100 protein-coding genes, 2 tRNA genes and 2 pseudogenes (2 of these 104 only partly in view) are annotated in these 115,343 nt (G+C 63.1%); 39 read left to right on the top strand and 65 right to left on the bottom strand.

What is annotated here, in order from left to right; translation table 11 throughout:
- The 3 genes and pseudogenes from PVA39_RS11040 to PVA39_RS23405 form a co-directional block, all read right to left on the bottom strand.
- On the bottom strand, positions 1-1,433 hold the 5' portion of the coding sequence (locus PVA39_RS11040; protein WP_443200963.1) for a catalase. The gene continues 67 nt to the left of window position 1, outside the view; the window shows 1,433 of its 1,500 coding nt (coding positions 1-1,433); its start codon is at positions 1,431-1,433; its stop codon lies beyond the left edge, outside the window.
- Positions 1,434-1,657: 224 nt separating this feature from the next.
- On the bottom strand, positions 1,658-2,362 hold the full coding sequence (locus tag PVA39_RS23410; RefSeq protein ID WP_443200962.1) for a methyl-accepting chemotaxis protein: 705 nt from the start codon (positions 2,360-2,362) through the stop codon (positions 1,658-1,660).
- Between the two features lie 198 nt (positions 2,363-2,560).
- A pseudogene (locus PVA39_RS23405) lies at positions 2,561-3,445 on the bottom strand (methyl-accepting chemotaxis protein); the annotation flags it as partial.
- 498 nt (positions 3,446-3,943) lie between these two features.
- Between PVA39_RS23405 and PVA39_RS11030 the strand changes: the two are divergent.
- The gene (locus PVA39_RS11030; RefSeq protein ID WP_274124096.1) at positions 3,944-4,636 is read left to right on the top strand and encodes a DUF421 domain-containing protein; all 693 of its coding nucleotides are present in this window, start codon (positions 3,944-3,946) and stop codon (positions 4,634-4,636) included.
- 264 nt (positions 4,637-4,900) lie between these two features.
- On the opposite strand, the gene PVA39_RS11025 is transcribed toward PVA39_RS11030, so the two are convergent.
- Complete coding sequence (locus PVA39_RS11025; protein WP_274124095.1) at positions 4,901-5,848, bottom strand: AraC family transcriptional regulator; 948 nt, start codon at positions 5,846-5,848, stop codon at positions 4,901-4,903.
- Between the two features lie 115 nt (positions 5,849-5,963).
- On the opposite strand from PVA39_RS11025, the gene PVA39_RS11020 reads away from it, so the two are divergent.
- Positions 5,964-6,875 (top strand): alpha/beta fold hydrolase, encoded by a 912-nt coding sequence (locus PVA39_RS11020; protein ID WP_274124094.1) that lies wholly within the window; start codon positions 5,964-5,966, stop codon positions 6,873-6,875.
- A 73-nt stretch (positions 6,876-6,948) separates the two neighbouring features.
- Here PVA39_RS11020 and PVA39_RS11015 read toward each other — a convergent pair whose 3' ends face one another.
- The 8 genes from PVA39_RS11015 to treP form a co-directional block, all read right to left on the bottom strand.
- Positions 6,949-7,278 (bottom strand): hypothetical protein, encoded by a 330-nt coding sequence (locus PVA39_RS11015; protein ID WP_274124093.1) that lies wholly within the window; start codon positions 7,276-7,278, stop codon positions 6,949-6,951.
- A gap of 198 nt (positions 7,279-7,476) precedes the next feature.
- Positions 7,477-8,820 carry an APC family permease gene (locus tag PVA39_RS11010; protein WP_274124092.1) on the bottom strand — a complete coding sequence of 448 codons (1,344 nt, stop codon included), beginning with the start codon at positions 8,818-8,820 and terminating at the stop codon, positions 7,477-7,479.
- 253 nt (positions 8,821-9,073) lie between these two features.
- Complete coding sequence (locus tag PVA39_RS11005) at positions 9,074-9,316, bottom strand: hypothetical protein (protein ID WP_274124091.1); 243 nt, start codon at positions 9,314-9,316, stop codon at positions 9,074-9,076.
- A 203-nt stretch (positions 9,317-9,519) separates the two neighbouring features.
- Positions 9,520-9,978, bottom strand: a complete 459-nt coding sequence (locus tag PVA39_RS11000) for a thiol-disulfide oxidoreductase DCC family protein (protein ID WP_274124090.1) — start codon at positions 9,976-9,978, stop codon at positions 9,520-9,522.
- Between the two features lie 232 nt (positions 9,979-10,210).
- The gene (locus PVA39_RS10995; protein ID WP_111464511.1) at positions 10,211-10,519 is read right to left on the bottom strand and encodes a PTS transporter subunit EIIB; all 309 of its coding nucleotides are present in this window, start codon (positions 10,517-10,519) and stop codon (positions 10,211-10,213) included.
- Between the two features lie 2 nt (positions 10,520-10,521).
- Positions 10,522-13,065 (bottom strand): phosphoenolpyruvate--protein phosphotransferase, encoded by a 2,544-nt coding sequence (gene ptsP / locus PVA39_RS10990; protein WP_274124089.1) that lies wholly within the window; start codon positions 13,063-13,065, stop codon positions 10,522-10,524.
- Between the two features lie 100 nt (positions 13,066-13,165).
- Positions 13,166-14,821, bottom strand: a complete 1,656-nt coding sequence (gene treC, locus PVA39_RS10985) for an alpha,alpha-phosphotrehalase (RefSeq protein ID WP_274124088.1) — start codon at positions 14,819-14,821, stop codon at positions 13,166-13,168.
- A 71-nt stretch (positions 14,822-14,892) separates the two neighbouring features.
- On the bottom strand, positions 14,893-16,335 hold the full coding sequence (treP, locus tag PVA39_RS10980) for a PTS system trehalose-specific EIIBC component (protein WP_274124087.1): 1,443 nt from the start codon (positions 16,333-16,335) through the stop codon (positions 14,893-14,895).
- Between the two features lie 238 nt (positions 16,336-16,573).
- Between treP and treR the strand changes: the two genes are divergently transcribed.
- The 3 genes from treR to PVA39_RS10965 all read left to right on the top strand — a co-directional run bounded on the left by treR (position 16,574) and on the right by PVA39_RS10965 (position 18,282).
- Positions 16,574-17,278, top strand: a complete 705-nt coding sequence (gene treR, locus PVA39_RS10975) for a trehalose operon repressor (RefSeq protein ID WP_274124086.1) — start codon at positions 16,574-16,576, stop codon at positions 17,276-17,278.
- Between the two features lie 466 nt (positions 17,279-17,744).
- Positions 17,745-18,020, top strand: a complete 276-nt coding sequence (locus tag PVA39_RS10970; protein ID WP_274124085.1) for a hypothetical protein — start codon at positions 17,745-17,747, stop codon at positions 18,018-18,020.
- Positions 18,013-18,282: a LasR-specific antiactivator QslA gene (locus PVA39_RS10965; RefSeq protein WP_274124084.1), complete on the top strand. Its 270-nt coding sequence runs from the start codon at positions 18,013-18,015 to the stop codon at positions 18,280-18,282. The genes PVA39_RS10970 and PVA39_RS10965 overlap by 8 nt, the downstream gene beginning before the upstream one ends.
- A gap of 411 nt (positions 18,283-18,693) precedes the next feature.
- Here the strand turns inward: PVA39_RS10965 and PVA39_RS10960 are convergent, their stop codons facing one another.
- From PVA39_RS10960 to PVA39_RS10945, 4 genes are read right to left on the bottom strand one after another with little or no spacing between them, the layout of a single operon-like run.
- Entirely contained in the window at positions 18,694-19,605 is a 912-nt protein-coding gene (locus PVA39_RS10960) for a restriction endonuclease (RefSeq protein WP_274124083.1), read from the bottom strand.
- A gap of 25 nt (positions 19,606-19,630) precedes the next feature.
- Complete coding sequence (locus PVA39_RS10955) at positions 19,631-22,828, bottom strand: type I restriction endonuclease subunit R (protein ID WP_274124082.1); 3,198 nt, start codon at positions 22,826-22,828, stop codon at positions 19,631-19,633.
- Complete coding sequence (locus PVA39_RS10950; protein WP_274124081.1) at positions 22,828-24,174, bottom strand: restriction endonuclease subunit S; 1,347 nt, start codon at positions 24,172-24,174, stop codon at positions 22,828-22,830. The genes PVA39_RS10955 and PVA39_RS10950 overlap by 1 nt, the downstream gene beginning before the upstream one ends.
- Complete coding sequence (locus PVA39_RS10945; protein ID WP_274124080.1) at positions 24,171-26,147, bottom strand: type I restriction-modification system subunit M; 1,977 nt, start codon at positions 26,145-26,147, stop codon at positions 24,171-24,173. Before PVA39_RS10945 ends, PVA39_RS10950 begins: the two co-directional genes overlap by 4 nt.
- A gap of 553 nt (positions 26,148-26,700) precedes the next feature.
- Between PVA39_RS10945 and PVA39_RS10940 the strand changes: the two genes are divergently transcribed.
- Positions 26,701-27,561 (top strand): RNA ligase family protein, encoded by an 861-nt coding sequence (locus PVA39_RS10940; protein WP_274124079.1) that lies wholly within the window; start codon positions 26,701-26,703, stop codon positions 27,559-27,561.
- Positions 27,562-27,575: 14 nt separating this feature from the next.
- Positions 27,576-28,727, top strand: coding sequence for an AAA family ATPase (locus PVA39_RS10935; protein ID WP_274124078.1), 1,152 nt, complete (start codon positions 27,576-27,578; stop codon positions 28,725-28,727).
- Positions 28,728-28,915: 188 nt separating this feature from the next.
- Here PVA39_RS10935 and PVA39_RS10930 read toward each other — a convergent pair.
- The 13 genes from PVA39_RS10930 to PVA39_RS10870 all read right to left on the bottom strand — a co-directional run bounded on the left by PVA39_RS10930 (position 28,916) and on the right by PVA39_RS10870 (position 39,572).
- Positions 28,916-28,992: transfer RNA gene (locus tag PVA39_RS10930), tRNA-Pro, on the bottom strand.
- 88 nt (positions 28,993-29,080) lie between these two features.
- Positions 29,081-29,437 carry a MerR family transcriptional regulator gene (locus PVA39_RS10925; protein WP_013791840.1) on the bottom strand — a complete coding sequence of 119 codons (357 nt, stop codon included), beginning with the start codon at positions 29,435-29,437 and terminating at the stop codon, positions 29,081-29,083.
- Complete coding sequence (gene ihfA, locus PVA39_RS10920; protein ID WP_013791841.1) at positions 29,418-29,720, bottom strand: integration host factor subunit alpha; 303 nt, start codon at positions 29,718-29,720, stop codon at positions 29,418-29,420. Before ihfA ends, PVA39_RS10925 begins: the two co-directional genes overlap by 20 nt.
- A gap of 3 nt (positions 29,721-29,723) precedes the next feature.
- The gene (gene pheT, locus PVA39_RS10915; protein ID WP_274124077.1) at positions 29,724-32,099 is read right to left on the bottom strand and encodes a phenylalanine--tRNA ligase subunit beta; all 2,376 of its coding nucleotides are present in this window, start codon (positions 32,097-32,099) and stop codon (positions 29,724-29,726) included.
- Positions 32,100-32,144: 45 nt separating this feature from the next.
- A complete protein-coding gene (gene pheS / locus PVA39_RS10910; protein WP_013791843.1) occupies positions 32,145-33,161 on the bottom strand; it encodes a phenylalanine--tRNA ligase subunit alpha in 1,017 nt (338 codons plus the stop codon).
- A gap of 129 nt (positions 33,162-33,290) precedes the next feature.
- On the bottom strand, positions 33,291-33,647 hold the full coding sequence (gene rplT / locus PVA39_RS10905) for a 50S ribosomal protein L20 (protein WP_013791844.1): 357 nt from the start codon (positions 33,645-33,647) through the stop codon (positions 33,291-33,293).
- A gap of 27 nt (positions 33,648-33,674) precedes the next feature.
- Entirely contained in the window at positions 33,675-33,869 is a 195-nt protein-coding gene (gene rpmI / locus PVA39_RS10900) for a 50S ribosomal protein L35 (RefSeq protein WP_013791845.1), read from the bottom strand.
- 59 nt (positions 33,870-33,928) lie between these two features.
- On the bottom strand, positions 33,929-34,480 hold the full coding sequence (gene infC, locus PVA39_RS10895; protein WP_170833973.1) for a translation initiation factor IF-3: 552 nt from the start codon (positions 34,478-34,480) through the stop codon (positions 33,929-33,931).
- A complete protein-coding gene (gene thrS, locus PVA39_RS10890; RefSeq protein ID WP_274124076.1) occupies positions 34,480-36,402 on the bottom strand; it encodes a threonine--tRNA ligase in 1,923 nt (640 codons plus the stop codon). Before thrS ends, infC begins: the two co-directional genes overlap by 1 nt.
- Positions 36,403-36,690: 288 nt before the next feature.
- Positions 36,691-36,767, bottom strand: a tRNA-Val gene (locus tag PVA39_RS10885).
- Positions 36,768-37,182: 415 nt separating this feature from the next.
- Positions 37,183-38,142: a PA2778 family cysteine peptidase gene (locus tag PVA39_RS10880; RefSeq protein ID WP_274124075.1), complete on the bottom strand. Its 960-nt coding sequence runs from the start codon at positions 38,140-38,142 to the stop codon at positions 37,183-37,185.
- Complete coding sequence (locus PVA39_RS10875) at positions 38,127-38,528, bottom strand: PA2779 family protein (RefSeq protein ID WP_274124074.1); 402 nt, start codon at positions 38,526-38,528, stop codon at positions 38,127-38,129. Before PVA39_RS10875 ends, PVA39_RS10880 begins: the two co-directional genes overlap by 16 nt.
- Positions 38,529-38,678: 150 nt before the next feature.
- The gene (locus PVA39_RS10870) at positions 38,679-39,572 is read right to left on the bottom strand and encodes a LysR family transcriptional regulator (RefSeq protein ID WP_274124073.1); all 894 of its coding nucleotides are present in this window, start codon (positions 39,570-39,572) and stop codon (positions 38,679-38,681) included.
- Between the two features lie 151 nt (positions 39,573-39,723).
- Between PVA39_RS10870 and dkgB the strand changes: the two genes are divergently transcribed.
- Complete coding sequence (gene dkgB, locus PVA39_RS10865; RefSeq protein ID WP_274124072.1) at positions 39,724-40,527, top strand: 2,5-didehydrogluconate reductase DkgB; 804 nt, start codon at positions 39,724-39,726, stop codon at positions 40,525-40,527.
- 347 nt (positions 40,528-40,874) lie between these two features.
- Here dkgB and arfB read toward each other — a convergent pair whose 3' ends face one another.
- Positions 40,875-41,288, bottom strand: coding sequence for an alternative ribosome rescue aminoacyl-tRNA hydrolase ArfB (gene arfB, locus PVA39_RS10860; RefSeq protein ID WP_274124071.1), 414 nt, complete (start codon positions 41,286-41,288; stop codon positions 40,875-40,877).
- A 146-nt stretch (positions 41,289-41,434) separates the two neighbouring features.
- On the opposite strand from arfB, the gene PVA39_RS10855 reads away from it, so the two are divergent.
- Entirely contained in the window at positions 41,435-42,562 is a 1,128-nt protein-coding gene (locus PVA39_RS10855; RefSeq protein ID WP_274124070.1) for a metal-dependent hydrolase, read from the top strand.
- A 143-nt stretch (positions 42,563-42,705) separates the two neighbouring features.
- Here the strand turns inward: PVA39_RS10855 and PVA39_RS10850 are convergent, their stop codons facing one another.
- The 6 genes from PVA39_RS10850 to hppD all read right to left on the bottom strand — a co-directional run bounded on the left by PVA39_RS10850 (position 42,706) and on the right by hppD (position 50,512).
- Positions 42,706-44,661: a methyl-accepting chemotaxis protein gene (locus PVA39_RS10850; RefSeq protein WP_274124069.1), complete on the bottom strand. Its 1,956-nt coding sequence runs from the start codon at positions 44,659-44,661 to the stop codon at positions 42,706-42,708.
- Positions 44,662-44,929: 268 nt separating this feature from the next.
- Positions 44,930-46,315, bottom strand: a complete 1,386-nt coding sequence (locus PVA39_RS10845; RefSeq protein WP_274124068.1) for an amino acid permease — start codon at positions 46,313-46,315, stop codon at positions 44,930-44,932.
- 83 nt (positions 46,316-46,398) lie between these two features.
- A complete protein-coding gene (maiA, locus tag PVA39_RS10840; protein ID WP_274124067.1) occupies positions 46,399-47,049 on the bottom strand; it encodes a maleylacetoacetate isomerase in 651 nt (216 codons plus the stop codon).
- Positions 47,050-47,299: 250 nt separating this feature from the next.
- Positions 47,300-48,286, bottom strand: a complete 987-nt coding sequence (locus tag PVA39_RS10835; protein WP_274124066.1) for a fumarylacetoacetate hydrolase family protein — start codon at positions 48,284-48,286, stop codon at positions 47,300-47,302.
- A complete protein-coding gene (locus PVA39_RS10830; protein ID WP_147176420.1) occupies positions 48,286-49,425 on the bottom strand; it encodes a homogentisate 1,2-dioxygenase in 1,140 nt (379 codons plus the stop codon). Before PVA39_RS10830 ends, PVA39_RS10835 begins: the two co-directional genes overlap by 1 nt.
- 4 nt (positions 49,426-49,429) lie before the next feature.
- On the bottom strand, positions 49,430-50,512 hold the full coding sequence (hppD, locus tag PVA39_RS10825) for a 4-hydroxyphenylpyruvate dioxygenase (RefSeq protein ID WP_274124065.1): 1,083 nt from the start codon (positions 50,510-50,512) through the stop codon (positions 49,430-49,432).
- A 295-nt stretch (positions 50,513-50,807) separates the two neighbouring features.
- Here hppD and PVA39_RS10820 point away from each other — a divergent pair, with 295 nt between their 5' ends.
- Positions 50,808-51,413 carry a hypothetical protein gene (locus tag PVA39_RS10820; RefSeq protein ID WP_274124064.1) on the top strand — a complete coding sequence of 202 codons (606 nt, stop codon included), beginning with the start codon at positions 50,808-50,810 and terminating at the stop codon, positions 51,411-51,413.
- A gap of 116 nt (positions 51,414-51,529) precedes the next feature.
- On the opposite strand, the gene PVA39_RS10815 is transcribed toward PVA39_RS10820, so the two are convergent.
- The 3 genes from PVA39_RS10815 to trhO are packed head-to-tail and all read right to left on the bottom strand — an operon-like array spanning position 51,530 to position 54,878.
- Complete coding sequence (locus PVA39_RS10815) at positions 51,530-53,308, bottom strand: ABC transporter ATP-binding protein (RefSeq protein WP_274124063.1); 1,779 nt, start codon at positions 53,306-53,308, stop codon at positions 51,530-51,532.
- On the bottom strand, positions 53,301-53,933 hold the full coding sequence (locus PVA39_RS10810) for a DsbA family protein (protein ID WP_274124062.1): 633 nt from the start codon (positions 53,931-53,933) through the stop codon (positions 53,301-53,303). Before PVA39_RS10810 ends, PVA39_RS10815 begins: the two co-directional genes overlap by 8 nt.
- A 3-nt stretch (positions 53,934-53,936) precedes the next feature.
- Positions 53,937-54,878, bottom strand: a complete 942-nt coding sequence (gene trhO, locus PVA39_RS10805; protein ID WP_274124061.1) for an oxygen-dependent tRNA uridine(34) hydroxylase TrhO — start codon at positions 54,876-54,878, stop codon at positions 53,937-53,939.
- A 244-nt stretch (positions 54,879-55,122) separates the two neighbouring features.
- Between trhO and PVA39_RS10800 the strand changes: the two genes are divergently transcribed.
- On the top strand, positions 55,123-56,136 hold the full coding sequence (locus PVA39_RS10800; protein ID WP_274124060.1) for a zinc-dependent alcohol dehydrogenase family protein: 1,014 nt from the start codon (positions 55,123-55,125) through the stop codon (positions 56,134-56,136).
- 100 nt (positions 56,137-56,236) lie between these two features.
- Here the strand turns inward: PVA39_RS10800 and PVA39_RS10795 are convergent, their stop codons facing one another.
- Together PVA39_RS10795 and PVA39_RS10790 are read right to left on the bottom strand one after the other, a co-directional pair.
- On the bottom strand, positions 56,237-56,542 hold the full coding sequence (locus tag PVA39_RS10795) for a BolA family protein (protein ID WP_093501533.1): 306 nt from the start codon (positions 56,540-56,542) through the stop codon (positions 56,237-56,239).
- 53 nt (positions 56,543-56,595) lie between these two features.
- A complete protein-coding gene (locus PVA39_RS10790) occupies positions 56,596-57,096 on the bottom strand; it encodes a DUF2059 domain-containing protein (RefSeq protein WP_093501535.1) in 501 nt (166 codons plus the stop codon).
- Positions 57,097-57,344: 248 nt separating this feature from the next.
- Here PVA39_RS10790 and PVA39_RS10785 point away from each other — a divergent pair, with 248 nt between their 5' ends.
- The 3 genes from PVA39_RS10785 to PVA39_RS10775 are packed head-to-tail and all read left to right on the top strand — an operon-like array spanning position 57,345 to position 60,423.
- The gene (locus PVA39_RS10785) at positions 57,345-58,355 is read left to right on the top strand and encodes a DUF2804 domain-containing protein (protein ID WP_274124059.1); all 1,011 of its coding nucleotides are present in this window, start codon (positions 57,345-57,347) and stop codon (positions 58,353-58,355) included.
- Between the two features lie 60 nt (positions 58,356-58,415).
- Positions 58,416-59,810 carry a class II fumarate hydratase gene (locus tag PVA39_RS10780; protein WP_274124058.1) on the top strand — a complete coding sequence of 465 codons (1,395 nt, stop codon included), beginning with the start codon at positions 58,416-58,418 and terminating at the stop codon, positions 59,808-59,810.
- On the top strand, positions 59,803-60,423 hold the full coding sequence (locus PVA39_RS10775; protein WP_274124057.1) for an NAD(P)H-dependent oxidoreductase: 621 nt from the start codon (positions 59,803-59,805) through the stop codon (positions 60,421-60,423). Before PVA39_RS10780 ends, PVA39_RS10775 begins: the two co-directional genes overlap by 8 nt.
- A gap of 285 nt (positions 60,424-60,708) precedes the next feature.
- On the opposite strand, the gene PVA39_RS10770 is transcribed toward PVA39_RS10775, so the two are convergent.
- The 4 genes from PVA39_RS10770 to pcaH are packed head-to-tail and all read right to left on the bottom strand — an operon-like array spanning position 60,709 to position 64,104.
- Positions 60,709-61,647, bottom strand: a complete 939-nt coding sequence (locus PVA39_RS10770) for an AEC family transporter (protein ID WP_274124056.1) — start codon at positions 61,645-61,647, stop codon at positions 60,709-60,711.
- Positions 61,648-61,651: 4 nt separating this feature from the next.
- The gene (gene zapE / locus PVA39_RS10765) at positions 61,652-62,782 is read right to left on the bottom strand and encodes a cell division protein ZapE (RefSeq protein WP_443200954.1); all 1,131 of its coding nucleotides are present in this window, start codon (positions 62,780-62,782) and stop codon (positions 61,652-61,654) included.
- A complete protein-coding gene (gene pcaG, locus PVA39_RS10760) occupies positions 62,772-63,380 on the bottom strand; it encodes a protocatechuate 3,4-dioxygenase subunit alpha (protein ID WP_274124055.1) in 609 nt (202 codons plus the stop codon). The genes zapE and pcaG overlap by 11 nt, the downstream gene beginning before the upstream one ends.
- 10 nt (positions 63,381-63,390) lie before the next feature.
- A complete protein-coding gene (gene pcaH, locus PVA39_RS10755) occupies positions 63,391-64,104 on the bottom strand; it encodes a protocatechuate 3,4-dioxygenase subunit beta (RefSeq protein WP_093501547.1) in 714 nt (237 codons plus the stop codon).
- A gap of 343 nt (positions 64,105-64,447) precedes the next feature.
- Here pcaH and PVA39_RS10750 point away from each other — a divergent pair, with 343 nt between their 5' ends.
- Positions 64,448-65,773, top strand: a complete 1,326-nt coding sequence (locus PVA39_RS10750; protein ID WP_274124054.1) for an alginate export family protein — start codon at positions 64,448-64,450, stop codon at positions 65,771-65,773.
- 99 nt (positions 65,774-65,872) lie between these two features.
- Here the strand turns inward: PVA39_RS10750 and PVA39_RS10745 are convergent, their stop codons facing one another.
- From PVA39_RS10745 to gstA, 3 genes and pseudogenes are all read right to left on the bottom strand, one after another.
- On the bottom strand, positions 65,873-66,883 hold the full coding sequence (locus PVA39_RS10745) for a hypothetical protein (RefSeq protein ID WP_274124053.1): 1,011 nt from the start codon (positions 66,881-66,883) through the stop codon (positions 65,873-65,875).
- Between the two features lie 58 nt (positions 66,884-66,941).
- Positions 66,942-67,583 (bottom strand): DUF2625 domain-containing protein, encoded by a 642-nt coding sequence (locus PVA39_RS10740; RefSeq protein WP_147176406.1) that lies wholly within the window; start codon positions 67,581-67,583, stop codon positions 66,942-66,944.
- 110 nt (positions 67,584-67,693) lie between these two features.
- Positions 67,694-68,290 (bottom strand): annotated as a pseudogene (gene gstA, locus PVA39_RS10735) (glutathione transferase GstA); the annotation flags it as partial.
- A gap of 147 nt (positions 68,291-68,437) precedes the next feature.
- Between gstA and PVA39_RS10730 the strand changes: the two are divergent.
- A complete protein-coding gene (locus PVA39_RS10730; RefSeq protein ID WP_274124052.1) occupies positions 68,438-68,746 on the top strand; it encodes a winged helix-turn-helix transcriptional regulator in 309 nt (102 codons plus the stop codon).
- A gap of 84 nt (positions 68,747-68,830) precedes the next feature.
- Here the strand turns inward: PVA39_RS10730 and PVA39_RS10725 are convergent, their stop codons facing one another.
- Both PVA39_RS10725 and PVA39_RS10720 read right to left on the bottom strand, forming a co-directional pair.
- The gene (locus PVA39_RS10725) at positions 68,831-69,628 is read right to left on the bottom strand and encodes an SDR family NAD(P)-dependent oxidoreductase (protein ID WP_274124051.1); all 798 of its coding nucleotides are present in this window, start codon (positions 69,626-69,628) and stop codon (positions 68,831-68,833) included.
- Positions 69,628-70,404 (bottom strand): alpha/beta fold hydrolase, encoded by a 777-nt coding sequence (locus tag PVA39_RS10720; RefSeq protein WP_274124050.1) that lies wholly within the window; start codon positions 70,402-70,404, stop codon positions 69,628-69,630. The genes PVA39_RS10725 and PVA39_RS10720 overlap by 1 nt, the downstream gene beginning before the upstream one ends.
- A gap of 240 nt (positions 70,405-70,644) precedes the next feature.
- Here PVA39_RS10720 and PVA39_RS10715 point away from each other — a divergent pair, with 240 nt between their 5' ends.
- The gene (locus PVA39_RS10715; RefSeq protein ID WP_274124049.1) at positions 70,645-71,661 is read left to right on the top strand and encodes a zinc-dependent alcohol dehydrogenase family protein; all 1,017 of its coding nucleotides are present in this window, start codon (positions 70,645-70,647) and stop codon (positions 71,659-71,661) included.
- Positions 71,662-71,681: 20 nt separating this feature from the next.
- Here PVA39_RS10715 and pcaQ read toward each other — a convergent pair whose 3' ends face one another.
- On the bottom strand, positions 71,682-72,626 hold the full coding sequence (gene pcaQ, locus PVA39_RS10710) for a pca operon transcription factor PcaQ (RefSeq protein ID WP_274124048.1): 945 nt from the start codon (positions 72,624-72,626) through the stop codon (positions 71,682-71,684).
- Between the two features lie 703 nt (positions 72,627-73,329).
- Here pcaQ and glgA point away from each other — a divergent pair.
- The 15 genes from glgA (at position 73,330) to PVA39_RS10635 (ending at position 91,408) form a co-directional block, all read left to right on the top strand.
- Positions 73,330-74,868 carry a glycogen synthase GlgA gene (gene glgA, locus PVA39_RS10705; protein ID WP_274124047.1) on the top strand — a complete coding sequence of 513 codons (1,539 nt, stop codon included), beginning with the start codon at positions 73,330-73,332 and terminating at the stop codon, positions 74,866-74,868.
- Entirely contained in the window at positions 74,868-76,604 is a 1,737-nt protein-coding gene (gene treZ, locus PVA39_RS10700; RefSeq protein WP_274124046.1) for a malto-oligosyltrehalose trehalohydrolase, read from the top strand. The genes glgA and treZ overlap by 1 nt, the downstream gene beginning before the upstream one ends.
- Positions 76,601-78,679 (top strand): 4-alpha-glucanotransferase, encoded by a 2,079-nt coding sequence (gene malQ / locus PVA39_RS10695; RefSeq protein WP_274124045.1) that lies wholly within the window; start codon positions 76,601-76,603, stop codon positions 78,677-78,679. Before treZ ends, malQ begins: the two co-directional genes overlap by 4 nt.
- A complete protein-coding gene (locus tag PVA39_RS10690) occupies positions 78,672-81,467 on the top strand; it encodes a malto-oligosyltrehalose synthase (RefSeq protein ID WP_274124044.1) in 2,796 nt (931 codons plus the stop codon). Before malQ ends, PVA39_RS10690 begins: the two co-directional genes overlap by 8 nt.
- Positions 81,468-81,472: 5 nt before the next feature.
- The gene (locus PVA39_RS10685) at positions 81,473-81,805 is read left to right on the top strand and encodes a DUF2934 domain-containing protein (protein ID WP_274124043.1); all 333 of its coding nucleotides are present in this window, start codon (positions 81,473-81,475) and stop codon (positions 81,803-81,805) included.
- 18 nt (positions 81,806-81,823) lie between these two features.
- Complete coding sequence (gene glgX, locus PVA39_RS10680) at positions 81,824-83,956, top strand: glycogen debranching protein GlgX (protein ID WP_274124042.1); 2,133 nt, start codon at positions 81,824-81,826, stop codon at positions 83,954-83,956.
- A 17-nt stretch (positions 83,957-83,973) separates the two neighbouring features.
- Positions 83,974-84,990: an acyl-CoA dehydrogenase gene (locus PVA39_RS10675; protein WP_443200961.1), complete on the top strand. Its 1,017-nt coding sequence runs from the start codon at positions 83,974-83,976 to the stop codon at positions 84,988-84,990.
- Complete coding sequence (locus tag PVA39_RS10670) at positions 84,987-85,745, top strand: PIG-L deacetylase family protein (RefSeq protein WP_274124040.1); 759 nt, start codon at positions 84,987-84,989, stop codon at positions 85,743-85,745. Before PVA39_RS10675 ends, PVA39_RS10670 begins: the two co-directional genes overlap by 4 nt.
- Positions 85,742-86,368 carry a class I SAM-dependent DNA methyltransferase gene (locus PVA39_RS10665; RefSeq protein ID WP_274124039.1) on the top strand — a complete coding sequence of 209 codons (627 nt, stop codon included), beginning with the start codon at positions 85,742-85,744 and terminating at the stop codon, positions 86,366-86,368. Before PVA39_RS10670 ends, PVA39_RS10665 begins: the two co-directional genes overlap by 4 nt.
- Positions 86,365-87,009, top strand: coding sequence for a glycosyltransferase (locus PVA39_RS10660; RefSeq protein WP_274124038.1), 645 nt, complete (start codon positions 86,365-86,367; stop codon positions 87,007-87,009). The genes PVA39_RS10665 and PVA39_RS10660 overlap by 4 nt, the downstream gene beginning before the upstream one ends.
- A 195-nt stretch (positions 87,010-87,204) precedes the next feature.
- A complete protein-coding gene (locus PVA39_RS10655; RefSeq protein ID WP_274124037.1) occupies positions 87,205-87,444 on the top strand; it encodes a hypothetical protein in 240 nt (79 codons plus the stop codon).
- A 61-nt stretch (positions 87,445-87,505) separates the two neighbouring features.
- Entirely contained in the window at positions 87,506-88,417 is a 912-nt protein-coding gene (locus PVA39_RS10650) for a DUF72 domain-containing protein (RefSeq protein WP_274124036.1), read from the top strand.
- Positions 88,414-89,193: an endonuclease/exonuclease/phosphatase family protein gene (locus tag PVA39_RS10645; protein ID WP_274124035.1), complete on the top strand. Its 780-nt coding sequence runs from the start codon at positions 88,414-88,416 to the stop codon at positions 89,191-89,193. Before PVA39_RS10650 ends, PVA39_RS10645 begins: the two co-directional genes overlap by 4 nt.
- Positions 89,190-90,422: a cardiolipin synthase ClsB gene (clsB, locus tag PVA39_RS10640; protein ID WP_274124034.1), complete on the top strand. Its 1,233-nt coding sequence runs from the start codon at positions 89,190-89,192 to the stop codon at positions 90,420-90,422. Before PVA39_RS10645 ends, clsB begins: the two co-directional genes overlap by 4 nt.
- Positions 90,419-91,408 carry a lysylphosphatidylglycerol synthase domain-containing protein gene (locus PVA39_RS10635; RefSeq protein WP_274124033.1) on the top strand — a complete coding sequence of 330 codons (990 nt, stop codon included), beginning with the start codon at positions 90,419-90,421 and terminating at the stop codon, positions 91,406-91,408. The genes clsB and PVA39_RS10635 overlap by 4 nt, the downstream gene beginning before the upstream one ends.
- 15 nt (positions 91,409-91,423) lie before the next feature.
- On the opposite strand, the gene pdxR is transcribed toward PVA39_RS10635, so the two are convergent.
- Positions 91,424-92,896 carry a MocR-like pyridoxine biosynthesis transcription factor PdxR gene (pdxR, locus tag PVA39_RS10630; RefSeq protein WP_274124032.1) on the bottom strand — a complete coding sequence of 491 codons (1,473 nt, stop codon included), beginning with the start codon at positions 92,894-92,896 and terminating at the stop codon, positions 91,424-91,426.
- A gap of 90 nt (positions 92,897-92,986) precedes the next feature.
- Between pdxR and PVA39_RS10625 the strand changes: the two genes are divergently transcribed.
- From PVA39_RS10625 to PVA39_RS10615, 3 genes are read left to right on the top strand one after another with little or no spacing between them, the layout of a single operon-like run.
- Positions 92,987-93,613, top strand: a complete 627-nt coding sequence (locus PVA39_RS10625; protein WP_274124031.1) for an FMN-binding negative transcriptional regulator — start codon at positions 92,987-92,989, stop codon at positions 93,611-93,613.
- A 29-nt stretch (positions 93,614-93,642) separates the two neighbouring features.
- On the top strand, positions 93,643-94,080 hold the full coding sequence (locus PVA39_RS10620; RefSeq protein WP_274124030.1) for a GNAT family N-acetyltransferase: 438 nt from the start codon (positions 93,643-93,645) through the stop codon (positions 94,078-94,080).
- 13 nt (positions 94,081-94,093) lie between these two features.
- Positions 94,094-94,777: a GNAT family N-acetyltransferase gene (locus PVA39_RS10615; RefSeq protein ID WP_274124029.1), complete on the top strand. Its 684-nt coding sequence runs from the start codon at positions 94,094-94,096 to the stop codon at positions 94,775-94,777.
- A 182-nt stretch (positions 94,778-94,959) separates the two neighbouring features.
- On the opposite strand, the gene PVA39_RS10610 is transcribed toward PVA39_RS10615, so the two are convergent.
- From PVA39_RS10610 to PVA39_RS10600, 3 genes are all read right to left on the bottom strand, one after another.
- Entirely contained in the window at positions 94,960-95,565 is a 606-nt protein-coding gene (locus PVA39_RS10610) for a LysE family translocator (RefSeq protein ID WP_147176384.1), read from the bottom strand.
- Positions 95,566-95,611: 46 nt separating this feature from the next.
- On the bottom strand, positions 95,612-96,451 hold the full coding sequence (locus tag PVA39_RS10605) for an AraC family transcriptional regulator (RefSeq protein WP_274124028.1): 840 nt from the start codon (positions 96,449-96,451) through the stop codon (positions 95,612-95,614).
- 80 nt (positions 96,452-96,531) lie between these two features.
- Complete coding sequence (locus tag PVA39_RS10600; protein ID WP_274124027.1) at positions 96,532-97,620, bottom strand: DUF1615 domain-containing protein; 1,089 nt, start codon at positions 97,618-97,620, stop codon at positions 96,532-96,534.
- A gap of 225 nt (positions 97,621-97,845) precedes the next feature.
- Here PVA39_RS10600 and PVA39_RS10595 point away from each other — a divergent pair, with 225 nt between their 5' ends.
- Entirely contained in the window at positions 97,846-98,130 is a 285-nt protein-coding gene (locus PVA39_RS10595; RefSeq protein ID WP_093502500.1) for a hypothetical protein, read from the top strand.
- A gap of 78 nt (positions 98,131-98,208) precedes the next feature.
- Here PVA39_RS10595 and glgB read toward each other — a convergent pair whose 3' ends face one another.
- The 7 genes from glgB to PVA39_RS10560 form a co-directional block, all read right to left on the bottom strand.
- A complete protein-coding gene (gene glgB, locus PVA39_RS10590; protein ID WP_274124026.1) occupies positions 98,209-100,413 on the bottom strand; it encodes a 1,4-alpha-glucan branching protein GlgB in 2,205 nt (734 codons plus the stop codon).
- A complete protein-coding gene (locus PVA39_RS10585) occupies positions 100,410-102,044 on the bottom strand; it encodes a putative maltokinase (protein ID WP_274124025.1) in 1,635 nt (544 codons plus the stop codon). Before PVA39_RS10585 ends, glgB begins: the two co-directional genes overlap by 4 nt.
- A gap of 133 nt (positions 102,045-102,177) precedes the next feature.
- Positions 102,178-104,202, bottom strand: a complete 2,025-nt coding sequence (locus PVA39_RS10580; RefSeq protein ID WP_274124024.1) for an alpha-1,4-glucan--maltose-1-phosphate maltosyltransferase — start codon at positions 104,200-104,202, stop codon at positions 102,178-102,180.
- Positions 104,203-104,592: 390 nt separating this feature from the next.
- Positions 104,593-107,151 carry a DNA ligase D gene (ligD, locus tag PVA39_RS10575; protein ID WP_274124023.1) on the bottom strand — a complete coding sequence of 853 codons (2,559 nt, stop codon included), beginning with the start codon at positions 107,149-107,151 and terminating at the stop codon, positions 104,593-104,595.
- Positions 107,152-107,162: 11 nt separating this feature from the next.
- Positions 107,163-107,987: a non-homologous end joining protein Ku gene (ku, locus tag PVA39_RS10570; RefSeq protein ID WP_274124022.1), complete on the bottom strand. Its 825-nt coding sequence runs from the start codon at positions 107,985-107,987 to the stop codon at positions 107,163-107,165.
- Positions 107,988-108,106: 119 nt separating this feature from the next.
- Positions 108,107-108,349 carry a hypothetical protein gene (locus tag PVA39_RS10565; protein WP_013791909.1) on the bottom strand — a complete coding sequence of 81 codons (243 nt, stop codon included), beginning with the start codon at positions 108,347-108,349 and terminating at the stop codon, positions 108,107-108,109.
- Positions 108,350-108,410: 61 nt separating this feature from the next.
- On the bottom strand, positions 108,411-108,902 hold the full coding sequence (locus PVA39_RS10560; protein WP_274124021.1) for an MgtC/SapB family protein: 492 nt from the start codon (positions 108,900-108,902) through the stop codon (positions 108,411-108,413).
- Between the two features lie 211 nt (positions 108,903-109,113).
- On the opposite strand from PVA39_RS10560, the gene PVA39_RS10555 reads away from it, so the two are divergent.
- Genes PVA39_RS10555 through PVA39_RS10545 form a run of 3 tightly spaced genes read left to right on the top strand, consistent with a single transcriptional unit; the run spans position 109,114 to position 110,164 of the window.
- On the top strand, positions 109,114-109,332 hold the full coding sequence (locus PVA39_RS10555) for a hypothetical protein (RefSeq protein ID WP_093501623.1): 219 nt from the start codon (positions 109,114-109,116) through the stop codon (positions 109,330-109,332).
- An 8-nt stretch (positions 109,333-109,340) separates the two neighbouring features.
- Complete coding sequence (locus PVA39_RS10550) at positions 109,341-109,919, top strand: NAD(P)H-binding protein (RefSeq protein WP_274124020.1); 579 nt, start codon at positions 109,341-109,343, stop codon at positions 109,917-109,919.
- Positions 109,916-110,164 (top strand): hypothetical protein, encoded by a 249-nt coding sequence (locus PVA39_RS10545; RefSeq protein ID WP_274124019.1) that lies wholly within the window; start codon positions 109,916-109,918, stop codon positions 110,162-110,164. Before PVA39_RS10550 ends, PVA39_RS10545 begins: the two co-directional genes overlap by 4 nt.
- A gap of 249 nt (positions 110,165-110,413) precedes the next feature.
- Here PVA39_RS10545 and katE read toward each other — a convergent pair whose 3' ends face one another.
- From katE to PVA39_RS10530, 3 genes are all read right to left on the bottom strand, one after another.
- The gene (gene katE / locus PVA39_RS10540) at positions 110,414-112,552 is read right to left on the bottom strand and encodes a catalase HPII (RefSeq protein WP_274124018.1); all 2,139 of its coding nucleotides are present in this window, start codon (positions 112,550-112,552) and stop codon (positions 110,414-110,416) included.
- Between the two features lie 248 nt (positions 112,553-112,800).
- On the bottom strand, positions 112,801-115,257 hold the full coding sequence (locus PVA39_RS10535) for a glycogen/starch/alpha-glucan phosphorylase (protein WP_093501631.1): 2,457 nt from the start codon (positions 115,255-115,257) through the stop codon (positions 112,801-112,803).
- Between the two features lie 18 nt (positions 115,258-115,275).
- Positions 115,276-115,343 carry the 3' end of a DUF2513 domain-containing protein gene (locus tag PVA39_RS10530; protein WP_167363100.1) on the bottom strand. Its footprint extends 331 nt past the window's final position, so 68 of the gene's 399 nt are visible here — the last part of the coding sequence; its start codon lies off the right edge, out of view; the stop codon is at positions 115,276-115,278.

Below are 115,343 nucleotides of genomic sequence, written 5' to 3'. Positions count from 1 at the left end.
CCTTCGCCATACTGCACATCGGCCTTGTAGAAGAACGACAACATGATGTGCTTGCTCTCGTCTTCGGCTTCGGCCAGGGCGCCGCCCAGGCTGGCGATCAGATCGCCCTGCATCTTCTTGTCATAGGAGCGGTACAGCTCACCGGCCTGCTTGAAGTTCTGCTCGCGCTGGATCTTCTTCTGCTGGGTAGTACCACTCAGCGGCAGGTTGCTGTAGCGCGCCTGCTCGCTGGCAGGCCGCGGGTTGATGCGGCTGGGCTCGTAGTTCACCTCGGTGGTGGTGTGGCCGATATTCGCTGCGCCATCCTGGTTGCCGTTGTTGACCGGCACTTTGGCCTGGTTGATCGGCAGGAAGGCATGGTTGGCGCCCAGGCGGTACATCTGTGTGTCGGCATAGGAGAACAGCCGGCCCTGCAGCAGACGATCCTCGGACGGCTCGATGCCCGGCACCAGGTTGGACGGCGCCATGGCCACCTGTTCGGTTTCCTGGAACACGTTGTCCGGGTTCTTGTTCAAGACCATCTGGCCGATCTTCTTGTAGGGCACGTCCGGCCAGATCTTGGTGGCATCCAGCGGATCGAAGTCGTACTTGGCCAGGTCAGCCGGTTCGAGCACCTGGATGTACAGGTCCCACTTGGGGTAGTCGCCAGCGTTGATCGTGGTGATCAGGTCGCGGCTCATGTGGTTGAAATCCTTTCCCTGGATCTGCTCGGTCTGCTGCGGATCGTTGTTCTTCACGCCCTGCAGGCTGCGCCACTGAAACTTGACGTAGCGGTACTCGTTTTTGGCGTTGACCAGCTTGTAGGCGTGCACGCTGTTGCCGTTCATTTGCCGGTAGTTGGCCGGCGTGCCCTCATTGGAATAAAGCAGGGTCAGGGTGCGGGTGGCTTCAGGCACGTGGCTGAAGAAGTCGAACTGGGTACGGTTACTGCCGTAATTGGTGTTCGGGTCGGGCTTGAAGGCATGCACCATGTCAGGGAACTTGATGGCATCGCGGATGAAGAAGGTCGGGAAGTTGTTGCCGACCAGGTCCCAGTTGCCTTCGCTGGTGTAGAACTTGGTGGCGAAACCGCGCGGGTCACGCAGGGTTTCCGGCGAATGGTTGCCGTGCACCACACTGGAAAAACGCACGAAAACCGGTGTGGTGGTGCCCTTGCTGAAGACCTTGGCGCGGGTCAGGTCGGAGATGTCCGCCGTGGCGGTGAACTCGCCATGGGCGCCGGTACCGCGGGCATGCACCACGCGCTCGGGGATGCGCTCGCGGTCGAAGCGCTGCAGCTTCTGGATCAGCTGCACGTCCTGCAGCAGGGTCGGGCCGGTGTCGCCTGCGGTCTGTGAATTCTGGTTATCGCCTACCGGTGCGCCATTGTCGCGAGTCAGCGGCGCAGCTTGGACAGACAGACCAAAGAGCGAAGCGGACAAGGCCGCGGTCATCAAACCAAGGGCGGGCGCCCATGAGGTGGTGGGTTTCATCGGTGAATCCTCGTCGTTTTTATGAGTACGCGCGTCATGCGCTCGCACCAAATTACGAGAGGCCCGCCGCCTGGCTAAATTGGAAAAAGCCAGCGCCTTGATAGGCAATGCTTATTACCTGATAGAGCGCAGGCGTGGTAAGCGAAGCGGCGATCAAGCCGCCGCTTCTGCTCTTTCACCAGCCCTCAGACCCGAAAGTGGCTGACCATCAGCTGCAGCTCATTGCCCAGGCGCGCGAGTTCGACGCTCGAAGCGGCCGTCTCTTCGCTGGCCTCGGCGGTCTGCTCGGAAATGTCGCGCACGTTGACCACACTGCGGCTGATCTCCTCGGCCACCGCGCCCTGCTGCTCGGCAGCGGCGGCGATCTGCTGGTTCATCGCCTGGATGCTCGATACCTTGCTGGTGATCGCGCCTAGCGCATCGCCGGCGCGGCGGGCCAGTGCCACGCTGCTGTCGGTCAGCTCGCGGCTACCCTGCATGATGGTCGCCACCTGCTGAGTACCCTGCTGCAGGCCAGCGATCAGCCCTTCGATTTCCTCGGTGGACTTCTGGGTGCGCTGCGCCAGGCCGCGTACCTCATCCGCCACCACGGCGAACCCCCGCCCGGCCTCCCCGGCCCGCGCCGCCTCGATGGCGGCGTTGAGGGCCAGCAGGTTGGTCTGCTCGGCCACGGCCTTGATCACGTCCATCACCCCGCCGATCTTCTTGCTCTCGCTCTGCAGCTCGCCCATGGCGTCGCTGGAGCGGCTGACCTCAGCCGCTAGCCTGTCGATCTGCGCGATGGCCTCGGCCACCACGCGATCGCCTTGGGCAGCCTCGATATCTGCATCGGACGCCGCTTGCGAGGCATCGGCCGCGCTGCGCGCCACTTCCTGCACGGTGGCGGACATTTCCTGCATGGCGGTAGCCACCTGATCGGTTTCCACCTTCTGGCTGTTCACGCCGGCGCTGGTCTGCTCGGTAACGGCCGACAACTGCTCGGCGGCGCTGGCGATCTGGGTGACACCATCACGAATGCCGCCGATCAGGTCGCGCAAGGTGCTGCCCATGCGGGCGATGCCCTGTTGCACTACGCCCAGCTCGTCGCGGCGGGTGACCTGCAGCGTCTGGGTCAGGTCGCCACTGGTGATGCGCTCGACCGCCTCCAGAGTCTCTTGCAACGGGCGGGTGATCTGCCGGGTGATCAGCCAGGCTGCGAGGATGCCGACCAGCAGCGCCAGCAGTGTGGCGGCGGTCATCATCCGGGTAGCGAAGGAGGTATCGCTGTCGCGCAGTTTGATCTGCATGGCCAGCAGCGCATCGCTGCCCTTGACGATTTCCAGCACCTGCTCGGTCATGGCATCGCGTAACCGCACGCGCTCGGCGATTGCCGTGCGATAGGTGTCCAGCAGGGCACGGTAACTGCCTACAGCGCTTTCCAGTTGCTGGATCAGGTCGCGGTAGTCACCGCTGAACGTCGAGGTCAAATTATCCAACCCCTGGTCGGTACCCTCGATTTGCTGGTTCAACGCCCGCTCGGTCTGCTCGTTGGTGTCGGCGGTGTAACTCAGCATGCGGTAACGCAGGGTCTGCAGGTCGTCCTTGGTGCGAGCGACGGCCTGGTAGCGCGTCAAACCCGCCGCATCGGCAGCGGCGCCGCGCAGTACCTCCTCCCGGACCTTGTCGACCAGCTCAAGTGCCCGATCGGCCAGTTGGACCATCTCGGCCCGGGACTTATTGGCGCTGGCGTAAGCCGCATTTATCTTGTCGTAGTCCTTCTGGTACTGCTCGATCAGCTCGATTTGCTCATTTATCAGCCGCACGTTTTCCGGGCTACGAAACTTCGGCTTTATGGCCTGCTGCTGCTGCGCAAGCATGCGGATATGCTGCTGTACCTTGTCGGCTTCCGTCGCACTACCGTTGGAGAGCAGGTATTGCAAGCGTGCCACCCGCAGATCGGTCAGGGTGTGGGTGAGCTGGTTGACATCGGTCATGCGCTCGCTACGTTCCACCACTTTGCCAAGGCTGGTCCAGCCGACGAAAGCCAAAGCGATGGTCAGGAGCAATACAAGACCGAAGCCGAGAGCCAATTTCAGGGTGACGCTGATGTTGCCAAACCACGTATTCATCGATTGCTCCACCTGCACATTCAAGTCATCAAAACTGGGCGCTTTTCTTTTTGGCCAGCCGCACTCCCAGCGCGGTTCGGGACGACCTCCCAGTCGTCATCCTGAAATTTTGCTTGGCTCGAGACACCGCGAAACACGCAGCCCGAAACAGCAATATCAAAGTGATATCGCATTGACGTACACCGCTTCGCTTGGTTCAGCGTTTTTTTGTATGAAGGTGGTTAAAGGCAGGCGTCAGGAGGTAGCGCAACTGGCCGAAGCCCCGGCAGAAGCTGGGTGGCCACGAATCGCCGCTGAACGTTTTTCGACCCAATCCCTCGCCCGGCGGTCTGAGCCAGAACAGGCCACCGTGTGGAGCGACCGATGAGCGCATTCGATTGGCAGCGCATGCTGCTGGGAGATTTCCCCTGGCTGTTTCTGGGCGAAGTGGCGTTTCGCGCGCTATTCGCTTTCGTGGTGGTGTTCGTGTTCCTCAAGGTCAGCGGCCGGCGCGGCATTCGCCAGCTGTCGCTGTTCGAGCTGGTGGTCATCCTGACCCTCGGCTCGGCCGCCGGGGACGTGTCGTTCTACGACGACGTGCCGCTGCTGCCGGTGGCAATGGTGTTCCTCACCCTGCTGGTGCTGTACCGCGCCACCGTGACGATGATGCGCCGCAGCGAGCGCTTTTCCGACTGGATGGAAGGCAAGCCCGTAACCATCATCAAGGACGGGCTCTATGAGCTGAACAGCCTGGATCACCTGAACATTTCGTCCGACGAATTCTTCATGGAGCTGCGCCAGCAAGGCGTCGAGCATCTGGGCCAGGTGCGCCTCGGCATCCTGGAAACCGATGGCGACATGAGCCTGTACTTCTTCGCCGCCGATGCGGTAAAGCCCGGCCTTAGCGTGTTGCCGGCCGAGCACCGCACGGAGTACCAAGAAGTACCGCAGAACGGCGTTTATGCCTGCATACGCTGCGGCCATATCCAGCCGATGGCCGCAGGGCACCAGGCCAGTTGCCCGCGCTGCACCCAGCGTACCTGGTCGCCGGCACTCAGCCACCAACGGCAGCGCTGATCAAGGCAGCAGCACCTCGGGAAAAATCACCTGAACGGATTCGCAGCGCAGCGCCTCTACCTTTTTATCGCGCCGGGAACGAGGCGCTCCAAGAAGAAAAGGTCCGCACCATGATTACATTCCTGATCGGCTCGGCAGTGGTACTCCTGACTCTGTTCGTGATTGGCCTGTACTCCGGCGTCACCATCCTGCATGAGCTCGAATGACCCGCAACAATGCCTTGGCAGCTTCGCCTGCCGGGGCTTTTGTCGGGGTGCGACATGCCTAAACCTGCCGCTCTTGCGCTGCCCGCGCAGGCAGCCCGGCACCGCGCTTCACCGCCCCCGGCGACACGCCAACCGACCGTTTGAACGCACGGCTGAACGCCGCCAGCGAGCCATAGCCAAGCGCCTCGGCTACCCGCTCGACCGATGCCGGCTCATCACTCAGGTGCTGCATGGCCAGGCGCATCCTCAAGTCGGTCAAGTAGCGCAACGGCGCCAAACCCAGGGCGCGTAGAAACCGCTGCGCGAACACGGAACGCGACTGCCCTGCCTCGCTCGCCAGCGACGCCACCGTCCATGGTCGCTCTGGGTGCCGGTGCATAGCCAGCAGCGCTTTGCTCAAGCGCGGATCATGCAGCGCACCGAGCCACCCGCCCGCCTCGCCGCCACTGCCGGTAACCCAGCCCCGCACGATCAGCGCCGCCACCACCTCGGCCAACCGCGCCAGGATGCCGCCATGGCCAACCAGCAACAGCAGGGATTCGCGCTCCATCGCCTCAAGCAGCGGGCGAATCTCCGGCGAGCAGTCGAGCAGCGTGTCAACGCGCATTACCGCCGGCATGGCCGACACCAGCGGCTGCATGCCGCCCAACTGCAGCTGCATGCAGCAACTGAAAAGGATCGCTGCCTGTGGGTCGGCGGGCTGGTCGTCAGCCGGCAGGTTCAGGTCGAATGCCTGGATGGCATCGCTGCCGACCTTCGGTGCCGCCAACATCGCATGCTGCCCGCCGCGCGGCAGCAGCACCGCATCACCGCTCTCCAGGCAATGCACGTCGCCGCCTGGGCCATGCAGCCAGAGTGGTCCGCTTGCCACGAAGTGAAACTGCCCGCGCCCCAGCTCGTTGGTAAACGCGATTCCCCCGCCAGCCCGCATCCTGAGGCGACGAAACTGCACACCACACAAGCGCATTCCGCTCAGCAGCTCGCTGATCAGGTCACTCGCAGCCATGCGTGCACCTCCAGAATTCAGGACGAATGATCAATAATCAAAAACGATACGTCATGGATCGTCCCAGATCAGCGCCCTAGACTCAACGCCCATTCGTTCAGACTCAGGAGCCCCCATGCATCCCTCAAGCTTTCTCAGAACCCTGCGCCATCTCTGGCTCGCGCTCTTGCTCGCCGGCCTCTCCAGCGCCGCCTTCGCCACTGAAAAACACTACCGCGTGACCACGCCCGATGGCCTGCAATTGGCCATGCAGGAAGCGGGCAACCCCGATGGCCCGGCCATCGTGTTCATCCATGGCCTGCTGGGCAGCCGGCTGAACTGGCAGCGGCAGGTGAACAGCCCGTTGCTGCAAGACTATCGGCTGATCACCTACGACATGCGCGGCCACGGCCTTTCCGACAAGCCGGCCGATAGCGATGCCTACAGCGATGGCCGCCGCTACGCCGACGACCTGGCAGCCGTGCTGGCCGCCACGGGTGCCAAGCGGCCCGTGCTGGTGGGCTGGTCCCTGGGCGGGCTGGTGATATCCGATTACCTGGCCGCCCATGGCGATGCTGCGATCGGCGGTGCGGTCTACGTCAATGCCGTCATCGAATTGACCCAAGCGCTGATCACACCACACCCCGAGGTCTACGCCGGCCTGGCCTCGGATGACCTGAAAACCCACCTCGACGCCCTACGCGCCTTTGTGCGCCTGTGCTTCCACACCCAGCCAGACACAGCCAGCATGGAGGTACTGCTGACCAGCGCAGCGATGGCCTCCTGGCCGATGACCCGTTCCATCCCAGGCATGCGCAGCGCGGCCGCTGAGGGATTGCCCAAAGCGCAGGTTCCGCTGCTGTTGCTCTACGGCGCCAGGGACCAGCTCGTGCAGGTGCAACCGAGCATCGCCCGCGCCCAGGCGCTCAACCCGCGTGCGCAGGCGAAACGTTATGCGCAGTCCGGGCACGCACCCTTTTTCGAAGAAGCCGAGCGCTTCAACGAGGACCTCGCGGCTTTCATGAAGACGGCCTCAGCCGGGCGATAGACGTGAAAAAGCCCGGCCATCCCTGGCCGGGCTTTCACACTGGGGCTCTGGATTCGGGCCAGTGGCCCAGGGCTTACTGGCCGAACGGCGCGGGTCGGCCACTGCCCTTGTTCTGGCAATAGGCGGAAGGCTGCATCAGGCCGAAGCTGGCGACGGCGAAGGAGGCACCGCTGGCGCCGCTGGGCACGGTGCAGTTGTAGTCACCCGAACTCGTGCGCGCGACGAAGTAGGTCTGCATGGAGTCGCTGCGCACGTTGCCAACGCTGCTTACCGGCTCGCCCAGGTTGGTCTCGGCCAGCGACTTGAGCTTGTCTTCGGAGGGTTTGATATTGCTGCAACCAGCTAGGCCGACGAACAGGGCGCCAAGCAGCGCAAAGGAGGTGACCGGGGAACGCAGTTTCATGGTGTGCTTCCTTGAAATTGTAGTGATGCTCCACAACGAACGGTTGCCTCGCCGCAAATGCGCAAGGGCTTGAAAACGTTGGAGATACCACCGAACCATAACCCCGCATCACAGCCCGGTCATTAGCACAGGCGTGCTAATGGCACAGTGAAACTGACCACCGCACCGCTGTGCTTCACCCCTTCCCTGTCACCACATTCAACTGTCCATCACCTTGTAGTCCTCGGCCTTCAGCGGCTTCACCCCGCCGGCCCGGCTGATGCCGTACAGCACCACGCCGACCAGCAATAGCGCGCCGGCCCGTAGCCAGGTTTGCGCATCCTGCTGCGTCATCAGCAGCAGGCACGAAGCGACGCCGAGCACCGGCACCCAGGTCGGCACGCGGAAGTGATCCGCCGCGACTTTGTCGCGACGCAGCACCAGCACCGCCAGGTTGGTGCTGATGAACACGAACAACAACAACAGCACCACGGTCTGCGCCAGGGTGGCCAGCGAGCCGGTCAGCGTCAGCACGATGGCCACCAACGTGGTCGCCACGATGGCCGCCGCCGGTGTGCGCCGCTCGGGCAGCACACCGCCCAGCAAACGCGGCAATAAGCCCTGATGGGCCATGCCATAAGCCAGGCGACTAGCCATGATCATCGTCAGCAAGGCGCCGTTGGCCACGGCGATCAATGCGATAAAGGCGAACAGCTGCGCCGGGATGCCCAGGCCCGAGGCCTTCACCACCTCCAGCAGCGGCGCCGTGGAATGGGTCAACTGTTCGACAGGCATCACCACCGCCGCACCGATGGCCACCGCCATATAGATCGCCCCGGCTATCAGCAGCGCACCGAACAGCGCCCGCGGGTAGGTCTTGCGCACGTCACGAATCTCCTCGGCGAGGTTGGCCGAGGTCTCGAAACCCACGAAGGAATAGAACGCCAGCAGCGCCGCACCGAGCACCGCATAGGCCGGGTTGACCCCCGCCTTGAATTCCACCACCCGGCTGAAATCCCCCTCGCCGCCGCGCAGGAACCACGCAGCAGCAACTATCACCAGCAGCAGGCCGGACAGCTCGATGGTGGTCATCACCAGGTTGGCCGACAGCGACTCCCTGATGCCCCGCGCATTGAGCAGGCCGATCACCACCAGAAAAACCAGCGCCGCCACATGGGCGGGAATGTCGACAAACGCCGCCAGGTAATCTCCGGCGAATGCCAGAGACAGCCCCGCTGCACTGGTTACCGCCGCCGCCAGCATGCAAAAACCCACCAGAAACGACACCAGCGGCGACTTGTACGCCCTAGCCGCAAACACGGCGGAAGCACCAGCATGGGGGTACTTGGTAACCAGCTCGGCGTACGAACCCGCTGTAAGCAACGCAAAGCCCAGCGCCACCAGCAAAGCCACCCAGACCGCCCCGCCCACCTCTCCGGCGATCACTCCCGCCAGCGCATACACCCCGGCGCCCAGCACATCGCCAAGAATGAACAGCGTCAGCATTGAGCCGGTGATGGCGCGCTTCAATGTTGGAGTGGGCGGGGTATCTGCGGCGGGCATTGTTCACGTCCTGTCTGTCTTTAAAGCTGCGGCCAAAGCCCCTTACAACCTGCCTTACCGGCCACAACCGGCAGCAAAGCAGAATCACGATTAGCGGGACTAACTGGACCTGTGGGAGCTGGCGGGGACGCCTAGTCCATGCCCGCGAAAAATGCCGACACAACACGCTCCTAAAAGGAAGGCACCACCCTCAGCCGCGCCAACTCACAGCAACGCAACCAACTTAGCGCCGAATAAAATGATGGACAGCCCGTTAGCGCTCATCCGTCCGCGCCGTACCATTCTCACGCTCTTTCAACGCATCCTGATCCGAACCCGGATTGCCCGCTGGCGGCGTCCAGTCCACACGATTCTTCTTGGCCTCGGCCTCGTTGCTGCCCTGCTTGGGTTCCGACTTGGCCTTCTCCAGCCCCGAGGCATGCCCTGCCCCAGTATCCACTTCCTTATCGCTGGAAGACTCGAAAGCGGATTCCGATTCGTTATATTCGACTGCCATGATCACACTCCGTAACGACGCAGGACATCTGCGCATACAGGTCTGAGAAGCCCTGTACGAAGGGAGTGCAATGGTTTCGACAGGCGGCAACGGCAGCGGCGAGCGTCGGATTCGTTATGGGCTGGAGCGCGCGTCCCAAAGGTCCTAAGACCGCCTCCCCGCAAGTGCCTCTGGCCCACCACACGGAGATTTTTGGTACAGCCCTAGCGCTTCTCAGACGCTGGCTGCTTACCCTTGCGATTGCCGACCTCGGGAGCAGCACAGCTCTGCCCTTTACAGCGGATGACGCCATCAGGGTGAGGAAGCCATGCCAGGTGCGGGCGCCAGCGGCAGAAAAGCCGGTAGGCGACGTTCAACATCGGCCTGGCCCAGCGCCATGACAAAGGGGCAGCCCAAACGCCGAGGCCAGCGGCGCGCCAGCTCCACAGCGTCGCGTCCAGGCCGGTGACCCAGGTTCCATCGGCAAACCTGGCATGCAGCAATGACTCCATCTCGGCGAAGGTGAAACCCATGGCCTCGGGCTCGAACCCTTCGTCACGGATATCGACGAAGCTCAGGCGATCAGGGGCCCCGCGCCCGCGCAGGGTGTTTATCTCCCGGGCGCAGAGTGGGCACTCGCCATCAAAGTAGAGGGTCAGCGGCCACGTTGGCTTTCTGTCCATCAACCGTTTACCTCGTCTCGATTCCGTAGGCATTTGTCACCAAGCCCAAGCCGCAAAATGGACTTTACAACCAAGTATGACAAGAACCAGCACTGGCTGACTGCAGCAATTACTCAGACAATAAACCATGAAAAAGCCCGCTCATGGCTGAGCGGGCTTCGATGGTGGAGAAGGCGAGTAATTGGGGGTCACTTGCCCTGCATCGGCGCACACCCGATCGGCACGCAGAGCTTCAGCCGGTTTCAGCCAACGGCACTTCCACCGGCGTCAGCACATGCACCACGCCCTTGCCCAGCACCATTACCGCGGGCATGCCAGGCGCTTGCAACGCCGGCTCGTCGAGGCGTTCAGCGTCACGCAGCTGCACACGGATGCGGGTAATCGCGACGCGCTCTTGCGAGGTCAGGTTTTTTTCGCCACCCAGGGCTTCGACGACCTTGGCCGGCAGCAGTGTTTCGGTCGCCGTGGTCACCTTGGGCTCGTCCGGCACCAGATCCGGCGTCAGGGCCTTCCAGAAGGCACTTTGCAATTTATTGAACATGCTCAGCTCTCCAGTACAGGTGACAGGGGTAACGACGATGGCCGCCATGACAGCAGGGCTTCACGAACCTGTGCGGCGCTTTCCAGCGTCAGCGCCTGGCGGGCGATGGCCTCGCAGTCGCGCAGTTCGACCTCGCGGATCGCCGCCTTGATGGCAGGAATCAGCGGCACGCTGGCCGACAGCTCATCCACCCCCAGGCCCAGTAACAGCGGCACGGCCAAAGGTTCCGAGGCCATGGCGCCGCAAACGCCGACCCACTTGCCATGGGCGTGGGCGGCTTTCACCGTGGTCGAGATCAGGCGCAGCACCGAGGGGTGAAAGCTGTCGGCCTGGCTGGCCAGGCGTGGGTGGTCGCGATCCATCGCCAGGGTGTACTGGGTCAGGTCGTTGGTGCCGATGGAGAAGAAGTCGACTTGCGGCGCGAACACATCGGCCATCAATGCCGCGGACGGCACCTCGATCATGATGCCGAGCTTGGGCAGCGTGGTGAGGCCGATGCTCGCCGCTTCCTCTTCGAGGATCTGCCGGGCCAGGCGCAATTCGGACATCTGGCTGACCATCGGCAACATGATGTGCAGGCGCGCCAGGGCGCAGCTCGCCAGGATGGCGCGGAACTGCTCGCGTAGCAATTGCGGGCGCTCCAGGCACAGACGAACCCCGCGCATGCCCAGGAACGGGTTGGCCTCGGCCTCCATCGGCACATACGCCAGCGGCTTGTCACCGCCAACGTCGAGGGTACGCACCACCAGGTTACGCTCCGGCCCTATGGCCCGCGCAATGGCGCTATAGGTGGCCGCCTGTTCGTGCTGGCTGGGCGCACTGCTGCGCTCCAGGTAAAGGAACTCCGAACGCAGCAGCCCTACCCCTTCACCGCCCAGCTCAATGGCCTGCTCGGCCTCCGCCAGCGAGGCGATATTGGCCGTGACCTCGAAGCGATGGCCATCGCGGGTGGTAGCGGCCAGCGAGGCCTGCTCGAGGTCACGCTGCTGGCGCAGGGTTCGTTGCTCGCGCTCGGCCTGCAATTGCTCGATGGAAACGGGATCGGGATCCAGGTGCAGCTCGCCCTTGTCGGCATCGAGCAGTACCCGGGTGCCGTCGGCCAGGGCAAGCACCTCGGCCGGCAGCCCGCAGACCGCCGGCAGCCCCAGCGCACGGGCCAGGATCGCGACGTGACTGGTGGCCCCGCCGCCAACCGTGGCAAAGCCCACCACCTTGCTGGTATCCAGTGCCGCGGTCTGCGACGGGGTCAGTTGCTCGGCCACCAGAATGGCCTGGTCCGGCAGCTCCCAGGCGCTTTCCTGCACATTCAGCATCAGCTTGAGCACCCGCTGCCCGACATCGGCGAGGTCCAGGGCACGTTCGGCCAGAAACCGGTTGCCACTGGCCTTGAACAGCTCGGCGGTCGCTTCGGTCACCGAGTTCCAGGCGAAGGCGGCGCTTTTGCCCTGGTTGATCAGCAGCCGGGCCTGCTCCAGCAGGCTCGGGTCTTCCAGCAGTTCCTGATGGGCCTTGAAGATCTCCTCCTGGGCCTCGCTTGCCGCCTCATCGCGCAGCTTCTGCAAGGCAGCCAACGCCCCGGCCAACGCACGATCCAGGGTTTGCAGCTCGGCCCGAGGGTCGCCGGCGGCCTCGGCAATCTCCAGCTTGCGCTCGACCACCTGAACCACCTGCCCGAGGGCAGAGCCTGCTGAAGCACAGACGCCCTGCAACGACATGGCCGAGCTCTTCGCTACCGGCGCCGCTTCAATGGCCGGTGCGCTGACCGCAACCGGTGCCACGGATTCCCCGCAGCCATCGGCCAGCAACTCGGCAAGCGTCTCGATGGCCGCAGCGGCATCCTCACCGGTGGCGCTGATGGTCAGAACGTCGCCAAGGGCCGGCTGCATGGCCATGATCGCCACCAGGGATTTGCCGTTCGCACTGTCCTGCTGCCGGTGCAGGCGGATATCGGCCTTGAAGCCCTTGGCGGCCTGGGCGAACACCGCCGCAGGCCGGGCGTGCAGCCCATTTGCATTGGGCAGGCTGATCGGCTGCGAGACCAGCGCCTCACCTTCATTCACCGGCGCATCGTCCGCCAACCCGGCGTGGCCAAGCTCCAGCAACGGCTGGCCACCGACTACCCTGGCGCTGTCGCCGGTAAGCATGTTGAACGGCTCGGCGCTGACCACCAGCATCAGCGTCAGCAGGCTGCGAGCATGCACGGCAATATGGTCGGCATCGAACTCGATCAACGCCTGGCCGGCCTCGACACGCTGGTCTTTTTCGACCAGCGCGGTGAATCCCTTGCCGGCCAGGTTCACGGTGTCCAGGCCGATATGCAGCAGGATCTGCGCGCCGCCCTCATGGGTAATGGTGATGGCGTGGCCACTGGCTTGCAGGTCGCTGACCACACCAGCCAGGGGCGCGCACAGGGTCTGCGAAGTGGGGTCGATGCACAGGCCATCACCGATCACCCGATTGGCGAACACCGGGTCAGGCACATGATCAAGGGGCACCAGCACCCCGGAGAGCGGTGCCAGCAATTGCAAGGGTTGAGGTACGGTCATGGCTTCACCTGCGGTTTTATTCTTGGAATGCATGGCGTAACTGGGTTGCTCGGGGTCGAGCGCCGCGCGGCGACTCGGGCATGCGCGGCACCGCCCTCGATCAGCTGTCTGCAAGGTGCAGAACGAAGGACTCATAAGGCCTGAGATACAGCTGACGCCCCCGTGGTTCGCAGTCCGGGTAATTGCTGATCACCACCCGCTGACGGCTGGCGGTATCGATCACCCGCTTAGGCAGCTCGACTTCGCACGAGGTGCCATAGAAGTTGTTCACCACCAACAGCCGTTCATGGGCGCCTTCACTTTCGCGCAGGTAGATCCACACCTGCTCATGCTCCGGCAGCAGCTGGCGATAGACGCCCTGCTGGATCAGCGGCTCCTGACGGCGCAAGCCAACCAGCTGGCGGTAGTAGTGCAGCACCGACGTGGGATCGTCGAACTGGTTGGCGACGTTTATCTGCTTGGCATTGCCAGGCACGCCGATCCAGGGTTCGGCGGTGCTGAACCCGGCGTTCGCCTCGCTATTCCACTGCATCGGCGTGCGCCCGTTGTCGCGGGACTTCTGCATGATGGTGGCCATGATCGACGCGGCGGGCTCGCCAGCGTTGCGTTTGAGGCGGTAGATATTCAGGCTCTCGACATCGCGGTATTGCTCGATGCTGTCGAAGCCTGGGTTGGTCATGCCCAGCTCCTCGCCCTGATAGATGAAGGGCGTGCCCTGCAGGAAATGCAGCGCGGTGGCGAGCATCTTGGCGGAAACCACGCGGTATTCGCCGTCATCGCCAAAGCGTGACACCACCCGCGGCTGGTCATGGTTACACCAGAACAGGGCGTTCCAGCCGCCGCCGGCCTGCATGCCGGTCTGCCAGTCGGAGAGGATGCGCTTGAGCGCCAGGAAGTCGAAATCGGCCTGCAACCACTTCTGCTGGTTGGGATAGTCCACCTTCAGGTGGTGGAAATTGAAGGTCATCGACAACTCTTTCGAGTCCGGGCGCGAATAGCGGATGCAGTGTTCGAGCGAGGTGGACGACATCTCGCCGACGTTGATCAGATCATGGCCCTCGAACACCTCGCGGTGCATCTCCTGCAGGTACTCATGCACGTTCGGGCCGTCGGTATAGAAGCGGCGCCCGTCGCTGGCGTCCTCGGGAAAGTCGGCCGGCTTGGAAATCAGGTTGATCACGTCCAGGCGGAAGCCGCCCACGCCCTTGTCGCGCCAGAAGCGCATCATCTTGAAGACTTCCTGGCGCACCTTGGGGTTGTCCCAGTTGAGGTCGGCCTGGGTGTGGTCGAACAGGTGCAGGTAGTACTGCCCGGTCTGCGCCTCGTATTCCCAGGCCGAGCCGCCGAATTTCGACTCCCAGTTGTTCGGCTGGTCGCGCCAGATGTAGAAGTCGCGGTACGGACTGTCGAGGCTGCTGCGCGCCTGCTGAAACCACGCGTGCTCGATGGAGGTATGGTTGACCACGATATCGAGCATCAACTTGATGCCGCGCTTGCCGGCCTCGGCGATCAGCAGCTCGCAGTCGGCCATGGTGCCGTAGCTGGGGTCGATGGCGTAGTAGTCGCTGATGTCGTAACCGTTGTCCCGTTGTGGCGAGCGCAGGAACGGCGTGAGCCACAGGTAGTCGACACCCAGCCATTGCAGGTAGTCGAGCTTGGCCACCACGCCGAGCAGGTCGCCGGTGGGGTTGCCGGCTTGGCTGTAAAAGCTCTTCGGGTAGATCTGGTAAATCACCGAATGCTGCCAGTCTTGCATGGCGCTATTCCTTCATCTGTTTTAGAACAACGAGCGGCACGCCATGGTGCTGCCGCTCGCCAAGCGGTGGCTCAGGCGACCCGGTAGCCCGGCCGGACGATCTTCACGCTGAGGGCGCAGGTGAGCAGGAACGGCACCGCGATGGCGATAACCATGCCCACGATGAACACCGGGATGTACTGCGGCATGATGGAAATGAACCCGGGCAGGCCGCCGACGCCGATGGCCGAAGACTGCACCTTGTTCAGCGACAGGAAGATGCAGCCCATGGCAGAGCCCACCAGAGCGGCGTAGAACGGATACTTGTAGCGCAGGTTGATGCCGAACATCGCCGGCTCGGTGATGCCGAAATAGGCGGAGATGGCCGAGGTGGACGCCATGCTCTTGTCTCGCACGTTGCGGGTCATGTAGAACACCCCGAGCGCGGCGCTGCCCTGGGCCAGGTTGGACATCACGATCATCGGCCAGATGAAGGTGCCGCCATGGGTGGAGATCAATTGCAGGTCCACGCCCAGGAACATGTGGTGCATGCCGGTGATCACCAGCGGCGCGAACAGCATGCCGAAGATCGCCCCGCCGATCAGCGGCGCGAAATCGAACAGCATCACCACGCCCTCGGTGATGAGGATGCCCAGGTGGCGGGTTACCGGGCCGATCAGGGCCAGTGCCAATACGCCGGTGATGACGATGGTGGTGATCGGCACCACCAGCAGCTGGATGGCATTGGGCACTCGGGCGCGCAGCCATTTCTCGATCACGCTCATCACATAGGCCGCCAGCAGGATCGGCAGGATCTGCCCCTGGTAACCGACCTTCTCGATCTTGAACCAGCCGAAGATATCGAAATACGGCATACCCTGATCGCCCAGGCCGGCGACCACCTTGCCGTAGTTCCAGGCATTGAGCAGGTCGGGATGCACCAGCATCAGGCCGAGCACGATGCCGAGGATTTCACTGCCCCCGAAGCGCTTCGCCGCCGACCAGCCAACCAGTGCCGGCAGGAACACGAACGAGGTGTTGGCCATCAGGTTGATCAGGCTCCACACGCCGTCCAGCGACGGGTAGGCCTCGAGCAGGGTAACCCCCTCGATGAACATCCCCTTGGCGCCGATCAGGTTGTTCACGCCCATCAGCAGGCCGGCAATGATCAGCGCCGGCAGGATGGGCATGAACACGTCGGAGAGAATGCGCACCAGGCGCTGCATGCCGTTGATCTTGGCGGCGCTCTGCTGCTTGAGATCGGCGATGGTCATGGCCGCCAGGCCGGTCTGCTCGCGCAGCGCGGCATAGACCTTTTCCACATCGCCAGGCCCGATCACCACCTGGTAGAGGCCGCCGGTGAAGAACGAGCCCTTGACCAGATCGATCTGGTTCAAGGTCCCCACGTCGACCTTCTTGGGGTCCTTGAGGGACAGGCGCAGGCGCGTCACGCAATGGGCGGCCTGCTCGACATTATCGACGCCGCCGAGGCTCTGCAGCACGTCGCGGGCAATGGTTGAATAATCGTGACTCATGCGCTTTTTGTCCTTCGAGGATTTTATTTTTGGAGAGCGGCATAGGTAGCAATCTGATAAGACCATACTCGTACATACGAGTTAGATCAACAACTCGTATAGACCAGTTTGGCTATGTTTGCCAATATCGCGGTTTCAGCAGCCACACTGAACAGCGGCCAGATGCTCACCGATAGACAAAGCGCCATGCGCTCCCTAAGGTTCCTCGTTTGACCACATCCGGCATTGAGCCCTGCACATGAGCAAATACAGCCAGATCTACAGCGATCTGCTTGCCAGCATTACCAGCGAACATCTCGAGCGCGGTGCCCGCCTGCCCTCCGAGACCGAGCTGATGGAGCGCTACCAGACCAGCCGCGGCACCGTGCGCAAGGCCATCGAGCAACTGCAGGAACGGGGTTTTGCGCAGAAGATCCACGGCAAGGGCACCTTCGTGCTGTCGCGCGCGCCCATCGAATTCCAGCTCGGCGGCATCGTCAGCTTTCAGGAGACCTACCCCCGACTGGGCGGCAACGTGCGCACCGAGGTGGTCGAGCTCAGCCAGCTGCCGCTGGAAGGCAGCCTCTGCGAGCACATCCAGGCCGAACAGGGCACGTTGATCACCCGCATCAAGCGGGTCAGGCGTATCGATGGCCGGCGGGTGATTTTGGATATCAACCACTTCGTCGCCGACCTGATCCCCGGCCTTGATCGCAGCATCGCCGAGCATTCGATTTACGAGTTCATCGAAAAGACCCTGCAGCTGCAGATCAGCTACTCGCAACGCACCATCGAAGCCGTGCCTCGCGGCGCGGACGACCTCAAGCATCTGGATCTGGACGACCAGAGCCACGTGATCGTGGTCAGCAACCAGACCTTTCTGCAGGACGGCAAGCAGTTCGAGTACACCCAGTCCCGGCATACCCTCGACAAGTTTTACTTCTCGGATGTGGCGCGGAGGTAGGGGGTAGTGGTTCTGGGAAATACCAGCATGGGCAAATACACCACCCTGCTCTCTCTGAGCGAGTCGACGCCTGTCTAAGAAGCTGTAACAGCTGAGCCAACCAGCAAGGTTGCCATCTGAAAACCTGCGGGCTAGAGTGCGCGGGTCGTGGTCAATCCCGCGACCGGGAGTCGAAACCCGTTTTGTCTGAGGACGCAGCAACGTCATAGCCAATAGCTGGTGGTTCGCCACCGGGCTACTGCATTTCTATGGCGGGCCGTGCGGGGCAGGCTCACGCCTGGCCGGTTCCCTCGGACGCCGGTATTTCGACCCCCGTACGGTTCGCCACCAATAACCGAGTCGAAACGGCATTGGTGGCTCTTCAGCTGTCCGAGGAGCATAAGGAAAATGCGCTATCCAGCTTTTACGCCAGGGCACCACCCTGCTCGCCCCAACGGCCCACAGACCTCCACCCCGGAGGTGCCCCATGGCTAACCTACTCGGCCGTGTACTCAACTTCCCCAGACGCCCAAGCCCGATTACGGGCGCCAACTTCCAGACCCGAAGCGCACTGGCCGATGCCGACCTGCGCGCCGTGCTGTTGAACGAACTGCTCGAAGACCTTCTGCGTGAGGAACGAGACCGCCCCGACTCGCTACGGGTGCGAATGGCCTGCTTCGCCGCCCAGGAACTGCTCAACGAACTGACGGTGCTCTACCGCCGAGCAAGCTGTGAAAACCGGGGAGGAAACCGCCATGACTAGAGGCGTTACCACCACCCTGCCCGCCAACGACGGCTACCCCGGCCTACAGGTCGCCTGGACAAAGGATTGTCGGCCGGCTTTTCACAACGGCATTCGCGCCGCAGAACGCTGGCTAAACGGCAAGCGCAGCCATTGGTTATGGGCTGCACTGATTTTCGAGTGGGACGCACTGCCGGATGAGACGGATCGGAGGGCGTTTGAGGTGGCGTTTATCAGTAGGATTCAGCAAAGGCTGGGGGGAGCGTCTAGCCGAGTAACTTAACGCTGTGCCCACTGGAAATGGGGAAATCAACGGTTGCCGTCAACAACCACATTTGGGAAAGGGCACTTAGAAACAGGACAGAAAATCTGTCCTGTTTCTACAACCGCAGTTGCATGCGGCAGAGCAAGGTTATTTTTTGAAGTCCCGTCTCAAAGCCCTAGAGAACAGGTAGAAAAGTAAATAGGCGAACAGAAACACCGCGATGCCCAGAAGCATCATTACCGTCAGCGCCTGCATATCTTTCGAAAACTGGGCTGCCGGAATGTAACAGTCCGCACTAAATCCGCGGCAGCCCTGCCCGATTGCGCGGAGTCCGAATGCAAAATACAGAAAAAATGCCGCTGCCAGGGCGATAAAGAGGCATCTGATCATTAAAAATTTTTGCTCATACCTGCTTGATGACCGCTTCCGTCAGTCTTCAGCGAAGTAATCACTGTCGAGCTGCTTCACCTCGTACACCTGCTTAACGCTCACGCCCAAATTGTTCTCAACCATCAGTCGGGCCAATTCAACACCGTCGATCAGCACCACTTTAATATCCAGGCCTAGCGCTGCAGTGCGAGCACCATCGGAAAACTCCGAGGTGGTGATAAACACACCTTTGCGCGCACGCTGGCGGGTCAGAGCGCCGATAAACTTATCGATCTCTGGACGATGCACCGTATTGGCCCAGCGCTTGGCCTGCAAATAGATCACGTCGAGGCCAAGCTTGTCTTCTTTGATAATCCCGTCGATACCGTCATCGTTGGTCGCCTGAGTCGCCTTGCCGGCCTCCTTACGCGAGCCGCCGTAGCCCATGGCTATCATCAGATCGACCACCACCTGTTCAAAGAACCTGGGGGTAGCAGTCCGAACTTGCACGAGCAGCTCCTCTGCAAGGGACTGCACCAGCGCTTGATGCGCCTCCGCCAACTGTTCGTCAGGCGTGGTTTCGGCGATTTCAACATCAAGCAAGACCGGCGTATCAGGCGCTTGCGGTTTGGCGGTATGGAAGTCCGCGAACTCGGGGAACTGCTTCAACCAGCGAACAGTGATGCGCTCCGGCCCGCTTGTCAGAGCGTCAAGGCCGCGCGGGGTAATCTGAACCATCCCCTTGGTCGGGATGCACAGCAGCCCTGCTTTGTTCAGATAAGTACGAGCCCAGCCCACACGGTTATTTATCACCGTCTGATGACCCGACGGCAGCCGATCCTTGCGCTCGTCCTCAGTCAGTTGAAACTGCTCGGCCACTCGCTCGCGCACCTCGTTGAGCGGCATCGGCACGCCGTTCTGTACAGTGGCCAGCACCGGCCGCATCACGCTTTGAAAATCTGGAATCGCCATCGTTACTCCCTAACGCTATTTGTGCCTAGGCTCCGTGCAAGCCGCCCTCATCAACGCCAGCCGCCGTCTTCAGCATCTTCAAAATCACCAGTGCAAACGCTCGGCTCTTCGTCTCGTTATCAAGCACTTCCAGCGACAGCTTCTCGTGGTCTGTCATGGCGTCGAGGACAGTATCCAAAACGCGCTTGGGGAACAGGCCGTGCATCACTTGATCAACCGAGTGGTTGTTCACTTGGGCCATTACGTCGTCTTGCCGACTGATGCGCTGGGCAATGCCAGTGAGGAACTGCAGTTGGTCTTCATCGCTTACTTCTGCGCCGAAGATGTCATTGAGCGCATTGATGATCTCAGATAGACGCTTCTTCTCTGGGTCGTGAGGTTTACCGCTGCCAACGTCACTGCTGGGTTTGAGGGTGTATTCGCCCTCTCCTTCGCTGAGGCGCAACTGGTGCTCGGCGCGCTTGCTCAGGCGGTAGTGACTCAGTTGCAGCTCGCCCACGTCCACGTCGTCCTGCTGCAGGCGATCCACACGTAGAAGCGGGTGCAGGTGCTTGGCATATACACAGAGCTGCTCCAGTTCGCGATCCTCATAAGGCACGATCTGCGAGAGGAACTCGTACAGGCGCACAAAGCTCTGCAGGTTCTTGCGGAACAGATCGAGCTGGTCGATCTGCTCGCCTGCTTCTTTCAACGCGTGCTCGGCCTTTTTCAAGCCGGCGCTGTCGCCGTTGGCTTCAGCAGTGCGTTTGAAGTCCAGCGCTTGTTTGCGCGACTCCATGGAGAAGGCATAGCGCTTGGCAAAGCGCTCCTTCGCGGGCGTGCAGTAATAACTGAGTTTACTAGCCGACGCCTTCGGATCGAAGAACGCTAGAGCGAACGCCTCGACTTCCTGCCAGTGATAGATCCCTTCCGCATCCAGCTTCTTCTGCAAGTCGTAGATGATCTGCGGGTCGGTGACATCACTCAGCTCAGCCTTGGTGTAATACGGCAAAAAGGCGTCGAGAATGTCCTGCGGCGTGTTGAAGAAGTCGAGGATAAACGTCTGCTTCGCTGGGAAAGTACGGTTCAGCCGCGACAAGGTTTGCACACAGTCCACGCCTTGCAGTTTCTTGTCCACGTACATGGCGCACAGCTTGGGCTGATCGAAGCCAGTTTGATACTTGTTGGCCGCAATCATCACGTTGAAATCTTGGGTGTCGAAGGCGTCCGCCAAGTCACGGCCATTCAGACCGGCGTTGAGCAAGCTGCTGCTCTCCGTCACTTCCTCAGGAATCACTTCGTCTGCCAACACACTGCCAGAGAACGCTACCAACGGATGCACATCACCGTAGCCCATATGCTGCACGTAGGCCTTGACGGCCAACTGATAACGCACGGCTTCCTGGCGGCTACTGGTCACCACCATCGCCTTGGCCTGACCGTTGAGCACATGAAGAATGTTGGCGCGGAAGTGCTCGACGATGATTTCGACTTTCTTGTCGATGTTGTACGGATGCAGGCGCACCCAGCGCGCCAGTTTCATGCGCGCCTTTTTCGAATCCACCTCTTCGTCTTCGCCATCCGGGTGGGCGATCTTCCAGGCGGTGCTGTAGGTGGTGTAGTTACGCAGCACATCGAGGATAAAGCCCTCCTCGATGGCCTGGCGCATGGAGTAAAGGTGGAACGCTTCCGGCTTGTTACTGGCGCTTGGCGGCAGCGTTGGATCGGGCACGCGGCCGAATAGCTCAAGGGTCTTGGCCTTGGGCGTGGCGGTGAAGGCGTAATAGCTGATGCGCTCGTTCGGCTGACGCGCCTGCACGGCCGCGCCCAACAGGTCTTCTGCACTGACTTCCTCAGCCTCGACCGCATCGTTGCTAAGAATCTGCTTCAGCTTGCTGGCAGAGGAGCCGGCCTGCGAGGAATGCGCTTCATCGGCAATCACCGCATAGCGCCCCGAAGCGAGCTTGGGGTATTTCTCCAGCGCGTCGAACAGCGCCGGGAACGTCTGGATGGTGACGATGATAATGCGCGTCTGTTCGGCCAGCGCCTCGGCCAATTGCTCCGACTTGCTCTGGTTGCCCACGTCGCGAGTGATCGGGCGGACCACGCCCTGGGCGTGCTCGAACTGATAGATGGTGTTCTGCAACTGACTATCGAGCACAGTGCGGTCGGTGACCACTATCACCGAGCTGAACAGCCGCTGGCCGTCACCGCTGTACATCGAGGCGAGCTGGTGAGCTGTCCAGGCTATCGAGTTGGACTTGCCGGAACCGGCACTGTGCTGGATCAGGTAACGCTTGCCCGGCCCTTCGACGTGGGTGGTCTGGATCAGTCTGTTCACCACATCCCACTGGTGGTAGCGCGGGAAGATCATCGTTTCCCTAGTTGTCAGTGTGCCGTCGAAGCCCTCAGTGGTTTTCTTGTCCAGATGCAGGAAGCGTCCGAGCACCTTGAGCCAGGCATCCGGCCTGAACAATTGATGCCACAAGTAGCCGGTGGCGTACTGGCTGTCGTCGGGTGGCGGCGGGTTGCCCGCGCCGCCTTCCGCGCTGCCAAGGTTGAACGGCAGGAAGAAGGTATCCTTACCCGCCAGCTTGGTGGTCATCGCCACCTCGTTCTGGCCCACGGCAAAGTGCACCAGCGCGCCACGCTTGAAGGTCAGCAGCGGCTCGGGCTTGCGGGTCAGCGGGTCTTTTATCGGGCGGTCGTGACGATACTGGCGCTTGGCGTTCTCCACCGACTGCTTGAACTCGCTTTTCAGCTCCAGCGTGGCGGTGGGGATGCCGTTGACGAAGAGCACCAGATCCAGCCGTGGGTTGTAGCTCTGCACACTGCTGCCGGCTTCGCGCGCATGGGGCGAGTAGGAAACCTCCGGCACCACGCGCAAGCGGTTGCACTGGTAGTGTTTGAGGGTGTCCGGATTCATGCCGTGGTCGGGCTTAAACCTGCACAGCTCAATCTTCACCGCCGGCAGTTTGAAGCCATGGCGCAGCACATCCAGGGTGCCGCTCTGTTCTAGCTCGCGCACCAGTTTCTGCACCAGCACGTCATCTGGGTTGTTTGGATTGGCTTTGGCGAACTTGTTCCAACGCTCCGGCCAGGCTTCCTTGAAGTAGCCCAGCACATCTTCGGTATACAGCGCCGTGCGCCGGTCGTAGCCGCTGGCGGTGCCGACCAGCCAGCCCTGGGCGGCCAGGGCGTCGATAATGTCCTGCTGGAATTGAGCTTCCTTGCTGTCCGCCATTACACGGCCTCTTGTGCTAATTCGGGGGAGAATGCGCTGGCCGGAGGCTGCCAGCTACGTACGTCGATTTTGCCGGTGACGGCGGCGGAGATTAGGGCGGAGCGGCGTTCACTAAGTAAACTCGTAACCGTAGATGCCTCGGCAATCAAATCGTCGATTTTGCTTAATGCCTGGGTCAAAAACTCACAAATTCGGATCTGCTCTTCTCTTGGAGGAAGCGCGAACCAAATTTTAATCATTCGGGTCAAGCCAAGGTCCTGATTTGTAGCGCCGCGAGTATGCAGCTGAGACTGCTCATAGCAACCGGTGCTATTGAGCGCAAAAGCCATGTAATAGGGATCAACCAGCTCACGATCAAGTTTAAGAACCGCGACATGCACCCAAACCTGAAACCTGTCATCCAGATCAACAACTCGGGCAATACCTGTAGTGCCGCCTTTTGTGTAAAGAACATCCCCCTTTTCTGGAACGATTCGGCGGCAGAACTCTAGGTAATCCTCTTCCGATACAAACTTTGCATCGTCAAGGTGCCAGCCATCCACAGCGATATTTCTTGCCGAAAGAAACATCACCCCTTCATCAACATAATCAGGCGAGAAATGCGGCCCATCAGAAACCTTTCGGCAAACCCTACCTACCTGAATAGAACTCCAATGCGCGGGCACCTCGCCTAGCCACTCCACGCCGGAGTCTTTCATCGGCACCGCGGGGTCGAGGCCTTTGGTGACGGCGTGGGAGATCACGGCCTGGCGCTTTTCCTTGAGCAGTTCGATCAGGCGCTGCTGCTCTTCGATCAGCGCGTCGATGCGGGCGGTTTCGTGGTCGAGGAAACGGGCGATTTGGGTTTGCTCTTGAAATGAGGGCAGCAATACAGACATGCGTGAGTGCTGCTGTGGCTCCAAGTCCCACTGGTTTACGCGGATACCCTTCGAGTTCGCTAGATAACCAGCTATGTACTCATTACACCGAAAAAGGTGATGTAGATATTGAGATGCTTCTGAGTGGCTAGGCGCATAAACATGGTAGGCCGGGCTGACGATTCCTTTGTGGCTAGATATTCCTACGGAACCTTGCCATGCCTTCATTTTATTGATCGCCAAATCACCAATTTGAACAAGTTGATACGCACCCAAATCGTCTGAGGGCTTGTTGAAATTGTCATCGCGCGATGCTTTTGGAATAACTCCATAGTCGCGATAAACAGATAGCAATTGCTCATCAGGAAAGCCCGTAAGCTTATGCCGACGAAATAAAGCCCAAAGAGGCTTAATGCTCCACCCTTCAGGAATTTCACCCAACCAATCAACCCCGGAGTTTTTGTAAACTGGATAAGCAGGAAAACTCATGCCGACAGCCCCTCAATCATCTGCTTGATACGGTCGGTGCAGGCTTTCAGATCTCTATCGATCTCGGCCAGCGGACGCGGCGGCTGGAACACATAGAAATGGCGGTTAAAGGGAATTTCGAAACCGACAATGCCGACTTCGCCATCCTGCGCATCGGTCTTGCTTTCATCGATCCAGGCATCGGGCACATGCGGAATCACTTCGCGCTGGAAGTAGTCGTACACCGACTCGCCCAGCGGCACGTTCTCGTTATCGCGCAAGCCGGCGTCGGCTTCCGGCTGGCCCTTGGTGGTGCAGATATCCGCCTCGGGATCGCGCTCGCTCAGGGCATTGAGCAGAGCCTTTAGCTCCGGCGTACTGAGGCTGACGCTATGCGCGCTGAGGGCTTTTTTCAGCAGCTTGCTGAACTGCTCGCGGTTGCGGTGCAGCACGCTGGCGTCCATCGCTTGCAGGGCGGCCACCAGTTGCTGCTGGGCGGCGCAATCGAGTTTCTGCAGGGCTTTTTCTTCCAGCACCTTATCGATGCGCGCGGCGCTGGTCTGGAAGTTCAGGCGCAGCGGACGCTCAACGGTGATGCGCCGGTAGCCGAAGTCATCGATGGGGAAGATTTTGCTCTGCGCGGTTTGCTCGAAGCTGCCATACAGGCGCACCAGTTCGCTGATTTGATCTTCGGTGATGTACTGGCGCTTGCTGCCCAGCGACTTGCGCATCTTGGCGTAGTGCAGACTGCCGTCGATCAACTGCACCTTGCCCTGGCGCGCACTGGATTTGTGGTTGGAGAGAATCCACACATAGGTGGCGATGCCGGTGTTATAGAACATGTCGGTGGGCAACGCGACGATGGCTTCGACCAAGTCGTTCTGCAGCAGATAGCGGCGAATCTCCGACTCACCTGAACCGGCGCCGCCAGTAAAAAGCGGCGAGCCGTTGAGGATGATGCCGATGCGCGAGCCACCGTCGCGCGGGTCACGCATCTTGCTGACCAAGTGCAGGAGGAACAGCAGCGAGCCGTCGGACACGCGTGGCAGGCCGGGGCCGAAGCGGCCGTCGAAGCCCCTATGGCTGTGCTCATCGGTAATCTGCTTCTGCACCTTCTTCCATTCCACGCCAAACGGCGGGTTGCTGAGCATAAAGTCGAAGCGCTTGTCGGCCAGCTGGTCGTTGGACAGGGTGTTGCCGAGCTTGATGCTGGCCACGTCCTGGCCCTTGATCAGCATGTCGGCTTTGCAGATGGCGTAGGACTCGGGGTTGAGTTCCTGGCCGTGCAGAGACACGGTGACTTTCTCGCTGATCGACTGGATGTATTCGTCACCCTCGGAGAGGAAGCCGCCGGTACCGGCGGTTGGGTCATAGATAGTGACGATGCTGCTGGGCGCGAGCTTGCCGTCCTGCCCGGTGATAACCAGCGAGGTGGTCAGGTGCACGATGTCGCGCGGAGTGAAGTGCTCCCCGGCGGTCTCGTTGGAGCTTTCGGCGAACTTGCGGATCAGCTCTTCGAAAATGATGCCCATGCCGAAGTTGCTGATGCGCTCCGGGCTCAGATCCGTGGCAGCGAAGCGCTGCACCACCTGGTACAGCAGGTTGGCGGTTTCTAGCTGCTGAACGAAATCCTCAAAGTGGAAGTGCTCGAAGATCTCGCGAGCATCCTTACTGAACGCCTGCACGTAGCTCATCAGGTCGGCGGCAGTTTGCGTATCGGACAGCGTGCCAAGAGTAAGCGGCGAAGCGTTGAAAAACTGCTGACCGGCAGCGCGCAGCAAAATCATCTCCCGCACGGTGTCGGAGCGCCCTTCTTGGGCAAAGGTCTGCTTGATAACCTCATCTTTGGTCGGCGCCAGAACGCACTCCATACGGCGCAACAGGGTAAACGGCAGGATGATGCGGCCGTACTGCGATTGCTTGAAGTCACCGCGCAGCAGATCGGCAATGGACCAAAGAAACGCGGCCGTCTGGGAATGATTTTCCGTGTTCACGCAACAACTCCGGGGGAGACTAAAAAGCCGGGAGTTTAACTCGTTGAGCTAGCTGAATGCTCGCCCACGACACCATGGCTCTGTAAAACAATTTAACTTATTGATTTAAAAGTAAAATATAGGATTTACATTGCGTCTAATTCCCCGCTCAATCTAACGTTTTTTCAGCGTTTTCCCGCAAAGCCTCTAGACTCATACCGCGCAAAGATGGGCCTCAAAAGCCTTAAGCGGGTCATAAGGTGCACCTCGCCTTACAGCGTCGGCGTGGTGCGAATCGCGCTAAGTGAATGGGTCGGCTGCTTTGGGCCTAAGCGCTAAACGCGCCTTAGCAGTGTTGACTTCCAGATTTTTTGGATGTTGAATGCGCCCCCTTATTTCCACTCCCCCCCCTCTCTCAAGTGGTGAACGAAGTGCCCTGCTCCAGCCAACAAGCCTGATACCGACGACGGTCCATCGTGCCTGATGGCTGCCTGCGCACTTGCGTGGCCGCTTCCCACATTTTGCCCGCCTGAACCCTTGTCGTCGGTTTTCCCAATTGCAATGGAGAAAACCCATGAACATGGATTTCCGCGCCTATGCGCAAAATCTCGAGCTACACAAATACCCACGCACGCCACACCTTGAGAGCTCTCGCCTGCAGCCGGGCGATACCGATAGCGATCAGGTTCGTTATGCCTCGCTGAGCGGGCAGTGGCTGGTCGTCGAGGAGAAACTGGACGGCGCCAATGCCGGCATCAGTTTCTCCGCGGCCGGTGAACTGCTGCTGCAATCGCGTGGCCATTACCTGACCGGTGGCGGTCGGGAGCGCCAGTTCAACCTGTTCAAGCAGTGGGCCGTGGCCCACGAGGACTGGTTGCTGAGCCGCCTTGAAGACCGCTACGTGCTGTTCGGCGAGTGGATGCACAAGAAGCATTCGGTGTTCTACGACCGCCTGCCGCACTTCTTCTGCGAGTTCGACGTATGGGATCGGGCCCATGGCCTGTTCCTCTCGACCGCCGCCCGGCGCAAGCTGCTGCGCGACGGCCCGGTGCTGTCGGTGCCGGTGCTTCATGAAGGGCTGGCGCCAGCGCGGCTCAAGGATCTGCTCGAGCTGCTCGGCGATTCGCAGGCCAAGTCATCGGCATGGCGCAGCGCCTTCGAAGCCACGGTGCAGCGCGAAGGCCTGGACCTGGAACGGGCCTGGCGGCAGTGCGACAAGTCGACGGTGATGGAAGGCCTGTACCTGAAGCTCGAAGACGACAAACAAACCAACGGACGCCTCAAGTGGGTTCGCCAGGACTTTGTCCAGGCGATCCTCGATGCTGACCAGCATCATGCGAACCAGCCGTTCATTCCCAACCTGCTGGCCGACGGGGTAGACCTCTACGCCCCTCGCCTGTCGATGGATTGGAATGGCCAGCGGCCTGGTTATTGAAGGAGAACAACAAAATGGACATTCAACAACTGCAAGGCCTGGTTCCAGAGCCGGGCCGGCGCTTCGATGCGCAGGCGTGCCTGGAGGCGATTCCGGCCCTGCAACGTTTGGCCAGCACGCCCCAGGATCCGTACTACCACGCCGAGGGCGACGTGTGGATTCACACCTGCATGGTGGTCGAGGCCTTGCTCGCGCAACCGCGTTACCAGCAGGCCACCGAGGAACAGCGCCTGGTGCTGTTCCTGGCCGCGCTGCTGCACGACATCTCGAAGCCGGACACCACGGTGATCGATACCGAAACCGGGCGCATCGGCCAGCCAGGCCACTCGCGACGCGGCGCCGTGGATGCACGGCTGCTTCTATGGCGGGCAGGCATGCCCTTCGAGTTGCGCGAGCAGGTCTGCCGGATCATCTCGGTGCACCAGTTGCCGTTCTTCGCGCTGTCGGGCAACCGCAGCGGGCAGAGCCCGGAGTTCATCCTGCACAAGCTGTCGTGGGAGCTGCCGGTATGGATGCTTTGCGCAGTCGCGGAAGCGGACATGCAGGGGCGCACCTACGTGGGCAAGCAGGCCGTGCTCGACGAGATCGAGCTGTTTCGCGAGCTGGCCGACGAGGAAGGCTGCCTGTATGGGCCACGGGCGTTCGTCGATGACTACACCCGTATCCAGTACTTCCGGGGTGCCCGGGTGCATCCCGACTATCCGCTGCACGAGCCGGAAGGCTCGCGGGTCATCATGCTGTCCGGCATGCCGGCCAGTGGCAAGAACACCTGGGTGGCCAAACATCACCCTGACCTGCCGGTGATCTCCTTCGACGACGCACGCGAGGCCCTGGGCCTGCGCCATGGCGAGAACGAAGGCGCCGCTGCGCACTTCGCCATCGACCGGGCCAAGTCGCTGCTGCGCGAGAAACAGCCCTTCGTGTGGAACTCCACGCACCTGTCGGCGCAGATGCGCAAGAAGACCCTCGACCTGCTATACGCCTACCAGGCCAGGGTGCAGATCCAGTATCTGGAGATGCCCGAGAAGGAGATCTACCGGCGTAACAGCCGGCGCGACACCAGCCTGCGTAACGAGGATATCCGTCGCATGCTGTTCAAGTGGGAGGTGCCGCTGCCAAGCGAGGCGCATCAGATTCACTACCTCAGCGAATCGGCCGCGCGGTAACTGGACGCTCACTTGGGTGCAAACGCTCGAAGTGGCACAAATCGACCAACATGATGCGGCTAAACCCGCCTCACTGCTGTTGTTGACACGAGGTCATTCGCGCAAGTGGGCTTTTATGACACAGGGTTAATGGCACAAAAACAAAAAAGCCCGACCATTTCTGATCGAGCTTTTATGTTGGGATTATTTGGTCGGGACGGAGTGATTCGAACACTCGACCCCTTGCACCCCATGCAAGTGCGCTACCGGGCTGCGCTACGCCCCGACGGGTGTTGCTGGTGCCTTTGGCGTTAGCCGAAAGCGGGAGAGACTATAAACTAAGCATCTGAATTGTGGAAGGTTTTTCTACGAATTCATTTGCGCAGGACGTGGAGTACATCCTCCAGCTCGGCGATCATCTGTTTGATGAGTTGCTTGTACTGGGTGGTGTCGTCCTTGGCTTCTTCTCCGGTCAGGCGCAGGCGTGCGCCACCGATGGTGAAGCCCTGGTCGTACAGCAAAGCGCGGATCTGGCGGATCATCAGCACATCCTGGCGCTGGTAATACCGACGGTTGCCGCGGCGCTTGACCGGGTTGAGCTGTGGAAACTCCTGCTCCCAATAACGAAGCACGTGCGGTTTGACCGCACAAAGCTCACTGACCTCGCCGATGGTGAAGTACCGCTTGCCGGGTATGACAGGCAGTTCGTCGTTATGACTTGGTTCCAGCATAGGCTTCAACCCTGGCTTTGAGCTTCTGGCCGGGGCGGAAGGTCACGACACGGCGGGCCGTGATCGGGATCTCCTCCCCTGTTTTTGGATTACGACCGGGGCGCTGACGCTTATCGCGCAGATCGAAGTTACCGAAGCCTGAGAGCTTCACCTGCTCATTGAGTTCCAGTGCCTGGCGGATTTCTTCGAAGAAGAGCTCCACCAGTTCCTTGGCTTCTCGTTTGTTCAGGCCCAGCTCATCGTACAGACGTTCGGCCATCTCAGCTTTCGTCAGTGCCCCCATACGCTAGTTCCTTAACGTGGCGTTGAACCTTTGTTCCAGGGAGGTGAGGATGTTTTGCGTGGCGGTGCTCACCTCATCGTCATTTAGAGTGCGCGATGGATGCTGCCAGGTCAAGCCGACCGCCAGGCTTTTTCTAAGCGGATCAATACCTTTACCCTGATAAACATCAAACAACCTGAGGTCGGTGAGCCACTCGCCGGCCTGCTCGCGAATGTCGGCCAGCAGGTTCTGGGCCGGCACGTCACGGTCGACCAGCAGCGCCAGGTCGCGACGCACTTCGGGGAAGCGCGACAGTTCCTTGAACGCCGGCATGCGGCCTGCGGTGATTTCGCTCAGCAGCAGCTCGAACAGGAACAGCGACTGATCCAGGCCGAGGGTCTTGGCCAGCTCCGGGTGGATGGCACCCAGGTAACCGACCAGCCGCCCTTCGCGCTCGATGCGTGCGGTCTGGCCCGGGTGCAGGGCACTGTGCTCGCCCGGCACGAAGGCGAAGCTGGCGGCGTCGCCAGCGGCGGCCAGCAGGGCTTCGACGTCGGCCTTGGCGTCGAAGAAGTCGACGCTGTCACGGCCATGGGCCCAGCTTTCCGGCAGGCGGCTGCCAGTGATCACGCCAGCGAGCATCGGCTCCTGCTTGAGCTCGTCCAGCTGGCCGACGAAGCGCAGGCCGCTTTCGAACAGGCGCACGCGCGACTGCTGGCGGTTGAGGTTGTGCTCCACCGCCTTGACCAGGCCCGGCCACAGCGAGGCGCGCATGGCGGCCATGTCGGCGGAGATCGGGTTGGCCAGGGTCAGCGGCTTGACGCCCGGGCTGAACAGCTCGAACAGCTTGGGATCGATGAAGCTGTAAGTGATCGCTTCCTGGTAACCACGGGCCACCAGCAGGCGGCGCAGCACCGGCAGGTCAGCCACGGCTTCGGCCTTGGTCTGCGGCGCCAGGCGCGCTTGCGGGTAACGCACCGGCAGGCGGTTGTAGCCGTACAGGCGGGCCAGCTCTTCGATCAGGTCGACTTCCAGGCTGATGTCGAAGCGGTGGCTCGGCACCTTGACCTGCCACTGCCCTGCCCCACCTTCGACGCTCAGGCCCAGGGCACCCAGCAGTTTGACGATCAGCTCGTCGTCGAGCCTGAGGCCGAGCATCTGCTCGACGCGATCGGCGCGCAGGCTGATCGGCGCGACGCTTGGCAGTTGCGCCGGGTCGACCGCTTCGATGATCGGGCCGGCTTCGCCGCCAACGATCTCCAGCAGCAGCGCGGTGGCGCGCTCCATGGCTTCGCGGGCCAGTTGCGAATCCACGCCGCGCTCGAAGCGGTGCGAAGAATCGGTGTGCAGGCCGTAGGAACGGGCCTTGCCAGCCACGGCGATGGTGTCGAAAAAGGCGCTTTCCAGGAACAGATCACGGGTGGTGGCGCTGACGCCACTGTGCTCGCCGCCCATCACGCCGGCGATGGCCAAGGCGCGCTGGTGGTCGGCGATTACCAGGGTGTCGGCACGCAGGGTGACTTCCTGGCCGTCGAGCAGCACCAGTTTCTCGCCCTCTTCAGCCATGCGCACGCGAATGCCGCCCTGGATCACGTCCAGGTCGAAGGCGTGCATCGGCTGGCCGAGTTCGAGCATCACGTAGTTGGTGACGTCAACGGCGGCATCGATGCTGCGCACGTCGGCGCGGCGCAGGCGCTCGACCATCCAGCGCGGGGTCGGCCTGGACAGGTCGACGTTGCGCACCACGCGGCCCAGGTAACGCGGGCAAGCCTGCGGGGCAAGCACTTCGACCGGGCGCACTTCATCGTGGGCCGGGGCGACCGCAGCGATTTGCGGGCGGGTGACGGGTGCGTCGTACAGGGCACCGACTTCACGGGCGAGACCCGCCAGGGACAGGCAGTCACCGCGGTTGGGAGTCAGGTCGACTTCGATGCTGACGTCGTTGAGTTCGAAGTACTCGCGGATGTCCTGGCCTACCGGCGCATCGGCCGGCAGTTCCAGCAGGCCGTCGTTGTCCTCGCTGATCTGCAGCTCGGAGGCCGAGCAGAGCATGCCGTTGGACTCGACGCCGCGCAGCTTGGCCTTCTTGATCTTGAAGTCGCCGGGCAGCTCGGCACCGATGGTGGCGAACGGAATCTTCAGGCCGGGGCGCACGTTGGGCGCGCCGCACACCACCTGGAAGGTTTCGCTGCCGTTGCTGACCTGGCACACGCGCAGTTTGTCGGCATCGGGATGCTGCTCGGTGCTCAGCACCTCACCGACGATCACGCCGCTGAAGGCACCGGCCACCGGGCTGACGCTGTCGACTTCCAGGCCGGCCATGGACAGGCGCGCGACCAGTTCGTCACGGCTAGCCTGGGGGCTCACCCAGCTGCGCAGCCACTGTTCACTGAATTTCATGTTGTCTGTTCTCCTGATCGAATTCGATTACGAAACTGCTGGGGGCTAGCGAAATTGCGCCAGGAACCGCAGGTCGTTATCGAAGAACAGCCGTAAATCGTTGACGCCGTAGCGCAGCATGGCCAGGCGCTCGACGCCCATACCGAAGGCGAAGCCGGAGTATTTTTCCGGGTCGATGCCGCTCATGCGCAGCACGTTGGGGTGCACCATGCCGCAGCCCATCACTTCCAGCCAGCCGGTCTGCTTGCACACGCGACAGCCTTTGCCGCTGCACATCACGCACTGCATGTCGACTTCGGCCGACGGCTCGGTGAACGGGAAGAAGGAAGGACGGAAACGCACGCCCAGGGGCTTCTCGAAGAACACGCGGAGGAATTCCTCGATGGTGCCCTTGAGGTCGGCGAAGCTCACGCCTTCGTCCACGAACAGGCCTTCGACCTGGTGGAACATCGGCGAGTGGGTGATATCGGAATCGCAACGGTACACGCGGCCCGGGCAGACGATACGGATCGGCGGCTGCTGGGCTTCCATGGTGCGTACCTGTACCGGCGAGGTATGGGTGCGCAGCAGCATGTTGGCGTTGAAATAGAAGGTGTCGTGCATGGCACGCGCCGGGTGGTGGCCCGGAATGTTGAGCGCCTCGAAGTTGTGGTAGTCGTTCTCCACTTCGGGGCCTTCGGCGATGCCGTAACCAATGCGGGTAAAGAACTGCTCTACGCGCTCCAGGGTACGGGTAACCGGATGCAAGCCACCGGATGCCTGGCCGCGGCCCGGCAGGGTGACATCGATACGTTCGGCAGCGAGCTTGGCACTCAGAGCCGCCGACTCGAGAATCTCTTTACGGCTGTTGAGGGCGTCCTGGACGCGCTCCTTGGCCGAGTTGATCAGCGCGCCCGCCTTGGGGCGTTCTTCGGCAGACAGGTTGCCCAGAGTCTTCATGACCTGGGTCAGCTCGCCTTTCTTGCCCAGATAGTGAACCCGCAGTTGTTCCAGGGCGTTCACATCGTCGGTGTGACTGACAGCCTCGAGCGCTTGCGAGACCAGCACATCCAGATTTTCCATTTACAGACTCCAGATACGAAACAGGGGAAGAGCTTGAAGGCTCTTCCCCTGTCGATGACGTTTAGAGTCGACCTGCGGGTTACGCCTGTCGCCTCTAGTGCACCGGGAAACCCGGTGATTGTCGGGGACTTAAGCCAGTACGGCTTTCGCTTTCTCGACAATCGCAGCAAACGCCGCTTTTTCGTTCACTGCCAGATCAGCCAGAACCTTGCGGTCGATTTCGATCGACGCTTTTTTCAGGCCAGCGATCAGACGGCTGTAGGACAGACCGTTGATGCGAGCACCAGCGTTGATACGAGCGATCCACAGAGCGCGGAACTGACGTTTTTTCTGGCGACGGTCACGGTAGGCGTATTGACCCGCCTTGATGACAGCCTGCTTGGCAACACGGAATACACGCGAACGTGCGCCGTAGTAGCCTTTAGCCAGTTTCAGGATTTTTTTGTGACGAGCACGAGCGATAACGCCACGCTTAACACGAGCCATGAGTAATTTCCTCTATCTTGACCGAGATTAACGAACGCGCAGCATGCGCTCGACTTTTGCCTTGTCCGACGGATGCATCAGTTCGCTACCGCGAAGTTGACGCTTACGCTTGGTGGACATCTTGGTCAGGATGTGGCTCTTGAAAGCATGCTTGTGCTTGAAGCCCGCAGCCGTTTTGAGAAAGCGCTTGGCAGCGCCGCTCTTGGTTTTCATCTTTGGCATGTTCGTAACTCCGCATTCAGTTGATATAGATAACCATAAGGCCTGCCGTGCCCTGGAGGTTATTTCTTGCGTTTGGGAGCGATGACCATCATTAGCTGGCGTCCTTCCATCTTAGGATGCTGTTCGACGGTACCGTGTTCGGCGAGGTCGGCTTCGACCCGCTTCAACAGTTCCATACCCAGCTCCTGGTGGGCCATCTCACGACCACGGAATCTCAGAGAGATCTTGGCCTTGTCCCCTTCCATCAGGAAACGTACCAGGTTGCGTAGTTTTACCTGGTAATCCCCTTCTTCCGTCCCTGGACGAAACTTGATTTCCTTGATCTGCTGCTGGTGCTGGTTCTTCTTGGCAATGGCAGCTTGCTTCTTCTTCTCGAAGAGGTGCTTGCCGTAGTCCATGATCCTGCACACAGGCGGCTGGGCGTCGGCAGAGATTTCTACCAGGTCCAGCTTGGCCTCTTCAGCGATCCTAAGCGCTTCATCAATAGAGACGATGCCAATTTGCTCACCGTCAGCGCCAATTAACCGAACCTCGCGTGCCGAGATATTCTCGTTGATCGGAGCCTTCGGGGCGCCTCGTTTATCTTGTCTCATATCACGCTTAATAATGATTACTCCAATTCTTGGCGACCACGCCGGGAAACCGCTTGCGCGAGCAATTCAGTGAATTGAGCGACGGGCATGGAGCCCAGATCGGCACCCTCACGAGTGCGCACAGCGACAGTTCTTGTCTCGACTTCCCGATCGCCGATCACCAGCAGATAGGGAACCTTGAGCAAAGTATGCTCGCGGATTTTAAAGCCAATCTTCTCGTTCCTCAAGTCCGACTTGGCACGAAATCCGTTTTGATTCAACGTTTTTTCGACTTCGAGGGCGAAATCGGCCTGCTTGTCGGTGATGTTCATGATCACCGCCTGGGTCGGCGCCAGCCACGCCGGGAACACGCCGGCATAGTGCTCGATCAGCATGCCGATGAAGCGCTCGAACGAACCGAGGATGGCGCGGTGCAGCATGACCGGGCGCACGCGGCTGTTGTCTTCGGCGATGTAGCTGGCGTCGAGGCGCTCCGGCAGGTTCGGGTCGTACTGCAGAGTGCCGCACTGCCAGTTACGGCCGAGGCAGTCGCGCAGGGTGAACTCGATCTTCGGGCCGTAGAACGCGCCCTCGCCTGGCTGGTATTCCCACTCCAGGCCGGATTCGTTCAGCGCATCGGCCAGGGCGCCTTCGGCGCGATCCCACAACTCCTCGGAACCCACGCGCTTGGCCGGGCGAGTCGACAGCTTCATGGCGATGTCGGTGAAGCCGAAGTCCTTGTAGACGTCCAGGGTCAGCTTGATGAAATCGGCCGCTTCCTTCTTCACCTGCTCTTCGGTGCAGAAGATGTGCGCATCGTCCTGCACGAAGCCACGTACGCGCATGATGCCGTGCAGCGCGCCGGACGGCTCGTTGCGATGGCAAGCACCGAACTCGGCAAGACGCAGCGGCAGGTCGCGGTAGGACTTCAAGCCCTGGTTGAACACCTGCACGTGGCACGGGCAGTTCATCGGCTTCACCGCGTAGTCGCGGCTTTCCGACGAGGTGGTGAACATGTTCTCGGCGTAGTTGGACCAGTGACCGGAGCGCTCCCAAAGGATGCGATCGACGACCTGCGGGGTCTTGATTTCCGAGTAACCGTTCTCGCGCTGCACCTGGCGCATGTACTGCTCGAGCACCTGGTAAACGGTCCAGCCGTTGGCGTGCCAGAACACCATGCCCGGCGCTTCTTCCTGCAGGTGGAACAGGTCGAGCTGCTTGCCGATCTTGCGGTGATCACGCTTCTCGGCTTCTTCGATGCGCTGGATGTAGGCCGCCAGCTGCTTCTTGTCCGCCCAAGCGGTGCCGTAAACGCGCTGCAGCTGCTCGTTCTTGGCATCGCCACGCCAGTAGGCGCCGGACAGCTTGGTCAGCTTGAACGCCTTGAGGAAGCGGGTGTTGGGCACATGCGGGCCGCGGCACATGTCCACGTACTCTTCGTGGTAGTACAGGCCCATGGCCTGTTCGTCCGGCATGTCGTCGACCAGGCGCAGCTTGTAGTCTTCGCCACGGGACTTGAACACGTCGATGACTTCGGCACGCGGCGTCACTTTCTTGATGACGTCGTAGTCCTTGTCGATCAGCTCTTTCATGCGCGCTTCGATAGCGGTCACGTCTTCAGGCGTGAAGGGGCGCTCGTAGGCGATGTCGTAATAGAAGCCATCGTCGATGACCGGACCGATGACCATGCGCGCTGTCGGGTACAGCTGCTTGACCGCGTGACCGACCAGATGGGCGCAGGAGTGGCGGATGATATCGACACCCTCCTGGTCCTTCGGGGTGATGATCTGCAGGGTCGCGTCGTTTTCGATCAGGTCGCAGGCGTCGACCAGACGGCCGTCGACCTTGCCGGCAACGGTGGCCTTGGCCAGGCCGGCGCCAATGGATTGCGCCACCTCGAGTACGGATACCGGGTGATCGAACGAACGCTGACTGCCATCGGGAAGAGTAATGGTGGGCATGGCGCCTCCTCTCCTAGTGGTGACCTCTACCAAAGGCCACATGGGTTGGGATGAGCCAGTAAGCGATCCGGTGGCGTATCTGCCATACAGAGGCAGGGGCCGTGAGGCCAACCGAGAACGAACCGCAGTCACTGGAGGATGTGAAACGGTGGATGCTTTCAGAATCGCGCGGGCCTGACAAGGCAAACCGGCCATCTTCGAAAATTCCGAAGCGCCGAGCGAGCTGCGACGACTACGCAAAAACAACGAGCAAAAAAAATGGCCGCCGAAGCGACCATTTAAAGAATTTGGTAGGCACAATTGGATTCGAACCAACGACCCCCACCATGTCAAGGTGGTGCTCTAACCAACTGAGCTATGTGCCTGCTGTGGGTGCGCATTCTACGGAGCGGCGAAAAAGAGTCAACACCTTTTTTCGCTAACTGACTAAAAAAACTGAGTTTTTTTGATTTGGTGGGTTGGATGCCCTGCCCCCGTGGAGCGAGGCTGCCAGAATTCCTGGGTATCGCTTCGCTCGACCCAGGCTACGACTCAGCGCTTAGGTGGAGCGCGGGCCATGGGTAAGCCTCGTATATCGATGCAGCTATCGATGGGCTGCGCCCATCCTACAGTCAATAACGGGGAGCGGTGATCTTCCGTGGGAGCGGGCGGGACGCCTAGCTCATGCCCGCTCCCACGGGTAACCCGCTTCCGACTATATGTGGGAGTCGCCTTAAGCTATTTTCGACACATACAAAAAACGGCGCTCGATAAGCGCCGTTTGTTTCCCCCCATCCACCGTTACTGAACCGGACAGGCCACCGGTGCCGCGCACTGCTCACTGGCATTGCCCCGCTTGCCGATAACAGTGAAACGCTTGTCTTCCGGTTTCAGGCGTTGGGCGCACTGGCGGGCGCTGGCGGCTTCGGTTTTGCAACCGCGCTCGTCGAGCACCTGTGAGAGGTTGAACCAGCCCGGCGCGAAATCTGCCTGACGGCTGACACTCTCGCGAAACGCCGCTTCAGCGCCGCGCAGGTCGCCACCGGCGTAACGGCTGTTAGCCAGGGCGAACCAGCCTACTGCTTGCTCCGGCCAGCGCTTGGTAGCGGTTCGATAGGCAGACTGGGCGACATCCTTGCGGCCTACCTCTTCCAGATCAGCCGCGGCTTTCAACCACACGGTCGGCTCGGCAGTGGCCGGCAGATCTTCCGGGTGCATGGTCAGCACTGCCCAGCGCTGGCCGCGTGCCCAGGTTTTGTCGAAGGCTGCAAAACTGGTGACCCAGCGACTGGTGGTGCCGGAACGCAGGGTCAGGGTCTTCTCGCGCTGGTCATAACCGACCAGTACCGCGAAGTGCCACTGCGGGTACCAGTCGAAGCCAAGATTCTGCAGCACCAGCACCGGGTTGCCGGCAGCCACTTCGGTCAGCAGCGAATCGAGCTTCGGCTTGAGGGGATAGACGAGCAGATCATGGGCTCGCGCCGCGGCGACCATCTCGACCTGCAGGCTGCCTTCACGACCTGGAATGTAGACCTGCTCCTGCAGATAGCCCGGCGTAGTCAGCACACCACGCTGGTTGAGCATGGTCGCCAGAGCGGCCGGCCCACACTGATAAGCAGTCTGCGGATAGAAGGGGACGCTGGTGAGTTCGACCCGCTCGGGCAGGCGCTGGGCCTCCGGTGACAGTACCGGAGACCTGGCGCATGCGCCGAGCAGGACGATGAGCAGTGAAGCGGAAAGCAGTCTTAGCGATTTATGCATTTCACGAAACTGAAGATGTCGGTGGCGCAGAGCATATCGGTGATGATGAAGATCACCAAGAACAACACGATGATGCCCACGACACCGGCACCTGCCGGTGCCTCGGACAGCTGCTGGTTGAATTGCGCGAGTTCGGCGCTGGTCAGGTTGTTGATGCGGTTCTCTACCTGATCACGCTCCACACCCATGGCGAGCAGTTTGTCCTTGACCTGCTGATCGTCGAGCATCGACAGCAGCTGATCACGGTCGACCTGCTGTTGTTGCTGGGTCAGCACTTCACCCGTGCCGATCATCGCGGCATTGGCGAGTGGAACCTGGGCGATCATAAGGGCATGGAACACTGCCAGCATGGCAGCCAGACGACGAAAGAACGGGGATTTGGTCATTTTGGTATCTCCTTATCAACCATCATCCTAGACCCATGTGGCACACAGCCAGTTCCGCCTATATCTGCAACGTCTTTGCCCTTCCCTCCAGGCCAATAATCACGGGGTCTCAAGGCGTATGGAGCGCCTTGCTTCCAAGGCCGTACTTCATCACCCCATCGTGCTCAATTCACTGCTCAGGTAATCGAGAAAACAGGTGATACGCGAGGTCAGCGCCGTGTTGCGGTAGTACACGGCGTGGATCGGTTGGCGCACCTCCAGCGTGTGCTCGGCGAGGATCTCCACCAAGCTGCCACGACTAAGGTCCAGATGGGTCATGAAATCCGACAGGCAGACGATGCCCACGCCCTCCAGCGCCAGCTGCCGCAGCGTCTCGCCGCTGGACGCATTGAGGCTGGGCACGATGGTGAAACTGTCGCCCTGTGCATGGCGCAGCGGCCACTGGTTGAGGCTTTCCGGCTGGGTGAAGCCGAGCAGGCTGTGCTGATGCAACGCCTCGACGCTTTCCGGCACGCCGTACTCTGCCAGGTAGGCCGGGCTGGCCAGCACGCGACGGCGACTACTGCCCAGTGGCCGCGCGTGCAGGGTCGAATCGCGCAGAGGGCCAATACGGATGGCCACGTCGGTGCGCTGCTCGATCAGATCGATGATCTGGTCGCTGCTGTGCAATTCCAGCTCGATGTTCGGGTAACGCTCGCGAAAGCCTTTGATCAGCGGCACCACCGCATGCAGCACGAATGGCGCCGCGGCGTTGACGCGCAGCCTTCCGGCTGGCGTTTGCCTACGCATGCTCATCTGCTCTTCGGCCTCCTCGACGCTGGCGATGATGCGCCGTGCCTGAAGCAGAAACGCCTGCCCTTCTTCGGTCAGTTCCAGGCGCCGGGTGGTGCGCTGCAGCAGGGTGACTTCGAGCTTTTCCTCCAGCCGACTGAGGGCGCGGCTGATGCCCGAGGCAGTCTGCCCGAGCTGCTGCGCCGCCGCGCTAATCGAGCCGGCGGCGACCACGGTGCTGAAGGCGAGTAGCTCGTCGAGGGAAGTTTTCATGGAGGCATTCGTGACCAGCAAGCAAATATGTTTGCCATGAAACGCGGTTTTTCCGCACAAGTCCATGGCCCAGACTGCACCCAGAAACGCGAAACCACCCATGCGGATCGCGGTCAGCTACAGACAGTCACCCATTAGACAGGAGCGACATATGCAACAGATTCCCGCCCTCGGCCTCGGCACCTACCGCCTCAAGGAACAGCAGGTCATCGACTCGGTCCGCAATGGCCTGGAACTCGGCTACCGGCATATCGATACCGCGCAGATCTATGGCAATGAAGCCGAGGTCGGCCAGGCCATCGCTGCCGCCGGCGTGCCGCGCAGCGAGCTGTTCGTCACCACCAAGATCTGGATCGACAGCCTGAGCGCCGACAAGCTGATCCCCAGCCTGAAGGAAAGTCTGCGCAAGCTGCAGATGGAGCAGGTCGACCTGACGCTGATCCACTGGCCCTCGCCGAACGATGAAATCCAAGTCGCCGAATACGTGGCTGCCCTTATGGAAGCCAAGGCCGCCGGCCTGACGGCGCAGCTCGGCGTATCCAACTTCACCAACGCGCATCTGCAGCAGGCCATGGAAGTGGTCGGCGCCGACCAGATCGCTACCAACCAGGTGGAGATCCATCCGTTCCTGCAGAACCGCAAGGTAGTGGACTTCGCCCGCGAGCACGGCATTCATCTCACCGCCTATATGCCGCTGGCCTACGGCAAGGTAATGACCGACCCGGTGATCCAGGAAATTGCCAGCAAGCATGCCGCGAACCCGGCGCAGGTCGCGCTGGCCTGGGCACTGCAACAGGGCTTCGCGGTAATTCCGTCGTCGACCAAACGCAGCAACTTGCAGAGCAACCTGGGCGCCTTGAAGCTCACCCTCAGCGAGCAAGACATGACCGCTATCGCCAAACTGGAGCGCGGCGAACGCCTGGCCAACCCGGACTTCGCGCCGCAGTGGGATTGAGCGTACGGTTCAGAGCCTGTTCATGATCTCTATGCGCCTGATGCGGCAACTACAAGGCAGAAGCGGCCACTCAACTGATCGCTCCTCACGCTCTTCTGGGGAATGCCTCCGAGGACGCTCTGCGTTCGCTGTTGTATGCCGTGTGCAGCCGGAGCAGGCGCAGAGCACCGCGGCCTGAGCTACCACGCTGGAGCGTGGGAGCCATCGTATCCACTGTGGGAGCGCGCCATGCGCGCGAAAAATCGCGGGCATGGCCCGCTCCCACAGATGCTGCATTGATGACCGCCTCCGCCTCTTAGCTGCCAAATCTGCAGACCGGGCTGAAAGATTATGACCAGACCAGGCTCTTAGAAGTCGACCTTGCCCCTACCTGCCTTGATCGCTCCGCGCTTGGACTTGCCTTCCAGTCGGCGTTTCTTGGAGCCGAGGGTCGGTTTGGTCGGGCGCCGGGCTTTCTCGGTCTTGCCGGCAGAGCGAATCAGCTCGGCTAGGCGCTCTAGAGCGTCGGCACGGTTCTGCTCCTGAGTGCGGTATTGCTGGGCCTTGATGATCACCACGCCATCGGCGGTGATGCGGCTGTCACGCAGGGCCAGCAGCCGTTCCTTGTAGAACAGCGGCAGTGAGGATGCTTGGCTGTCGAAGCGCAGGTGCATCGCGCTGGACACCTTGTTGACGTTTTGCCCACCCGCGCCCTGAGCGCGAATGGCGGTGAGCTCGATTTCATCGTCAGGCAGATGAACGCTGTTGGAGATGACCAGCATGGGGCGCCTTGTTTCGGGTGGGCGTGCAGGATAGCCCAAGGTAGACGCCAGCATGGCTGAAACCTTTGCTTGAAATTTGCTTCTATGCCCTTTGCAGCGCTCAAGTAAGTTAAGCCACCCGCCTCCACCGCCTGCGAGAACACCCCATGGATTCGATCACCCAAGCCGTACTTGGCGCCAGCATTCAGGGCGCGCTGCTGGGCCGCTGGCAAGGGCGCAAGGCGCTGCTATATGGCGCTGTGCTGGGCACGCTGCCCGATATGGACGTGATGATCGACTACGGCGATGCTGTAGCGGCCATGACCTACCATCGCGGCTTCAGCCATTCGCTGTTCGTGCTGACCGGCTTCGCCCTGCTGCTGACCTGGTTCTTGCGCCAATGGCGACCCAACCCCGGCTATTCATCACGCCGACTGTTCCTGGCCATCTGGTTGGTGCTGATCACCCATCCCCTTCTCGACGCCTTCACCAGCTACGGCACACAACTGCTCTGGCCATTCGCACCAACGCCGGCGGCCTGGTCGAGCATCTTCATCATTGACCCGATCTACAGCCTGCCGCTGCTGGGCGCGGTGATCTACGGGCTGATCGCCGGTTTGAAGGACAAGGCCAACCCGGTGGTCAACTGGGCCCTGGCGTTTTCCACGGTCTATCTCGCCTCGACCTTGGGCGGCAAGTACATGGCCGAACATCGCGTGGAGCAGGAACTGGCGCGCCAGGGCATCGAAGCCGAGGCCATTTTCAGCTCGCCGACGCCGTTCAACACACTGCTGTGGCGCGTGGTGGCCATCGAAGGCGAGGATTATTACGAAGCGCTGGTCGGCTGGTTCGACAGTGCGCCGCCAGTGCTGGAGCGCATGCCGCGCGGTGCGGCGCTAGGCCAGGCCTTGGAGGATTCACCCGCCCATCAGCGGCTGAAGTGGTTCACCAATGACGTGCTGCGTTACGACCGCATCGGCGATCACCTGGTAGTCACCGACATTCGTTTGGGCATGACCGGCTTCCACCCGTTCCGCTTCGACTTCGCCCATCGGCAGAACGGCGCCTGGCAGGTGCAGCCCTACATTGAGCGCTGGCCGTCTGAGCGTGGCGATATACAGCGCCTGGCCCTGCTTTGGCAACGCATCTGGAACCCCGCGACGCCTGTGCCGTTGGCATTGTGGGCCGGCGAGTTGAGTCGTGATCCGCAAGGTGGTGGCGCGGCCGATAATGACCTGAAACCGGGACGCAAAGCTGCAAGCTTCGCGAGTGAGACAAGCGACCCAGCGCTGTAACGGCACCCGCTATCAAACACAGAAATCTACCCGGGTATCGCAGGCTCAACCCGGGCTACGAATCCGACCATGCCAAGCCCCGAACCGTAGCCTGGGTGGGGCGAAGCGATACCCGGGAAGCCCTCTCCCGGGCATTCGCGATCTCAGGTCCTGAACTGCCGCACCAAGCCCTGCAGCTCGACGCCCAGACGCGCCAGTTCGGCGCTGGAGGCCGCGGTCTGTTGGCTGGCACTGGCGCTCTGCTCGCCGATATCGCGCACCCGGGTGACGCTTTCGCTGATGGTTTCCGCCACAGCGCTCTGCTCTTCCGCGGCGGCGGCGATCTGCTGGTTCATCTGTTCGATGGTACTGACCGCCTGGGTGATGCGGCCGAGGGCATCGCCCGCCTCGCCGGCCAAGCCCACGGTACGCTGGGTCAGCGCGCGACTGCCTTCCATCTGCGTGACTGCACCATCAGCCAGGCGCTGCAGATTGGCGATCAGGCTCTCGATTTCCTGCGTAGAGTCATGGGTACGGCGCGCCAGGGCGCGCACTTCATCGGCCACTACAGCAAAGCCGCGGCCCTGATCACCAGCGCGGGCGGCCTCGATGGCAGCGTTGAGCGCCAGCAGGTTGGTCTGCTCGGCCACCGCACGAATCACTTCCAGCACACCGCCGATGCGACCGCTTTCCTTGTTGAGCGCCTGCATGGCTTCGGCCGATTGCTCCACCTCCTCCGCCAGCTTGCCGACCTGGCTGATCGCCTGCTGTACCACCTGATTGCCCTGCTGCGCCTCGCGGTCGGCGTCGGCCGCAGCCAACGAAGCCTGTTCGGCGTTCTGCGCCACCTCCTGCACCGTGGCGGCCATCTGGTGCATGGCGGTGGCAGTCTGTTCGGTTTCCTCTTTCTGGGTCTGCACGCCGGCACTGGTCTGGGCAGTGATGGCTGACAACTGCTCGGCAGCGGCTGCGATCTGCCCGACACCGGTGCCGATGCGGCCGACCAAGTCACGCAGGCTGCGGGTCATGCCCTGCATGGCTTCGAGCAGTTGGCCGAGTTCGTCGTTGCGGTTCTGCGGTAAATCCTGGCTCAGGTCACCGCCGGCAATGCGCCGCGCGAATTCCACGGTCTGGCGCAGCGGCGCGACGATGGAACGGCTGATGGTGAAGGCGGCGAACAGGCCAATCACTACCGCCGCGATGCCCATGCTGCCGAGCAGCAGGATGGCGTTGCGGCTGTCATCGCCCATGGCCTGTTCTTCGGCACTCTTGGCCTGCTCGGCCAACGCCAGCACCTGATCGGCCTGTTTGAGCATGGCAGCGTCGCTGGCCAGGCTCTGCTCATGCACCTGCTGGAAGTTGGTGAACGCCTGCTGGTAGCTCGTCAACGCCGCCAGGGCAGCCTCGATGGCGCGCTTCTGATCGTCGCTCAGCCAGACCATCAGGCCATTGGCCGAGGATTGCAGGTCGTAGATGACAAAATTCCAGTCTTCCAGCGCGGATGATGAGCCATCGATGATGAACTGGCTTTCGTGGCTGCGCAGCTCGAGCATGCGCTTGCTGAGATTGGAAGCGGTTTCCGCCAGGGTCAGCGGGTCACTGCCACGCAGCTTATCGCCGGCAAGGCGCAGTTCGCGCACGGCGTCGTACATGCCCAACTCGATCATCTCGAACTGGCTACGCGCCTCCTGGGCAGCCTCGTCCATCTGCTTGCGCGCTTCGTTGGCGCGCGCCTGCTGCTGCACGCTGGCGTCGAACTGCTGAAGATAGTCGGCAGTGGCCGCGTCCATGGCCTGCAAGCGCTCGCGCTCGCTGGGCGTAGCCGTGGCCATTTGTTCGACAAGACCGGCACGGACCTTGGCGAGCTGCTCACGCATGCGTTGGGCGTCGGCCTCACTGTGGCTGATCGCATAGTCGCGCTCCAGGCGCCGGGCGCTGAGGATCTGGGCGTCGATGCTCGACAGCGACACCGACTGGGCATGTCCCTGCATCACAGCCTTCACGGCCACGAAACCGGAAGCGGTCACGGCGACGGTCAACAGCAATACCAGGCCAAAACCGACCAGAAGTTTCTTGCCTACGGAGAGGTCGACGAACAGTCGAGTGGCAGAATGCAACATCCAAGCGGCTCCATTTGTTTTTGTATGAGTGCGGTACGCAGGCGCCTTGTGAGCGCGCGACCCTGGCTTCAGTACCCTAATCGGCCGCAAGCGGAAAATCCTGAGGGAAAAAGCAAATCACTGGCGCCATCAAGTCGCCACTATACCGGCGTACGTGGAGTCGCCGTCCGCACCTGAGACAAACAGTTACAGAACTGTCGAGGCGGTCAGGAATCTGGCACAGATGCCGCCCGCAGCATTGCACTGCGGGCGGCAGAGATACTGGCCGTTAATTGACCAGACGGCGCTGGCGAATCTGGAAGCAGCCCCAGATGAACAGCAGCCAGAACGGAATGGCGAATACCGACATACGAATGCCCGGGATGAACAGCATCACGCCGAGGATGAACACCACGAAGGCCAGACACAGGTAGTTGGCGAACGGGAACCAGAAGGCCTTGAAGGACGGTTCGACGCCCTTGGCCTGCATGGTCTTGCGGAACTTGATGTGGGCCAGGCTGATCATCGCCCAGTTGATCACCAGGGCAGCGACCACCAGCGACATCAGCAGCTCCAGCGCGCTCTTGGGCACCAGGTAGTTGACCACCACGCAGATCAGCGTGAACAACGCCGATACAGCGATGGCCAGCACTGGCACGCCACGCTTGTCGACCTTGAGCAGGCGTTTGGGTGCGTTGCCCTGCTCGGCCAGGCCGTAGAGCATGCGGCTGTTGCAGTACACGCCGCTGTTGTAGACCGACAGCGCCGCGGTGAGCACCACGAAGTTGAGCAGGTGCGCAGCGGTGTCGCTGCCGATCAGCGAAAAGATCTGCACGAAGGGGCTGCTGCCGTAGGAGTCGCCGCCCGCGGTCAGGGTCGCGACCAGGTCATCCCAGGGGTGCAGCGAGAGCAGCACGGTCAGCGCGCCGATGTAGAAGATCAGGATGCGGTAGACCACCTGGTTAATGGCCTTGGGAATCACCGTCTTCGGCTGGTCGGCTTCGGCGGCGGTGATGCCCACCAGCTCCAGGCCACCAAAGGAGAACATGATGATGGCCATCATCACCAGCCCGGAAATCCCGTTGGGAAAGAAGCCGCCGTGGCTCCACAGGTTGCTGATCGACGCCTGCTCACCACCCGCGCCGCTGAACAGCAGGTAGCAGCCGAGCAGGATCATGCCCACGATCGCCGCCACCTTGATGATCGAGAACCAGAACTCGGCCTCGCCGAACACCCGCACGTTGGTCAGGTTGATGGCGTTGATCAGCACGAAGAACGCCGCTGCGGTCGCCCAGGTGGGGATCTCCGGCCACCAGTACTGCACGTACTTGCCCACCGCCGTGAGCTCGGCCATGCCCACCAGCACGTAGAGCACCCAGTAGTTCCAGCCGGACAGGAAACCGGCGAACGGGCCCCAATAGGCGTGAGCGAAGTGACTGAACGAGCCGGCAACCGGCTCCTCGACGATCATCTCGCCAAGCTGGCGCATGATCAGAAAGGCGATGAAACCGCCGATCGCGTAGCCGAGAATCATCGATGGGCCGGCCGAAGCCATGACGCCGGCAGAACCCAGAAACAGGCCGGTACCGATGGCACCGCCCAGGGCGATCAACTGAATGTGGCGGTTCTTCAGGCCGCGCTTGAGCGGGCCGGTTTGGAGCATTTCGCTTGGCATCTGTCACCTGTGGGTGATCGACCGTGACGGGATCGAACCCGCCCGGCTCGTGGCCTGGCGGAATGGCTTGGATTACTGGCGGCCTACTGCGCGTCGGGCTGAGCCTCCGGCGCGGCATGCCGGAATGCATCAAGGGCCTCACAACGGGCGGTGAGCGCGAGAATGCGTGGATACGCATCGAGGTCACAGTCGAAACGGCGCGCATTGTACACCTGTGGAATCAAAGAGGCTTCCAGATAGCCGGGCCGCGTGCCGAGGGAGAATCCATCGCCGTGGATCGCCAGCCCCTGCTCCACCGCTGCCAGGCCTTCGGCCACCCAATGGCGGTACCAGGCGGTCTTCGCCGCGTCGTCCACGCACAGCTCACGGCTCAGGTACTGCAGCACCCGCAGATTGTTGAGTGGATGCACGTCACAGGCGAGATGCAGCGCCAGGGCGCGCACCTGAGCACGGGCGACGGGATCGGCCGGCAGGATCGCCGGCACCGGGAAGATTTCCTCCAGGTATTCGATGATCGCCAGGGACTGGGCGATGCGCACATCGCCGTTCTCCTCGTCCACCAGCAACGGCACCAGGCCCTGGGGATTCAAGGCTTGATACGCCTGGCCATGCTGCTCACCGCCATCGCGCACCAGATGCACCGGCACCTGCTGGTAAGCCAGGCCCTTAAGGTTGAGCGCGATACGCACCCGGTAGGCGGCGCTGGAACGCCAGTAGCCATAGAGTTTCAACATTGCGAATTCCTAAACATGGCTTCGAGGGAGCGGCTTGGGCCGTGATCAGGCTCGAAGGCGCCCAGAGCTCGCGGCTGAAGCCGCTCCTACGCATCAGCGGCGCCGTAGCATTTCACCAGATCAACGCGCACCCTTTTCGCAGAGCCCAAGTCACGATGGGGCTCCCTTCGAAACACGACTGTGGGAGCGGCTTCAGCCGCGATCAATATCAAAGGCGCTGAAACCTCGCGGCTAAAACCGCTCCCACGGATCAATGGGCGTCGTAACGTTCCACCTGCTGGTCGATGGCGCCGAAGATGCTCGCCCCGGCGGCATCGAACATCTCGATGCGCACCCGGTCGCCGAACTTGAGAAACGGCGTCTTCGCCTCGCCGTGTTCGATCACTTCGAGCATGCGCTTTTCGGCCAGGCAGCTGGAGCCGGCGCTGCGGTCGTAGTTGGAGACGGTGCCCGAGCCGATGATGGTGCCGCTGCCCAGAGGCCGTGTACGTGCGGCGTGGGCGATAAGGGTCGGGAAGTCGAAGGTCATGTCTGTGCCGGCATCCGGCTGACCGAACAGCGCGCCGTTGATGTGCGACACCAGCGGCCGATGCACGCGGCCATCGCGCCAGCTATCGCCCAGCTCATCCGGGGTGACCGCCACCGGCGAGAAGCTCGACGACGGCTTGCTCTGGTAGAAGCCGAAACCCTTGCCCAGCTCGCCGGGAATCAGGTTGCGCAAGGACACGTCGTTGACCAGCATCAGCAGCTGGATATGCCCGGCCGCCTGGGCTGGCGTAGCGCCCATGGGCACATCATCGGTTATCACCGCTAGCTCGGCCTCCAGGTCGATGCCCCAGGCTTCGTCGCCCATACGGATTGGCGCGTGGGGTGCGATGAAGGTGTCCGAGCCGCCCTGATACATCAGCGGGTCGTGCCAGAAGGACTCCGGCATCTCGGCGCCGCGCGCCTTGCGCACCAACTCCACGTGATTGACGTAAGCACTGCCGTCGGCCCAATGATAGGCACGGGGCAGCGGGCTGTGGCAGGCACTCTGATCGAAGTCGAAGGCTTGCGCCTCCAGCCCGTCGTTGAGGCGCTGGTACACCGCTTCGAGCTGCGGGCGTTTGCTCGCCCAGTCGTCCAGCGCGGCCTGCAGCGTCGGGGCGATCTGCGCCACGCGCACGGCGCGGCTCAAGTCGCGGGAAACCACCACCAGAGCGCCGTCGCGGCCCTGGTTCAGCGATGCCAGTTTCATCAGGACTCCTTGCCTGGCGCGCGCCAGGAATTCACGTATTCGGCGACATCCACCGCGGCAGCGGCGTCGGTCACTTCCAGGCCATGGCGGGTGTCGATCATCACCGCCACTTCCTCGGCGAAGGTGGCCGGGTCGGTCTGCGCCTTTTTCAACGCCTTGGGATGTGGGCCGTGGGGGAAGCCGCACGGGTGCAGGGTGACCATGCCGGCCTCGATGTTGTCGCGGCTGAAGAAGTTGCCGCGGTGGTAGAACAGCACCTCGTCGTAATCGTCGTTGTTGTGGAAGAACGGCACCTTGAGCGCGCCGGGGTCGGATTCCACCGGCCGCGGCGTGAAGGTGCAGACCACGAAGCCCTTGGCCACGAAGGTAGTGTGTACCGAGGGCGGCAAGTGGTAGCGATGGCTCATCAGCGGGCGGATGTCGCGCCAGTTGACCCGCACCACGGTGTTATCACCGTGCCAGCCCACCGCATCGAGCGGGTTGTAAGGATAGGTCACGGTGCTGATCTGGTTACGCCGCTTGATGCGAATCTGCCAGGTGCTTTCGTCCTGCTGGGCCTTGAAGGCGTCGTCGATATGCGGGTGATCGAGCACCGCCGGGTCGAAGATCGCCTGGCCGCCGAGCAGGCCTTTTTCCGGTAGCTGATAGGCACCGTCGGTGTTCTCGACCAGCAGGAAATGACTAGGCGCAGTCGGCTCGATACGCCATGCAGTGCCGCGGGGAATCACCAGGTAGTCGCCATCACGGTATTCCAGATGGCCGAAATCGCAATGGAAGTGGCCGGCGCCATCGTGTACGAACAGCAGCTCGTCGCCATCGCTGTTGCGCACCAAGTGGCGCATGGCGCTGGCGGTCTTCCATACGCGCAGGCGAATGTCGGCGTTGTGCAGGGTCAGCGGCGCCTCGAACGGACAATCCTGCTCGCTGGGAATCCTGTTGAAGTTGAAGGCGTGGGGGCGCAGTGGCCCCTGCCAGTCGATCCAGCCGGTGGGCGGATGCTTGTGGTGCAGGTGCGTCACCGGACCGAAGAAGCCCTCGCGCCCCATTTCCCGCTCGTAGGTGTCGGCGGGAAAATCGCAGTGAGCCTGGCGCGAGTGCTCGCCTTCACGCAGGGGAAAGCTGATCCATTTACGGCTCATGGCCTCACTCCTCGCTGATCACACCGCGACGCAGCTGATCTTCTTCGATGGACTCGAACAGGGCCTTGAAATTGCCCTCGCCAAAGCCCTGATTGCCCTTGCGCTGGATGATCTCGAAGAAGATCGGGCCGATTACCGTGTTGGTGAAGATCTGCAGCAGGATGCCGTCATCGCCCGGCGCCCCGTCGATCAGCAGGTTCAGCTCACGCAGCACGTCCAGCGGCTCGCCGTGGCCGGCCACGCGCTGGTCGACCTTCTCGTAGTAGGTGTCCGGGGTGCTCATGAAAGCCACGCCGTTGGCCTGCAGCTGGCGCACCGTGGCGTAGATGTCGTCGGTGGCCAGGGCAATGTGCTGAATGCCCTCGCCGTGGTACTCGCGGATGAATTCCTCGATCTGCGACTTGTCGTCCGCCGATTCGTTGATCGGGATGCGGATCTTGCCGCACGGCGCGGTCATCGCCCGGGACAGCAGGCCGGTGAGCTTGCCTTCGATATCGAAGTAGCGAATCTCACGGAAGCCGGCGATGCGCTCGTAAAAGCCGGACCAGACGTCCATCTGCCCGCGTTTGACGTTGTGAGTCAGGTGGTCGATGCATTGCAGGCCGACGGCGTTGTCGTTGGCCGAGCGGCCTTCGATGAACTCGAAGTCGACGTCATAGATGCTGTGCTCGCCGTAGCGATCCACCAGATACAACAAGGAGCCGCCGATGCCTTCGACGCAGGGAATGCTCAACTCGCCGAAGTTGGCATGACTGCCGACCAGCGTAGCGCCCTGCTCTTTCACGTAGGCCGCGGCCTGGGCAGCATTCTTGACCCGGAATGCCATGGCGCAGGCGCTCGGTCCGTGCTTTTGCGCGAAGGCATGCACGTGGCCGGTCGGGCTGCCGTTGAGCACGAAGTTCACGTCGTGCTGCTGGAACAGCCACACCTGCTTGCTGCGATGCTTGGCGGTTTCGGTGAAGCCCATGGCGGTAAACAGCTGGCGCAACTGCTCGATACCTTCAGCCGTCGGCGCGGTGAATTCGACGAATTCGAAACCGTCGGTGCCGATGGGGTTGTGCTGCTCGATTCTGGACACGGCGTTCATGGGGTTACCCTCGTTGTCGTTATGGCTTCATGACAATCGAGGTGCCGCAGGCGAACAAGGCCGCGCGGTGCTCCCAAGCCTGGTGCTACACCTACCGCTGGAAAGGCTTCGCTACATGCCCAAGCAAACAGCCGGCAATTGTGGCGTCCAGACGTGTTGAACGGCTAATCACGTAAACCTTTCTTTACAGAGCGGTCGATTAACCTGCCGACAGGATGCTGGCGATGCGCAGGCAGATCGTCTAAAACGCTGCCAGAATGACAGCATCCATCAGCGCCATAACAACGAGGCCGCCATGAGCAGTGAAACGCCTAAAGAAGCTGAAAGCCCCGCCGCCCTCGATCTGGCGCCTCCCAGCGACGAGGAGCGCCTGGCCAAGCTGGAAAAGGCCAACCGCCTCAACCGCATCCTGATCTTCGCCCTGGCCATGCTGCTGTTCATCATTCTCTCCAGCCTGGCGACCTCGGCGGTGGTGAAGATGCTGGCCGACGAGCCGCCGCCCTTCGACCCGGAAGCCTTCGCCGCCCTGCAACATCGTGCCGAGCAGTTGGAGACGGAGTTGAATACGCTCAAGGAAGACCAGAAGCGCCAGGACGCCCTGCTGAAACTGGCCGCCACGCCTCCGCCTCCAGCGCCCGCTGCAGCGGCCCCGGCGGCGGCGGCGCCATCCCAGGACATCGCGGCGCTGAAGCTGATGGGCCGTACCTTGCTCGGCCAGGAGCAGAGCTACCAGCAAAGCCTGGCGGCGCTGAAGAGCGGCATGCGCGACCTGGCAGACATGGTGCCCGGCTCGCGCAGCTGGCTGGACGACTACAACCAGGAGATCGACAAGGCGGTCAACGCCAGCCAGCAGCGCGTCAAGGCGATCCAGCAATGGGGCAGCAAGCTGCCGCAGGAGTAGTTTTTTGGTAGTCCACCGATTCGCGCCGGGGGCGGCGCTCCTACGCGATTGGTTGTGATGCCAGGTTTCTTTGTAGGAGCCGCGCCCCGCAGCGAATCTTTAGGGGGCGCGGCTGATCAGTGCTGCAGATTGCCGTAGAGCTTGGCGTACAGTCCGCCCTCGGCGATCAGTTGGCGGTGGTCGCCATCTTCGGCGACGCTGCCGCCATCGAACACCAGCACCCGATCAGCCTGCTTCACCGCGCTCAGGCGGTGGGCGATGATCAGCGTGGTGCGGCCATTGAGGAACTGCGCCAGCGCCTGGTGCAGGGCGTATTCGGTGGCGGCGTCGAGGGCCGAAGTGGCCTCGTCGAGAATCACCACCCGCGGGTCTGCCAGTACCATACGGGCGATGGCCAGGCGCTGGCGCTGGCCGCCGGACAGCCGCACACCGGAGCGTCCGACCACGGTATTCAGCCCTTGCGGAAGCTGGTGCACGGTCTGCGCCAGCTGGGCGATGGTCAGCGCCTGCCAGCAGGCTTCGTCGCTACGCTCGCGGCCCATGCACAGGTTGGCACGCACCGTGTCGTTGAACAGCGCCGGGTGCTGCAGCACCACCGCTACATGCTCGCGAATGGTCGACAGACCAATTTCTTCCTGACTCTTGCCGCCAAAGCGAATCACCCCGGCCTGGGGCGTATAGAGGCCCAGCAGCAGCTGCACCAGGGTGCTTTTGCCACCGCCACTGGCACCGACGATGGCGACCTTCTCGCCTGGCGCGATGGACAGGTTGAGCCCGCTCAGCACCGGCTCCTCGCCATAGGCAAAGCTCAGGTCGCGAATCTCGATGCCGACGGTCTCGCGGCCGGCGAACGGGTCGGCGCCGCCCACATAGTCCGGCTCATCGCGGCGGCCGAGCAGCTCGTTGATGCGAGTCAGCGCGCCACCAGCGGCGTAGAAGGCGTACTGCAGATTGAGCAGCTGCTCGACCGGGCCGATCATGAACCACAGGTAGCTGAATACCGCGAGCATCTGGCCGATGGACAGGTCCGAGAACAGCACGGTAAGCATCGCCGCGGCGCGGAAGATGTCGATGCCGAACTGGAACAACAGACCGCTGGCGCGGTTCGAGGCGTCGGTCTTCCATTGCGAGGCCACGGCGTAATCGCGCACTTCCCTGGCGCGTCCACCGAGGCGACCGAGGAAGTAGCCCTGGCGATTGCCAGCGCGCACTTCCTGGATCGAATCGAGGGTTTCGGTCAGCGCCTGGGTGAAGCGCGAGGTACTGTCGTTCTCCAACTTCTTCAGGTGTTTGACGCGCTTGCCCAGCTGCACCGTGGCATAGATCACCAGCGGGTTGAACAGCAGGATCAACAGTGCCAGCTTCCAGTGCATCCACACCAGAATCGCCGAAGTTCCAGCCAGGGTCAGCACGCCGACCAGAAAACGGCTGAGGGTTTCGCCGATGAATTTGTCCAGGGTGTCGAGATCGGTGACCAGGTGGGTGGTCACGGTACCGCCGCCCAGGCTTTCGTACTCAGCCAGGGAAATGCGCTTGAGCCGCTCGATCAGGCGGATGCGGATGCGGTAGACGATGTCCTTGGCGAGCCGGGCGAACAGCCGCGCCTGCACCACGTTGAAGATCAGCGCGCCGCCACGCAGCAGAAAGGTCAGCCCCAGCATCAGCAGGATGTAGCCGACCGCCCCCTGCCAGGCCGCCGGCAGCAACAGATCCATGATGCGCAGTGCCCTGTTGCCGTCGCCCAGCAGCACTTCGTCGACCAGCAATGGCAGCAGCAAAGGAATCGGCACACTGCACAGTGTCGCCAGGACAGCGACCAGGTTGGCAAGGATCAGCGCACGCTTGTGGCGCAGGGCCAGGCGACGGATTTCCGCCCAACTCAGGCGATCAACCATCGACGGCATGCTCCAGCCAGCGCGCGAGCAGTGGCGATAGGGCGTCGAGCGGCTGATAGCCGTTGGTGAGCAGCGCCAGACGCCCGCCCTTCTCGGCCAGCAAGGTCGGGAAGCCGGCAATGCCGAGATCCTGCACCCAGGTGAAGTCGGCGGCGGTGGCGCGGTGCTCGACCTCGCTGTCGAAGGCCTCGGCGAATTCGATCCGCGGGATGCCGACCTCCTCGGCCAGTTGCACCAGGGTCGCGGCCAGGGTCACGTCGGCGCCCTGCTGATAGAACGCCTGCTGGATGCGTTGCGCCATCGGCCAGGCGCTTTGCGGGTCGAGATCACGCACGGTGACCACCGCGCGGCACGCCGCCTCGGTGTCGTAACGCATGCCCAGGGGTATCCCGGCGTCGAAGTTGAACAGTTGGCCGGTGCTGGCGTTGACTGCCTGCCAGTAGCCCAGATAGCGCACCCGCGCCGCCGCATCGATAGCCACTTGATCGCGGCGCAAGCCGCCGAGCACCAGTTGCATGGGCACGCCCTGCTCCGCGGCCTGGGCGGCCAGCGCCTCGACCACCGGCGCGAAGCCCCAGCACCAGGAACACATCGGGTCCATCACGTAGAGCAGACGCGCATCCATGGCTCAGGCCTCGTTTTTCTGACGGGGATTGTTACCCAGAGGATGGGGCTGATTGCGCGCTTTCGCCAGTTCGATCTGGCGTTGACGCTCGCGGGCGCCCTCGCGGGTCTTCTCCGGCAGCGAGTCCCAGCAATGCGGGCAGCTGACGCCGGGGCTGAAGAATTCCGATGCGCGATCCTCGACCGAAACCGGCGTGCGGCAAGCGTGGCACTGGTCGTAATCACCTTCGCTGAGGTCGTGGCGCACGGTCACCCGGTTGTCGAACACGAAGCAGTCGCCCTGCCACTTGGTTTCTTCCTGCGGCACTTCCTCCAGATATTTGAGAATGCCGCCCTTGAGGTGATAAACCTCTTGAAAGCCCTCGGTGAGCATGTAGCTGGAGGCCTTCTCGCAGCGGATGCCGCCGGTGCAGAACATCGCCACCTTCTTGTGTTTGCTGGGGTCGAAGTGCTCGCGGATGTAGTCCGGAAATTCACGGAAGGACTTGGTCTTGGGATCGATGGCGCCCTCGAAGGTGCCGATCGACACTTCGTAGTCGTTACGCGTGTCGATCAGCAGCACCTCGGGGTCGCTGATCAGCGCGTTCCAGTCCTTCGGCTCCACGTAGGTGCCCACGCGCTGGTTGGGATCGACGCCCGGTACGCCCAGGGTGACGATCTCCTTCTTGAGCTTGACCTTGGTGCGATAGAACGGCTGCTCGGCGCAGTACGACTCCTTGTGGTCGACGTCGGCCAGGCGCGGGTCGAGGGCGAACCAGGCGAACAACGCGTCGATGCCTTCTCGGCTACCGGAAACCGTGCCGTTGATGCCCTCTTCGGCGAGCAGCAGCGTGCCCTTGATGCCATTGGCGACCAGGGTGTCGAGCAAGGGTTGGCGCAGCGCTTCGTAGTCCGGCAGGGACACGAACTTGTAGAGCGCCGCGACGACGATGGAATTGTCGGTCATTGCAGATTTCCTTCAGTAGTCGCCCTCGCAAAGGGCGGACCGTGGACAAAAACAATACCGCCGCATGCCGCTGGTAATGCCAGAGCACGGACAGGTGAATGTGGGCCGCGCAGTTTACTGGTGTTGGCCGCCCAGGTGTAGTGCACGCCGCCGGAACGCCCGGTGATTAACAGGGTCGAGAAAGAGTGGCGGCCTTGCGCGCCGTCAATGATCAACCCTATTGGCAGCCAGAGGAGAAACCGACATGAAAGCCGTCGTCGTGCGAGCACCCGCAGGCCTGAACAACATCGAAGTGACCGATATCGACGACCCCGGCCAGCCCGGACTCGGCGAGATTCGCGTCGCCCTGCACGCCAGCTCGCTGAATTTCCACGACCTGCTGGTGGCCAATGGCAGCATCCCGACGGCCGATGGTCGGGTGCTGATGTCCGACGGCGCCGGCGTGGTCGAGGCCGTGGGTGAAGGCGTGAGCGAATTCAAGGTCGGCGATCACGTGGTGTCCGGGTTCTTCCCGCAGTGGCCCGACGGTGACGTGGGCGCGCCGGTCAGCAATTTTGCTGGTACCCCCGGCGATGGCATCGACGGCTTCGCTGTCCAGCATGCGGTGCGTGCTGCCAGCGCCTTTACTCATGCACCAAAAGGCTGGAGCCATGCCGAGGCAGCGACCATCACCACCGCTGGGCTGACCGCTTGGCGGGCGCTGGTGGTCGATGGAGGGCTCAAAGCCGGCGACAGCGTGCTGGTGCTGGGCAGCGGCGGCGTGTCCATCGCAGCCCTGCAGATCGCCAGGATGATGGGCGCCACGGTGATCGCCACCTCCTCGTCCGACGAGAAGCTTGAGCGCCTGCGCCAACTGGGCGCCGATCACACCATCAACTACCGGCAGACGCCGGACTGGGGCAAACGGGTAATGGAGCTGACCGATGGCCGCGGCGTGGATCAGGTGGTCGAGGTGGGCGGTCCGGGCACCTTGGCGCAATCGATCACCGCAGTACGGGTAGGCGGCCATATCGCCCTGATCGGCGTGCTGACCGGGCGCCAGGGCGACGTGCCGACTGCAGTACTGATGGCCAAGCAGGTACGCCTGCAGGGGTTGATCGTCGGCAGCCGTCGTCACCAGCAGGACTACATCCGCGCGCTGGAGCAGTCCGGTGTACGCCCGATCCTCGACCAGAGCTTCGCGCTGGAAAACCTGGCCGACGCCTTCCGCCTGCAGGAAAGCGGCAGCCATTTCGGCAAGATCGTGGTCGAGTGGTAAATGCACGTAGCCCGGGTTGAGCGAAGCGATACCCGGGACTTGCCTGACTAGGGACGTTTACAGATGAGTGCCCCTACGCAGAAGGCGGGGCACGCAGAAATCAATGGTCGTGCTTGCTGCCACCGCGGCAAGTTGGCGAATCCGGGGCCACCCCCTGCTGCGCCCACTCTTGCGGCGTGTAGGTGTGCAGGGCCAGCGCATGCACCTGACTCATCAGCTCGCCCAGCACACCATAGACCTTCTGATGGCGTTTGACGGCATTCAGGCCGTCGAACTGCGAACTGACGATTACCGCCTTGTAATGGGTTTCCAGGCCACGGCTGTGCATATGGCTTTCGTCCAGCACCTCGAGGTGCTCGGGTTGCAGAGCGGCGAAGGCAGTACGCAGCAGGTCGATCTTGGGCATTACGAGCTCCGGGGTTAAGGCGATGACCGGCATAGCGCCGGCCATCTCGGGTATCAGGGCTTCTTGGCGCCCAGTTCGTTGCCCATGTCACTGAGCAGCTTGTTGACCGCCGGCACGGCGCTTTCCAGCTTGGCTTGGGTGATCTGTGCGGACTGGGCGGTGAGCGCCGGCATCTGCTTGAGCACCTTCTGGCCGAGCGGCGACTGGTAGAAGGCGATCAGGTCCTTGAGCTCCTGCTCACTGAAGTTGCTGGTATACAGCTTGACCATGTCGGGCTTGAGCTTGTCCCAGCCGACTGCCTTGTCCAGCTCGGCGTTGGCTTTGGCCTGGTAGCTTTCCAGCACGGCCTTCTTGCTCTCCGGCGCCTTGGCCTCGGCGAAACGCTGGGCGAACATCTGCTGCACCTGGGCGTAGACCGGCACCGCCAGCTTGTCGGCGTTGGCGAGCTGCAGGAAGCGCTCGGCATCGGCGGCATGGCTGCGGGCATCGGCCAGTACCTGGGTGCTACCGACGGCCATCAGAGCGGCAATGCAGAACGCGGGGATACGGGACATCGGGGTACTCCTGAACACAAGGGTGAAGTGCTTTGACCGACAGCGGTGCATTTTGTGCCCCGGCGCCTTGGCTCTCAAGCCTTTTTGAATGTCGCACACTGCGATCTGGCTACCACCAATGGCAGTCGAGTAGCACCAAATGTCTACTGGCGCATCTTTACGTCGAGGCTCACACTGCCAGCACTTGCCCGCAGCCATAGACAGCTGCATGCTCCGCGACTCTTTGCCTGCACACATGGACGTGTCCGATGAACAGCCCCTTCATTGCACCACCGCCGATCCCCCTGTGCGATGCCCATGGGCGGCTCAATCCTGATGCAGTCGGCTGGTCGGCGCAGCCTCGGGTCGATTGCTCCCTGCCTGGCAACCTGGGCCGCCGCAAACGTTGGAATCATTGGAATATCTGCACGCCTGACTGGACACTGTCGCTGATCCAGGCTGACCTCGACTACGTCGGCTACGGCGCCGTGTATTTTCTCGACCTGAACAGCGGCCAGCACGTGACGCTCAACCAACTGAGCCTGCTGGCTCGCGGCTGCAACCTGCCGGATACGCCGCTGGGCAGCCATGCCTTCGATCACTCGCGCGTGCAGTTGCACTTCAACGAATTTCCCGGCCGCGTTCGGCTGACCGCCACCTCACCGAACATCGGCGGGCAGCCTCTGCACCTTGCTCTGGACATCCAGCGCCCCCTTCACCTGGAGTCGGTAAATCTGGTGGTACCCTTCGGCGACAAGGGCTTTCATGCCACCTGCCGTCAGGTAGGCCTACCGGTTACAGGTAGCGTGCACCTGGGCGACAAGGCCTATGAATGCGCCAGCGGCCACAGCTTCGCCTCCATGGATTTCGGCCGTGGCGTATGGCCGTTCTACAGCCAGTGGACCCGGGCGGTGTTCGCGGCGCCCGGCGGCATCGGCGGCAACTTCGGCAGCGGCTGGGCAGAACACAGCGGCCTGACGGAAAACGCACTGTGGTTCGGCGGCGCCCTGCTGCACCTCGAACAACCGGTGCAGATCCAGAAGACGCGCAACGACCCGCTGGCGCCCTGGCAACTGGCCACCGAGGATGGCCAGGTCGACCTCACCTTCACCCCGCGCCAGGCCCATGTCGCCAAACCGCGCCTCGGCTTCGGCCTGCTGTATGCCGACACCTACGAGTGGTTCGGCCAGTACGATGGCCTGTTACGCAACGCCCTCGGCGAACGCGTACCGGTGCGCGCGGCCCAGGGCTGGATGGGTGACACACGCACGCGCTGGTAGTTGGAACGTGTGGTCATCGGTGCAGCCTAACGAGCTTGACCAGCGACGAGGAGTCCCGCCATGAGCCGTACCGAAACCGACAGCATCGGCCCCATCGAAGTACCCGAGGAGGCCTACTGGGGTGCCCAGACCCAGCGTTCACGGATCAATTTCGCCATCGGCGATGAGCGCATGCCACTGGCGGTGGTGCATTCCCTGGCGCTGATCAAGAAAGCCGCTGCACGTATCAATGACCGCATCGGCGACCTGCCACACGATATCGCCCGACTGATCGAGCAGGCCGCTGACGAGGTGATCGCCGGCCAGCACGACAATCAGTTCCCGCTGGTAGTCTGGCAAACCGGCAGCGGCACCCAGAGCAACATGAACGTCAACGAGGTGATCGCCGGGCGTGCCAACGAACTGGCCGGCAACCCGCGTGGCGGCAAGAGCCCGGTGCACCCCAACGATCACGTCAACCGGGCACAAAGCTCCAACGACTGCTTCCCCACCGCCATGCACATCGCGGCAGCAGGGGCAGTCAAGAATGACCTACTGCCCGCCATCGGCGAGCTCGCCGAAGCCCTGGCCGATCAGGCCGCACGCCACAACCGCCTGGTGAAGACCGGTCGTACTCACATGATGGACGCCACGCCGATCACCTTTGGCCAGGAGCTATCGGCGTTCGTCGCGCAACTGGAGATGGCCCAGCAGGCGATTCGCGCCACCCTGCCGGCGGTCTGTGAACTCGCTCAAGGTGGCACCGCGGTGGGCACCGGCCTGAACTCGCCACCTGGTTTCGGCGAAGCGATTGCCGCGGAGTTGGCAGCCCTGAGTGGCCTGCCATTGAAGAGCGCGCCGAACAAATTCGCCGCTCTGGCCGGCCACGAGCCGCTGACGGCGCTGTCCGGTGCCCTGAAAACCCTGGCCGTGGCACTGATGAAGATCGCCAACGACCTGCGACTGCTGGGTTCGGGCCCACGCGGCGGCTTGGCCGAGGTGCGCCTACCGGCCAACGAGCCGGGCAGCTCGATCATGCCCGGCAAGGTCAACCCGACCCAGTGCGAGGCGCTGTCGATGCTGGCCTGCCAGGTGATGGGCAACGACGTGACTATCGGCTTCGCGGCCAGCCAGGGGCACCTGCAGCTGAACGTCTACAAGCCGGTGATCATCCATAACGTGCTGCAGTCGATTCGCCTGCTGGCCGATGGCTGCCGCAACTTCCGCGAGCATTGCGTGCTCGGCATGGAGCCCGATGCCCCGCGCATGGCCGAGCACTTGGAGCGCGGCCTGATGTTGGTCACCGCGCTGAACCCGCACATCGGCTACGACAAGGCTGCGGAAATCGCCAAGAAGGCCTACAGCGAAGGCACCACCCTGCGCGAGGCGGCCCTGGCGCTGGGGCACCTTACCGAGGAGCAGTTCGACGCCTGGGTGCGCCCGGAAACCATGCTGGAGGCCGGCAAACATGACTGACGGCGCCAAGAGTGGCGCCACCCCACTGGAGGGGGATGGCAAGCGGATCCTGATGATCATCGGCTCGCCGAAAAGCGACAGCCTCTGCCACTCCCTGGCCGAGGCCTACGCCCAGGGCGCGCGCACTGAAGGCCATGTGGTGCGGCAGATCCGCCTGGGCGAGCTGAGCTTCGACCCGGTGCTGCACGAGGGCTACAGCCAGAGCCAGGCCCTGGAGCCGGACCTGCTCGAAGCACAGCGCCAGATCCACTGGGCCCAACACTTGGTGTTCGTTTATCCAGTCTGGTGGGGCGGCCTGCCCGCCCAGCTCAAAGGCTTCTTCGACCGCGTGCTGCTGCCCGGCTTCGCCTTCAAGTACCGCAGCAACTCGCAGCTGTGGGACAAGTTGCTCAGCGGCCGCACCGCCGACCTGCTGGTCACCCTCGACACGCCGCGCTGGTACTTTCACTGGATCTACGGCGCGCCGGCCCATCGGCAGATGAAGCGCACCATACTCGGCTTCTGCGGCATCAAGACGCGGCGGCTGGAGACGTTCTCGCCAGTGCGTCCGTCCTCGGAGAATCAGCGGCAGAACTGGATACGGCGCGCGGAGTTGCTGGGTAGCAGGGTTTGATTCTTGCAAGCTGTTCGCGAACTTTCTAGGCGACGCTAAAGAGGCTACAACAAGGCAAAAGCGGCCGTTCGCGTAACGCGTAGGAGGGGCTTTAGCCCCGAGCTTTTTATCAAGGCAAACAAAGAGCTCGCGGCTAAAGCCGCTCCTACAAAAGTATTCTGCTCACCGGTCGCTCCCGCCACATTGCAGTCAACACGCCGAAGCCGAGCCGAAAGATCGTGAACAGGCTCTCGAAAGGGGCGGTTTTACCTACGCGACCTGCCCTCTCTAAGAAATAAATCGCCCTTACCTCAATCCCGCGCCGATAAACACCAACGCCACGCTGATGGTGAAGAACGACAGCACCGTCGCCACCAGCAGGGTCGCGCTGCAGCGGTCCTCCAGACCGAAGCGCTGGCCGAGAATGGGGAAGATGCTCATCATCGGTGAGCAGGCAAACAGCACGCCCACGGCCTTCATCATCGGGTCGACGCCTGGCACCAGCATGAAGGCGACCAGCACCGCCAAAGGGTGGATGATCAGCTTGCCGCTGGCGATCCACGCGGCATCGACCCAGACGCCGCGCGCCTTCATGCCAAACAGACCGGCACCGATCACGAACAGCGCCAAGGGCGCCGATACGCCGGCGAGCATATCGATGGGTTTGAACAGCAGCGGCGGAATCTCGATCCCCAACAGGGAAACGGCCACGCCAATGCTGATACCGATGATCACCGGATTTTTCAGCAGCCGCCCAAAGGTCATGCCCAGCACCTTGAGACCGCCACCCTGCTGCTTGCCCGCCTCGGCCAATACCAGCGCCAGGGGGATCATCAGCAGGTTCTCGACCAGCATGCCCATCGCCATGCCCAACACCGCAGGCGAGCCAAGCGCTGCCGCCACCATCGGATAGCCGACGAACCCGCTGTTGGAAACCGACATGCCCATGGCGTTGATGGACGAACCCGACAGGTTGTCGCCGCGCCACCAGCGCGACACGCCGAAAGCTGCAGCAAAGGCCGCCAGGGAGCCGACCGCATAGGCAAGCAGATAACCGGGCGCCATGGCCTGCTGGATCGGCGAAGTGCCCAGGGTCTTGATCAACAGCGCCGGCATGGCGAAGGTGATCACGAAGGCGCCGATGCCGCGCACCTGCTCACGGTTGAGCAGGCCGCCCATAGCCGCGAGGTAGCCAAGGCCGATCAGCAGGAAGATCGGTGCGGTGATCTGGAGGATTTGCAGCACGGGTTCAGCATTCCTTGTCGCAGGTAGCACGGACCTCTGGGCCGGTGCCTTCGGTCATAGCCAATTCTTGCCTGTGCAATTGACCGAGACGGCTGCGTGTTCGTACGAAATCCTGATGGGCGGAGCCGCGGCACAGGCGCTCGAGACTGAATTCGCTGCACAACAGCAGCGTGGCGCCGGCATCGTACGAGATATCTACCAGATTGATGAACCGCTGGCAGGCATCGGTGGGTTGGGAATCCAGGGTCGGCACGCCGGTCAGCGCCAGGCGCGGATAACGCTGCAACAGCCAGAGAAAGTCTGCCGTGGAGTGGGCGTTGCCGCACAGCTCGGCGAACTCCAGCCAGGCGCGACCGGGCGCCAGGGCGCGCACCTGCAGCGGATGATGATTGACGGTCAGCAGCTGATCACGCTGGGCCTGCTCATCCAGCGCCAGCCAGCGTTCCAGATAAGCCTGGCCACCCGCCGACTGCGGCCACAGGTACTCGCCCCACTGCTGAGCGTTGCCCGGCAGTTCGCGGTAATCGGTACCGGCATCCAGACTCAGCACGGTAAAACGCTTCTCGAGCATCTGGATCGCCGGGGTGAAGCGCTCGCGGTACAACGGATTGGGGCACAGCCCGGCCGGCGGGTAATTGGAGGTCATCACCAGGCCGACGCCCTCCTCGACCAGCACGTCGAGCAGCCGCCGCAGCAGCATGGCATCACCGATGTCATGCACGTGAAATTCGTCGAAGCACAGCAGGCGGATATCCTGCGCCAACGCGCGGACTGCCAGCACCAGCGGATCAGGCTGACCGGCGAACGGCTGCATGCGCTGCTGCAGCTCCTGCAAGAAGGCATGGAAATGTACGCGGCGCTTGGCGCTGAACGGCGCCGCCGCGAAGAAGACGTCCATCACGAAACTTTTGCCGCGCCCCACGCCGCCCCACAGGTAGACGCCGGCAGCCGGCTTGCGCAACCAGCCACGCCGCCCCGTGCACCAGCCTTGCAGCCACTGCCCCAGGGTATCGATTGCTTGCTGTTGCTGACTGTCGGCGTGAAAACCACGGGCTTCGAGCGCCGCGGTGAAACCTTGATGAATGCGCGCGTCGATCTGCTCGACGGGCGCATCCAGGTCGCTGTCAGAAATCAAAAAACACCGTTTCGCCGTCCCCCTGAATGCGGATATCAAATCGGTAGGCCGGCTTGCCGTCAACCTCGCAGCGCTTGGCGATCAGGGTTTCGCGGCGCGACGGCTGCTCGATCAGGTTGAGTACCGGGTCCTTGGCGTTGGCATCGGCTTCGTCCTCGAAATACAGACGGGTGTGCAGGTGAATATTGATGCCGCGGGCGAACAGCGCGATGTTCACGTGCGGCGCCATCGGCACACCGGCGGCGTTGTTGACCACACCGGGCTTGACAGTCTGCACCGTCCACTCGCTGCCGGCATCGAAGGTGGTGGCGGTACGGCCAAAACCGTTGAAGGGTTTGTCCAGGTTGTACTCGGCGTCGTAACGGCCCTGGAGATCGGCTTGCCAGAGCTCCAGAAAGGCGTCGCGCACCAAGTGGCCGTTGCCGTCGTAGACGTGGCCGATCAGGGTGATGTGCTCGCCCGGCGCACCGGGTTTGGCCATCTGGTTCCAGATTTCTTGGTCGCGGGTCGGGTTGCCGGCAGCGGCCAGGGCCAGGCCGATATGTACGTAGGGGCCGGCGGTTTGCGAAGCGGTTTCGGGCAAGAGTTCGACAGGCATGGCGGGCTCCTCAGCAGTTCTCGAAGTGGGTCTTGCGCTGGCCGCGCAGCACGATGTCGAAACGGTAGGCCAGGCAGTCCATGGGGTTGGCCATGCTCATGTCGAGCTTGGCGATCAGCGTCTGTACCGCGTCCGGGTTGGCGATGGACTTGACGATCGGGCACAGCGGGATCAGCGGATCCCCTTCGAAATACAGTTGGGTGATCAGTTTGGTCGAGATCGACGGGCCACTGATGGAGAAGTGAATGTGCGCCGGGCGCCAGTCATTCGGGCCGTTGCGCCACGGGTATGGGCCCGGCTTGACAGTGCGGAAGCTGTAATTGCCTTCGCTGTCGGTCAGGGCGCGACCGACGCCGCCAAAATTCGGGTCCAGCGGCGCCAGGTAGCGGTCGTTCTTGTGACGGTAGCGGCCGCCGGCATTGGCCTGCCACATCTCCACGAAGGTATGGGGAATCGGCTTGCCGTACTGATCCATCACCCGACCACACACCAGAATGCGCTCACCGATGGGCAGGCCGCCGTTATTGAAATTGAGCAGCAGGTCGTTGTCGTGCTTGCCCATCTTCAGATGGGTGAAATCCGGCCCGGTGGTTTCCGAAACCGATTGCGGAATGCTCACCAGCGCCTGGCGTGGCGAACGGGCGATGGAGGTTTTGTAATCGGGGGTGAAGGCTTTGGGGTGCCAGTTGCGATCACGGATGATGAAACGGCTGTCCTCGGACATGGGACGCTCCTGTTTATTGAATTTGTGGAGTCGCCGGTCATATGGGCGCCGAGGCGCCAATGCAGGCTCTGCGGGCCATGATCAGCCAGGAAGAACGAGCCGACTAATGAAAAAGAACGGCACATACATAACCTGATGGTTATCTAATAAACCATTTTGAAGCACCCGTACGTCATGCAGCCGGCTCTCCAGGTTCGAGTTCAGCGGGAGCGTTTGGAGAAAGCTGATCTAGTGTTGGCAAGGAAAGACAAATGAATGGCAAGGACGCTCAAGGGCTGTCTTGGGCAAACACCTAGTATCGACTCACCCTTCGTCCCATAAGAAAAACCCAGGGAAGCCAACCATGCCCAAGTCCTTCGTGCTGCAACGCTCCGCCCTCGCCCTCTTGATCGCCGCGGCCTCCCAGGCCGGCGCGTACGAGCTCTACGGCGACGATGACACCCATGTGAATGCCAACTTCGAAGCAGTGTTCGGCATCTTCCACAGCCAGGAGCGCTATGCCACCACGGGCGCTACACGCGCTGGTTCGGCGTCGTGGCGCGAGGGCTACCTCAAGTATGGCGTCAGCGCCGACCAGGGGCTTGGCGGCGCCGGCACGGCTTATGGCGCGTTCGGTTTCCTCTCTTCGGGCACCTGGGGCGACGGCGATGCAGCCAGCTTCACCGATGGCTCGGAGCGCACCACCAAGATCGAAGATGCCTATATGGGCTGGCGCTCGGCTGACCTGTTTCCGGTGCTGGGTGAGGACGGCGTGGATCTGTCCTTCGGCCGCCAGAACATCGTGGTCGGCGATGGCTTCCTGATCAATGGCGACGCCCTGAACCTCGGCAAGGGCGTGGACACGGGTCAATACAATCGTGGCGGCGGCTACTATCTTGCCGCCCGCAAGAACTTCGACCAGACCGCCGTGCTGCGCCTGGGCGGCAAGGAAGGCTGGCGCAGTGACCTGATGTGGATCAAATCCGACAACCGCGCCCAGGCGCGCTCGGAAATGTACGTCGGCACGCTGGAGCATGTTGCCGAAGCCGGCACCGTAGGCCTGACCTATATCGACGTCAAAGACGTGGACGATAAATACGCCAACGCTACGCAACTGAACCGCGACGGCATGAATACCTACAGCCTCCGTGCCCAGGGCAATGCCGGCGTGAAGGATTTGTTCCTGTCCGGCGAATACGCCTGGCAAGACAAGCGCAAGGTGGATAACGAAGACGCCTGGTATCTGGAAGCCGGCTGGACCTTCTCCGATGTCGCCTGGTCACCGAAGGTCAACTATCGCTACAGCCGATTCTCGGAAGGCTACGACACCCTGTTCTACGGCCTCAACCGCGGCTTCGGCACCTGGTTCCAGGGCGAGGTGGCCGGCAACTACGCAGGCCCCTTCAACAGCAATACCCGCATTCACCACGTAGGCGCCAGCGTCACGCCGCTGGAGAACCTGACCGTAGGCGCACTGTGGTTCAACTACGACACCATCAAGAACGACCTCGGCAACCTCTCCGGCCGTGAGTTCGATGTGTATGCCCAGTGGGGCCTTACGGAAAATCTGGCGGTCATTCCCTTGGTCGGCCTCTACCAGCCGAAGAAAAGCGCGGATAACGGCGGCACCCAGTTGGGTAGTAATGACCGTAACGTCTACACCCAGCTGATGTTCGCCCTCTCCTTCTGATCCGAAGGCCAGGCGTTATAAGGGGGCAGCCACCATGGATGGCTGCCCTTTTCGTTTTGGGAACGTGTAGCGATCCTGGGCAATAGCTCGCCCAGTGCATCAACCAGCAGCCACACCAAGTTCGAAACACCCTAATAGTGCACTCAGCTCTGTCTGGTCATCGGCTGCCTGCATCGCCCACACCAGTCCCAGCTCAGGGCATATCTGCTTTACCTCAAAGCCTTCGGGAACGCAGCCCCTGGCGATGCAGCGGTAATCGGCCGTATCGAAGCAGGCCACCTGATTCTGCCGATAGCGCGTTTCGCCTTCGTGCTCGAAGCTCGATACGCCGATCACCCACAGCACGCGACCATCGCGCGAAACCTCAAGCTGCCAGAATGGCAGGCCCAGATCCTGTTCGACGCAAACCTCATAGGGTGACACCGACACGGCCAGCAGGGTTGTCGGCGCCGCCCAGCTCACCCCATTGCCGTCGGCTTGGCGACCGGCGCCCAGCGACAGCCACAGGCGCCCCGACTCGTCGGCAGCCGTGGCGCAGTGCGCGGGGAGGCTGGCCAGACGCTTTGGCGCCTTTGCCAGGCCGTTGGTGAGCTGCCAGGCACTGCCATCGACGCAGATCAGCAACGCATCGCCTGCAACGCCATGCAAGCGCCCGGCAGCTGGCAGCGCACGACGCTTGACCGCCCCACTCGCCAGATCGATGGCGGAAACCGAGCTGGCTGCCGCGTTCATGGCCAGTACGAAATCTCCCTGACAGAGCAGCTGATCGCTGTACTTGGGGATGCGCGAGGTCCACTTGGCCAGCGGCTGCAGGCTACCCGCAGCCAGACGAAACAGCTTCTGATCGGTAGCGGCCAGCCAGTTGCCCTCGGCCTCCCGGGTCAATGCGCGAGCGGCATTGCCCAGGCGCACACTGGCCCGTTCGTGCCCGTCCTGCAGATCGAGGCTGCGCAGGCGCAGTGCGCCAAAGGCAACACCCCAGCCATCGGCAACCAATAGTTGCCCGCCCACTGGATCAGTCCACAGGCGCTGGGCCTGTAAACCGGGGATGCGGGTCGACCAGCGCATCGGCAGCGCGATGGGTGAAGGTAGGCCGGTTACGCCAGACAAGGCACGCTCCTACAACGGGCGGTCATTGCGTTATCGATATGCATAGCGGCGCAGATTCTCAGGTCGCACTATCAGCGAGTTCGCATTTGAGGGCGAACTGCTCTTCGACGCTCACCACCTTGCGCGAGCTGCCATCCGGCGAGCCTTCGCGGGTCCAGAGAAACGGGAAGAACGACACGCACTGGTCGGCATTCATGGTGCGTACGTCGGTTTGCCAGGATGCCCAGCGCAAGCCCTCATAGAACAGCTGGGATTGCTCGCTCAGCGCCCAGCCGAGAAAGTCGCCGTAGCCGATTTCCAGCGCCTCCCAGGTCAGGCTGTCAGGGGACCAGTAATAGAGCGCGCCGACATCACTGCCCAGCCCGCCGCCATTGAGGGCGAAGAAACCGCCGGCGGCATCGTCGGCTATCAGCAGATAGCCGCGACTGGCATCGGCATTCCAGTCCTTGAGGTTGCGCGACAGCCGCGCGTGCCCAGAGCCGAGAATGCGCAGCCAGCCGTGATCGATCACGATGCCGCCGGTTTCGTAGGCCACCGTGCCCAGCAACGAACGCGTGGTGACCTGCAGATGCAGGAGCACATCGTCGTTCAGTAGCGAAGGCGGCAACAGCTCGCAAGGCCGCTCGGCCTCGCTCAGCATCGCCTGTAATTCCGGGAGACCGGGATCCTGGATGTCGATCAGGGTTTGCAGCGTCTTCATATCGTCTCGCTAGGATGTCGTGCGCAGGATGGCTGCTTCATGGACTGCACTGCCGACGGGGAGTTCGTAGCACCTGCGCCACCCGTGGTCCAAACCACTTGCTCAGACTCGGCCTCCGCCCTCATTGCCGTAACCACGCAGGGTCTCTGCGCGATGCTGCGACGGAAGCGTTCGGTGGCCGGGAAAGACGTCAGATCGATGCGCAGGTGCTCGGTCCAACCCAGTACCGTGAACAGATAAGCGTCGGCAATGGTGAAATGATCGCCATAGACGTAGCCGCCTTCGGACAGCACCTGCTCCATGTACCCAAGGCGACGAGCCAGGCGCTGGCGCAGCAGCACTTTGGCGTCCTCTGCAATGGCGTCATTGAACAAGGGGCTCATCCCCGCATGCAGTTCGCTGCCGATGAAACTCAACTGAGCCTGCAGCTGGGTGCGTTGCAGCGTGCCGTTCGCGGGTGCCAGCCCGGCCTCGGGGCGCAGGTCGGCGAGGTACTGTAGAATCGCCGCGCCCTCGGTCAGCACCGTGCCGTCCGCCAATTCCAGCGCCGCGACGTAGCCCTTCGGGTTGATCTGATAGAAGTCGCGCCCATCAGCGGTGCGCTTGGTCTGGTTGTTGACCCTGATCAGCGAGAACGACAGCCCCAGCTCGCGCAGTACGATATGGGGCGCCAGCGAGCAGGCATGGGGAGCGAAGTAGAGCTTCATGGAGAGCGTCCTGGTAGAGAAGGACGGCCAGTATTCTTTAATTCGCCCCAGCGCGTAAGAGCGCACTTTTTGGTGAGTGGGGCACAAATTGGTTACCTTGAAAGCGCCGTGAAGAAGAACGTTTCGGGCTGTTCGATTGAAGAAGCCATGCGCCTGATCGGCGGGCGATGGCGGCTGCTGCTGGTGTCGTATCTGCTCGACGGCAGCAAACGCTTCAACCAGCTGCGCCGCGATATGCCGCAGATCTCGCAACGGGTACTGACCCTGGAATTGCGCGCACTGGAACAGGCCGGCCTGATCGAACGCACCGTCTACCCAGAAATTCCTCCGCGAGTGGAGTACTGCCTCAGCGCCGAAGGCGAACGGCTGCGACCGGTGGTCGAGGTGGTGAAGACCTTTGGCTTGTGGCTGAAAGCCAGGCCAGCGGCTCAAGCCCCGATGGCGGGGGATGCTTAGAACGCGCTGTCGGTCAGTTCTTGAGATTGAAAGCGCGTTAGTTGGCTAGCGCAATGCTCGCGCTCGCGAGCATTGCGACATCCTTCAGTTCTGCACGCTCTGCACCGACCCACCGTCGACACGCAGATTGCTGCCGTTGATGAAAGACGCGCGCTCCGATACCAGCAGCGCGATGGCCGCTGCCACTTCTTCGGGCTGGCCACGACGCTGCTGAACGATCCCGGGGCGTTCTTCCTTCAGGAAGCTCTGGACCGCTTCCTCGAAGCTCACGCCCAGTTCTTCGGCCCGTTTTTTCATCATGCCGTCGGTCATGCCGGTTTCAATGAACGCGGGCGATACCGTGTTGCACAGCACGCCGTGGGCCGCTTCCTTGTAAGACAAGTTCTTGATGAAGGCGGCCAGCGCAGCCTTGGCCACGTTGTACACGGCCTCTTCCCAGTACGGCTGCACAGCATTTTCCGAGGTGATGCACACCAGCCGGCCCCAGCCGCGCTTGCGCATGGCCGGCACGCTTGCCCGGGCGATGCGCACGGCGGTGAAGAAGTCGGTGTTCCAGGCTTCCTGGTAGTCGGCGTCCGAGAGTTCCAGGGGGTCGCCCTTGGCGCCGGTCACGCCGGCGGTATGCACGACGATATCGATCTGGCCGAAGCGCGCCTCGCCCTGGCGGACCAGGTCATCGACCTCGGCTTGCCGGGTCATGTCCGCGGCGATCAGCAGGGGCTCACCAGGCAGGTCTTCGGCAGCCTTCTGCAACGCATCCTGTTCGCGGTCGGTCAGCACCAGCTGCACGCCCTCCTCTGCCAGCAAGCGCGCGGTCGCCAGACCGATCCCGCCCGCCGCACCACTGATCAGTGCCACACGATTTTTCAAGCCCAAGTCCATCAACCTTCTCCTTCAGTGATACGAGTCGCGATCAAATGAGCGAATGCGAGCATCTGCTCGGCCAGGGCGCGGGGTGTCTGCAGCGGCATCAAGTGCCCCGCGCCGGGTAGCGTCAGTACGGCGCTGTGGGGAAAGTGCGCCAGGGTGGTACGACCCTGCTCTTCGGCATCCGGCACCTGGCGGTCGTCGGCGCCGCAGATCAGTAGCGCCGGGTAAGGCAGGCTGCCGATGCGGCCTTGCCAATCCTCGCGGCTGCCGTGGTCGACCCAGGCGCGCCACGCTTCGAGGTTCACGCTCTGGGCGTCGGCAATGGCGACCTCAAGCAGGTCATCCGGCAAACGGTGGAAACTGGATTCATCGACGAAGGCTTCGGCCTGCTCTCGCGAAGCATCAAAGGCGCGCTGGCGGTCGCGGTCGGCCTCGCGCATCGGCTGCGGGCCGGGTGGCGACGGAGCCACCAGCACCAGGCCATGGAGATAAGACGGCTGCCGCGATGCCAGGACCGTCGCGACCTTACCGGTCATCGAATGGCCGACCAGGATGCAGCGATCGAGCCCGAGCTCGCGAATGCTCTGGTCGACCTGATCGGCCATCTCGCTGACCGTATAACCGGTTACCGCATTGGCATCACCGAAGCCCGGCGTATCGAGCGCTACACAGCGATATTGGCGATCCAGATAGGGAATGGTCGGCCCCCAGGTCCGGTGCGAGCCGCCGAGAAAGTGCATCAGTACGAAGGTGATCGGGCCTTGGCCCTGCTGGCTATGTGGGAGCATCGCGTGCCTGCCTCATGGGTGTTCAAAGTGGAAAGCGAGGCGGCGTCGGGAGTTCAGATAATCGCTGGGGGGGCTGGGGCTGATAAGGCTGGGCTGTCAGGCCGCCAGAGAGATCGAATGTCGTCGATCCCTCCTGTTTGGCCAGGTCTTGACGGCGCCGAAGGGCCATCTGGCACCATGTGCCCGATTAACGCCTGGGCCATGAAAAGCCCCACATTCTCCGACGCAAGGATCATCCGCATGAAAGCCTTCCAAATCGGTAACCAGCAAGGTCTGGAAAGCCTGACCGCCGTCACTCGCCCTGACCCCGTCGCTGGCCCTGGCCAAGTGCTGGTCGCACCGCTCCTGGTCGGCCTGATCAGCCGTGATGTGCAACTGCTGCGCGGCGTTTACGGTGCCCGCCAGGCGCCCGAGCGTATCCCGACCTCCGAAGGTGTCGGCGAGGTCATCGCCGTCGGTGCAGGTGTCGAGAACGTCAAGCCGGGTGATCGCGTGGTCTGCGGACACTTCCCGAGCTGGCTGGACGGTGGCTTCCGCCCCGAGGTATTCGCCCATGACATCGGCATCTCCCATGACGGCTGGCTGGCCGAACGGGTCGTGCTGCCTGCAGCCGCGGTCATCCAGGTGCCGGCTTCCCTCGCCGACAGGGATGTTGCCGGCCTTGCCTCGGCCGGCCTCACCGCCTGGAATGCGCTGGTCGAAGTCAGCAAGGTCAAGCCGGGCGAGCTGGTGCTTTGCCTGGGCACCGGCGGTGTTTCGCTGGCGGCACTGAAGCTCGCCAAGCTGCGCGGCGCGCGGGTGGCCATCACCTCGTCCAGCGACGAGAAACTGCAAATCGTCCGCGAGCTGGGCGCCGATATCACCATCAACTACCGCCAGCATGCGGACTGGGCCGCCCAACTCATGGCCCTCACCGATAATGTCGGCGCCGACGTGATCATCGAAACCGGCGGCCAGAACACCCTCGGCCAATCCATCGCGGCCGCCGCCGCCAACGCACGTATCATCGTGATTGGCGTAACCCCTGGCAAACAATCGCCGATTCCGAACTACCTCTCGCTGATCCTCAAGAACGTGACCATCCGCGGTATCGCCAACGGCAGCCGCAAGATGTTCACGGAGCTGCTACGCGCCACCGAAGCCAACCGCATCGAAACGGTGATCAGCAAAACCTTCAAGTTCGACGACGCGCCGGCCGCCTATGCCTACTTCGCGGCGCAGAAACAGGTGGGCAAGGTGCTGATCGAGTTCAACTGATCTGGGTTGGGCGAGGCCGGCTACGCAAGCGAGCCTGGCAGAGGACGCTCTCGGTACTCGCCCGCCAACTCCCGCAAGGTCTCGCAGCACCACTGCGCCGCCAGCGACAACGGCAGCGCGGCGTTGCTGCAGATGCCCACCGAGCCGCCGGGCTCGCGAATACCCAGGGCAAGCTCGGCCAGGTCGCCGTTCGCCAGGTCGAGGCGCACGGCGTCGAGCGGCGCGACCCACACCGCATCGCTCTGCTGCACGTAGCGGCGGCTGAGCGCCGGCGACAGGGTTTCCAGGCGCTGGCGCGGCAGGGCCACGCCACATTGCACGAACAGGCTGTCGGCGTAGCGGCGGATGGTGGTGCCGGCCAACGGCAGCACCACTGGGTAGTTGCCCAACTGGCTGAGGCCGGCATCGCCCAGAGCCAGCAGCGGATGCTCAGTACGCACCACAAGGCTCATCGACTCGCTGTACAGGTGCTCGAAGGTCAGCCCCTGGACCTCCGGGCTGTCGGTCATGCGCCCCACCACCAGATCCAGCTCGCCGACGCGCAGTTGCGCCAGCAGATAGGCGCTCGGGCCGGTAGCGACGCTGACCACGAGTGCCGCGTGGCGCATGTGCAGGCGCCGCACCACCTCGGGAATCAGCAGGCTCTCTACCGTCGACAGCACACCGACGCGCACCTGCCCCGCGTCATGCTCGCCGCTACGCAAGCTGTTCACGCCGTCGCGCAGCGCCTGTACGCAGGGACCGGCGTAACGCATGAAGGCCAGCCCAGCCGAGGTCAGGCTGACGCCCGCCTTGCCGCGCTCGAACAATGAGGCCTCGAGGATTTCCTCCAACTCCCGAATGGTTTTCGAGATGGCCGGCTGGCTGACCGCCAGGGCGTCGGCCGCCTTGGCGAAGCTGCGCTGCCGGGCAATTTCCAGAAAGCAGGTCAGGTGACGGAATTTGATGCGGTTGTCGAGGTTCATGGCCGGCTGCACTGATTGAGGCCCGGCAACATTATCAGAACCGGATGGCACCGTTGCCGTTCATGATCTGCAACAGCGTACCTTCCCTCACCGATGCATTCAGCGCACGGCAGATCCCTCATTCGTAATGCTTTGAAAGCATCAGCACTCGTGCTGGCCAGTAGTGGCACTTAAACCTTTGACATGAAATATCGAACGGCTTGTAGAACAACAAAAACAGTGAACTTAGTTAGTTGTTCGGTCGTTCAAAATAAATGCAACTTCCGCTCACTTAGTTGCGCTGCAAGTTGTAAAGGAACTGTCAAGGTTTTGTACAACTAAGCCCGTTCTGGCAAAACATGACCGCTCGTCGCCTAGCGCCCGCATAAACGTCGAAAAGCCCCTCGCAGAGGGCTGGAATCACAGCGTAAAGCCTGCCATTAACCCGTCTATCGCAGGCGAAAACCCGCAACTTCACTGGTAGTGGCAGCGAAAACCTGCTGTTACGCATAAGTTCCCCGATACCCCGGCAGGCTTCTGAAAATAGTCGAAACTTCTTATTCGCGAGCTGGGTCATCAACTAGGTGGGAATTAATCACCAGCAAGCAGCTTTTCCTCCTGCCCCGACACGGCAATCAACTGGAAAGACAGGCGGCCTATTCCCGTCGGCGTGCAAGCGAACGAATTATTTACGAGTCAAGGACAGAATCGAGCGGAGGATGGTATGGGAAACGCTGTTGCGGTAACACGGTTCGATCAAGCGGTATCGGTAGAAACATCCCTCAAGCCACATAACACCATTACCAACCTGCACGCGGCCAAAAAGAAGATTCTCTTCGTCAGTCCCGAGCTGGCCGACCTGATAAAGGTGGGCGGCCTGGGTGACGTTTCCGCGTCGCTGCCACGGGCAATGAACGCCGACCACGACGTGCGCGTGCTGATCCCCGGCTATCGCCAGGTGCTGCAAAGCGGCCACGCCATCCGCGATGTCGGCAGCGTGCCGGGCCACGCTGCCCTGCCGCCCGCCCGTATCGGCTGCATGACGCTGCCCGACGGGCTGATCGTTTATGTACTCATTTGCCCCGAACTGTACGACCGCGATGGCACGCCCTATGGCGATGCCCAAGGACGCGATTGGCAGGACAATCATATCCGTTTCGCCAGCCTCGGCCTCGCCGCAGCCGAGATCGCCGCCGGCACCGCCTGCCTGAGCTGGTGCCCGGAAGTGGTTCACGCCAATGACTGGCCTGCCGCCCTGGCGCCCGCCTACATGAGCTGGCGCGGCCTGCAGACGCCGACCGTATTCACCATCCACAACCTCGCCTACCAGGGCCTGTGCAGCCTGGAATGCAGCCCGGAACTGGGCCTGCCCTCCTCGGCCTGTGGCCACCAGGGCATGGAATTCTATGGTCGCCTGTCGTTCCTCAAGGCCGGCCTGGTGTACTCGGATCACGTCACCACGGTGAGCGAGAACTACGCCCGCGAGATCACCACCCCGGAATTCGGCTGCGGCCTGGAAGGCATGCTGCAGTTCAAGGTGCAGCTCAATCAGCTCAGCGGCATCCCCAACGGCATCGACGACAGCTGGGATTCGGTCAACGACCCGCACCTGGTGCAGGGCTTTGATGCCCACGACTGGGAAGGCAAGCGCGCCAATAAACGCCACGTCGAGCAGATGTTCGGTCTGGAGCCAAATGAAGGCCCGCTCTTCGCCGTGGTTTCGCGCCTGGTACAGCAGAAAGGCATCGACATGACCCTGGAGATAGCCGACACCATCGTTGCCGAAGGCGGTCGTATCGCGATCATCGGCCGTGGCGAGGAGCACCTTGAGGAAGCTGTCCGTGAGCTGGCGCGTCGCCATCCGGGCAAGGTCGGCGCCAACGTCGGTTTCAACGAAGCGGATGCGCGCTGCATGTTCGCCGGCAGCGACTTCTTGCTCATGCCGTCGCGCTTCGAGCCCTGCGGCCTCAGCCAGATGTACGCCCAGCGCTTCGGCTCGCTGCCGATCGCCCGTGCCACCGGCGGCTTGGCCGATACCATCGAAGACGGCGTCAACGGCTTCCTGTTCAAGGAGCCGAGCAGCGACAGCTACCTGACTGCCGTGCGCCGCGCCATGGCCATCCACCGTAACCCGGAACTGCTCAACGCCATGCGCGCCCATGCCATGGCCGCGCCACTGTACTGGAAGCAGTCCGTGGAGCCCTATGCCGCGCTGTACCGCAAGCTGGTAGCAGCGAAAACATCGGGTGGGAAACTGGTCTGATGCCTGAAGCGAAACAGAGACACGGCGCCTGGCCGGATGAAACCGGCCACTCTCACTTTGCCTTGTGGGCGCCGGATGCCAAAAGCGTCGCGGTAAAGCTGCAAGACGACACCCAACATGCAATGACGGCCAGCGACAACGGCTGGTACGCCGCCACCCTCCCGGTGGAGGCAGGCACCGACTACCACTACCTGATCGACGATCACCTGCTGGTGCCCGACCCCGCTTCGCGCTGGCAGGCCAACGACGTGCACGGCCCCAGCCGTGTCGCCGACCCATCCCGCTATCAATGGCGCAGTGCCGGCTGGAAGGGGCGCCCCTGGCAGGAAACGGTGCTTTACGAAGTCCACGTCGGCACATTGGGCGGTTACCAGGCCGCGCAGGCGCGCTTGCAGGAACTGGCCGAGCTGGGCATCACCGCCATCGAACTGATGCCCCTGGGTGAATTCCCGGGCGGTCGCAACTGGGGTTACGACGGCGTGCTGCCATTCGCCCCGGATTCGTCCTACGGCACCCCGGACCAGTTGCGCGCACTGATCGACCACGCCCACGAACTGGGCCTGATGGTGTTCATCGACGTGGTGTACAACCACTTCGGCCCGGACGGCAATTACCTGGGCCAGTACGCCAGCGACTTCTTCCGCGAAGACGTGCACACGCCGTGGGGCCCGGCCATCGATTTTCGTCGTCGTCAAGTGCGCGACTACTTCATCGACAACGCCCTGATGTGGGTGCACGACTATCGGGTCGACGGCTTGCGCTTCGACGCCGTGCACGCCATCGGCGAGCGCGACTTCCTGCTCGAACTGGCAGAACGGTTGCATACCTCGATTCCCGCCTCGCGTCATCTGCACCTAGTGTTGGAGAACGAGCACAACGACGCCGAGCTGCTGCGGCAAGGCTTCGTCGCCCAGTGGAACGATGACGGCCACAACGTGCTGCATCACCTGCTGACCGGCGAGCACGAAGGCTACTACGCCGACTTCGCCACCGATGCCACGCACAAGCTCGCCCGCTGCCTGCGCGAAGGGTTCATCTACCAGGGTGAAACCACCCGCCACGGCACCGCACGCGGCAGCAGCAGCGGCCACCTGCCGCCCAGCGCCTTCGTGCTGTTCCTGCAGAACCATGATCAGGTCGGCAACCGTGCCGTCGGTGAGCGTCTGCGTACGCTGGCCGAGGATGACGCCCTGAAGAGCGCCACCGCCCTGCTGCTGCTCAGCCCGATGATTCCCTTGCTGTTCATGGGCGAGGAATGGGGCAGCGAGCAGCCGTTCCAGTTCTTCACATCGCACAACGACGAGCTCGGTGAAGCGGTGCGCAAGGGCCGCCAAAACGAATTCAAGGATTTCTCCAAGTTCTCCGGCCAGGCCATCCCAGCCCCCAACGACGCCAGCACCTTCGAGACCTCCAAGCCCGACCACCACAGCCGCGACACGGCGGATGGCAAAGCCTGGCTGGCGTTCTATCGCGAGCTGCTGAGCTTGCGACATCAACACATCGTGCCGCGCCTGGCCGGCAGCCAGGCCCTGGAAAGTCGGGTACTCGGCAACGCCGCTGTTACTGCCAGCTGGCAGCTTGGCGACGGCCAGGTACTGCATATCGCCTTGAACCTGGGCAGCGAGCCGGTAGAGGCAGCTACGCCGCAAGGCGCTCGCCAGCTGTTCGGCTACCGCGCCGACGACGACCACCTTCCAGCACATAGCGTGCGCGTTCTGCTGGAGGGCGCCCCATGAGCGATGCACGCCTGGCAGAACTGAGCAAGGCCGCGGGCCTGAGCGTCGACTGGATCGACGCCGACGGCAACGCCCAATCGGTCAAACCCGAACACCAGCGTCGCCTGCTCGACGCCCTTGGTTACCCCGCCGCCGATGACGAGCAGATCGAGGCCAGCCTGGCGCAGTTGCAACATCGCCAGAACAACCTGGCCCTCGGCCCGCTGGTGACCCTCGATCAGCAGCAGGCCCTAGACCTGACCCGCTTCTTCCCGCCGGGTACGCCCTTCGAGATCGAGTTGGAGCAAGGCGAACGCCTGGAGGGCCGGCTGGACGACAGTGGCCGCCTGCCGGTGATCGGCACCATCGGTTATCACCAGTTGCACATCGCCGGTGGCGAAGTGACCCTCGCCGTAGCGCCCGCCGCCTGCCCGAGCGTTGCCGAACTGGCCGGTCGCAGCGACGCGAAGATCTGGGGCCTCAGCGCCCAGCTCTACTCGCTGCGCCGTCCGGGTGACGGCGGCCTGGGCGACACTCAGGCGCTGGAATCCCTGGTGCACAGCGCGGCGGCCCGCGGCGCCGATGCCGTGGCGATCAGCCCGATGCACGCCATGTTCAGCGCCAACCTGCACACTTACAGCCCCTACTCGCCCTCCAGCCGCCTGTTCTTCAACGTGCTGCATGCTGCACCGGCCAGTGTGCTCGGCGAAGCAGCGGTTCAGCAGGCCACCCGCACCTGCGGGCTGGCCGACGAACTAGCGCGCCTGGAAGGCCTGGAGCTGATCGACTGGCCGGGCGTCGCCAGTGCGCGCATGCAGATATTGCGGCAGCTGCATGCCGATTTCACTGTCAGCATTCATCCGCTGCAGGCCGACTTCGAGGCCTTTCGCCAGGCCGGCGGCGAGGCCCTGCGCCAGCATTGTCGCTTCGAGGCGCTGCGCGGCTTCATGGACCTCAACGGCCTGCCGGTCGACTGGCGGGCCTGGCCCGAGCAGTACCGCGACCCTGCCAGCGCGGCGGTCGAGCAGTTCTGCGAAGGCCATCAGCACGAGATCGAATTCCACGCCTTCGCCCAATGGCTGGTCGCCCGCTGCCTGCACGGCGCGCAGGCGGCAGCCCGTGAAGCCGGCATGGCGGTCGGCCTGATCGCCGACCTGGCCGTCGGCGCCGATGCCGCCGGCAGCCAGGCATGGGGCCGCCAGGCCGAACTGCTGCAGTCGGTCAGCGTCGGCGCACCCCCGGACATCCTCAACCGCTCTGGGCAGAACTGGGGCGTGTCGGCATTTTCGCCCCAAGGCCTGCACCAGAACGGCTTTCGCGCCTACATCGAAATGCTGCGCGCCAACCTGGCTCACGCCGGTGGTATGCGCATCGACCACGTGATGACCCTGCGCCGTCTGTGGGTGATTCCCGAGGGCGAGGATTCTTCCGCCGGCGCCTACCTCAACTATCCGTCCCAGGATCTGCTGCGCCTGCTGTGCCTGGAGGCCGAGCGCCACCGCGCGCTGATCATCGGCGAAGACCTGGGCACGGTGCCCGACGGCCTGCGCGAAGAGCTGGCCGCGCGCAACATTCTCGGCATGCGCGTGCTGCTGTTCGAGCAAAGCAACGGCCACTTCCATGCCCCGGCCCATTGGCCGCGCGACGCCCTGGCCACCACCACTACCCATGATTTGCCGAGCATTCGCGGCTGGCTCGCCTCCCGCGACATTCATTGGCGCCAGGCTGCGGGCCACCGCAGCGACGACTACACCAGACAGGATCACCAATTGCGCGCCCAGGAAACCCGAGCACTGAACCAGGCCCTGCACGAGCACGGCCACGCGACCGCTGAACAGATGGATGACGGCCAGCAACTGGATGCCAGCATCGCCTTCATCGGCAGCACCCCAGCGCCGCTGGTGCTGCTGCCGCTGGAAGATGCCATGGCTGCCACCGAACAGCCCAACCTGCCAGGCCCGGGCGACGAACACCCGAACTGGCGCCGCCGCTGGGCCGAACCTGCCGAGGGCATGCTCGACGCCCCGGCAGTCGCGCACCGCCTCCAGCGCCTGCAGTGGGCCCGCAACCTGGCCGAGGGCCTCGGCCATGACTGAGTTGCGCGCCAGCGTTCGCCTGCAGTTTCACAAGGGCTTCACCCTCGATGATGCCGTGCCCCTGGTCGACTATTTCGCACGCCTGGGCATCAGCCATATCTACGCCTCGCCGCTGCTCACCGCACGACCTGGCTCCATGCACGGCTACGACGTGGTCGATCCGACTCGCGTCAACCCCGAGCTGGGCGGCGAGGCGGCCCTGGAGCGGCTGGTCACGGCCCTGCGCAGCAAAGGCATGGGGCTGATCCTGGATATTGTCTCCAACCACATGGCGGTGGGCGGCGATGCCAACCCCTGGTGGCTGGATGTGCTCGAATGGGGCGCCAACAGCGCCTATGCGAAATTCTTCGACATCCACTGGCAGTCCCACGACCCGCTGCTGCGCGGCCAGTTGCTGGTGCCGTTCCTGCGCAGCGACTACGGCGAGGTGCTGGCTGCCGGCGAGGTCGAGTTGCACTTCGATACCAAGCGCGGCCTGTTCTACGCCAAGCACTACGACCACCGCTTCCCGATCAATCCGCCGACCTACGGCGACGTGCTGCAACACAGCGGCCATCCCGAGCTGCAGGCCCTGGGCCGACGTTTTGCGGCCCTGGACGACAGCGCCGACGGCCAGCGCCAGGCGAGCGTGCTATTTCGCGAACTGGTCGCCCTGGCCAGCAAGGCCGGGCATGCCATCGAGCGTGCCCTGGCCAGCCTGCGGCCTGCCGAGGGGCAGAACTTCGAAGCCCTTCATCAGTTGCTCGAACGCCAGCATTACCGTCTGGCCAGCTGGCGCACTGCGGCGGATGACATCAACTGGCGGCGCTTTTTCGACATCAACGAACTGGGCGGCCTCAAGGTCGAGCGCCACGACGTGTTCGAAGCGACCCACGAGAAGATTTTCGAGCTGATCGAAAAAGGCCTGGTCGACGGCCTGCGTATCGACCATGTCGACGGCCTGGCCAACCCACGTGCTTACTGCCGCAAGCTGCGCCGCCGCGTCGAGCGGCTGCTGCCGAAACGACCAACGAATCTGCAGGGTGGCCGTTTTCCGATCTATGTCGAGAAGATCCTCGGCGAAGGCGAACAGCTACCCCGCGACTGGGGCGTGGACGGCACCACCGGTTACGAATTCATGAACCAGGTATCGCTGCTGCAACACGCGCCGGATGGCGAACCGGTACTGGCGAAACTGTGGAGCGAAACCAGTGGCCGTGATGCCGACTTCATGGCCGAGGTACGCGAGGCACGCCAGCTGGTGCTGACCACTTCCCTGGCCGGCGACCTGGAAGCGCTGGCCCAGGGCCTGTTGCTGGTCGCCCGTGACGACATCGCCACCCGCGACCTGACCCTGGGCGCTATCCGCCGCGCGCTACTGGAGCTGATCACCCATTTCTCGGTGTACCGCACCTACGTGTCGGCCGCTGGGCGCAGCGCCAACGACCAGGCGGTGTTCGACCATGCCCTGGAAGGCGCCCGCACGACGCTGGCCGAAGGCGACTGGCCGCTGCTCGAACACCTCGACAGCTGGCTCGGCGGCCAGGCCCTGTCGCAACTGCCGCCGAGCCCCCAGCGCAAGCGCCGGGCGAAGATGATCGAGCGCTTCCAGCAACTCACCTCACCAGCCGCCGCCAAGGCCGTGGAAGACACCGCCTGTTATCGCAGTGCAGTGCTGCTGTCGCGTAACGACGTGGGCTTCGACCCGCAGCAATTCAGCGCGCCAGTGCAGGCCTTCCATGACGGTTGCGTCGAGCGGGCCCGGCATTTCCCGGCCAACCTGCTGACCACCGCGACCCACGACCACAAACGCGGCGAAGACACCCGCGCGCGCCTGACCGTGCTGAGCGAACGCGCCGAGTGGTTCGCCGAGCGTTGCCAGCACTGGCGCGAACTGGCTGCGCCGCTGCGCGATGAATTGGACGACGGCCTGGCGCCCTCGCCCGGTGACGAGCTGATGCTGCTGCAGATCCTGCTTGCCTGCTGGCCGTTGGATCTGCGCGCCGACGATGCCGAAGGCCTGCAGAGCCTCACCGAGCGCCTCACCGCCTGGCAGGAAAAGGCCGTGCGCGAGGCCAAGTTGCGCAGCACCTGGAGCAACCCCAACGAGCGTTACGAGCAGGCCTGCAGAAACTATCTGCACGCCCTGCTCGGCAGCGATCAGGCCACCGAGTTGCGCGCCGAGGTCTGCCGCGCCTCCACAGAAATCGCGCCTGCCGGCGCCCTCAACAGCCTCGTTCAAAGCCTGCTGCGCATGAGCGTGCCAGGGGTGCCCGATCTGTATCAGGGCTGCGAATTCTGGGACTTCTCCCTGGTCGACCCGGACAACCGCCGCCCGGTGGATTTCGCTGCTCGCCGCCAGGCCCTGGCTGACGGCCAACCGCTTGCCCAGGCCCTCGAACACTGGCATGACGGCCACGTGAAGCAGGCGCTGATCGCCGCCACCCTGCAGGCTCGCCAGCAACACGCTCAACTGTTTGCCAAAGGCGATTACCAGCCACTGCAGGTCGAGGGTGAGCATGCCGAGCGGGTCGTCGCATTCCTGCGCAGCCACGGCGAGCAGCACGCCATCATCGTGGTGCCGCGCCTGAGCGCCAAATTGCTGGGCGACAGCGCCATGCCGCTGATCGCCGCCGACCAATGGGGCGACACCCGTATCGCCCTGCCCGCTGCGCTCGCCGACAAGCCCCTGCGCAGCGCGTTCGACCCTGCCAACCCACTGCCCACCAACGGTCACCTCGCGTTGCGCGAGGTGCTGCGCGATGTCCCCGTCAATCTGCTGATCGCCCCTAGCCAATCTCAGGAGTAACACCCATGAGCGCAAAAGAAGACCGCATCCGTGAGTTCGCCTACCAGATCTGGGAATCCGAAGGGAAACCCCACGGCCAGGCCAAACGCCACTGGGAAATGGCCACCAAGCTGGTCGAAGCCGAGCAGACGCCCGGCAAGGCCACGCCCAAGCGCGTGAGCAAGCCCAAGGCCGCTGCTGAAGGCGCCGCCCCTGCGGCACCGATCAAACCTCGCGCCAGCAAGGCAACGCCAAAGGCCGACACCGAAAAACCTGCTCTGCTCAAACCGGCCAAGGCACCCGCCAAGGCCAAACCCAGCACCACCCCCAAGCCTGCCGCCAAGAAGCCCAAGGCCTGATACCAGGAGCCACCCAGAATGAGTCAACCACGCTCGCGTATAACCGAAGGTCAACCCTTTCCGTTGGGGTCGACCTGGGATGGTTTGGGCGTCAACTTCGCGCTCTTCTCGGCTCACGCCACCAAGGTCGAACTGTGCATTTTCGACCCTGATGGCCTGGAAGAAATCGAGCGCATCGAATTGCCGGAGTACACCGACGAAATCTGGCACGGCTACCTGCCCGACGCCCATCCGGGGCTGATCTACGGCTACCGCGTGTACGGCCCCTACGAGCCGGAAGCCGGTCATCGCTTCAACCCCAACAAGCTGCTGATCGACCCGTATGCCAAGCAACTGGTTGGCGAGCTGAAGTGGTCCGAAGCGCTGTTCGGCTACGAGATCGGCCACCCGGACGGCGACCTCAGCTTCGACGAGCGTGACAGCGCCCCCTTCGTGCCCAAGTGCAAGGTCATCGACCCGGCCTATACCTGGGGCAAGCATCGTAATCATCGCGTGGCCTGGGACAAGACGGTGTTCTACGAAGCGCACCTGCGCGGCCTGACCATGCGTCATCCGTCGGTGGCCGAAGACAAGCGTGGCACCTTCGCCGGGCTGATGAACGCCGACGTGATCAAGCACATGCGCAAGCTCGGCGTTTCGTCGGTCGAACTGCTGCCCATCCATGCCTTCGTCAACGACCAGCATCTGCTGGAAAAGGGCATGAACAACTATTGGGGCTACAACAGCATTGGTTTCTTCGCCCCGCACCCGCGTTACCTGGCCAGCGGCCACATCAACGAATTCAAGGAAATGGCCGCGCACCTGCACGATGCCGGCCTGGAGTTGATTCTCGACGTGGTCTACAACCACACCGCCGAAGGCAACGAGCTGGGCCCTACCCTGTCCATGCGCGGCATCGACAACGCCAGCTACTACCGGCTGATGCCCGATGACAAACGCTACTACATCAACGATTCGGGCACCGGCAACACCCTGGACCTGAGCCACCCGTGCGTGTTGCAGATGGTCACCGACTCGCTGCGCTACTGGGCCACCGAGATGGGTGTGGACGGCTTCCGCTTCGACCTGGCGACCATCCTCGCCCGCCACCACGACGGCTACGACGAACGCCACAGCTTCCTGGTCGCCTGTCGTCAGGACCCGGTGCTGAGCAAGGTCAAGCTGATCGCCGAGCCATGGGACTGCGGCCCCGGCGGCTATCAGGTCGGTGGTTTTCCGCCGGGCTGGGCGGAGTGGAACGACAAGTTCCGCGACAACGTGCGCAGCTTCTGGAAAGGCGACGAAGGCCAGCTGGCTGAACTGGCCAGCCGCCTGACTGCTTCGGGCGACCTGTACAACCAGCGTGGTCGCCGGCCGTTCTCGTCGGTGAACTTCATCACCGCCCACGATGGTTTCACCCTCAATGACCTTGTCTCCTACAACGACAAGCACAACGAGGACAACGACGAGAACAACCAGGACGGCAGCAACAACAACATGTCCTGGAACCACGGCGTCGAAGGCCCGACCGACGACGAGGCCATCAACGACCTGCGCTTCCGCCAGATGCGCAACTTCATGGCCACGCTGATCCTCGCCCAGGGCACGCCGATGCTGGTGGCCGGCGACGAGTTCGCGCGCACCCAGCACGGCAACAACAACGCCTACTGCCAGGACAGCGAGATCGGCTGGATCAACTGGGACCTGGGCGAGCGCGGCAAGCAGTTGCAGGAATTCGTCACCCGGGTGATTAAGCTGCGCATGAATTACCCGATCCTGCGTCGAGGCCGCTTCTTCGTCGGTGCCTTCAACGAAGAGCTCGGCGTCAAGGATGTCACCTGGCTGGCGCCCAGTGGCGAGGAGATGAACGAGGACAACTGGCACGACCCCCATGCCCGCTGCATGGGCATGCTGCTCGATGGTCGCGCCCAGCCGACCGGTATCCGCCGCAGCGGCGCCGACGCGACCCTGCTGATGGTGGTCAACTCGCACCACGACGTGGTCAATTTCCGCCTGCCGGAAGTTGCCCAGGGCAGCCACTGGACGTGCATGCTCGACACCAACCGCATCGACGAGCCGGAAGACGACGAAGTGTTCCAGTTCGGTGACGAATTCACCGTCACCCATCGCTCGCTGGTGCTGTTCGAGCTGCAAAAGGAAAAAGTGGCATGACCGGGAGCGGCACCCGTTTGGTGGAACGCCTCGGCGCCCTGCTGAACGAGTGGCCGCACCCAACCCTGCATCACCCCGAGGCCCTCGGCCACGCCCTGCAAGGGCTGTGCGCCGCGGGCCTCGACCAATTACCGCAACCCGGCGGTGGCCACACCCTGCAACGTTGGCAGGCACTGGCCACGGTCGCCGCATGGGACCTGAGCCTGTGCAAACTCTATGAAGGCCACACCGACGCCCTGGCGATCCTCGCGCACTTCGGCGCGCAGGCGCCCGAGCATGCCACCTGGGGCATGTGGGCCGCCGAGCCACCGCAGGCCCGCGTGACGCTGATGGCCGCCGAGCAGCACGGCGGCAGCGTGCGTCTGCACGGCCGCAAGGCCTGGTGCTCGGGCGCCAAGGTGCTCAGCCATGGCCTGCTCACTGCGTGGAATGCCGAGGGTGAACAGCAACTGGTGGCGGTCGCCCTTGTACAGCCCGGCGTGCAGATCACCAATGACGGCTGGCAGGCCGTGGGCATGGCGGCTACCGGGAGCGTCGAGATTCGCTTCGACGATGCCCATGGCCAGTTGATCGGCCCGCCGGGCGGCTACCTCGCCAGGCCAGGCTTCTGGCAAGGCGGCGCGGGCATCGCCGCCTGCTGGTACGGTGCAGCGAGCCGCCTGGGCGAAGCGCTGCGCCGGCACTGCAGCGAACGCGACGAGCCCCACGCCCTCGCCCACCTTGGCCATGTGGACTGCGCCCTGACCGCCGCCGCCAGTGCCCTACGCGGTTGCGCCGCCTGGATCGACGCCAATCCCACGGCCGACGCCGAAATGCCGGTACGCCGTGTACGCGCCATCGTCGAGCACCGCGCGACTACGTTGATCGAGCACGTTGGCCGTGCCCTCGGCGCCGCCCCCTATTGCCGTGACGCGGTGCTGGCAAGGCTGCTGGCCGACCTGCCGGTGTTCCTGCGCCAGAGCCATGCCGAGCGCGATCTGGCGGCCCTCGGCGTGCTCGCGGCCCGCCAACCACAAGAGAGCTGGATGCTATGAACACTAATCCGATCCAGGGCCAGGGCACCTCGCCGCAAGCCTGGAAGGCCTCCCGGCGCCTGGCCCAGGTCGCCGATATCACCTGCACGCAACTGGTGCCCGAGGGCTGTCGCGCGGTGATCATCGCCCCTCACCCGGACGATGAAATCCTCGGCAGCGGCGGCCTGCTGCAACTGCTGGCCCAGGCGCAGCGGCAGATCCTGCTGATCTCTGTCACCGATGGCGCCGCCAGCCACCCGGGCTCGACTTACTGGACCCCGCAACGCCTGAGCATCGTGCGCCCTCAGGAGAGCGCAGATGCGCTCAAGCGCCTCGGCCTGCCGCTCACCCAGGTGCAATGGGTGCACGGCGGCTTTCCCGATACAAGCGTTGCCGCTGCCGAAGCAGAGCTGCGTGACTTCCTGAAAACCTATCTGCAACCCACCGACGTGGTGTTCACCACCTGGCGCGAGGACGGCCACACCGACCATGAAGCCGTGGGCCGCGCTGCCCTGATGGCTGCCCTCGAATGTGGCGCCCGCGCCCACGAGATTCCGATCTGGGCCTGGCACTGGGCAAACCCGGAAGACCCGCGCATTCCTTGGGAGCGCGCGCACAAGCTGCAGCTCGACAAATGGATGCAGGCACGCAAGCGCCACGCCATTCAAGCCTTTGCCAGCCAGCTCTACGACGACCCCGATAGCGGCCACGAACCGGTGCTTTCGGGCACGGCGATTGAGCGACTGCAGCAACCTTTCGAGGTGGTGTTTCTATGAGCGTCGCCGACAATTACTTCGAGAAACTCTACAAGGGCAGCGAAGACCCCTGGTCGTTCCGCGAGCGTTGGTACGAACAGCGCAAACGGAACCTGACCCTTGCTGCACTACCGCGCAGCCACTACGGCAGCATCTTCGAGCCGGGCTGTGCCAATGGCGAACTCAGCGCGCGCCTGGCCGAACGTTGCACGCAGTTGTTGTGCAGCGATACCTCGGCCATCGCTCTGGAGCTGGCGCAAAATCGCCTCGCTCATCGCAGCAACGTGCGCCTGCTACAGACCCGCCTGCCCGAGCAATGGCCGGCCGGGCGCTTCGACCTGATCGTACTCAGCGAGCTTTGCTACTACCTCGACAAACCTGATCTGGATCGCCTGATTGACTGTGCCAAGGCGTCGCTGAATACCGGCGGCAACCTGCTGGCCTGCCACTGGCGTTGGCCGATCAACGAATGCCCGTTGAGCGGCGACCAGGTTCACCAGCGCCTGTACGAACGCCTCGGCCTACCGCGCCTGCTGCGCCATGAAGATGCCGACCTGCTGCTCGAGGTGTGGGGCACGGAGGCCACGTCGGTCGCCCAGCGCGAGGGCCTGGCGCCGGAAACGACGCAGGAGCCGCCGGCGTGATCGGTATCGTTATCCCCGCCCATAACGAGGAACAGAGCCTGGACGCCTGCCTCGACGCCCTGCTACAGGCTGCCGCTCACCCCGCGCTCGACCAGCCGGTGCGCATTCTGGTGGTGCTCGACAGCTGCAGCGACGGCTCGGCCAGCGTGGTCGCCAATTACCCGGTCGCGAGCCTTGCGTTGCAGGCACGCAACGTCGGCCAGGCGCGGGCCGACGGTGTGGCCTGGCAACTGCAGCGCGGCGCCAGCTGGATTGCCTGCTCAGACGCCGACAGCCGGGTCGCCGCCGACTGGCTGGTGCGCCAGCGCGAACTGCAGGCCGACATGGTCTGTGGCACCGTGGAAGTCGCCGAATGGGGCGAACTGGATGACGACGTACAGAGCCGCTACCTGAGCGCCTACCAGGACCGCGACGGACATCGGCACATCCACGGTGCCAATCTGTCGTTCAGCGCAGCCGCCTACCACCGCGCCGGGGGTTTCCAGAACATCGTCGTCGACGAGGACGTGCAACTGGTCGCCGCCTTCCAGCGCATCGGCGCGCGCATCGCCTGGAGCGCGCTGCCGCGCGTGTATACCAGTGCCCGCCTGGACTGCCGCGCCCGCGGCGGCTTTGGCGATTACCTGCGCTCGCTGCTCTAGGGCCTGTTGACGCTTGCGCACGACCGCGCCGAGGCCCTTCGGATTACGCGACAGCGTTAACAGATCCTACCCCCGCGGCGGTCAAAAACCTTGAACCGCCTCTTGACTGACCCAGTCGGAAATTTAACGACGCCCGCGCGCGTGCTGCGCGCGGACCATTCGCCAAACCACCACGACCATCGCCAGGAGTACCGCATGAAAGTCAGCGACCTGATGCTCCCCGGCGTGCAAACCGTCACCCCGAGCCAGGCCATCCACGAGGCACAAGCCCTGCTGACAGATGGCGAGTACGACGAGCTGCTAGCGCTGCTCTCCGAGGACGACGCCTGCATGGAGGGCATGCCGAGCGGCGACCTGGTAAGTGGCGAGCTCAGCGGCGTCTTCGCCAATGAACACGGCCTGCATAACGCGCGCGATAAGGCTGGCGAGCCCTGATGAACAGCGGGCAAACGATAAGCAATGAAGGCACTGATCGCAAAGCGGATGGTGTCGGCAAATGACGCACATCCGTATCGGTATTTCCGGCTGGCGTTATGCGCCTTGGCGCGGCGACTTCTATCCCGAAGGGCTGAAGCAGCGCGAGGAGTTGGCATTCGCCTCCCGTGCGGTGAGCAGCATCGAGATCAACGGCTCGTTCTATGCGCTGCAAACGCCCGAGCGTTATGCCGGTTGGGCCGCTGAGACGCCGGACGGTTTCTGCTTCGCGGTCAAGGCGCCGCGCTATATCACCCATATCCGCCGCCTCGATGACGTGGCCACGCCCATCGCCAACTTCTTCGCTTCGGGGCCGATGCAGCTGGGCGAGAAACTCGGGCCGATCCTCTGGCAGTTCCCACCGAGCATGGCGTTCGACGAGCAGCGCTTCGCCGACTTTCTCGCCCTGCTGCCGCAGGACACCGAGCAGGCCCTACGTAGCGCGCGCAAGTCCGATCGCCTTCATGACGGCAGCCTGCAGGTGCCCCACCACCAGAAGTTGCGCCACGCCGTGGAAATTCGTCACCCGAGCTTTTGCGACCCGGCCTTTATCAAGTTGCTGCGCAAACACAAGGTCGCACTGGTGTTCGCCGACAGCGCCGGCAAGTGGCCGTACGCCGAGGATCTGACTGCCGATTTTGTGTACCTGCGCCTGCACGGCAACAAGAAGCTCTACGAAAGCGGTTACGACGAGGACGCCATCGACCACTGGTACCAGCGCATCGCCACCTGGAGCCGCGGCCAGCAGCCCGGCGACGCGCAGCTGATCGACAGCCACAAGCCGCGTACCCGAAAGTCGCGCGACGTGTACTGCTATTTCGACAACGACCTCAAGGTCCGCGCCCCCTACGACGCCCACGCGCTGTTAGAGAAGTTCGACTTGGCCCGGAAACTGCCCAACGCACCCGGCCGGTCGCCAGGAGTAAGCCCATGACCACCCACCAACCGGCACCCACGGAACTGGCCAGTGCGGTTCACACGCTGAAGATTCTCACGGTCAACACCCACAAGGGTTTCACCGCGCTGAACCGGCGTTTCATCCTTCCCGAGCTACGCGATGCAGTGCGCACGCTGTCGGCGGACATGGTTTTTTTGCAGGAAGTGCACGGCACCCACGAGCATCACGCCAAGCGCTATGAGAACTGGCCGCCGACGCCGCAGTACGAGTTTCTCGCCGACAGCATGTGGCCGCAGTTCGCCTACGGCCGCAATGCTGTGTACCCCCACGGCGATCACGGCAACGCCCTGCTCTCCAAATTCCCGATCCTGCGCCACGAGAACCTCGACATTTCCATAGGCACTCAGGAGCAACGCGGTCTGCTGCATTCTGTACTCGACGTGCCGGGCCACGCCGAAGTGCATGCCATCTGCGTGCACCTTGGCCTGCGCGAAGTGCACCGCAAGCAGCAGCTGGGCCTGCTATGCAAGGTGCTCGACCGCCTACCGGCCGACGCACCGGTGATCGTCGCCGGTGACTTCAATGACTGGCGCCAGCGCGCCGATGGTCTGCTGGCCGCCAGCGGTCTGAAGGAGGCGTTCGTCAGCGAGCATGGCAAGCCAGCCAAGAGCTTCCCCGCGCGCTGGCCGCTGCTGAGCCTGGATCGTATCTACGTGCGCAACGCCACCACTCACAACCCGCAGGTGCTGTCGACCCGACCCTGGTCGCACCTGTCCGATCATGCACCGTTGGCTGTGGAGATACGGCTATGAAGTACGAATGGCGTGATGGCAACCAGATCGACCTGTTGATCAACGGCGAGGACTTCTTTCCCGCCGTATTCGAGAGTATCCGCAATGCCCGCCAGCAAGTGCTGCTGGAAACCTTCATCATCTTCGAAGACAAGATCGGCATGGAGCTGCAGCAGGCGCTGATCGCCGCCGCACGCAACGGCGCCGAAGTGGAAATCACCGTGGACGGTTACGGCACTGCGGACCTCTCCACCGAGTACGTCGCAGCGTTGGTAGCTGCCGGTGTGCGCGTGCACATGTTCGACCCAGGCAAGCGCCCGTTTGGCATGCGCCTCAACCTGTTCCGCCGCCTGCACCGCAAGATCGTGGTGGTCGATAACGAGGTCGCCTACATCGGCGGCATCAACTACGGCGAGGACCATATCGCCGATTACGGGCCGATGGCCAAACAGGATTATGCCGTGCGTGTGCGTGGCCCCATCGTCGCCGACCTGCACACCGCCGCCGTGCGGCTGCTCGACGCCCGCGATGACCGCCCGGCGATGCCGCACCGTGGCAGCCAGCCCGGCCAGCATCGCCACGCCGGCAACAGCCGCCTGCTGATGACCATCCGCGACAATGGCGACGACACCAACACCATCGAGCAGCACTACCTGGACGCCATTCGCAACGCCCAGCACCGCTTGATCATCGCCAACGCCTACTTCTTTCCCGGCTATAGGCTGCTGCGCGAGCTGCGCAATGCCGCACGCCGCGGCGTCAAGGTGACGCTGATCCTGCAGGGCATGCCGGATATGCCGCTGGTGCGCCTGTGCTCGCGGCTGACCTACAACTACCTGCTGCGTGATGGCGTGACCATCTACGAATACTGCCAGCGCCCGCTGCACGGCAAGGTGGCGCTGGCCGACCATGAGTGGTGCACCATCGGCTCGAGCAACCTCGACCCGCTGAGCCTGTCGCTCAACCTGGAAGCCAACGTGATCGTGCGAGACGCGGCGCTCAACCGCCGCCTGCATGAGCACCTCTCCGAGCTGGCCGAATCGAGTTGCAAATCCGTGCCGCTCAAACGGGTGATGCGCGGGTACTGGTGGCGCGCACCGCTGATCTTCCTGTGCTTTCACTTCCTGCGCCATTTCCCGGCCATCGCTGGCTGGTTCCCGGCCCACTCGCCGCGCATCAAGTTGCTCAAACCCGAAATCGAAGCGCCGCAGTGCGGCACCTTGCAGGTTGACCAGGAGAAAGTCTCGTGAGCAAACCCGACGACAAGCAGGGCAAGCCGGCGTGGCGCTGGGCCAAGCGCCTGCTGACCCTGTGCTTTTTTATTCTGGTGCCCGCGCTGCTGTTCATGCTGGTCAAGAACCTCGACTGGCAGGAAGTCAGCCAGGCGCTGCGCGGCTTCAGCCCGACCATCCTGCTCGCCGCAGTCGGCGTGACGGCGCTGAGCTACGCGGTGTATTCGAGCTTCGACCTGATCGGCCGCGCCTACACCCAGCACGGCCTGCCGACCCGCCAAGTGCTGCCGCTGACCTTCGTGTGCTACGCCTTCACCCTCAACCTGAGTTCCTGGGTCGGCGGTGTGGCACTGCGTTATCGCTTGTATTCGCGCCTGGGCCTGAAGGTTTCGACCATCACCCGGGTGCTGAGCATGAGCCTGATCACCAACTGGCTGGGCTACATCCTGCTGGCCGGCGTGCTATTCACCTTTGGCCTGCTCAAGCTGCCAGAAGGCTGGGCGATCGGTGCCACGGGCCTGCGCATAATCGGCCTGGCGCTGCTCGCCGTGGGCATCGGTTATCTCCTGGCCTGCCAGTTCTCCAAACGCCGCAGCTGGACGATCCGCGGCCACGAGCTGAACCTGCCGTCGCTGCCCATGGCCCTGCTGCAGGCCGGCCTCGGTGCGCTGAACTGGTCGCTGATGGCGCTGATCATTTACCTGCTGCTGCCCAAGGAAGCCTTCTACCCGACGATTCTCGGCATCCTGATGATCAGCAGCATTGCCGGGGTGATCACCCATATCCCCGCTGGCCTGGGAGTGATCGAGGCGGTATTTATCGCCATGCTGCAGCACGAGATGTCCAAGGGCAGCATCGTCGCCGCACTGATCGGCTATCGGGCCATCTACTTCCTGCTGCCATTGGCGGTTGCCTGCGTGGTCTACCTGGTGCTGGAAAAACGCGCCAAGAAGCTGCGCCAGAACGCTGGCCAGGAAAACACTGAAGAGCCGCGCCCTGCCTGACAGGACGGGGCGCGACTAGGGCTGCAGGCCCCACGCCCGGCGCAAGGCGTGCAGCGCCTCGAAGATGTCTCGCTCCGGTACCGCCGCAAAACCCATCACCAACCCTGCACGCTGATCCGGCGGTGTGCGCCCTTCTGGCAGCCACTGCACGCTCAGCGGGTTGATTTCCACACCAACGTTGGCAGCCGCCGCGATCAGTTCACGCTCGCGTGCCAGACTCTCGCAGCGCACGCTCAGGTGCAGACCGGCATGGACCTCGGGCAGCGCTGAGCAGCCAGGCACCTGATCCGGCCAACCGGCCAGCAAAGCGTCGCGCCGTGACCGAGCGGCATTGCGCATGCGACGGATATGCCGCTGAAAATGCCCAGCGGCGATGAACTCGGCCATCACCGCCTGGGTGCCGATATCGGAGTGGCGCATGTCCACCCCGCGACGGCGGGCGAAGGCCTGGGCCAGGCGCGGCGGCACCACCAGATAACCCAGGCGCAGCGCCGGGAAGACGATCTTGCTGAAGGTGCCGACGTACAGCACGCGCTGGCCGCGATCCAGTGCCGCCAGCGGGGCCAGCGGTGTGCCGCTGTAGCGGTACTCGCCGTCGTAGTCGTCTTCGATGATCCAGGCATCGTTGCGCTCGGCCCAGTCGAGCAGTGCCAGACGCCTGGGCAACGACAGCGTCACCCCGGTCGGGTACTGGTGCGATGGCGTGACATAGGCCAGCCGACAGGGCCCGGCCCGCTCCAGGGCGGCGACATCCAGGCCCTCGCTGTCGATACCGATGCCTTCGAGCCGAGCCCCGGCGACGCTGAACGCGTGGGCCGCGGCGCGGTAGCCGGGATCCTCCAGAGCGACCCGGTCGCCGGGCTCGAGCAGCAACTGGGTGCACAGGCTGATGGCCTGCTGAGCACCGCAGGTGATGACGATCTGCCCCGGGTCGCACTGCAGGCCGCGACTGCTGCGCAGGTAGGCGGCGATCAACTCGCGCAGCTGCGCATCGCCCGCCGGGTCGCCGTAGCCCAGCAGCGCTGGCGCCGGCCGCCGCCAGAAATGCGCGGCCAGGCGCGCCCAGGCTTCATAGGGAAACAGGTCGAAGGCCGGCACCCCGACGCGAAATGCCCGTGGCGGCCCCGGCAGGTGCGGCGGCAAGTGAAAGTTCTGCAGCCGCTGCAAGGCACTGCTGCTGATCTCGATCGACGGAATCGCTGCAGGCAGCGGCGCGCCGGCGGCGAGATCGGCCACATAGGTGCCGTCGCCGACCCGCGCCTGCACGTAGCCCTCGGCATACAGCTGATCCAGGGCGCGGTTGACGGTATTGCGTGACACACCCAGCAGCTCGGCCAATTGGCGGCTGGCCGGCAGACGCGTGCCACCCGGCAGGCGCCCGTCGAGCATGCGCTCACGCAGCGCCTGGTACAGCTGACGCGCCAGGCCCGCGCCGGGCTGCAGGCACAGGCCGGTGAGGTCGACGGGAAGCGGAGCTGAAGCGGCCATCGATTGGCTCCATGAAAGTCACTGAAAATGGATCTTACAACAGACCAATCACAAATCTAGGATGACGTCATTCCCTTCAGGAAACGGCCCATGTACACACCCTCCGCCTTTCGCCAGCACGACCTCGCTACCCTGCACCGGGAGATCCAGGGCTGCCGCCTGGCCACCCTGATCAGCCATGGCGAAAACGGCCTGCAGGCCAGCCATCTGCCGCTACTGTTGCGCCCAGAAGAAAGCGAGTACGGCACGCTGTATGGCCACCTGGCGCGAGCCAACCCGCACGCGCGCTTGCTGGCCGAAGGCGGCGAAGCCCTGGTGGTGTTCAGCAGCGCCGACGCCTATGTCAGCCCGTCCTGGTACCCGGCCAAGGCCGAGCACGGCAAGGTGGTGCCGACCTGGAATTACATCGCCGTGCACGCCTATGGCCGCGCCGAAGTGTTCGACGACGCCGAACGCCTGCTGAACCTCCTCGGCGAGCTCACCGACCGCCACGAAAGCCTGCGCCCCCAACCCTGGGCCATAGATGACGCACCGCGCGATTACATCGACGGCATGCTGCGCGCAATCGTCGGCTTCGCCCTGCCCATCGAGCGCCTGGAAGGTAAATGGAAGCTCGGCCAAAACCGCAGCGAAGCCGACCAGCACGGCGTACACGACGGCCTCGCCGCCAGCCTCGATTCCCGCGACCGCGCCCTGGCGCAGCGCATAGCTGACTGAATCACTCGATAAACACAGGAGACCCGAGCATGGAAATACTCGCCGTTGCCGCTGACGATCACGACGCCTGGCTGCACCTCTGGCAGGGCTACCAACGCTTCTACGCCACCGAAATTCCCGAGGCCACCACTGCGCTGACCTGGCAGCGGTTCCTTGCCGCCGATGAGCCGGTGCACGCGGCCCTGGCCTGGCAGGACGGCCGCGCCATCGGCATGGTGCACTGGATCTTCCATCGTTCCTGCTGGACGGAGGGCGATTACTGCTACCTGCAGGATCTGTTCGTCGACGAGCAGGTACGCGGCGGCGGCACTGGCCGCGGGCTGATCGAGCACGTATACGCCCAGGCCCGCCAGGCCGGGGCCTCGCGTGTGCATTGGCTGACCCACGAGAGCAACACCACAGCCATGCAACTGTACGACCGCATCGCCGAGCGCCCCGGCTTCGTGCAGTACCGCAAGAAATTGTGATCAGGAGCCGACCATGACCGACGATACCCTGCTCGACTGGAAACCCGTCCCACCACCGCCCCGTGCCCAACTGCACGGCCGCTTCGTGCATCTGGAGCCGCTCGACGCCCAGTGCCACGGCGAAGATCTATGGCTAGCCCTGCAAGGCCCGAACAGTGACCCCGATTTGTGGGCTTACCTGCCCTACGGCCCGTTCGCCGAACGCAGTGCCTTCGACGCCTGGCTCGCGGGCAAGCAGGTGAGCGACGATCCCCTGTTTTTCACGGTGATCGAGGCCGCGTCGAAACGTGCCCTAGGGCTGCTCAGCTTCCTGCGTGTCGCCCCAGCCGACGGCTGCATCGAGATCGGCCATATTGCCTTTGGCCGCGCCATGCAGCGCTCCCCCGCCTCCACCGAAGCGATCTGGCTGCTGATGAGCCTGGCCATGGACGAGCTCGGCAATCGCCGCCTGGAATGGAAATGCAACGCACGCAATGCGCGGTCGATGCGTGCTGCCGAGCGCCTGGGCTTCACCCAGGAAGGCCTGTTCCGCCAGCATGCGGTGATCAAGGGCCAGAACCGCGATACCGCCTGGTTCTCGATCATCGATGGCGATTGGCCGCCGATTCGCGAGGCCTTCGTACGCTGGTTGGCCGCGGACAATTTCGATGAACTGGGGCAACAGCGTCGGCGCTTGGAAGAATTTCGTGAGTCTTGACTTGGGCGCGGCGTTGCCGCTATTTCGCGCGCATGGCGCGCTCCCACATGAATTCATTTGCTACATGTAGGATGGGTGAAACCCATCTAGCGTTGATGGGTTTCACCCATCCTACGAAGCTACAAGCTTCAGCCAATAGACCTTGCGCCATTCGCCCCCGCCACGTCGAGGAACGTGAACGATTACAACGGCGCACCCAGCCAGGCCGAGACCAACAGCAGCACGGCCATGATCTGGTTGAAACGGGTCATGGCGCGGGCCGACGTGAACAAGCGTGCGGCGCCGCGCCCCAGTAGCGCCCAGCAGCCCAGGCACGGCAGGGAGATGGCCAGGAAGATCGCTGCTAGTAACGCCACACGCAGCGCCTGGCCGGGCCCCGGCGTGGCGAACACGCTGACCACCGCCAGGGCCATCATCCAGGTCTTGGGGTTGACCAGCTGCAGCGCAGCACCGGCGAACAGCCCGAGGCGCTTCTCGTCCGCCGTCACCGCCGAGCCATCCAGCGCCGCCGCAGGGCTGCTGAAGATGCGCCAGGCCAGGTAGCTCAACCACAGCACACCGAACCAGGCCATCGCCCATTGCAGACGCGGGTGCTGTTGCAGCAATTCCCCCAGGCCAAGCCCCACCGCCACCACGATGGCCGCCGCGCCCACACAGGCGCCGATCACCAGCGGCAGGGTCTTGGCCACGCCATGGCGGGCGCTGCTGCCCAGCACCAGCACGTTGGTGGGCCCCGGGGTGATGGAGGCAACGAAGGCGAACAGCATGAAGGGCAACAGCTGGGTCATGACGGGCTCCTGAACGATCCGAGCCCTGATCATCGACACTGGCGCCTCAGCGGTCTGGAAGGTTTGAGCAGCGCCGTTGGTAGTTCGCCGGGGTGATGCCGTAGGCGCGACGGAACCAGCGCCCCAGGTGGCTCTGGTCGGCAAAACCGAGAATCGCCGCCACCTGCACCGGCGGCTCGCCACGGGCCAGCAGGTGCCGTGCACGGGCCAGGCGCAGTTGCACCAGGTAGGCGTGGGGCGCCAGGCCGAAGGCCGCCTTGAAGGCGCGGCTCAGTCGAAAGCGATCCACGCCGCAGGCGGCGGCCAGGTCATCCAGGCCGATATCGCGGGTGTGCTGGTCATGCAGGAAGTCCCGCGCACGCTGGGCCACCAGCGGCAAACGCGGGTCGACCTCCAGACGGCGGCGCCAATGCAGGCGCTCGGTGAGACGCGCCAGAAGATTATCGAGGGCGGACTGCCTGACCATGCGCAGATCCCGACCATGCAGGGCGCCGAACGCTTCGACCACCGCGGCGAGCAGGCGCGGGTCACTGGCCAGGGTGGCGCTGAACCCCGGCAGGCAGTCGGCTGGTGCCTGCTCGAACAGGCTGCGCAGTTCACGCTCCAGCCACTGGGTATCCAGGTACAGCATCGAGTAGGTGAAGCCTTCCGGCTCCGGCGCGTGGCCGTCGTGCAACTCGCCAGGCTCGAGCATGAACACCTGGCCGGCCAGGCTGCTGTTCAACTGCTTGCGGCAATTGAACTGCTGCACGCCCTGCTCGGTGAAGCCGACCAGGTAGGCGTCGTGCCAGTGGGGATCGTAGGCATGGCCGCGAAAATGCGCGCGGATGGTCTCGATACCGGTTTCTGTGTCCTGGGCCAGGTCGACCCAACTCTGCGCGCTCATGACTGCTCCAGCGCCACGGGATGTGAGCGGGTCATGCTAACCGACCTGCTGCTCCCATTCTGGAACTTTTGAGCAGCCGTTCATCGGGCCCGCGCCATGCAGCGCTGGTGGCGCGCATCCACGCGTTCAGCGAACCAGGCGGTGGTCAGCCGGCGGGTAATCTTCGGGCTTTCCAGCACGATGCCCGGCAGCAACTCGCGCTGCACCCGCTTGCCCTCGGCCTTGTCGGCAAGGGCGAAAACCCGCTCGTACAGGCGGCTGTCCTCGAACTCCAGGCTGCTGCCCTGCTCCAGATCCCGGCGAATCGCCCGGTCACTGAGATTCAGCCGCTTGTCAAGGGAGCGCACTGCCAGCTCGGTGGCGCTGACCTTGCTGCTGCCGTGGATGATCAGGTCGCCATCCAGCGCCAGGGAAATGCCCGACGCACTGCTGACCGCATTCTGAAACGCCGCATTGCGGCTGGCGTACCAGCCGGCGTTGAAGTCGGCAAAACGGTACAGCGGTTTCGGGTAGTTGACCGGGTAACCCAGCAGATGGGCGATACCGAAGTACATGCCGCCACGACGGCTGAATACCTCGCGGCGGATCGAGCCGTCTGGCGGATAGGGATAGCCCTCGGCATGGGCCTGGGCAAAGGCAACACTCACCTGCATCGGCCCGCCGGTGTGCACCGGATTGAGCCCGCCGAACAGCTGGCGCCCCAGCGGCACCATGCCGGTGAAGTCATCGAAGATCTCGCTCAGCTGCTTCTCGGTGCGCACGCTGTCCAGGCGCTGCTGGTAGGTCTTGCCGGTCGGCGACTGGATGCGCAGCGCCGCGTTCACCAGCAGCCGCGGCACGTGCAGACTGGCTGCGCGTCGGTCGATTTCCGCCCGGGCGACCTTGGCTAGCCCCGGCACCGGCGGGTCGGCGTTGAAGGTCGATTCCTGTTCGGTCACCGCCAGCACGGCGCAGATGTTCTCGGTGGTCGGCGCGATCTCCTGAGCGGCGAAGGCAGCGTAGATATCCGCGGCCCATCCTTCCCGATCCGGCGTGTTCATCGGCATCAGCCGCACGATCTGCGCGCGCACTTCGGCCGGTTTGGGCACCGGCTCACGTGGCTGGGACGCGCAACCAGCCAGCAACACGGCCAATAGCGCAGCAGATGAACGCAGGAAATGGGGCGTCACCGATGACTCCTCGCAATGGAAAGCTCGAAGCTCTGACAACGACAAAGCTGCGGCGTCCGCGATTATTTGCCGGGTATACCCGTCCGTAACGCCCTCTGGGCAGGGCAAAACAATCAGAACCCATTCACAAGCGAAGCGGTCTACCCCTCACGAAGGCCCGTAACGCCTGGCCTGCGGACGCGGAGCGAGTTGCGCTCCAGGATCGATATGAGCAAGGAGATCCACATGGTTACCCATTACAAGATCGACGGTCATCTCGCCTGCGGCACCCACGGCGAAAAGCTGGCCTCCAGCAAGGAACTCAACCAGGTGAAATGCCGCAACTGCCGCAACACCGAGGTGTACAAGCAGGCGCGCCGTGATGCCCGCAATGCCTCGCGACGCGCCGCCCGCAAGGCCAAGGTCGCGCAGCCGCGTACCGACTGGCGCACTTCCTGGCAGCAGCACCTGACCGACCTGCCCGGCCGCAATCGCCTGCCACGAGGTTTTGCCGCACAAGCTTACGTGTGACGGCTACAGGGGCCTGAACAAGTCCCGCGCTTGAAAGCAGAAAGGGTGGGCCGAGCAATCGGTCCACCCTTTCTCGTTTCATTGCGGTTTGATCACCAGCGTGCCAAGTGGCGGCAGATCCAGGCTCAGCGATTGAGGCTGGCCATGGCTGGCCAATGCCTCGCTGAATAGCCCGCCCTGGCTGCCCGCATTGGAGCCGGCGTAACGCTCGGCATCGCTGTTGAGCAGCACGTGCCAGGCGCCCTCTTTCGGCACGCCGATGCGATAGCCGTTGCGCGGCTCGGGCGTGAAATTGTGCACCACCAGCAGCGGCGCGCCGCTCCCGTCATGACGCAACCAGGCGAACACGCTGTTGCTGGCATCGTCGCCGATCAGCCAGGCGAAGCCTTCGGCGCTGCCATCGAGCTGGTGCAGCGCCGGCTCGTGGCGGTACAGCCCATTGAGATCGCTGACCAGTTGCTGCACGCCCTTGTGCTCGCCGTAGCGCAGCAGATACCAGTCCAGCTCGTGGTCGTGGTTCCACTCGCGCCACTGGCCGAACTCGCAGCCCATGAACAGCAGCTTCTTGCCCGGATGGCTCCACATGAAGCTCAGGTACAGGCGCAGGTTGGCGAACTTCTGCCAACGGTCGCCGGGCATCTTGTCGAGCAGCGAGCGCTTACCGTGCACCACTTCGTCGTGGGAAATGGGCAGCACGAAATGCTCGGAGAAGGCGTACAGCAAGCCGAAGGTCAGCTGATGGTGATGGTGGCGACGGTGCAGCGGATCCTCGGCGGCATACTTGAGGCTGTCGTGCATCCAACCCATGTTCCATTTGTAGGAGAAACCCAGGCCGCCTTCCTGGGTCGGTCGGCTGACGCCGGGCCAGGCGGTTGATTCCTCGGCGATCACCAAGGCACCGGGCACTTCCTGGGCGACCACGTCGTTGAGGTGGCGCAGGAAGTCGATGCTTTCCAGGTTCTCGCGCCCGCCGAAGCGGTTGGGGATCCACTCGCCTTCCTTGCGCGAATAGTCGCGATAGAGCATCGAGGCCACGGCATCCACACGCAGGCCGTCGATGTGATAGGTGCGCAGCCAGTGCAGCGCCGAGGCCAGCATGAAGCCGTGCACCTCGGTGCGGCCCAGGTTGTAGATGTAGGTATCCCAATCCTGGTGGAAGCCTTCGAAGGGATGGGCGTACTCGTACAGCGCGGTGCCGTCGAATTGGCCCAGGCCGTGGGCGTCGGTGGGGAAATGCGCGGGCACCCAGTCGAGGATCACGCCGATACCGGCCTGGTGGCAGGCGTCGACGAAGGCGGCGAAATCCGCCGGGCTGCCGTAACGGGCGGTCGGGGCGAATTGCGACAGCAGCTGGTACCCCCAGGAGCCGCCGAACGGGTGCTCCATGATCGGCATCAGCTCGATATGGGTAAAGCCCAACTGCTGCACGTAGGGAATCAGCTGTTCGCTCAGCTCGCGCCAGCTCAGCAGGCGGCCATTCTCGCCGCCCTCGCGGCGCCAGGAGCCGGCGTGCAATTCATAGATCGACATCGGCGCCTGGAAGCCCTGCCGGGCCTGGCGCTGCTCGAGCCAATGCGCGTCGTGCCAGTCGAACTGCAGCGGCGCGGAAACCACCGAACCAGTGGCCGGCGGCAACTCGCTGGCCAGCGCCATGGGGTCGGCCTTGAGCGGCAGCAGGCCGTCACGACCGAGAATCTCGTATTTGTAGACTTCGCCCGGCGCCAGGCGCGGGATGAACAGTTCCCACACGCCGCTGGGCTGGCGCAGGCGCATCGGGTGGCGGCGGCCATCCCAGCCGTTGAAGTTACCAACCACCGAAACCCGACGCGCGTTGGGCGCCCACACCGAAAAGCGCACACCCTGCACGCCCTCATGGGTGGTGAACTGGGCGCCCAGGCTCTTGCCCAGTTCGCGGTGATTGCCCTCGGCGAACAGGTACAGGTCCATCTCGCCGAGCAGCTGACCGAAGGCGTAAGGGTCTTCGGTTTCCTGTACGCCGGTGCCCCACTGGATGCGATAGCGATACGGCACCTGCTGCTCGATGCGAATGCTGAACAGCCCCGGCACGCTGGACTGTTCCAGGGTGCCGAGCACCTCGCCACTCACCGCGTGGATCAGCTCGACGCCAAGGGCGCCGGGCAGGTAGGCGCGAATGGTCAGCCCGTGAGCGAACTCGTGAGGGCCCAGAATCGAAAACGGATCGCCATGCTCGCCCCGTATCAGGGCCTCGACGGCGGCGCGCTCGATACCCGCCACCTGGCGCTCGGTTTCTCCATTGCTCATCGTTTACCGCTCCCCAAGAGATAGTTGCTCAGCTCTATCAACCCTTGCACCGGAACTTCCAGCCAATCAGGACGATAGCGCGCTTCATACAGAATTTCGTAAGCCGCCTTCTCGATGCAGAACAGCGCCAGGGCTGCCACTTCACCTTCGCGGTCGTGCCACGCGTGGGGCAGATCGGCTGCCGCCAGCCGGTAGGCTTCATTGAATGCGGTTCTGGCCTGGCTGCGATACAGCCCGGCGATATGCTGGCGGGCCTGCTCGGCCTCGGCCGTGACGTCACCGCCCTGGGCGCTGCGCATGGCCATGGCGGCCGCGTAGTCGAAGGAGCGCAGCATGCCGGCGACGTCCTTGAGCGGGCTGTAGAAAGCGCGGCGCTCTTCCAGGGTGCGAGTCGGTTCGCCTTCGAAATCGATCAGGTAAGCGTCGCCCTGCACCACCAGTACCTGGCCCAGGTGCAGGTCGCCATGCACACGCATGCGGATGCCGCCCGCCGAACGTCGCGCCAGGTCTTCGACCCGTTCGAGAATCTGCTCATGGCGGGCGGCCAGCCAGTCCGCCTGATTGGCCGCCTCGCCTGGCAGATGCCCGCGCCCTTCGGCGATCACCTTCAGCGCTTCACGTACCTGGGCGGTGATGTTCTGCGACCACTCGGCCACTTCGGCGTCGCCGGTCTCGTGGTAGCCGAAGTCAAGGTTGTCGCTGGCCTGGCCGAGGGCCACATGCATCTCACCCAGACGCTTGCCCAACAGGCCGGCGAAGGTTTCCAGCTCTGTCAGGGCGCCATGCCGGTTGTCCTGTTCGACATGCCCGCCGGCCAGTTCCTCGCGAACCGCGCGCTCCAGGTTGTTCAGCGTCCACTGCCAGGCATCGCCCTGATTGTTCAGGTAGCCCTGCAGGATCATCAGGGTGTGGGGCACGCCCTGCTCGTCCACGCGGCGCACTTCGCCCAGCAGCGGTGCGATGTGCGCGAAGCCGGCCGCCGTCAGGTAGCCGCCGATCTCCGCCTCCGGGTGGATGCCCGGCAGCACGCGACGTACCAGCTTGAGCACGGCCTGTTCAGCGATGATCGCCGAGCTGTTGGACTGCTCCGCGGAGATCAGCTTGACCTCGGCATTGCTCAGGTCGCCCAGCTCCTGCAGGCGCGCAGTGGGCACGAACTGGATCTCGCTGCCCTGCCAGCCCAGCACGCGGCGCGCACTCAACTGACCCATCACATGGCGCACGAAACCCGGTAGCGTATAGCCGTCGGTGAGCAGCCCTACCTGACCACCGCGCCGCAGCCGGGCCAGGGCCAGTTGTTGTGGCAGGCCGCTGCTTGCGTCCTGCTCGCCCACATAGCCGAGCGGCACCTGATAGTGTTCGATACTGCCGGACTGACGCACCACTTCCACTTCACCGAGCACGTAAGGTTGATCTGCGCTGCCGAACGGGACGGCATACAGCAGCTTCACCTGCTTCACGTCCTCAGCCCCGCCGGAGAACCAGCGCCGCTTGGGCAGGTAGGCCGGCAGCGACTCCTGCTCCAGGGTCGCGCGAGCCGGCAGTTGCAGCAGCTCGCCGAGTTGATCGTTGATCACCAGGGTGGTCAGCTCCGCCATGGGGTCGACCGACGTTGAGTGCGAGCGGGTCATGTGCGCCTCCTCGGCGAGCAGAAGCCAATAGATGCCAGAGGACGACCGAGTGAACCGGCCATCGAGTGGCCCGGTCCGCAGCGGTCATCAGAAAAGGTCCAATGCCAGGCTCGGCGTGCCATCGAACGGTTCCTCAGCTCGCCACGCGGATGCGCCAGATGCCGAACGGCTGGTGCCAGGGCTCGATACGCATCCACTGGGTCTTGCCGTGCCAGTGCCAGGTGTGGCCGGTCATCAGGTCTTCACCGTGGGTAGTAGCGTGGTCATCCAGGCCCAGTTCCCACAGCGGCAACTCGAAGTGCGCCTCCTGGGCGTTGTGCGGGTCGAGACTGACCGCCACAAGAATGAAGTTCTCGCGGTCGGCGGTGCGCTTGCCGAAGTACAGGATGTTGTCGTTCCAGCAGGTGTAGGCCTGGAACCCCAGATGGGTCTGCAGCGCCGGGTTCTGCCGGCGAATGCGATTGAGCTGGGCGATCTCGGCGACGATGTTGCCCGGCGCCTGATAGTCGCGCACCCGAATCTCGTACTTCTCCGAATCCAGGTACTCCTCCTTGCCCGGTACCGGCAGGGATTCGCAGATCTCGAAGCCCGAATACATGCCCCATAGCCCCGAGCCCATGGTCGCCAGCGCGGCGCGGATCAGAAAGCCCGCGCGGCCGCTGTGGTGCAGGAAGTACGGGTTGATGTCCGGCGTGTTGACGAAGAAATTGGGGCGATAGCAATCGCGCCAGGGTGCCTCGTTGAGCTGGGTCAGGTAGCTTTCCAGCTCGGCCTTGGTGTTGCGCCAGGTGAAATAGGTGTAGCTCTGGGTAAAGCCCACCTTGCCCAAACGCGCCATCATCGCCGGGCGGGTGAAGGCCTCGGCGAGAAACATCACCTGCGGGTGGGTCTTGCGGATATCGGCGATCAGCCATTCCCAGAACGGCAGTGGCTTGGTGTGCGGGTTGTCGACCCGGAACTGGTACACGCCCAGCTCCACCCAGCCGCGCACCACGTCGCGCAGCGCCAGCCACAGGTCGGGCACCGCATCCCTGGCGTAGAAGTCGACGTTGACGATGTCCTCGTACTTCTTCGGCGGGTTTTCGGCATGGCGGATGGTGCCGTCCGGGCGCCAGCTGAACCAGCCGGGATGCTGCTCAAGCCATGGGTGATCGGGCGAGCACTGGATGGCGAAATCCAGGGCGATTTCCAGGTCATGCTCGCGCGCCGCCTCGACCAGCGCGACGAAATCCTCACGGGTACCGAGCTGCGGGTGAATGGCCTCGTGGCCGCCGTCCGGGCTACCGATGGCATAGGGGCTGCCGGGATCATCCGGGCCAGCGCTCAGCGAATTGTTGCGGCCCTTGCGATGGGTGGTGCCGATGGGATGAATCGGCGGGAAGTACAGCACATCGAAGCCCATGGCCTGGATGGCCGGCAGGCGCTTGATCACGTCACGCAAGGTGCCATGGCGCTCGGGGTCGTCGGTTTCCGAACGGGGAAACAGCTCGTACCAGCTGGCGAAGCGCGCCAGCGGACGCTCCACGTCGAGCAGATAGGTGGCGCTGCGGGTGCGATGCGGATGGCCTTCAGCGCGGCGTACCAGGGCAACGGTTTCGGGCGCCAGCAGCAGCGCTACGCGCTCGTCCAGGCTCTGCAATTCCTGCAACTCGTCGCACAGCACCTGCAGGCTGATGGCCAGATCGCCCTCGGCCCTGTCAGCGGCCTCGCGCAGCAAGGCCTGGCCTTCCTGCAGTTCGAGGTTGATGGTGACGCCGGCGCCGAATTTCTTCGACAGCTCGTAGCAGTAACTGGCGTAGATGTCCCACCAGGCCTCGATGAGAAACTCCACCTCACCGACACGCTGCGGAGTGATCTCGGCCTGCCAGCGCTCGAGGCCGACATCCACCAGCGGTTCGCGATGCCAGTCCGACGTCCCCACCTCGCGCCACAGCACCTCACCGGCCAGCTTGTCGTGGCCATCGGCGAAGATCAGCGCGCTGACCGTGACCCGATCCCCGGCGATGGCCTTGGCAGCGAAGCGCCCCTGCTCGACCTGCGGTTCGACCTCCTCGATGGCCAGGCGCGGCAACTGCAACGCACGCTCCAGCGACAATTCGCCGTGATTCAAACGGACCGGTTCCTGCAGAAAGTCGGCTTGCGAATAAGCAGATGGCATCGAAACGGGCTCCTCACGCCTGGCAGGCGTATAAGCTGTTGCGCCGCGGCATGCCACGGGCTGTACGCGACAGTGCGTACCTAAATGCGGGTTGCCGTCGGCACCTGTCGCCCTGCTCTGCCGCAGGGTTTCCCGGGTGCCGCGACCTGTCTATCTCCGAACCTGGCGGCTTTGGCAAAGTTCATAGTTTCCGAGGCGAGGCAACTGCGCCTCAGAACCTGCGCACGACCGTCAAGGCAACATTGAATAGGCTGCTACAAGGCAGAAGCGGCCGGTGAGAATGTAGGAGGAGCTTTAGCCCCGAGCTCCTTGCCCCCCAATAAAGCTCGGGGCTAAAGCCCCTCCTACAAGTTATGCGCTGAAGTCGAGCCGCAAGACCGTGAAAGGATCTCAGGGCGCCTCGGCGCCGAGCTTCCTCCACATGGCCTTGGTGATGCGTTGGCGCGTGGCATAACCGGCCCAAGGATCCTCATCGAGCTTGGCCAACCGCTGTTGCAGGTTGCCGATATGCCACTGTTTCGAGTCGCGCAATTGCCCCAGTTCTTCGCGGCGGATCGGCACCGATACCGGCAGGCCGGGCCGCGCGCGCACCGAATAGGCAGCCACGGTGCTGGCGCCGCGGCCGTTGCGCAGGTAATCCAGGTAAACCTTGCCGATGCGATTCTTCGGGCCCATACGGGCGCTGAAGCGATCCGGCAACTCGCTGGCCATGAACTGCGAAATCGCCTTGCCGAAAGCCTTCAGCGTGTCCCAGTCGACATGCCGGGCCAATGGCACCACGAGATGCATACCGGCACCGCCGCTGGTTTTCACGAAGGTTTCCAGGCCCAGTTCGTCGAGCACCGAGAGGCTCAGGCGCGTGGCCTCCAGCACGGCGCGCCAGGGCAGCGCCGGATCCGGGTCGAGGTCGAGGATCAGCCGGTCCGGCCGCTCGATGCTGGCGTAGGGGGCATTCCAGGTATGCAGCTCGATGGTGCCCATCTGCACGGCGCCGACCAGGGCCGGTACGCTGTCGATGGCCATCAGCCGGTCGTGACCGGGGTCGAGGTCGGCATCCAGATGACGGATATTGGGAATCGCCAAGCGCTCGGCATGCTTCTGGAAGAACTGCTCGCCGCCGACGCCGCCTGGCGCGCGCAACAGCGAGACCGGCCGGTTGCGTACGTCGGGCAGCAGCCAGTCGGCGATCTCGGCGTAAAAGCGTGCGAGCTGCGCCTTGCTGGTGCCGCTTTGGTCGTCGATGACACGCTCTGGATGACTGACCGACACCTCGCCGATCTGCTCACGCCCCTTGCGCGGCGAAACCTTGCCGGGCGCTTTGTTGACTGATGCGCCCTCTTCCACGGCCTTGGCTGACGCCGGCTGCTCTTCGACGATCTGCTCGGCCGGCTTGTCGCTGCGCTCGCCGACGAAGGCGCCCTGGCGCACCAGGCCCTCGCCGGTCCAGCCGGCGAAGGCCACCTCGACCACCAGTTGCGGCTCGATCCACTGCACGCCACGGCGCTGGGCCGCGCCTGGCTGCTTGTGCAGCGGCGAGTCATCCCGCGCCAGCGCTTTCATGCGCTTGTGCAGATTGGCGAGCAGCGCCTCGTTGAAGCCGGTGCCGACCCGCCCGGCGTAGCGCAGGCCCTTCGCCTCGTTGACCGCCAGCAGCAGCGCACCGAAACCCGAGCGGCTGCCCTGGGGCTTGGTGAAACCGACCACCACGAACTCCTGGCGCTGCCGGCACTTGAGCTTGATCCAGTCGGCGCTGCGCGAGGATCGATAGGGGCTGCCGGCACGCTTGCCGATCACCCCTTCCAGACCCAGGGCACAGGCGCTGCCCAGCACGCTCTGATGATCGACCTCGAAGGCCTCGGAGAAGCGCAGCGGGCCTTTGCGTTTAGGCAGCTTCTGCTGCAACGCTTCGCGGCGCTGCTCCACCGGCAATTCGCGCTGGTCGACGCCATCGAGCCAGGGCGCGTCGAACAGGAAATACAGGATGTCGCCACTGCGGGCGTCATCAAAGGCATTCTGCAGGGCCTGGAAATCCGGCATGCCCTGTTCGTCGAGCACCACCGCCTCACCATCCAGCCAGCTGTCGCCGAGCTCGAGCTTTTCCAGCGCCTTGGCCTGAGGCGCCATGCGCGCCGTCCAGTCATGGCCGTTGCGGCTGAACAGCGTCACCTCGCCAGCCTTGATGCGCGTCATGATCCGATAGCCGTCGTACTTGATTTCGTAGAGCCAGTCGCCGGCAGGTGGCGACTCGACCAGGGTGGCCAGCTCTGGCGACAGGCTGTCCGGCATGGCTACCTTGGCGGTTTTCTTGGGGCTCGGTTTGGCCGGTGGCTTGCTGCGCAATCGGGTTTTCTGTACCTGATTGGCGGCGGGCTTTTCCATGCCACCCACCAGTTCGCCGCTGATCACGCTGGCCGGCAGTTCGTTGACGATGTCGTACTCGGCTGCGGGCCGGGCCACGTCATCCTGCTCCTTGATCAACAGCCACTGCTGCTTGTCGCCACTGCCTTTCAAACGCGTACGCACCAGGGTCCAGGCACCGCTGAGCTTCTCGCCGATCAGGGTGAAATTGAGCTTGCCGGCTTCATACGCCGCCACGGGATCGCCCTCGGGCTGCCAGATTCCCTGATCCCAGACGATCACGTCGCCGGCGCCGTAGTTGCCCTCGGCAATGCTGCCCTCGAAGCTGGCGTAGGCCAGCGGGTGATCCTCGACATGTACGGCCAGGCGCTTTTGCTTAGGGTCCAAGCTCGGCCCCTTGGGCACGGCCCAGCTTTTCAGGGTGCCTTCCAGCTCCAGGCGAAAGTCGTAGTGCAGGTTTCGGGCATCGTGTTTCTGCACCACGAACGTCAATGCACCCGCCTTGGCCCGGCTGCGCCGCGCAGGTTCGCGGGGCTCGCTGGTGGAGTCGAAATTGCGCTTGCGGTTGTATGCACTGGTTGCCTTGGCCATGGCCGCTCACCTCACTTGGACGAGCGTTTGCGCGCCGGTTTGCTGGAATTGCCCTCGAGGCTGCGCTTGAGCAGATCGGTAAGGTCGATGACGTCGGCGCTCTTGCTCGGCGGCTTGCGCTCGCCACTTTCCACGTCTTCGATCTTGCCGGCTTTGGCCTTCTTCTCGACCAGTTTCATGATCTTGTCGCGGAAGGTGTCCTGATACTCGTCGGGCGACCACTCGACGCTCATGTCACGCACCAGGCGCTTGGCCATATCGCGCTCGCCCTTGCTGAGCTTGGCGCCGGTCACCGCCGCACTCAGCTCCAGGGTATCCAGGCCACGCACTTCATCGGGCCAGCGCAGCATCACCAGCAGCAGCGCATCGCCGTCGACCATCACTGCCGCCAGGTGCTGCTTGACGTGCAATACCACGTTGGCGAGCGCCACCTTGCCGGAGCTCTTGAGGGTCTGCTGCAGGAGCGCATAGACCTTTTCGCCGCGCTTGTCCGGCGCCAGGTAATAGGGGCGCTCGATGTTCTGCAGGGGAATGTTCTCGGCATCGAGAAAACCGAAGATGTCGATGGTCTGGGTGGACTCGGGGTGAGCAGCTCGAATCTCGTCTTCGCTGATGATCACGTAGCGGCCCTTCTCCACCTGCACGCCCTTGGCGATGTGCTCCTTGTCGACTTCCTTGCCGGTGGCCTTGTTGACCCGCTTGTAGCCGACCGGCTCCATGCTGCGCGCATCCAGCCAGTCGAAGTCGATGCCCTTGGATTCGGTGGCCGAAACCAGCGACACGGGAATGTGAACCAGCCCGAAACTGATCGCCCCTTTCCAGATTGCACGCGCCATGTGGCGATCTCCCGTAATGTTGGCCTTTACGGGTGACTGGCCGGTAAAAACAAAAGTTTCAGTGATCCGCCGGAGGGCCCGGCGGCAACGGCGCGGGCTCGCGCCGGGAGGGAATGGGGCTATAGCGCAACGCCGTCGCGGTAGATCACGTCGCCGTCGATAGTGATGTCGCGGATCTGGCGCAGCATGTTGTCGGCGGCGGTTTCCGCCTCGCTCTCGCACACCGAGCCCAGGGCTGGCACCCAAAGCAACTGCACGGCAGCGCCGGCGCATTTGGGTTGGTACTCGATCAGGCCAACGTAGTGTTGACCGTCCTTCATGGCGTCCGTCCAGGCAATGCATCCCTTGAAATTACGGAACATACCAGGCTCCCATTTTCACGAGGTACTCCATAAGAGCGCTGCCAGCTCGCAGACGTTCCCGTCATCTACGCGCACGCTTCTCCAGCCAGGCGATAAGGTGCGGCACGGTGTTGAAGATGAACAGCGCCATCAGCGTGGCCAGCACCGCCGTGGCCTCGCGCCCCATGCCCACTGTGATGCCGATGGCGGCGGTGAGCCAGATGCCAGCGGCGGTGGTCAAGCCCTTCACCTCGGTCATCGAGTCGCCCTTGATGATGGTGCCGGCACACAGAAAGCCGATACCGGCGACCAGGCCCTGGATGACCCGGCTCATGGCGTCGTGCTCGGCGCCCATCTGCGCCGGCACCAGCACGAACATCGCCGAGCCGATGGCCACCAGCATATGGGTGCGCACGCCGGCCGCCTTGCCGCTGGTTTCTCGCTCGAAGCCCAGCAAGCCGCCTAGCAGCGCCGCCAGCAGCAGCCGCAGGGTGACCTGGGTGAACTGCTCGGGGGTACTCAGATCGGAAAATTCGCTGGCCAGCGTGGCCAGTACCGCGTCCCAGAAACTCAAGTCTGTTGCTCCAGCCTGCTCGCTCAGGAAGTCCAGCGCTGCGCTCGCCCGCGCCTGTGCAATCGACCCGTGCCTCGACCAGAGGTTTGCCTTTTTTGCCAGCTTACCGCTGGGCGAAAAACCTGAACGCCATGCAACGCCGGTCTCTCTATTGTCCTGACAGGCGAGCACGCCGCCTCGCGTCCGAGGCGCACGACGAAAGGAGGTTCGGATGTCCAGAAATCATTACTTTCTCGTCAGCTACCGACTTGGCAAACAGAAGAAATCCACGGAGGTACAGGCCGCGGCCTCGGTGCTCACGCCCGAACAGGCCCGCTACCACATCGAATCGCTGCACAGCAGCGAGCTGCCCAGCGAGATCACCGATATCGAAGTGAAGCCGATGGGTGATGCGGCCGACCAGGAACCCGGCCAGCAGCGACAGACTTGAGCACGATCATGAGCAACCTCGGCCCCATCGAGAAAATCGCCCTCTACGGCGCACCGGATCGCGTCACCGACGCGTTGCAGGACGTGGCGCTGGAGCGCGGTCTGCAGGTCGTGGTGATCGTCGATGACCCGACCGATATCGCTGCACGCCCAGGTCTGGCGGCCAAAAGCGGCACGCCGTTTGACGCTGACAGCGTGGCGCGAAGCGTGGCCGGCACGGATGCGGTGATCATGGTGCTGAACAGCCGTTCGCTGCCTATCGGAGGGTTCGAACGCACCTACGACGCCATCATCGCCTTGCTCGAAGGGCTGCCGACGGCGCGAGTCGAACGCCTGATGCTGATCGGCGAGCATGCCTGGCTGGATCACGATGACGGCCTACCGACCGAGAAACTCGAACACCTGCAACACAGCCTGCACAAATCGCCACTGGCGTGGACGCTCGTCGATGCGCCCGTTAAAGAGCCAAATGCATTCATGACGCTGCAACACTATGCCTGCAGCGTGATAGACCAATACCTGCAGGGGACGAGCGTCAAACAGCGTTTGCACGTCGACTCTCGCCCGCAGGCCGAGGAGGCCCGATGAGTCCTGAAAGCTATATTCTGTTGATGATTTCCGGTTGGTTACTGGTATCGGCGGCCATGCTGTGGGGCATGTTGCGCCTGCTCAAACGTCATCAGCTCGAAGCCCAGCTGGCCGAAGAATTCCCCGCCCTGCCCGCCTCACCCAGCGATCCGGTATGGCGTCGCCAGCATGCACCGCGCCGCGCCAAACTGCGCGCCCGTGCCCAGCGTACCTATCAGCAGCATGCGCACGTGCTGATTAGCTAAGAATCAGTTGACGATTTTCAGGCAATGCTGAAGAGGCAGCTATAACGCAGAAGCGGACATCACTGATCCATTGTGGGAGCGGGCCATGCTCGCGAAAAATCACGGGCATGGCCCGTTCCCACAGGATAGGTGGACGCCCGCTCATGCCACTTTGCAGGCAAAGCGCTGGAGTCGGGCCGGACGATTGTGAAAAGCTTCTAATACCCAGCTGAAAGCCCCTGCACCTCGCGGTACAGGGGCTTTTTCACGTCAGGCTGGAATCGCCTTGGTCAGCGGCTCGCGGGCCCATATGCGGTGCTTGGCAATGGCCGCGGTGAACGGCTGAACCAACCCGCTACCCGCCTTCCCGGTGAGCAGCCCTTCGTCTTCCTTGAGGCGCAGCAGCTTGAGCAGGTCGGCCGATTCGCCGCACAGGCCGATAGCCTTGAGGTGCTTGTAGGCTTCGAGCAGGTAATGCAGTGCCACGCCGTCGCCTTCCAGGGCCTTGGCGAAGCTCGCGCCACCCGGCACCCATACCGCATCGAAGGCCACTGAAGGCAGGCCCTGCATGGAGTCGTTGGGCACCAGCTGCTTGCCGGCATCGCTCTTCACCGGCGCGGCGCTCGGCGCCAGCAACTTGAACTGTGCGCCCTCCTTGTCCAGTTCGGCGGTGAGGGCATCGACATCGGCCTGCTTGACGCCGTCGCCGATCAGGATCGCTACCTTGCGCGACTTGATGTTGCCCGGCAGCAGGTTCATCTGGCTGAGGGCCGGCGACGCCTTGAGGGAGATTTCCGGCACTTGCACGGTCGGCCCGCTCGGCGCGTCGACGCCGACGTTGGCTGCTACCTGCTTGGCCAGGTCCAGGTCGATGTTGGCGAGAATCTCGTGCACCTGGCGCTCACGGATGTACAGGCGCTCGACCTTGCCGAGTTCGAAGCTGTAGGCCGCGACGATGTGCGCTTTCTCGGCGTCGCTCATGCTGTTGAAGAACAGCCGCGCCTGGGAGAAGTGATCGCCGAACGACTCGGCGCGCTTGCGGATCTTCGGCCCGGACACTTCCTCGGGGTAGCTGACGTAGCCGCCGCCCTTCGGTGCCTCTGGGGTTTCCTTCGGCCAACCGCCATCGATGGAGTTCGGCTCGTAGGAAGCACGACCCTTGTTGATGGTCTGACGATGGAAGGAGTCGCGGTTGTTGTTGTGGAACGGGCAGACCGGACGGTTGATCGGAATCTCGTTGAAGTTGGGGCCACCCAGGCGCAGCAGCTGGGTGTCGGTGTAGGAGAACAGCCGGCCCTGCAGCAGCGGGTCGTTGGTGAAGTCGATACCGGGCACGATGTTGGCCATCTGGAAAGCCACCTGCTCGGTCTCGGCGAAGAAGTTGTCCGGGTTGCGGTTCAGCACCATTTTGCCGACCACGCGCACCGGCACCTGCTCTTCGGGCACCAGCTTGGTGGCATCGAGCAGGTCGAAGTCGAACTTGTGCTCGTCCTCCTCGGGAATCACCTGCAGGCCCAGTTCCCACTCCAGCGGGTCGCCGTTTTCGATGTCGTCCCACAGGGTACGACGATGGAAATCCGGATCCTTGCCGGCGAGCTTCTGCGCCTCGTCCCAGACCAGGGAGAACACGCCGGCCACCGGGCGCCAGTGGAATTTCACGAAATGCGCGCGGCCTTCGGCGTTGACCAGTCGATAGGTGTGCACGCCAAAGCCCTGCATGCCGCGAAAGCCCACCGGAATGGCGCGGTCGGACATGGTCCAGAGCACCATGTGGGCCGACTCAGGGGTTAGCGACACGAAGTCCCAGAAAGTGTCGTGGGCGGATGCGCCGGTGGGGATCTCATTGTGTGGCTCAGGCTTCACCGCATGCACGAAGTCGGGAAACTTGATGGCGTCCTGGATGAAGAACACCGGCATGTTGTTGCCGATCAGGTCGAAGTTGCCTTCGTCGGTATAGAACTTGGTGGCGAAACCGCGCACGTCGCGCACGGTGTCGGCCGAGCCGCGCGGGCCCTGCACGGTGGAGAAGCGCACAAACACCGGCGTCTTCTTGCTCGGGTCGGTGAGGAAATCCGCCTTGCTCAGCTCGCTCAGGTCTTCGTAGACCTGGAAATAGCCATGGGCTGCTGCGCCGCGGGCATGCACCACGCGCTCGGGGATACGCTCGTGATCGAAGTGGGTGAGCTTCTCGCGCAGGAACACGTCTTCGAGCAGCGATGGGCCGCGCTCGCCGGCGCGCAGGCTGTTCTGGTTGTCGGCGATGCGCGTGCCGTGGTCGTTGGTCAGGGCCTGGCCGGTGGCGTCTTCACGGAAACGTTCGAGTTGTTCGATCTTCTTGTTGCTGTTGCCGCGGTCGACGGTGTCGGTTCCCGCCAACTCGCTGGTACGGCCCTTGTCTTTGGACTTCATCAGTCATCTCTCCTCACATGGATATCGCCCGCCGAATCGATCGGGGGCAACAGCGTCCTCCGCGCTCAGGCAGGCACGGTATGGACGTATGGACGCCTCAGGAATGTGAGGCCATGTGGCTGGGGACGTTCGGGTTATTTGGCGAGGCGATGCCCTGCAACAGGACGGACGGCACTAAAGCCTGGCCTCGGCATGAAAAAAGCCCGGCATGCGCAAGGCATGCCGGGCTTGTCGTTATGGCGCAGCGATCAGCTGTCGATGCCGGACACGTTCCAGATTTCCTTGGCGTATTCGCGGATGGTGCGATCCGAGGAGAACCAGCCGGTGCGTGCGGTGTTGAGGACCGCCGCCTGCCACCAGCGATCCGGGGTGCGCCAGAGGATGTCGACCTTGCGCTGCGCTTCCCAGTAGGCCTGGAAGTCGGCGCAGACCAGGAAGCGGTCGTGGGCCAGCAGGCCGTCGATCAGCCCGGTGTAGCGGCCCGGATCGTCCGGCGAGAACACCCCGGAGCGGATCGCCTCCAGTGCACCGGCCAGGCGCTCGGAAGCCGCCACCTCGGCGCTCATGTTCAGGTCACGCCGCGAACGCGCGGCGACCTGCTGGGCGGTCATGCCGAAGATGAACATGTTCTCGCGGCCGATCTGCTCGGACATCTCCACGTTAGCGCCATCCAGGGTGCCGATGGTCAGCGCGCCGTTGAGGGCGAACTTCATGTTGCTGGTACCGGAGGCCTCCAGGCCGGCCGTGGAAATCTGCTCAGAGAGATCCGCTGCCGGGATGATCACCTCGGCCAAGCTGACATTGTAGTTGGGGATGAACACCACCTTGAGCAGTCCGCGCAGGGTCGGGTCGGCGTTGACGGTGCGGCTGATGTCGTTGGCCAGCTTGATGATCAGCTTGGCCTGGTGGTAGCTGGCTGCAGCCTTGCCGGCAAAGATCTTCACCCGCGGCGCCCAGTCGGTGGCCGGGTCGTTGCGCATCGCCTGGTACAGCGCCACGGTGTGCAGCAGGTTGAGCAGTTGGCGCTTGTATTCGTGGATGCGCTTGACCTGCACGTCGAAGATCGCCTGGGTGTCCAGGCTGATGCCCATGCGTTCGCGCACCAGTTCCGCCAGGGCCTTCTTGGCGTGCTGGCGCTGAGCGGCGAACTGCTTGCGGAACGACGATTTGGCAGCGAACGGTTCGAGCGAGCGCAGGGTGGTTTCCGGCGTGTCGAGCACGCCCTCGCCCAGCGCGCCGACCAGCAGCTCGGTCAGCTGCGGGTTGGCCTGGAACAACCAGCGGCGGAAGGTCACGCCGTTGGTCTTGTTATTGATGCGCTCCGGGTACAGACGATGGAAGTCGCTGAACACGCTCTTGCGCATCAGGTTGGTGTGCAGCGCCGACACGCCGTTGATGCTATGCGAACCCAGGAATGCCAGGTTACCCATGCGCACGCGGCGACCATGGTCCTCGTCGATCAGCGAGATGGAGCGCAGCAGGTCGAAATCGTGGATGTCCTTCGCGCGCAGCGAATCGATGTGGTACGCGTTGATCAGGTAGATGATCTGCATGTGCCGCGGCAGAAGGCGCTCCATCAGCGATACCGGCCAGGACTCCAGCGCCTCAGGCAGCAGGGTGTGGTTGGTATAGGACAGGGTCGCGGTAGTCAGCTTCCAGGCCTCGAACCACTCCAGGCGGTACACGTCGACCAGCAGGCGCATCAGCTCGGCCACGGCGATAGCCGGGTGAGTATCGTTGAGCTGGATGGCGACGCGGTCGGGCAGCGAATGAATGTCGAGGTTCAGCTCCAGGTGCCGGGCGATCAGGTCCTGCAGCGAGGCGGACACGAAGAAGAATTCCTGGCGCAGGCGCAACTCCTGGCCGGCTTCGGTGCTGTCGGCCGGATAGAGCACGCGGGAGATACTCTCGGCCTTGACCACATCGGCCACCGCGCCGAAGTGATCGCCGGCGTTGAAGCGTTCCAGTTGCAGATCTTCCTCGGCACGGGCCCGCCACAGGCGCAGGGTGTTGACGCTGGAATGGCGCCAGCCGACCACCGGGGTGTCGTAGGCAATGGCGCGCACCTGCTCGTTGGGATGCCACTCGTGGCGCGAGATATCGCCGGAGTCGGCCAGGTTCACCACGCTGCCGCCGAAGCCGACGCTGTAGCTGACTTCCGGGCGCTCGAACTCCCAGGGGTTGCCGAAATCCAGCCAGGTTTCGGTGTGCTCCTGCTGCCAACCGTCGACCACCACCTGGCGGAACAGGCCGTGCTCATAGCGAATGCCATAACCGTGGGCGGCGATGTTCAGGGTCGCCATGCTTTCCATGAAGCAGGCGGCCAGGCGGCCCAGGCCACCGTTGCCGAGGGCGGCATCGGGCTCCAGGTTACGAATCTGCTCGAAGTCCACATCCAGCTGCGCCAGCGCTTCGCGGGCGGTATCCAGCAGGCCGAGGTTGCTGAGGTTGTCGACCAACAGGCGACCGATCAGGAACTCCAGCGAGAGGTAGTAGACGCGCTTCTGCTCCTGACGATCTACCTGCAGGGAAGCATCTTCCCAGTGATCGATCAGATGGTCGCGAGCGGCCAGGGCGACAGCTTCGAACCAGTCGTGGGCGAAGGCGTTACCTGGATCCTTGCCCACCGAATACCTGAGCTTGGCCAGGATCAGTTGTTTGAAAGTATCGACGGTGTCTGTTGCTTTCACTGTTTCCTCGGCCATGCGGGTTCGCTCCCTGAATCAGTTGTAGACGTGGCCGTTATGACCCTCTTCGGCGCCGCGGCTGGCGGCGAACAACATGGAGTCGG

Origin of the sequence: Pseudomonas sp. CNPSo 3701 (genome assembly GCF_028674975.1) — a bacterium.
GTDB classification, from domain to species: domain Bacteria; phylum Pseudomonadota; class Gammaproteobacteria; order Pseudomonadales; family Pseudomonadaceae; genus Aquipseudomonas; species Aquipseudomonas straminea.
Note: the sequence above shows the minus strand (reverse complement) of the source record. Positions and strands in the feature narration are given on the sequence as shown.

Coding starts and splice junctions, on each gene's coding strand:
- hppD (WP_274124065.1), bottom strand. CDS start 50,512: ATGAACGCCGTGTCCAGAATCGAGCAGCACAACCCCATCGGCACCGAC.
- trhO (WP_274124061.1), bottom strand. CDS start 54,878: ATGACCGACAATTCCATCGTCGTCGCGGCGCTCTACAAGTTCGTGTCC.
- glgB (WP_274124026.1), bottom strand. CDS start 100,413: ATGAGCAATGGAGAAACCGAGCGCCAGGTGGCGGGTATCGAGCGCGCC.
- PVA39_RS11030 (WP_274124096.1), top strand. CDS start 3,944: ATGAGCGCATTCGATTGGCAGCGCATGCTGCTGGGAGATTTCCCCTGG.
- PVA39_RS10580 (WP_274124024.1), bottom strand. CDS start 104,202: ATGCCATCTGCTTATTCGCAAGCCGACTTTCTGCAGGAACCGGTCCGT.
- PVA39_RS10555 (WP_093501623.1), top strand. CDS start 109,114: ATGTCCAGAAATCATTACTTTCTCGTCAGCTACCGACTTGGCAAACAG.
- PVA39_RS10835 (WP_274124066.1), bottom strand. CDS start 48,286: ATGAAACTGGCATCGCTGAACCAGGGCCGCGACGGCGCTCTGGTGGTG.
- PVA39_RS10645 (WP_274124035.1), top strand. CDS start 88,414: ATGACCACCCACCAACCGGCACCCACGGAACTGGCCAGTGCGGTTCAC.
- PVA39_RS10925 (WP_013791840.1), bottom strand. CDS start 29,437: ATGCTGGAACCAAGTCATAACGACGAACTGCCTGTCATACCCGGCAAG.
- ligD (WP_274124023.1), bottom strand. CDS start 107,151: ATGGCCAAGGCAACCAGTGCATACAACCGCAAGCGCAATTTCGACTCC.
- glgA (WP_274124047.1), top strand. CDS start 73,330: ATGGGAAACGCTGTTGCGGTAACACGGTTCGATCAAGCGGTATCGGTA.
- PVA39_RS11005 (WP_274124091.1), bottom strand. CDS start 9,316: ATGGCAGTCGAATATAACGAATCGGAATCCGCTTTCGAGTCTTCCAGC.
- PVA39_RS10750 (WP_274124054.1), top strand. CDS start 64,448: ATGCCCAAGTCCTTCGTGCTGCAACGCTCCGCCCTCGCCCTCTTGATC.
- PVA39_RS10650 (WP_274124036.1), top strand. CDS start 87,506: ATGACGCACATCCGTATCGGTATTTCCGGCTGGCGTTATGCGCCTTGG.
- PVA39_RS10595 (WP_093502500.1), top strand. CDS start 97,846: ATGGTTACCCATTACAAGATCGACGGTCATCTCGCCTGCGGCACCCAC.
- dkgB (WP_274124072.1), top strand. CDS start 39,724: ATGCAACAGATTCCCGCCCTCGGCCTCGGCACCTACCGCCTCAAGGAA.
- pcaH (WP_093501547.1), bottom strand. CDS start 64,104: ATGTCCGAGGACAGCCGTTTCATCATCCGTGATCGCAACTGGCACCCC.
- treC (WP_274124088.1), bottom strand. CDS start 14,821: ATGCAAGACTGGCAGCATTCGGTGATTTACCAGATCTACCCGAAGAGC.
- ptsP (WP_274124089.1), bottom strand. CDS start 13,065: ATGACCGTACCTCAACCCTTGCAATTGCTGGCACCGCTCTCCGGGGTG.
- maiA (WP_274124067.1), bottom strand. CDS start 47,049: ATGTTGAAACTCTATGGCTACTGGCGTTCCAGCGCCGCCTACCGGGTG.
- PVA39_RS10690 (WP_274124044.1), top strand. CDS start 78,672: ATGACTGAGTTGCGCGCCAGCGTTCGCCTGCAGTTTCACAAGGGCTTC.
- PVA39_RS10830 (WP_147176420.1), bottom strand. CDS start 49,425: ATGAGCCGTAAATGGATCAGCTTTCCCCTGCGTGAAGGCGAGCACTCG.
- PVA39_RS10880 (WP_274124075.1), bottom strand. CDS start 38,142: ATGCATAAATCGCTAAGACTGCTTTCCGCTTCACTGCTCATCGTCCTG.
- PVA39_RS10790 (WP_093501535.1), bottom strand. CDS start 57,096: ATGTCCCGTATCCCCGCGTTCTGCATTGCCGCTCTGATGGCCGTCGGT.
- PVA39_RS10605 (WP_274124028.1), bottom strand. CDS start 96,451: ATGAGCGCGCAGAGTTGGGTCGACCTGGCCCAGGACACAGAAACCGGT.
- PVA39_RS10720 (WP_274124050.1), bottom strand. CDS start 70,404: ATGCTCCCACATAGCCAGCAGGGCCAAGGCCCGATCACCTTCGTACTG.
- rplT (WP_013791844.1), bottom strand. CDS start 33,647: ATGGCTCGTGTTAAGCGTGGCGTTATCGCTCGTGCTCGTCACAAAAAA.
- PVA39_RS10850 (WP_274124069.1), bottom strand. CDS start 44,661: ATGTTGCATTCTGCCACTCGACTGTTCGTCGACCTCTCCGTAGGCAAG.
- PVA39_RS10940 (WP_274124079.1), top strand. CDS start 26,701: ATGAACATGGATTTCCGCGCCTATGCGCAAAATCTCGAGCTACACAAA.
- PVA39_RS10800 (WP_274124060.1), top strand. CDS start 55,123: ATGAAAGCCGTCGTCGTGCGAGCACCCGCAGGCCTGAACAACATCGAA.
- PVA39_RS10845 (WP_274124068.1), bottom strand. CDS start 46,315: ATGCCAAGCGAAATGCTCCAAACCGGCCCGCTCAAGCGCGGCCTGAAG.
- PVA39_RS10815 (WP_274124063.1), bottom strand. CDS start 53,308: ATGGTTGATCGCCTGAGTTGGGCGGAAATCCGTCGCCTGGCCCTGCGC.
- pcaG (WP_274124055.1), bottom strand. CDS start 63,380: ATGCCTGTCGAACTCTTGCCCGAAACCGCTTCGCAAACCGCCGGCCCC.
- pdxR (WP_274124032.1), bottom strand. CDS start 92,896: ATGGCCGCTTCAGCTCCGCTTCCCGTCGACCTCACCGGCCTGTGCCTG.
- rpmI (WP_013791845.1), bottom strand. CDS start 33,869: ATGCCAAAGATGAAAACCAAGAGCGGCGCTGCCAAGCGCTTTCTCAAA.
- pcaQ (WP_274124048.1), bottom strand. CDS start 72,626: ATGAACCTCGACAACCGCATCAAATTCCGTCACCTGACCTGCTTTCTG.
- PVA39_RS10655 (WP_274124037.1), top strand. CDS start 87,205: ATGAAAGTCAGCGACCTGATGCTCCCCGGCGTGCAAACCGTCACCCCG.
- PVA39_RS10960 (WP_274124083.1), bottom strand. CDS start 19,605: ATGGCGATTCCAGATTTTCAAAGCGTGATGCGGCCGGTGCTGGCCACT.
- PVA39_RS10775 (WP_274124057.1), top strand. CDS start 59,803: ATGACTGACGGCGCCAAGAGTGGCGCCACCCCACTGGAGGGGGATGGC.
- pheS (WP_013791843.1), bottom strand. CDS start 33,161: ATGGAAAATCTGGATGTGCTGGTCTCGCAAGCGCTCGAGGCTGTCAGT.
- treP (WP_274124087.1), bottom strand. CDS start 16,335: ATGAGTCACGATTATTCAACCATTGCCCGCGACGTGCTGCAGAGCCTC.
- PVA39_RS10875 (WP_274124074.1), bottom strand. CDS start 38,528: ATGACCAAATCCCCGTTCTTTCGTCGTCTGGCTGCCATGCTGGCAGTG.
- clsB (WP_274124034.1), top strand. CDS start 89,190: ATGAAGTACGAATGGCGTGATGGCAACCAGATCGACCTGTTGATCAAC.
- PVA39_RS10730 (WP_274124052.1), top strand. CDS start 68,438: ATGCGCCTGATCGGCGGGCGATGGCGGCTGCTGCTGGTGTCGTATCTG.
- PVA39_RS11015 (WP_274124093.1), bottom strand. CDS start 7,278: ATGAAACTGCGTTCCCCGGTCACCTCCTTTGCGCTGCTTGGCGCCCTG.
- PVA39_RS10610 (WP_147176384.1), bottom strand. CDS start 95,565: ATGACCCAGCTGTTGCCCTTCATGCTGTTCGCCTTCGTTGCCTCCATC.
- PVA39_RS10965 (WP_274124084.1), top strand. CDS start 18,013: ATGACTAGAGGCGTTACCACCACCCTGCCCGCCAACGACGGCTACCCC.
- treR (WP_274124086.1), top strand. CDS start 16,574: ATGAGCAAATACAGCCAGATCTACAGCGATCTGCTTGCCAGCATTACC.
- PVA39_RS10820 (WP_274124064.1), top strand. CDS start 50,808: ATGAGCAGTGAAACGCCTAAAGAAGCTGAAAGCCCCGCCGCCCTCGAT.
- PVA39_RS10620 (WP_274124030.1), top strand. CDS start 93,643: ATGGAAATACTCGCCGTTGCCGCTGACGATCACGACGCCTGGCTGCAC.
- PVA39_RS10955 (WP_274124082.1), bottom strand. CDS start 22,828: ATGGCGGACAGCAAGGAAGCTCAATTCCAGCAGGACATTATCGACGCC.
- PVA39_RS10785 (WP_274124059.1), top strand. CDS start 57,345: ATGAACAGCCCCTTCATTGCACCACCGCCGATCCCCCTGTGCGATGCC.
- PVA39_RS10970 (WP_274124085.1), top strand. CDS start 17,745: ATGGCTAACCTACTCGGCCGTGTACTCAACTTCCCCAGACGCCCAAGC.
- PVA39_RS10740 (WP_147176406.1), bottom strand. CDS start 67,583: ATGAAGACGCTGCAAACCCTGATCGACATCCAGGATCCCGGTCTCCCG.
- PVA39_RS10715 (WP_274124049.1), top strand. CDS start 70,645: ATGAAAGCCTTCCAAATCGGTAACCAGCAAGGTCTGGAAAGCCTGACC.
- PVA39_RS23410 (WP_443200962.1), bottom strand. CDS start 2,362: ATGTCCGCCACCGTGCAGGAAGTGGCGCGCAGCGCGGCCGATGCCTCG.
- PVA39_RS10795 (WP_093501533.1), bottom strand. CDS start 56,542: ATGCCCAAGATCGACCTGCTGCGTACTGCCTTCGCCGCTCTGCAACCC.
- PVA39_RS10565 (WP_013791909.1), bottom strand. CDS start 108,349: ATGTTCCGTAATTTCAAGGGATGCATTGCCTGGACGGACGCCATGAAG.
- PVA39_RS10995 (WP_111464511.1), bottom strand. CDS start 10,519: ATGTTCAATAAATTGCAAAGTGCCTTCTGGAAGGCCCTGACGCCGGAT.
- katE (WP_274124018.1), bottom strand. CDS start 112,552: ATGAAGTCCAAAGACAAGGGCCGTACCAGCGAGTTGGCGGGAACCGAC.
- PVA39_RS10935 (WP_274124078.1), top strand. CDS start 27,576: ATGGACATTCAACAACTGCAAGGCCTGGTTCCAGAGCCGGGCCGGCGC.
- PVA39_RS10550 (WP_274124020.1), top strand. CDS start 109,341: ATGAGCAACCTCGGCCCCATCGAGAAAATCGCCCTCTACGGCGCACCG.
- PVA39_RS10780 (WP_274124058.1), top strand. CDS start 58,416: ATGAGCCGTACCGAAACCGACAGCATCGGCCCCATCGAAGTACCCGAG.
- PVA39_RS10535 (WP_093501631.1), bottom strand. CDS start 115,257: ATGGCCGAGGAAACAGTGAAAGCAACAGACACCGTCGATACTTTCAAA.
- glgX (WP_274124042.1), top strand. CDS start 81,824: ATGAGTCAACCACGCTCGCGTATAACCGAAGGTCAACCCTTTCCGTTG.
- PVA39_RS11020 (WP_274124094.1), top strand. CDS start 5,964: ATGCATCCCTCAAGCTTTCTCAGAACCCTGCGCCATCTCTGGCTCGCG.
- PVA39_RS10810 (WP_274124062.1), bottom strand. CDS start 53,933: ATGGATGCGCGTCTGCTCTACGTGATGGACCCGATGTGTTCCTGGTGC.
- PVA39_RS10545 (WP_274124019.1), top strand. CDS start 109,916: ATGAGTCCTGAAAGCTATATTCTGTTGATGATTTCCGGTTGGTTACTG.
- PVA39_RS10665 (WP_274124039.1), top strand. CDS start 85,742: ATGAGCGTCGCCGACAATTACTTCGAGAAACTCTACAAGGGCAGCGAA.
- PVA39_RS11025 (WP_274124095.1), bottom strand. CDS start 5,848: ATGGCTGCGAGTGACCTGATCAGCGAGCTGCTGAGCGGAATGCGCTTG.
- PVA39_RS10685 (WP_274124043.1), top strand. CDS start 81,473: ATGAGCGCAAAAGAAGACCGCATCCGTGAGTTCGCCTACCAGATCTGG.
- PVA39_RS10870 (WP_274124073.1), bottom strand. CDS start 39,572: ATGAAAACTTCCCTCGACGAGCTACTCGCCTTCAGCACCGTGGTCGCC.
- PVA39_RS10725 (WP_274124051.1), bottom strand. CDS start 69,628: ATGGACTTGGGCTTGAAAAATCGTGTGGCACTGATCAGTGGTGCGGCG.
- malQ (WP_274124045.1), top strand. CDS start 76,601: ATGAGCGATGCACGCCTGGCAGAACTGAGCAAGGCCGCGGGCCTGAGC.
- thrS (WP_274124076.1), bottom strand. CDS start 36,402: ATGCCCACCATTACTCTTCCCGATGGCAGTCAGCGTTCGTTCGATCAC.
- ku (WP_274124022.1), bottom strand. CDS start 107,987: ATGGCGCGTGCAATCTGGAAAGGGGCGATCAGTTTCGGGCTGGTTCAC.
- PVA39_RS10855 (WP_274124070.1), top strand. CDS start 41,435: ATGGATTCGATCACCCAAGCCGTACTTGGCGCCAGCATTCAGGGCGCG.
- PVA39_RS10950 (WP_274124081.1), bottom strand. CDS start 24,174: ATGAGTTTTCCTGCTTATCCAGTTTACAAAAACTCCGGGGTTGATTGG.
- PVA39_RS11000 (WP_274124090.1), bottom strand. CDS start 9,978: ATGGACAGAAAGCCAACGTGGCCGCTGACCCTCTACTTTGATGGCGAG.
- arfB (WP_274124071.1), bottom strand. CDS start 41,288: ATGCTGGTCATCTCCAACAGCGTTCATCTGCCTGACGATGAAATCGAG.
- PVA39_RS10585 (WP_274124025.1), bottom strand. CDS start 102,044: ATGACCCGCTCGCACTCAACGTCGGTCGACCCCATGGCGGAGCTGACC.
- ihfA (WP_013791841.1), bottom strand. CDS start 29,720: ATGGGGGCACTGACGAAAGCTGAGATGGCCGAACGTCTGTACGATGAG.
- treZ (WP_274124046.1), top strand. CDS start 74,868: ATGCCTGAAGCGAAACAGAGACACGGCGCCTGGCCGGATGAAACCGGC.
- PVA39_RS10615 (WP_274124029.1), top strand. CDS start 94,094: ATGACCGACGATACCCTGCTCGACTGGAAACCCGTCCCACCACCGCCC.
- PVA39_RS10625 (WP_274124031.1), top strand. CDS start 92,987: ATGTACACACCCTCCGCCTTTCGCCAGCACGACCTCGCTACCCTGCAC.
- PVA39_RS10670 (WP_274124040.1), top strand. CDS start 84,987: ATGAACACTAATCCGATCCAGGGCCAGGGCACCTCGCCGCAAGCCTGG.
- PVA39_RS11010 (WP_274124092.1), bottom strand. CDS start 8,820: ATGCCCGCCGCAGATACCCCGCCCACTCCAACATTGAAGCGCGCCATC.
- pheT (WP_274124077.1), bottom strand. CDS start 32,099: ATGAAATTCAGTGAACAGTGGCTGCGCAGCTGGGTGAGCCCCCAGGCT.